Here is a 111,562-nt window from a genome sequence, read left to right as displayed (position 1 = left end):
AAAGAAGCCGAGGCGATCAGCAACGGCAGGTCGCGGAATTTCGCGGGCCTTATCGACGTATCAAATGTCATCGCGGAAGGTCTTTGATGGCTGGCGGCCTGAAAATTACCCTGAGAGCCGGTGAACGCATCTTCATCAACGGCGGCGTTCTGCGCGTTGATCGCAAGGTCAGCCTTGAGCTCATGAACGACGTCGTCTTCCTGCTCGAACAGCACGTGATGAAGCCGGAAGATACAACGACGCCTCTGCGGCAATTGTATTTCATGATTCAAATGATGCTCATGGATCCGGCGCTCTACATGAAAGCGCGGACGATGGCGAGGGAATCGGTATCGAACCTCTCAGCCAGCATCCGCGATCCCAAGATTCTTGTCGGTCTCAAGGAGGCCGGCGACATGCTGGATGGCGACCGGCCGTTCGATGCTTTGAAGAAAGTGAGAACGCTGCTTCCGTTAGAGGTCGCGGCAAACGCCTCGGAAGAACGCAGCAAGGAGGTCGCATGACCACGGTTCCAGCCACCGGCGGTACGTCGGGTACGCAGACGTCTTCGAGCAGTCAGTCCTCAACGACGCTCGATTATAATGATTTTCTTCAGTTGATGGTCGCACAATTGCAGAATCAGGATCCGCTCAATCCGACCGATACGAACGAATTCATGTCGCAGATTGCCGAATTCTCGAATGTCGAGCAGAGCATCAACGCGAATTCGAAGCTCGACCAGCTTCTGGTGAATTCCAATATTTCCCAGGCGAGCACGATGATCGGGCTGGTCATAACGGGAACGGATGGCACGCAAGGCGTGGTTCAGTCGGTCCGTATCGACTCCTCAGGCTCGACTGCGATCCTGACCGACGGAACTCAAGTCCCGATCACCGCAGGCGTATCGATAGGATATCCCATATCATCATGACAGAAGGTGATGCACTTCAGCTCGTTCAACAGGCTATCTGGCTGACGATTGTGCTCGCTGGCCCAGTTGTGGGTTCCGCAATGGTTATCGGCGTAGGCGTCGCATTTGTTCAAGCGCTCACGCAAATCCAAGAAATGACGCTGACGTTCGTGCCTAAGATAATTGCCGGATTTGTCATCCTTCTGCTGACGGGAAGCTACAGCGGAAGTTTGCTGAAAGTATTCACCGAACAGATATTCATGCGAATTGCCATGGGTTTTAAATAGCGTTTTCTGATCTATCACGTTGCGTAAATGGTAATATAAACAGACTATTTCGAAAATGCGCAAAAAGAGCATTGCGCCAGTAGCCGACTCGTGGTCGGGATGCTGGCGGCATTTATTTGAATAAGTACGCAGCCTAATCATAGCTACGACTTTAGTGCCGTCGGCTTCATTGCCGGGAAGTTCCACTCTTCATTGAGCGTCGCCGCGTCTTTGCCGCAGGAAACACGTCCGATTGGGTTGCGAGTTCCGTCAATTCGAGCCGAGCACGAAGCATGAGCACATTTGCACTCCGGCAGCTACCGTCGTCCGCGGCTTTCATGTTGGCAAGCCTTGCGGCCATCGCTTGCACGTTTCTCGTGTGGAACATTTCGATGCGCTCTGATGGCGATTTAGCATCGCTTCTGAGCTGGTCCGATGTTTCCTGGCAAATAGCCGAGGTCGATGCAAGAGGTCGTATCGTTCGTCTTGGAGCCCATCCTTTCGGACTGGCGCTTCTTTTCGGACTAGTCACGGCCTGCTGTATGAGCTTCGCTTGGGGCGCCTGGAAGTTCATCGATCGCAGGCCTACGCAACGAGAGGCGGACGAGGGCCTCTCGGATCGGCTCGAAAAAGTCGGCAAAGAACTCGACGACGAAATGTCGTCCGTGATGCGCCTCTTGAAGCAGCATCTGGATTTGAGCGGATCTCATTCGGAATCGTTGACGAAAGCCGCTGATGGTCTCGTTTCTTCGACGTCGCCAGATGGTATCCGGGCGATCATCCAGTACCTCATCAGCGAAAACAAAAAGGTGCAGACCGAGGTCAACGAGCTTAACAACCGGCTTCAGCAGTCGCAGGTGCAAATTGATAAGCTGCGCGTCAGTCTGAGTGACAGCCATCGATTAGGCATGCTGGACGCGGTGACATCACTGAAAAACAGGCACTGGCTGGATGTTCATCTTCCCAAAGAAGTGGAAGCGGCGGCGCACGCCAAGGAACCGCTCAGCATCATCATGGCCGATGTCGATCACTTCAAACGCATCAATGACACGTTCGGCCATGCAGTCGGCGACGAGATCCTGCGGCGCTTCGCGGAACTCCTCTCCAAGAATATCAAGGGCAGAGACACGGCGGCTCGGTATGGTGGTGAAGAATTCATCGTCGTTCTGCCTCAAACGCGGCTCGCGGGCGCCAGAAATCTCGGCGAGCAAATGCGCGGTGAGCTCGAGTCTAAGAAATGGATGCATCATCGCACGGGGCAGCCAATCGGGAAGGTGACGGCATCGTTCGGCATCGCCGAATTGCGGCAAGGCGAAGAATACGACGATTTCCTTGATCGCGCAGATTCCAAATTGTACGAAGCGAAAGCGGCAGGACGTAATCGTGTTGTCGTCGACGAGTAAGTCGGTTGAAAGAGCTTCGCTTAGACACTGACGGATTACAGCGTTCTTAAAGCGGATTGGCGAACAGCGTCCTGAGCTTCGCCGCAGGCACGGCCCGCGAGAAAAGAAAGCCCTGCGCCTCGACGCAGCCCTCTGCTCGCAGTCGCTCAAGCTGCTGCTCAGTCTCGACGCCCTCTGCGACGCTCGTCATTCCAAGATTATATCCGAGCTGAATGATTGATCTGCGAAGTGTCGCTGACCGCTTGATGTTCGCGACCGCCGACACGAACGACCGGTCGATTTTGATTTTGTCGAACGGAAAGTCCTGTAAATAGCTCAGCGAAGAAAATCCTGTACCGAAGTCGTCGATCGAAAAGCGAACCCCCATCTTCCGAAGCGTTTCAAGCGTCGCGGAAGCCGCGTCACGGTCCTTCATGAGGAGCGTTTCAGTAATCTCCAGGATCACACGGGACAGCGGTATATTCTTTGCAGCGTTGGTGACTTTCTCGACAAGGTCTGGCTCGCGAAACTGAGCCGGGGAGATATTGACGGCAACCCAGATGTCATCGGGCCAGAGGCTCGCCTCCGCACATGCGCGCTTCAAAACCCAGTCGCCAATTTGGCCGATAAGCCCGCATTCCTCCGCAATCGGGATGAACTCGGACGCAGGAATAATTCCGCGGACCGGATGCGACCAGCGTATCAGAGCTTCGCAACCGACGATGCGCCGCGTCTTGACGTTTACGATCGGCTGGTAGTGAAGTTCGAATTTGCTGTTCGCAATCGCCTCATGCAGTCCCATGATGATCTGGTGACGCTTCTGCAGGCGCTCATGCATCGAATGTTCGAAGAAGCCGAAGCTTCCGCGCCGCACGGATTTGGTCCGGTAGAGCGCCATGTCGGCATTCGTCAGTAGCTTCTCGGCATCGTTCCCGTCGGACGGGCCGACCGCGATCCCGATGCTTGTACCGACGGTAAGTGTATTGTCCCCGAGTTCGAAGGGCTCTGCAAACGCCGAAAGGATGCGCTTTGCGAGCGATTCGACTTCTTCGATGGATTGCGGCGCCATCTGAATAATGGCGAACTCATCGCCGCTGATCCGTGCGACCGTGTCGGTATCACGGACTTCGCTTTTTAACCGTTCTCCGACTGCAAACAGCAGCGCATCGCCGACATGATGGCCGAGAGTATCGTTGATCGACTTGAAGCGATCGAGATCGAGGCAATGAATGGCGAGCGCCCAGCCGCCCTTGGCTTGCGCAAGTGCGGAACGCACGCGCTCTTGAAACAGCGTGCGATTGGGTAGTCCGGTTAGTGCGTCCTGATGCTCAAGGCGCCCAATGGTTTCCTGGTCGCGTTTGCGTTCGGTAATATCAAAGTGGGCAACGATAAACCCGCCGTCGGTAAGCGGCGTGCTGCGAACTTCAAGGCATGTGCCGTTGGGCCGGCGCCGCTCGAACACTTGCGACTCACCTTTCGTCGTGAGATCGAAGCGAGAGCGGATTTGCTTCTCAGTTTCTCCCGGCCCGTATTCGCCGCGCTCGGCATTGAAGTGATAAAGATCCTCAAGAGTTGGAAGACCGCGTTTAAAGAGAGCGTCCGGATATTCCAAAAGCTGCTTTTGTCGTTCGTTGATCAGCACCATGTGCAGATCGCGATCGAAAATAGTTAGACCGCCAGGAAAGCTTTCAGCTACAGCCTGCAGCAACACATCATTATTCGGCCGCGCGATGTGGGTTTCGACGGGGGCAGACGCCTCCACCTGAAGCGACACAAACCCCGTGACGCGTCCGCTCCGGCCCTTGAGCGGCCGAATGGTCGCGTCGACCCAATAGAGAGTTCCGTCCTTAGCTCGATTTTGAATGCGTGAATGCCAAGTTTCACCGCGGTTGAGAACTTCATAAGCCGCGTTCCAGAATGCGCGGGAATGATGGCCTGAACTCAAGATTGAATGGTTTTGCCCCAAGAGCGCTTCGCGCGCATAGCGGCTGATCCGTACGAACGCGTCATTCACATGAATGATGCGACCTTCATTGTCTGTGATCGATACGCAGCCGAAAGGATCGAGCGCCGACGCCAGTGTTTTGGCGTTTCCTGGCAGGCTAGGAGGGGCGGCCGTAGTTTTTGCCTTGCGGGCCATTTTCTTAGCCGCAGCAGTTTGCGTACGTTCGCTGGGCTTGAAATCCGTAACGCCCTTAGCTGCTGAGCCCCGCATCATCCCGCCCGTTTACATTCTGGCCGAATACTGAACGAAATCCCTCGCGTTCGGATTTCGAGCGGGCCCAACTTTCCCATTCTATCATGCCGACCATGCGTCGGCGCGTCACGTCCACATTATTTTACATTTTGCCAGTTCTGAAACTGACAGACCTCATCTATTCGCATAATTGGTCTTAAATCTCTTAAGGTCCGATTATCCGATTTTCGGGCGAATCAGGGTAGTCATAACTCGTCTGTATGCGGATATGTGTTTTGGTGCGCGAAAGCCCCCAAATCGCCGGGGCAGATAGAAGGCTGGCTCTACAGTAGGTGCGTTTGCTGCAGAGGCGCGCCGGCGCCATCGTATGAGCGTAGATGCAAGTGTACCAAATGCGTCAATCACGCAGAAGATAGGTCAGCAACTTGGCGATAGAACGTCCAAAAGATCAGAGGCAATTCGGTCGGCGCACGGTTTTTAAGCCGGGTACCGTCGTGCTTGACGATGGTCAACGTATTGACGGCACCATTCTCGATCTTTCGGAGGGCGGCGCCAAAATTAAAGTGCCGAATCCGAATTTATTGACCGGCGAATTTTTTTTCGAAGTGCCGAGCGACGATTTGGTTGTCCGATGCCGTGTTATTCGGGTCGACGCGGGCATCGTCGGCCTGCGCTATATCAAGCCGCCGCGCCGATTGTCATGGGTTAAGAAATAGCGCGCCGCGAGTCGGCAATTGCCTGAAATGATTCAAGGTTTGGCGAATTAGAAATTGTGCCGCGCCGCGAGGTTAAGAGGGTGCTACAAAAGTCCCTTATTGGGGCGGAATTAGAGCTTTGGTGATATTTCGATATTTATTCAATTACTGAGAAATAAATTTACGTCGTAAACGAATTCGATAGCATTGCCGAATACGGTTATCGCACGGCAGCTTGATTAAGCAATCAAAGGCATGACGCCGCGCAGCCGTGTCGGTTTAGATCCGACATGTTCCGGCCTATTCGAGCAGGAACACCCTTCATGGGCAATGGTCGATTGCGCCCGGCATTTGCCGGTCGTTGCTGCGCATCTTTGGATATCCGAAACGTCATCGCTCGCTCGCGCACGTGGATCGCGGCGAATGAAGTCGCGCGCGCATAGTCGGTCGTTCGCCCACCAAAACGAAATTCGTCCTCCCACCGTCAAAGGCGAAAGCCGGTCCATCTCAAAACGAATACGAAAAAATACGAGGAGAGAAGCACGCCATGGTCGTTGAGTATATTAATAGCAAGTGGTCGATGCCCCGTCGGCTTGTGCTAATCGCTTCGGTTTTTCTTATTCCGTCGCTGGCTCAACTTTATCTCTATGCAGATAATACGTTCCGGCACATCGGCGCGGTCGATCGCGAAATTGAGGGTGCCAAACTCGCGTCGGCCGTTTGGGCGAAGATGCCCACCAGCAAGGACGGAGTGGTGACGGGCCGAGAGAGCGATGAGCTCGCAAGCGCAGCAAAAGCGCTTGGGGTTGGATCGGCGCTTGGCGCTTTCGAAAATGCCAAGACGGTGAGCGAGCAGGCCCACAACGGCTTCGAGCTTTTGGATCAGATCGCAAATGCGTCCGGCCTTGCGACGGACGCGTCGGACGACGGTTTTTATGCTCAGGATATCTTTATTCAGCGCCTCTCGGGCGTGAAGCAGGCAATCGTTGAATTGCAGGATACGCTTTCGACGCAGGCCACCGCGGGCGATCAAACTGATTTGGCGATGAATTATGCCGTGCAGTCACGCACCAACGCCAAGTTGAAGGCCTCGTTGCGCAAACTGTTTGGTGAGGATGCAACGGGTGAACTCAAGCGCGCCATTGGGGATGAGCCTGCACAGCTCGTGGCGAAGCTTGACGGCATCGCTGCGCAGATCAAAGCTGCGAACTATCAGCGAACGGCACTGGGCGGCGCGTTCCAAGCTTCTCTTTCCGATGCCAACGACATGATCGGAGCGGTGGCGGGTTCGCTCGGCGAGACCTTCCTTCAGATTGCCCAGCGGCGCGTGAACGCTGAATCAAGCGCGCTCTACTGGACGCTCGGCCTTTTGGTGTCGGCAACGATCCTCGCAATCGTTCTAGTTGCTCTCATTTCGAGAGGGACGTCACTCCGGCTTTCCAATCTCGTCCGCTCCATGGAGCAGCTGAGCCACAAGGACCTGACCGTAAGCATTCCTTATCTCGCTGACACAAATGAGAATGGCAAGATCGCTGGCGCCCTGTCACGCTTCAAGGAAGCCTTGCTGGAAAACAAATCGATGACGGATTCGATTGTTTCGGCGGCCAAGGAACAGCAGGAACAGAGTGAGCACTACGCCCGTGAGCACGAACGCTTCATGGCAGCATTCACCTCTGCAGCGGAACGTATTGCGAGCGGAGATTTCACGCATCGCATTACCGAGAATGTCATCAGCGAGTACGAAGCCATCATCAACCAGATGAACCTGATGATGGGTCAACTTGAAGCGGCTCAATCTGGAAAGATCGAGGCTGAGAACCAGATCAACGTCGTCGTCGCATCTCTTGGAACGGCGCTCTCCGAGCTTGCGGACGGGAATCTTGAAACGACGGTCTATGCCGAATTCGCTCCGGAATTCGAAAAGCTGAAGCGAGACTTCAATACGGCAGCCTCACAGCTCAAGAGCACGATCGAACTCGTGAAAAAGGGCGCTGGCAGCATCAGAATCGGCACCGAAGAAATTTCGCAAGCGTCCGATGATTTGTCTCGTCGCACCGAGAACCAGGCGGCGAGCCTTGAAGAGACGGCTGCTGCGGTCAAGGAAATCACCGATACCGTCGGCAAGACGGCACAAGGTGCAACGCATGCTCGCGATACGGTTTCTGTCGCAAAGTCGGATGCCGAAAAGAGCGGCGAGATCGTTCGCAAAGCCATCGCTGCAATGAACGGTATCGAGACGTCCTCCAAGCAGATCAGCCAGATCATCGGCGTCATCGACGAGATCGCATTTCAAACCAATCTTCTCGCGCTTAACGCCGGCGTCGAGGCGGCGCGTGCAGGTGATGCGGGTCGCGGATTCGCTGTCGTTGCTTCGGAAGTCCGCGCTCTGGCGCAACGGTCCGCCGAGGCTGCGAAGGAGATCAAGGGATTGATCTCCGCGTCGACCGGCCAGGTCGCGCAGGGCGTGCAATTGGTCGGCGAAACCGGTCAGGCTCTGACGCGCATCGTTTCTCAGGTCGGAGAAATTAACGAGATCGTCACAGGAATCGCGGCAAGCGCCAACGAGCAGGCGCACGGCCTCGAACAGGTCAACACGGCCGTCAACGAGATGGATCAAGTCACCCAACAGAACGCCGCCATGGTCGAGGAAGCAACGGCAGCCACGCAGACGCTCGCCCAGCAGACTGAAGAGCTGGTGCGTCTCGTCAGCCGCTTCCGAACGGGTGCAGACACGGTTGTCGAATTGATGCCGCGTCGCGAGCAGCAGCCAAAGCCGGTTGCTCGTCTTGCGCAGGCCGCCGCAAAAATGAAAGCCGCCGCCGGTGGCGGCAGCCGTCACAGTGTAGCCGCAGCAGCTGATGCGGGCTGGGAGGAATTTTAATGGCAAGAAAGAGGGCACAACCGGCACGCGCGAAGGCTGCTAAAACCGGCCAGCGCAAAGCGCCGGCAGCGAAAGCGGCGCAAGAGGCGGTGCTGAGCGAGGAGACCGAAACCTCGGTCGCAGTTCTTCCCGAAGCAACGATTTCTGAGCCGTTGGTGCTGCCGGAAACACTCGATTCGGCGTGTGCGATATCGGTGAGAAACATGCTGTTGGAACGCCGCGGTTCGCCGTTGGTCGTCGATGCCGGGCAGGTACGCCGAACGGGTATGCAGGCGGTCCAGATCTTGATCGCGGCTGCACAGACTTGGCAGGCTGACGGGCATAGCTATGCGGTAACGAATCCCAGCAGCGAGTTTCTCGACACGATCACACTTGTCGGACTGACGCGCGAGCAGATCTTTCTCGAAGGAATGGCCGGATGACACAGACAATACTCACCGTCGACGACTCTCGAACCATGCGTGACATGTTGCGAATGGCGCTGGCCGAAGCGGGATACAACGTCCTGCAGGCTGAAGACGGTGTCCACGGTCTCGAAGTCCTGCAGACGGCGACACCTGACGTCATCGTAACGGATATCAACATGCCGAAGATGGACGGTTTTGGATTGATAGAAGCCGTCCGCAAGGACAGCCGCTATCGCCGCGTTCCGATTCTCGTCCTGACGACCGAGAGCGATGCCGCCAAAAAGCTGCGCGCTAAGGAAGCCGGTGCCACGGGCTGGATCGTCAAGCCCTTCGAACCCACGAAGTTGATCGCAGCCATTCGGCGCGTCGCGGCATAAAATAAAAGAGAAGTGCAATGACCGTCGATACGATGGCCGCTATCCGCCAGACTTTCTTCCAGGAGTGCGAGGAGCAACTCTCCGAAATGGAGGCTGGCCTGCTCGCAATGGACGAGGGCAATGCGGATTCAGAAACAGTCAACGCCGTCTTTCGGGCGGTACATTCGATCAAGGGCGGTGCCGGCGCATTCAAGCTGACTGCGCTCGTGCAGTTCGCACACACGTTCGAAACGGCGCTCGATCACGTTCGCAGTGGTAAGCTGGCGCCGACGGCGGATGTGATGAAGCCGATGCTCCGTGCCGCCGACGTCCTGGCCGATCTTGTGGAAGCTTCGCGCGACGGCACAGACATCGACGAATCGTCGTATGCGGCAGTCGCTGCCGAGGTCAAAGCGCTGACGGCCGCCAACGAAGAAGAGGACGTTGAAGAAGTCATAGACTTCCAGCCGTCGGTTATAGATTTCGAGATGCCGGCCATTGCGACGGAGCCGGAAGCTCCGCCGCTGCACGAATATCGCATTCGGTTTGTGCCGCGCCCCGAGCTCTATGCCAATGCCAACGAAGCGGCGCTCATCATACGGGAATTGTCGCGTCTCGGCAGCATCGAAGTTTCGTGCGATGCAACGGCCGTTCCCGACCTCGAAGCCATCGAGGCCGAAGGCGCCTATCTCGCCTGGGATATCAAACTTTCATCGCAAGAAACCATCGAGGCCGTTCGCGAAGTCTTCGAATTTGTCGACGGCGAAGCGGAAATCAACATCGAGACGGATGGTCAGCCCGGCGTTTCCGATGCCGACATAGCTGCGCTGCTCGCTAAGGCGCTTGGAAGCTCATCCGCATCGGAAGCTGAGGCGTCCGCCGCGGAAATACCGGACGCGGGATTCAAAGCCGCTGTACCGCAATTGGAACTGCAAGCAGACACGCCTGCAGAGCCGGTCGCCGCGCCTGAACCCACTCCGCAGGCCGCGCAGGCGATGGAAACCCCAAAAGCGGCTGCCGTTCCCGCGCAAACCACGATCCGAGTCGAGTTCGATCGCGTCGATCGCCTGATTAATCTCGTCGGCGAGCTGGTGATCAACCAGGCGATGCTGTCGCAGCGCGTCGTCGAAGCGAACCTCGCAGGATCGTCATCGATCGTCATCGGCCTTGAAGAGCTCGAGCAGCTGACGCGCGAAATCCAGGAAAGCGTAATGGCGATCCGCGCTCAGCCGGTGAAGCCGCTGTTCCAGCGCATGTCGCGCATTGTTCGCGAAGTGGCGGATGCGACGGGCAAGCAGGTCCGCCTCAAGACGGAGGGCGAAGCGACTGAGGTCGACAAGACGGTTGTCGAGCGACTCGCCGAGCCTTTGACGCACATGATCCGCAACGCGGTGGATCACGGCATTGAAACGCCGGAAGCCCGCATTGCTGCGGGAAAGCCGCCTGAAGGAACCATTCGCTTGAGCGCCGCGCATCGCTCGGGCCGGATCGTGATCGAAATATCCGACGACGGTGCCGGTATCGACCGTCCGAAAGTGCGTGCCTCGGCAATCAAGAAGGGCTTGATCTCGCCTGACGTGCAACTGTCCGATAACGACATCGACAATCTGTTGTTCCTGCCGGGCTTCTCGACCGCCGCAACCATATCGAGCATTTCCGGTCGTGGTGTCGGCATGGACGTGGTCAAGCGGTCGATCGTTGCGCTCGGCGGGCGCATTGCCATTTCATCGCGGCCGGGACAGGGTTCGACTTTCTCGATGAGTTTGCCGTTGACGCTGGCGGTCCTCGACGGCATGGCCGTCTCTGTTGCCGGTCAGACGCTTGTCGTGCCGCTCACCGCCATTGTCGAGACGTTGAAGCCGAAGAAGGCCGAGCTTCACGGACTTGGCAAAGACGGCCGGGTGATGTCGATCCGGAACACGTTCGTTCCTCTCATCGACGTTGGCACCCAGCTCGGATTTCGCGATACGCCGGCCGATCCCGAAAACAGTGTCGCGATCCTGGTCGAAACCGACGGCGGCACGCGCAATGCTCTTCTAGTCGATTCGATCCAGGATCAACGCCAGGTCGTCATCAAAAGCCTTGAGACGAACTACGGGACGGTCGCTGGAATCGCAGCGGCAACCATTCTCGGAGACGGTCGCGTCGCGCTCATTCTCGATGTGGACGCCTTGCTTACCAGCTCGTTCGATACCCTTCGAAGCGACGATCTGCGCTACGGGACAGGAGGATAACAACCATGCAAGACGCAAGCTCCCCCGCCAACAACGTCAATCGCGAGTTCGTCGCGTTTCGCGTCGGCGATCAGGAATTCTGTATCGATATTATGGGTGTGCGCGAAATTCGGGGCTGGACGCAGGCCACGCCGCTGCCCCATGCGCCGCCCTATGTTCGCGGCGTCATCAATCTGCGCGGTGCGGTATTGCCGATTGTCGATCTCGCGATGCGCTTCGGGCTGGGCCTGACCGAGCCCACGCCGCGGAGTGTCATCATTGTCGTTCAAGTCCATCAGCAGGTCATCGGCCTTCTCGTTGACGCCGTGTCGGATATCCTGACAGTCTCCGAAGCTGCAATGCAGCCGACACCGGATATCGCTTCAGGCCTTGCAAAGACGTTTGTGAAGGGCGTGTATCCTGTTGACGGGCGCATGATCAGCATCGTGGCGTTGGATTGTGTTCTGCCAATCAGCGAAAAGGCTGCCGCATGACGCCGGAGCCGCGAGGATCTGCCGCGGCGCCGTCGGGCGCGCTCGTAACGGGAGAGTTTGCATTTTCAGATGCAAACTTTCGTGAGATCGCACGCATCGCCAAGGAAGAAGCGGGTATCGACCTGCCGCAGTCGAAGGCAACCCTCGTTTATTCGCGTCTGGCCAAGCGCCTGCGCGCCCTCGGCATCTCGACATTTTCCGATTATTGCGCCGCCGTCCGTGAAAATGACGACGAGCGCAACAGCATGATCGCTGCGCTAACGACCAACGTCACGCGATTCTTCCGCGAACCCCATCATTTCGAACATCTCCGCACCCAAATCATCGCGCCATTGGCCGATGCCGCGCGCCGCGGCAAACGCGTTCGGCTATGGTCGGCGGCCTGTTCCAGCGGCCAGGAACCTTATTCGATGGCTCTGACGGTGCTATCCGTGCTGCCGGAGGCTGCATCTCTCGATATCCGTATTCTGGCGACGGATCTCAATCCGCACGTCGTCGCTCGTGGTAAGGCGGCCTGCTATCAGAAAGAAGAACTGCAGGACATTCCATCGAACCTTCGGAGCAAGTGGCTCGAAGCGGCGCCTGGTGGCGATAACAGCATCATGCGCGTCGCAGAGGAAGCACGCTCTCTCGTGTCGTTCCGCGAACTCAATCTGATGGGGTCGTGGCCATTTCACGGACCGTTCGACGCGATCTTCTGTCGAAACGTCGTGATCTATTTCGATCGCGAAACGCAAAGCGCGATCTGGGGACGATTGGCGCGGATGTTGCGAGACGATGGCACCCTTTACATCGGTCATTCCGAGCGTGTCGCAGGACCTGCCGCCGCAGTGCTGCTGGCTGACGGCATCACGACCTATCGTAAGAAAGGCGGCAAGACGTCATGAAGAAGGTAAAAGTCCTTGTGGTCGACGATTCTTCGACGATGCGAGGGCTAATCGCAACGGCGTTGACCAAAGATCCCGATATCGAAGTCGTCGGGCAGGCCGAAGATCCAATTCAGGCGCGTCAGGCCATCAAAGCGCTCAATCCTGACGTCATCACGCTCGATGTCGAGATGCCTAACATGAACGGACTCGATTTTCTCGAGAAGATCATGCGTCTGCGGCCGATGCCGGTGATCATGGTCTCGACGTTGACGGGCCGAGGCGCCGATGAGACAATCCAGGCGCTCGAAATCGGCGCCGTCGATTGTATCGAGAAACCGCGTCCCGGCAACGAGCACAGCTTCGAAGAGCTTCCGTACAAGGTCAAGATCGCAGCGTCGGCGCGTGTCCGTCCGCTCGTCAAATCGGACGTCCATGCGCCGGAGGCTTCAAATGCCCGTGCGCCGCATGAGTCCTATCACCCCGATGGCCGCATCATCGCCATCGGTGCTTCGACGGGCGGCGTCGAAGCGCTCATGGCGCTCCTTTCTCAGTTTCCTGAAAATTGTCCGCCGACCGTCATCACGCAGCATATGCCGCCGACGTTCACACGCAGCTTTGCAATGCGACTCGACAGGCAGTGTGCGCCGAAAGTTCAAGAAGCGACCGACCGGGCCAAGCTTCTTCCCGGACACGTTTTCCTTGCACCGGGCGGTACGCAGCACCTTGAAATCACGGCGGATCTTCGCTGCCGGTTGAAGACTGCCGACCGCGTCAACGGTCACTGTCCATCGGTCGACGTTCTTTTTCAGTCCGTTGCGAAGACCTGCAAAGCCAACGCAATTGGCGTGATCCTGACCGGCATGGGTAAAGACGGCGCCGCCGGCCTGCTCTCGATGCGCCAGGCAGGCGCAAAGACCTTCGGACAAAGCGAGGCCAGCTGCATCGTCTACGGCATGCCCAAAGCCGCCTTTGAAATGGGCGCCGTGGAAAGGCAACTCCCGCTCGATAAATTGGCTTCGGCCATCATTGTAGAAACGTCCAAGAACAAGAATCACTAGGAGGCCTTCACTATGCCCGCAATGCAGCAATTATCGATTCTGGTTGTCGACGATACGTCGGTCAGCCGAGCGCTTCTGACGGACGGACTCGATCAGATCGGATTGAAGTCGTTCAAGGTTGCGAAGGATGGCGAAGAAGGCCTGAAGATGATGATGACGGCGCCCTGCCACCTCGTTATCTCGGACTTCAACATGCCGAAAATCGACGGCATTCAGCTTCTTCGCGCGCTCCGCCAGCATGCCCCAACAAGCAAGGTTGGCTTCATTCTGGTGACGGGCAAAGGCGACAAAGCGCTGATTGATGAAGGCAGGAAGTGGGGGCTAAACAACTTTCTCGCAAAGCCCTTTTCAGTCCCGCAATTGAAGACCTGCATCGAGGCCGTGGTTGGTAAGCTGACATGACTACCGCGTCCACAGCGGAAAAGCGGATCCACATCATCCAGGGCGAGTTCTTCGTCACTGACGACCGCAATGTCATGGTGACGACGATCCTTGGATCGTGTGTGGCAGCGTGCATTCGCGATCCGCTGGCGGGTGTCGGTGGGATCAATCACTTTCTGCTGCCGGGTGAGCTTGGGAGCACACAGCAGGCCGAACGCATGGGCGTCCATCTTATGGAGCTGCTCGTGAACGGACTGCTGAAAGCCGGCGCACGACGCGAACGCCTCGAAGCCAAGGTGTTCGGGGGCGCCCGAACAGTGCGATCACGCTCCGACATCGGCAAGAACAACGCCGACTTCGCGATGCGCTTTCTCAAGGCCGAAGGCATCACCTATGTCGGTGGCAGCACTGGGGGTGCGCAGGGGCGCAGAATTCAGTATTGGCCGGTTTCCGGCCGCGCGCGGCAAATCCTGCTGACGGGGCCGACGGAGATCGAACGGCCGGCGAAACTGCCGGTTGCCTCGCTCGTCGACAATGCCGGCGAACTCGAACTTTTTTAGTGGCACTAAGCTGGGGGATAAAAATGAACAACCACAACGGCGGACTCCAGCAGTCTGTGAACGTGCCCGTTCCCGACGTTCTGCGCACGACATCCGACGAAGTGCGGATGCTGGCTGGCTCGGCTGCGGATCTTCAGAATTTGATTGGCAATCTCGTCGTCGCCGGCGCATTCGGCGGTTCGCAGTCCATTTACGAACTGCAAAATCTGGACCGGCTTTGCCAGAACCTAGACGCCATTGCCGATTTTCTGGACGGCCTTTCTGAAAGCGCGCTGCCCGCCTGGAAAATCGATGTCGCAAGCGCCGCGAAGACGATCAAGCTCGCCGATGTCGCCCAGCGGTTGACGGGGCAGACGGCCGATAGCCAGAACGCGACCGGCGATTTTGACGATTTCGATAGCTGGCCGATGCCTCGTTGAGCTAAGCGCCGACGAATTCCCGCGCAGCGTCGAGCGAGGCGAAGCGGCGACGCCCGACAAGCGTGTCGATCTCGATCGAGCCGTCGTCGTATTCCAGAAATTCGCGTCCCGCGAGTTGGCCGCCAACAACCGCTTTGGGAGGCGACGGCAAGGGTGGCGGTGTCGGCATTGGCGTCGGCGACATGCGAGGCGGCTCGAGGGGCGGTGCGCTCCGAGGCGTTGCGCTAACCTTCGTCAGCGAACGGCCGCGCTCGAGAACCGGCAGAATTTTCATCGAGACGGCGGCGATCAAGATGCTCTGCACGATCGCCAGCGCCATCAATCGGTGAATCCAGATTTCCGGTGAATCGGACCGAAGAGCCGAGCAGCCGATAATGAAGATGCCAACCGAAAGCGCGCCAAGCCCGGCAAAAACCGAGAACGCGGCGAGACTGCCGCGCCGTCGAACCGATTGCGGTTTAATCCCAAGTTCAACGTCGCGCGTGAGACGGACTTTGAGTTCGGCGGCAGACTTCCGGAAAACGGCATCGAAGCCGAAATCAGTATCAATGGCTGTCATAGTTTTCTCATCATGTCTTGTTTGGAGAGATAGGCCCAACTATCAATCATTACGTCTTTAACGACATCGCGCCCCATGCGCTTGTTCGCGCCGGCGGCGACGTTATTGGCGAGCTCGTTGATCACTTGTTTGCGCCCGCTCTTCATGTCTTCCGGCGCTTTCTCGTAGATTTGTCGGAAAGCTTCGTCCGCGACGAACGCCTCAGGCTGCACCGTGCTGATCTTCAAGAGACTTGTGTCGGCGAGGAACTGCAGGCGCGTTACGATGTAACCAAGAACCTCGCCGTTCGACAGCAGCGGCACGCTGACCATGCGCGTGCGCATCATTTGATATTGGCCTTGCTCGGCGTTTGCGCTGGCGGCCTTCGCCGCCGCCTTCCACGACATCGCGCCATAAAGGCCGCCGATTGTCGACAGACAAGTGATGAGTGCAAGGACCAGCGATCGGATCACGGGCTACTCCGCATCGGTCCGATATTGCGCGTATATGTGCCATCCGATTCGGCGTTTTGGATCGCATCGGACAGCATTGCCGTGATTTCTTTTACGGCATCAAGATGCAGGCGGATCTTCCGAAGATTGACGGCGAGCTTGCCTCGAAAGACCTGCAATCGCAATTCGAGATCTTCATTGACGTCGTCGCTTTTCAAGCGCCGCATCGCATGATTGAGATCCACGAGGCCCTGGCTCTTGCGATCGTTTGATGTCTTGAGATCGAAATTGGGCGCCTTGTCGAGGGCGATCGTCTCTTCCTCGAGATACCCTTCGATGCGATTGAGCACGGCAAAGACGACGGCGCGCGCGGCATCAGCATCGTGCATCGGCGGCTGATGTTGTGGCGCATTGCGCCGGTCGCCCCGAGCGTGGTTATTCGTGCGGGCCGCGCCGCCAGCCGGGAACTGAGAAGAGCTGGCTTTATCATCTGCAATGAGCGTGCCCATATCTACTTTCCTTTCGAGCCATCAGGCTCGTGCTTCATTATCATTTGAGCAATTCCGATCGTTCCCGATTTGGACAGCGTCGTCGCCATATGGTCTGCCAGCATGGAACGCCATATCGAACCCGCAGTACCTTCCCCAAACAACGCTTCGGAATCTTTCGGCAGCCATTCCTCAAGCATCTGTCGGAGATAGAGCGCCTCGAATTGCTGGCCCACTTCTTTGAGCTTTTTCTGCCGCGCGTCGTTCGCCGGAACTTGGGTCGACGAAGTCGCAGTCTGCGCAGTCTGGCTATTGCTCGCCGACGTCAGCCGAACGCTCTGCTTCGCGGCCCAAATGGCCTGATCTGCTGCTGAAACGGGTGGGATGCTCGACATCAAATCATCGTTGGAATGTGTGCGACGGTATCAGGTTGAACGCGGAGACTTACACCGGCCTTGCGCGGCGAGGGATTGCTGGAATTCGAGCAAAGCTTCGAGGTCTTTTTGTTCGGATTTGCGTGCTTCTTCGGCGCGAACATCGGCAAGTAACTCGGATGCGCCGTGGGTGCGGCCTGCCGCTTGCGCATAGCGGCGGACGGCAGCCTCGTGCTCCCTCGCGAGGCGTTGAAGGCGCCGGTCCATATTGCCGATGCTACGCGACATGAGCGCCAGGAACGGTTCGGTTTCGGGCGTCGGATTGGCGACCCGCGCCAGCAAAGCGTCCTGCGCCGAGCGCAAATCGTTGACCTGCCGCGCTAGCTCGCCGACCTTGGCCCGCTCTGTCGTCTCGAGATCGCGAAAGAGATCAACGAGACGGCGTACTTTGCTCGATGATCTAGCCATATTGACCGATATTCTGGATAGCTTGAGAGACGAGAGATGCGAAAATTTCCAATACGGATTTGTCGATCTGCAGAAGAATAAAGAGACCACCGAGCAGGACGAACGGCGTAGACACGAAATAGATCGGGATCTGCGGCACCATCTTGTTCAGGAAGCCGAACGCAAGGTTGACCGTGATTGAATAAACGACGAGTGCCGCGCTGAGCTGAATCGTGAGGCGGAAGGCCGTATCGATATTCGAGACGATCAATTGCAGATTGGGGGGCGAGGCAATTGCCGTGCCGACTTTGAGCCCGACATATGAGTTCTGCAGCATGCGAATGACGTTGATGTGCTGGTCCGTAATAAAGAACAGCGCTACGGCCGGCATCGTCACCATCGAGCTGAAGGGTGATGAGGGATCGTTGTTGTCGACGGAATGCGAGAAGATCGAGCCATAGCCCGCAAGGTTCGCCATCGTTGTCGCCGCAAACTCGAGCGCTAAGAATAGAACGCGCACAAGGAAGCCCAGAAGAATGCCGGTCAGAGTTTCGATGCCGATCAGAGAAAGGAGATTGCCGGACGTTTCCGTCGTGGCCGGCTGGACCGCATCAAACACCAAGGGCGTTATCGCAAGCGCGACAGCAATCGCCGCGAAGAGACGAAGCTGCACTGGAATGCGCTCGCTCGAAATGCCGGGCAAGACCATGAAGCAAGCGCCGACACGGCAGAATACGACAAACGGAACAAGCAGTGTTTGATGTGTCAGTTCCGTCATGAGATCGCGCCGAGCGACTGGATCTGGACGCCCCGGCTGATTTCCAAATGCGAAAGAACGGGTAGCGTGCCGTAGAGGCGCTCGGTAACGGTATGAACATATGGGCGCGTTTCGGCGGCGGTCACGAGCACGAATTGATGTCCGGCATCCATGAGCGGCTGCACGACGCGAGCCAAATCTGTTCCAAATTGCTCGATCAGGCGCGGCTCGATATCGAATTCGACGACTTCGCCTTTGGCGTCGCGCTTCAATGCCTGATGGAACGCGAGTTCCCATTTGTTCCCAAGGCGCACGACCTTGAGATAGTTGCCTTCGCTGAGATCGCCGCAAATCTGTGTCGAAAGCCGCATGCGAACATGCTCGGAAATCTGCTCCGCCTTGCGCGTAAACGGCGCGATCTCTGCGACGGCTTCGAGGATGAGATGCAGATTCCGGATCGAAACGCGTTCGGCGAGGAGCATTTTAAGAACGCTCTGCAGGCCGGAATATGAAATTTGCGTCGGGCAGATTTCATCGAGCAGCTTGCGATATTCCGGATCGAGGCGTTCGAGCAGCGCCCGGAGATCACGATATGAGAACAGCTGCGCGAGGCTGTTGCGGATGACTTCCGCCACGTGCGTCAGCAACACCGATGTATTTTCAACCGGCACGAAACCATCGCGTTTAAGCGCGTTGGTGAATATATCCGGAATCCAGAAGGCCTTCATGCCGAACGCCGGTTCGCGCGTCTCGTCACCTGGGGCTTCCGGCTTCGGACCATCGCCGACGACGACAAGTACGTCGCCGAGACGAAGCTCGGCGCTCGCGACGACCGTGCCGTGAACTTTGATCTGATAGCTTTTCGTTGGCACAGACAGGTCTTCCGAGAGACGGATTTCCGGAACGACGAACCCATATTGCTTCGCGAACTTCCGGCGCATCTTGGCGACGCGCTGCGGCAGGTCGCCGGTCGGACGCATAAGAACCGTTGAGATTTGCTTGCCAAAGCAGATCTCGATTTCGGTGGTCTTAAGTTGATCGCGGATGGACTGACGCGATTGCTCATCGGCCGACGGGACCTGCGCAGCGTCTTTCGCCTGCTCCGCAGTGCGCTCCGCGGCGGCTTTCTGTCGTAGCTGCCCCACGCTGATAAAGGTAAGCAGACCGCCGATGGCTGCAAACGGCAGCAGCGGCAGACCTGGCGCCAACGCGAGGATGGACATGACGCCGCCAGCCACCATCAGCGCGCGCGGATAGTTGCCGAGCTGGCTGACGATGACGCCTTCTGTCGATCCCTGTGTCGCGCCTTTTGAGACCAGAAGGCCGGCCGCGAGCGAAACGATGAGAGCCGGCATCTGCGTGACGAGGCCGTCGCCGACGGACAACTTGACGAAGGTGTCGACGGCGTTTTCAAACGGCATGTCGTGTTGCGTTATGCCGATGATGATACCGCCGAAGATATTGACGGCCGTAATGATGAGGCCAGCGATGGCATCACCGCGCACGAACTTCGAAGCGCCGTCCATGGCGCCGAAAAACTGGCTTTCCTCTTCCAGTTCCTTGCGTCGGCGGATGGCTTCTTTTTCGTCGATCGAGCCAGACGACAAGTCGGCGTCGACGGCCATCTGCTTGCCGGGCAGCGAGTCGAGGGTGAAACGCGCGCCGACTTCGGCGATACGCGTTGCACCTTTGGTGATGACGACGAAATTCACCGTTACCAGAATGATGAAGACGATGATGCCGATAACGAAATTTCCGCCCATGACGAACTGAGCAAAACCGGCGATCACGTGTCCGGCCGCGCCCGGCCCCTCGGCGCCCTGCGAAAGAATAAGCCGCGTCGTCGCGACGTTGAGCGACAATCGCAGCAGCGTCGCGATAAGAAGAATCGTCGGAAACGCCGAGAACTCCAGCGGACGTCGTATCCACAACGAAACCATCAAGATGACAATGGCCAGCGCAATCGAAAGCGCCAGCCCCAGGTCCATCATGAAGGCAGGGAGCGGCAGAAAGAGAATGGTCAGGATGCCGACGATGCCGACAGCCAGGCCGGCATCGCGCTGACCCAAGCCTAAATCGATGCCACCCTGAGCGGCGGTTTTCGTCGCAGCCATGAAAAGAGATCCCTCGCGCTTTGGGGCGAGCTTCCTACCCGAAGCTTGCGCGAGGTCGTCATCGGATCATGGACAGCGGAGAAAAATACAAAAATTCTCGAAATTCCGGCCGCGTCAATAGGATGACTCAGCCGATCGCAGAGAGTGACATCCGCAACTCAAGGCGCGTCGGACGCCGGGGGCGCCTATTTTGCGGCTTGCGCCGAATGCAGGTCCGCAGACAGCGGTCGCGGCCTCGGTTCGGATATCTCGGCTGCGGCGTTCCCTCGGCCGATGCCGGAATAATTGAAGCCGAGGCTACGCGCCGTTTCGGCGTCGATCGCGTTTCTGAGGTCAACGATGGTATTGCCGGTCATGCGCGCTTTGATGGCCTCAAGATTGAGTGCGCGGTACTCGTTCCATTCCGTGACGACCACCAGGATGTCGGCGCCTTCGGCCGCCTCGTTCGCGTTCTCACACCAGGTGATGCCTGGAAGCAGAGGCTCCGCTTGGCGGCGTCCTTGCGGATCGCAGGCCCTAATCGTTGCGCCACGCTCTTGCAGCATCGGCACGATGACAAGGCTCGGCGCATCGCGCATGTCGTCGGTATTGGGTTTGAACGTCAGCCCAAGCACCGCAATCGTCTTGCCGCGCACTGATCCGCCGGCGGCTTCCTCGATACGGATGGCCATCGCCAGCTTGCGCTCATGATTGACACGTTCGACCTGCTCGATGATCGAGATTGGCGCCTTGAATTCCCGCGCAGTTCGGATCAACGCTGAGACGTCTTTCGGGAAGCAGGACCCGCCATAACCCGGCCCCGGATGCAGGAACTTATCGCCAATGCGACGGTCCTTGCCGATAGCCGATGCGACCTCCTGCACGTCGGCTCCCACGCTCTCGCACAGATCGGCAATTTCGTTGATGAAGCTGATCTTGAGCGCCAGGAAGGCGTTCGCCGCGTATTTCGCGAGCTCAGCCGATTCGCGTTCGACGAACATGACGGACGAACCGCGCAGCGCCAGCGGCTTATAGAGGCGTCCCATAACCTCGCGCGCACGCTCGTCGTCGGTCCCGACCAGAACGCGATCGGGATGCGTGAAGTCCTGGATCGCCGATCCCTCGCGCAAGAATTCCGGATTGGAGCAGACAGCCACATCGGCGTCCGGCCGCTTGGCTTTGAGACGGCGTTCGATTTCGCGACTCGTTCCAACGGGCACCGTCGATTTTGTCGTCACGACAGTGAAGTCTTGAAGGTACGGCGCTGCTTCTTCGACGGCCGTGAAGACATAGGAGAGATCGGCGTATCCGTCGCCCCGGCGCATTGGCGTGCCGACAGCCAGAAAGACGACATCGGCGTCGGCGACAGCCGGACCCAGCTTCTCCGTAAATAGCAGGCGCCCGGCCTTGATATTCCGCTCCATGAGATCATCGAGGCCGGGTTCATAGATCGGGGAACGCCCAGCTTTGAGATCTGCCAGCCGGTCCGGATCTTTGTCGACGCAGGTGACTGTCCAGCCGAAATCGGAAAAGCATGCCGCCGAAACAAGACCGACGTAGCCCGCTCCAATCATACAGATCTTCATTGTCGCAATCCCTCGTATCCCACAGGGACGATATTCCACCAAACGGCGAACACCGCCAGCCCATATTTCCGGCGAACGCGCTGCATTCTGACGGGTTGGTAAAACCGCGCAATATCATTGCGTTATGACGCCAAGCGTGATGTAGAAAAAAGTCGCAAGCTCCGTGCATGGCGCTTATTCATCAGCACGGTTCTAAGCAATGCACGTCTTCTTATTTGATCCGGCGTGCCGAACAGCGTCTTATGGCTCTTGCGGGCACGATTGGCGTGCTCGCCGCGGTGATTTCGATGAGACTTGCGCCGCGTCATCAAACGCTAAGCTCCACGACGCACTCGTGGGCTCCGCCACTGGAGACCGCTATGAAACAGACGAACTTTGACTGTCTTTCTCCTCACGAAACGACGATGAACGTCGGTTGTCGGATGAGCTGTTGTCTCTGCCGCTGTTGAGCGCGCAAAACCGCTCAGAAAACGGCGTTTTTATTCCCCAATCGCAATCATTCAGAGGACGCTGGCCACTGCCGGCGAACAAGAAGACATGTCAAAATCATACGTCATCGAAGTTGGAGACGATCAAGCCGGTCTAGTCATTCGAGAGGACGGAGAACGCGAATACCTCTTTCACTCAGCGTTAGCAGCTTACGACGCCCTTGAGGGACGCCGCTTCGCCAATCCGTTCCTGGCAGAAAGAGCAGCTATCGCGCACGCATCGGCCCGGCGCCATTTTCGAGGCCGGGCAGCTGCTGCGAGAGGCGTCGGGCTATGACGGAAAAGCGATATCGCATCGTTGCACCAGAGCATGAGCAAGATTTCTCGGGCCACCAGCCGAGAACTCGCGTTCGTGGCAACGAAAGGCCCTCGTTGATCGTCGCAGCGTCACGCGATGAACCGTTATCGGATCCCGTGTCCGAACTCGCGCCCGTCGGCCCATCGCCCGATTTGTAGGCGGATTAGGAAGCGCGGACCCGTAATGTTTTTTCGCTCCCTGGACCTGATCGCTGCGTCCGCGAACAGGACTTGAGGCCGGCGGTGCCAACTCGGCGCTGCCGGTCTCCTTTTCTCCGAGTTGAGATCAACCGCGACCAGACGTCGTCTGCGCGGCCATCTCGTCCCGGCCGTCATTGACTGGTATCAACCCCTTCCTGGCGGCGCGGGTGTTAGCTGCAGGCTAGTGAAGCTTGGGAGGGGAATTATGGACGATCATTTCTGGCCTTCGATGTATCCGGGCCTGATTGTGGGCATTCTCTACGGTTTGTCGCTTCGCGGCGTTTCCAACACTGTTATCGCAGCGATCGGTGGCGTTATCGGCGCGGCGATCGCCTACGAAGGGCTTTTGGCTGCCAACTTGAATGACGGCTTGCCCGGCGTGATCGGCCTTTGCGCGGCGGCCTTTGTTGGCGCCTACTTGTCGACCACTGCCGTGCGCCGCATGGCCAGCCCGCCGAAATCATAAATCTCGCAGCGCGCAGACCGTTCGCAGTTCACGCGACAAAAGTGTGGATGAGCTACAACTTTGGGGCATTCTTATTGGATGTCGCAGAGTTGTCGTGCAACCGTCGTCAATGTTTCAATGAATCTTGAAATGCAGCGGGTTCATTCTTGTCGACGGAGGAGCTATGGCCGATCTCGTGACGACGGCGGCTCTTGTCTTCTGCATTTTGGCGGTGTCCACCCACCTTTTGACGGTCGCCTTGACACTCTACCGCGTATCGGCGCCACGTAGCCGATCGCGTGCGACAAATGTTGAGCCGGTCAGCATCGTGCGTCCGGTTTGCGGTGTCGATCATTTCGATGAAATGACATTGCGTTCGACATTCGAACTGAAAGCCGCGGACTATGAGGTTATATTTTGCGCGGCTCGCGAAGATGATGCGGCCGTACCGCTTGTTCGCAAGCTGATCGTCGAATACCCGCATATCCAGGCCCGCCTGTTGATCGGCGATGATCGGCCAACCAGCAATCCTAAGCTCAACAACATCGTCAAAGGATGGGCGGCCGCACGCCATCGGTGGATCGTTCTGGCGGACAACAATGTCCTGATGCCCGCGCACTACCTCGACGATCTGTTCCAGAGTTTCACGCCGGGTGTGGGCCTCGTCTGTTCGCCGCCCATCGGAAGTCGACCGATCGGTTTTTGGGCTGAACTCGAATGCGCATTCCTCAACACCTATCAGGCTCGCTGGCAAAGCGCGGCCGATACGATCGGATTCGGATTTGCTCAGGGCAAGTCGATGCTTTGGCGCCGCGATATCCTCGACGATGCTGGTGGCATCGAAGCGTTGGGCGCCGAGATTGCCGAAGACGCTGCCGCTACCAAGATCGTCCGCTCTCATGGTCTTGACGTCCGGCTCGTAGATCGCCCGTTCGAGCAGCCGCTGGGCCTGCGAACCAGGGCTCAAGTCTGGGATCGGCAAGTGCGCTGGGCGCGACTGCGTCGTGCAACGTTCCCCTTGTTCTATGCGCCGGAAATACTTTCCGGCTGCACTCTGCCTGCCGCCGCTGCCGCCGTCGCCGCAACGGCCTTCGACGTTGATCCGTTAATGGCGCTCGCTGGGCTGCTGTCGCTTTGGTTGGGTGCCGAAGTCTTGTTGGCACACGTTGCGGGCTGGCATCTGCGGTGGCATTCGCCATTTACGTGGCTTCTACGCGATGCGCTTTTGCCTGTACTCTGGGTCGAGGGCTGGGTGGGAGACACCTTCGTCTGGCGCGGCAACGATATGAGCGTCGCCGAGCAGAACCGCGAACTCGCAGTCACCAATAAGATCTGAATCAGAAAGTTCAGAGTCCGGTCTGAAACGGACCCTATCGCGGCTTGCAAGGCCGGGCGCTTCAGATGCGTTCACTTATGGGTCTCGGCGATGGTCGCCTCCGGATGCAAGCCGACCGTTCGTCCGGGAAAGCCGGCGGCGTCGAAATATTTCGTATCGCCCGCCACCTGATAATTCAGGATCGTACGCAGGCCTGAAGCCGATGGCGCTGACCCCAGTGTCTTGCGCTCCCACTGCGGCGTTGCACCGTTCGGAAACGCTTCGATCAATGGTCTGCCGACCAATTTTCCATGGCTCGTGGGCAGCAGTCCAAGGATCGCGATGATCGTCTTGCCGATGTCGGCATTGCTGGCCGGCGCCTCGTCGACAAAGCCCTCTTTGAAATCAGGGCCGATCGCGGCCATGAAGTTCTCGGTATCGCCCCGGTTGAAGCTGCCGTGCATGCCCTGGCCCTGCTGCAATTCGGTATCGGAGACGACCACCGCGCACGTGGTCGGTTCCGAGCAGCCGGTCGAGAAGCTCTTGAAGTTGACGACGATTGAGGGTCTGAGCATTAGCGCTGAGCCTTTGAGATTGACGGCGCTGAGCGGCAGTGTCCCCGCAAAGCTGCCGAGGTCATCCTCAACGAAAATCCCGCTGACGTAGTCTTGCGCCATCAGCGAGTCGATCGTCTTCTGAACGAGAGCACGGTCGCCGCTCGGAATGTAAATGAGATCCGAACCGCCATTGGCGGCGACGATCACGTTCGGAGCGTTCGGATCTTTGCCGATATAGCCATTGCCGTCGGACGGATGCGTTCCCTCCGAGACCTTGGCATTGCCGTCGTCCGGATCATAAAGCGGCATATCGAGCGTTTTCGCGAGGTCGATTGCGAGGAACCCAGGCGGCAACAGCGAAGGCGGCACATTCGGATAGGTGGCCTTCGCAGCTTCGCTCGTTTGGCTCTGCTTCGAGATCGTCGAGAAGCCGTGGTCCGACGAGATGATGATGTTTGTCGTATCAGCGAGCCCGAGCCGATCGAGCGTGCGCCGGATCATGGCCAGATTGGAATCAGCATTGCTGATGGCCGCCATCGACGTCGGACCGTTAATGCCCGGTTCCAGCCGCAGGAAGCTGTCGCCTTGATTGTGCTGCGTCCCGTCCGGATCGCGCGACCAGAACACGATGACGAACGGCTTGCCGTCCTCCTTGAATTTCGGCAGCACAACTTTCGTCAATGCCTGCACGAAATAACCTTGCTGGACGATGTTGGCGTCTTTTGTGCCCGGTGTTTTGAAATCGCCATGGTCTTTGTTGGTCAGACGGCTTGGAGCTTCGGTCGGCAGCCCGTACGCCTTAAGACCTTCGCTGACCCAAGGAGCGAGCGGAATTCCGACCGATCTACCCGTCGCGTCGTCGATGATGACGCTTTCGGCGCCACCGCGCGAGGAGTGATCGAATACGGCCGTCGGGCCGATCTTGCCGATTGCGGCCGTGTTGAAGCCGGAGCGATGGGCAACGTGCAAGATGGTCTCTTCGTCGATGAAATTGCCGCCGAAGTGGTCGTCGATGTCACCGATAACGCCATCGCTTTCGATGAACGACAACCGCGCCGACTTTGCCGAGCGAATGATAAAACCGGCATACATGACGTTGCCGAACACACCGGTATCGCCGAGGTAATGTCCTGTCGCCATGCCACTGGAATTTGGCATCGTGAACGTCGGAAACAACGAGTGGCTGTTGACGAAGTTTACGCCCTTGTCCCGCACATCGGCAAACGTCGGCGCCGTTTCAGGCGTGACGATCTTCCGCCGCAAGCCGTCGGGAACGAAAAGAATGACATTGTGCTTTGGTGCATCGGCGTGAGCCGGCGCGATGCTGAGAAGCACCGCAAGGCACAAGCATGCGCGCAAAAGAATCTGCTTCGGCACCATATTGAAGTCGTCCCCTCTAAGCGAAAGATGCGCTTGTCCATCGCCTAGATGATGGAAGCGACGTCCCTCTGACATTCCCCCTTCAAATGCGCGTCTTACGGCGAAGCCTGGGAAACCAGTTCGCCGAGCCGTCGGACAGCGATTCCATCATGTCCGACAAGGCGCGCGATTTAGCGATTGTAATCAGCGTCAGCAGGATGGTCGGCACAAGCACTGCAGAAAATGCCACCAATCGCCATGGCGTCGATTGATTGGCCCAATCGAGCAGGTTCATACCGAGAAAGCCGGTGACGGTGGTGCCGACAAGTCCGAGCGTGGTCACAACGGTCAGTCGCGTAACGGTATCGCTCTGACGGCGCATAGCCTCGTTTTCAAGGAACTCGCTCATCTCCTGAATTTCCTGTCGAATGTCGTCGTAGAGGCGGTCAATATCGAGATGGCGGCGACACAGCGCAAAAATATCGTGTGCCTGCGTCTGATTGCTGACCGAGTGAAACCAGTAGCGATGCGTGAACCGGAGGAAGGTTTGCAGCGCCCGTCGCGATGCCGCTCTGAACGCCAGAATCGCGCTCTTGTTATTGGCATCGAGACGGCTCATCGCGCCGGTCAGATGATCGGAGAACATCAGCAGCGAAGCCTTGTGGAAGTGCGCGATCAGAAAGACAAGGAAGTGCTCATGCCGGAAGCTGTTGAGGCAGCCATGGTTGGGGTCGACGAAGAACGGGTTGTCGGCGCTGCCCGTCACGACAAGGGCATGACCGCACGACATATAGCGGCTCTGCGGCCACTCGATCTCGTTGTGCTGTCCGAAGTATCGATCGTAGCAATACCGCTCCTCGAAGTCTTCAAGGTGGCGCTGGGAGAATGGCAACTCCGAGCAGTCGCCTGGACCGGATGCAAAAGCGAGGCGGACGTAATCGGCGCGCGTCAGCTCGCTGCCGGCTTTCACGGCAATAAGCGCCATTTGCGGCATGCGATAATATTCGAGCTGCTTGTAGCGCAACGCACCCGGGTGATCGGAGTGATGCGGCACAAGCGGATGCAGCAGATATTGCCAATGCGCAGCAACGCGGGCCGCGCGCTTCGCGCAAACCTGCGCCAGAAACTTGTCGCGATCCCCGTAATCCGAGGCGGCCAGAACGTCACCGTGGCTTGAAAGAAATTCGACCTTCACTGGACAATGTCCGGCAACGCCCGTGTCCTTCTCCCAATAGGCCGGATGCGTTCGTCCCAGTCGGAACATCACGTCCTGAACGTCGGCGAGTCCGATGTCTTCGGAATAAAGCTCCAACGCTAGGATCGCGACATCGATTTCGAAGAAGAAATACAAGTCGACGTGAGCCACCTTGAGTTCGATCGGGGCCGCGCCGGGCGTTAGCTGTACGCGCACGGCCGCTACATCGGTACGCCGGAAGGTTTTGACCGGACTTTCCGATGACACCGATCCCGGTGATCTGCCAATTCGTCCGCCGTAAAGGAAGCGCTGGACCGGCGGCAGGAAGGTCACGAACTCATTGTAGTGACGCTCCTGAAAATCTTTCGGATCGCACGTGAACTCGTCATCGACCTCTTTCCACGGATTGTCCGGGCCGAGATTCGAAAGGATCGCCGCGAAGTCATGATGAGACGGCTCAGGATTGGGCGGCATCAACTCGACCGGCCATATAAGGATCTGCCGGAACTGTCCGATGCGGGTGTCGGCTGAAGCGTGTGGTGCAATCCCCGACCCGGCCGCAGTTTCGGAACGGACTTCATCAAGCATGAGAGCCTCGGCTTGCTATCGAATTGCGCCGCAGAGCAGCTTCGAAATCGAGTTCCCTTCAACGCGCCTCTCACCATTGCCCCATATCCATGACGGTTATGCGACATGTATGAAATATATGGGGAATTTCGCGTTTGTTCGGACCTGTAAAGCTCTGGCATCCAATGACCAGGGGCATCGAAGCGCTGATGACGGATGAGTTTACATCGTATATCTGCGCCCTGGTGTCGTCGGCCGGTCGATCATGACATACGTGAACAGGGAATAGGGGGAAACGTGCGCTTTCTTGTTTTTCAGCACATCGCTTGTGAGCATCCAGGCATCTTTCGCAAATTCTTCGCCGCCGACGGCATCGCTTGGGATGCCGTCGAACTCGATGAAGGAGCCGCGATTCCCGCGCTTGAAAACTACGATGCGCTTTGGGTGATGGGCGGCCCGATGGACGTCTGGGACGTCGATGAATGCCCGTGGCTTGTCGATGAAAAGCGCGCGATCCGCCGCTGGGTTCGCGAATTGGAAAAACCCTTCATGGGGCTTTGCCTCGGACATCAGCTCCTGGCCGATGCCTTGGGCGGCACATGCGGACCGCAACGTCCGCCTGAAATCGGCATTCTCGATGTCGCCCTGACGACGGAAGCCGAAAGTGATCCGGTGTTCGGCAATCTGCCCAAGGAATTCAAAGCTGTTCAGTGGCACTCCGTGCGCGTTGCGCAGCCGCCTGAAGGCGCTGTTGTGCTCGCCAAATCGGGCATTTGTCCCTGCCAGGCGATGCGTGTCGGCAAAACGGCGTGGAGCATGCAGTATCACGTCGAGATCGAAGACAACACGATCGACGACTGGGGAAATATCCCGGCTTACGCGCAAGCGCTGGAACGCACGCATGGACCTGGCGCACTGCCGCGCATGGCAGAAGCTGCTAAACCCCACACCGCGAATTTCGCTGCGGATGCCGAAACGCTTTATCGCAATTTCATGCGGACCATTCGGCAATAGTCCGCTTCAGGATCGATAACCGGCCAACGCGTTTCATCGAGCGAACGCAGAGCAAATCATCTGCGTTCTCTTTCTTTTTTGGGTTATTCTATTCGTCAAAGATCGCGTTTGGCGGTAGCGCAATCGGCGCAAGACGACGACTTTCTATGAAACATTTATTCGCGCCCGTGCTGCTTATATTTGCACCAACTGCCCTGAATTTGGCCTTGAACACACTTTGAAATAGGTATCATAATTCAAAAATCATCACTCTCAGGAAAGTCACTGCACGCGATTTCTGCAATTCGACCTCAACTGATTTGGCTTGGAGGCTGATCTATGTACACTGCCGTCAAACGCGTTTTGGCCGGGGGGGCCTGCGCAGCGATCGTATCGCTGGCGAGTTTTAGCCAAGCCATGGCGGGCGCTCCTGAATCGCAAGATCCAATCAAGATTGCATTGTTCGATTGGACGAGCGTCAATCTCAACGCCAAGATCCTTGGCGGCATTCTCACCAAACTCGGCTACAACGTTGAATACCCGACGGCCGATTATCTCTCGAGCCTCACCACCGGCCTTACGAACGGCGATATCGATATCGGCGTCGAATACTGGGATACGACCGCGCGCGAAGCGATGAAGGCGTCCGACGCCACGGGTCAGACCGAGCGGCTCGGCAAGCTTGGTCCCAAAGCCAAGGAAGAGTGGTGGTTCCCGGAGTACATGAAAGAAAAGTGCCCCGGCCTTCCTGATTGGAAAGCTCTGAAGGATCCCAAGTGCGCCGAAGCCTTCTCGACGCCCGATACAGCGCCAAAGGGCCGTTATCTCGGCGGTCCCGTGACCTGGGAAGGTTTTGACGACGAGCGCGTCGAAGCTCTCGGCCTGCCGTTCGTTGTTGTCCACGCCGGCACCGACGGCGCGATGTTCGCCGAACTCGATTCCGCCTACCAGCGCAAAGCGCCGATCATGCTCTGGATTTATTCACCGCATTGGGCGCCAGCGAAATACAAAGGCGAGTGGGTTCAGTTCCCGGAATATGAACCGGCCTGCTACACTGACCCGAAGTGGGGCGTGAACCCGGATAAGAAGTACGATTGCGGCAAGCCGCACGGCGAAATCTGGAAGTACTCCTGGAAAGGCCTGAAAGATAAATGGCCCGTCGCTTACAAAGTCGCCAAAAACTACACGATCGATACTGACGAACTGAACAAGATGTCAGGTGAGATCGATCTCGACGGCAAGTCGATGGATGACGTCGCCGCGGCTTGGGTCGATGCCAACGAGGCCAAGTGGAAGGAATGGGCGAAATAAGAGTTCGGCTGAGCTTCTTTTGCAGCATTGAGTGAAGACGCGACGGGAACCGGTGTGCCATCGCAGGCTGTCGGTTCCCGTCTGTTTTTGAGGCCACGCGGCGCGCTTTGCGCGATGGAGCGATTCTAAAATGAATACCCAAGCGCCCCTGCGCGATGATACGACGTCGGCGACGGACGATCGTCCGGTTAAACTATTGTGCCAGGATGTGTGGAAAGTCTTCGGCGAAGGCGCGAAGAATTTTCTGGCGAAACACAACGGCGCACCGACATCCGAAGACCTGAGCAAAGCCCAGCTCGTCGGCGCGGTGCGGCATGCGTCACTCGAAGTTCGTCGCGGCGAAAATTTCATCGTCATGGGCTTGTCCGGCTCGGGCAAGTCGACGCTCGTTCGCTGTCTCTCTCGATTGGTTGAGCCCACGTGGGGAAAGATCGAGCTCGACGGCATCGACCTGCTGAAAGCATCCCCTGATGAATTGATTGAGATCCGTCGTCACCGCATGGGTATGGTGTTTCAGCACTTCGCCCTGCTGCCGCATCTGACGGTGCTCGAAAACATCGCTTTTCCGCTTTCCGTTCAAGGCGTCGAACGCAAGACGCGCGAGGCGCGCGCGCGCAAAGTTATCGAGCTTGTCGGCCTCAGCGGGCGCGAGCAGTTTTATCCGCGTGAGCTTTCAGGCGGCCAGCAGCAGCGAGTCGGTATTGCACGGAGCCTCGCGGTCGAACCGGAAATCTGGTTCCTCGATGAGCCGTTTTCCGCACTCGACCCTTTGATCCGGCGCGAGATGCAGGCCGAGCTTCTGCGTCTCCAAAGCGTGCTGAAGAAAACCATCGTCTTCATCACCCACGATTTCGATGAAGCGATCCGCTTGGCCGACCGCGTCGCCATTATGAAGGACGGAGAAATCATACAGATCGGCACGCCGGAAGAACTAGTGCTCCATCCCGCAACAGACTACGTCGCCGAATTCACGCGCGACGTCCAGCGCTCGAAGGTGATGTCGGCAGCAAGTCTGATGCGCCCGGTTTCGCCATCTGCCGACTACGGCGGAACAGTCGGCGCAAGAGATAAGATCTCATCGTTTTCGGCTCGCATCGTCGGTGTCCGCAAGAACTTTCTTGTCACCGCCGCCGATGGCAGGCCACTCGGTGAAGTGACGCCCGATGACGTTATCGATATACTTGCCGATCGCGACGTGGCTAAAGAGGCACGTGTATGACCGTCGCAGACACGACGGCGCCCATCCGGCCGTCCGCCATCTCCACCCCGACGTTGATCTGGACTGTGGCCATCGCCGTTGTCGCGCTCCTCTATCTCGTTCCGAGCATCGCCCCTTGGGCTGTTAAGTACCCCGACGCCGCCATTATCCCGATTTCCAAGTGGATCTCGATAATCATGGCGTGGCTAAAGTCGAATTTCATGTGGTTGACGCGCGGCATCACCAACGTGTTCAACGTGCCGCTGCAATGGGCGATTGACCTGCTCGCCAAGGGCTGGAAGTCCGGTTACGGCCCCAACGCGGTCGTTCTGCCGCGTCTATCGTGGATCGGCGTGTGCGCAGCGTTTGCGATCGCGGGTTACAAATTCGGTGGTTGGCGTCTCTCGGCATTGGCCGCAGCCTGCATGCTATACATCGCCCTCTTCGGCCAGTGGACGAGCGCCATGCTGACATTGGCACTCATCGTTATCAGCGTGCCGTTGTGCGTTATCGTTGGGTTGATGCTTGGCGTCGTCGCCTTTCGGAAGCCCTGGATCGATCGTACGATCATCCAGCCGATGCTCGATCTGATGCAGACGATGCCGACGTTCGCCTATCTCATTCCGATGCTGCTCCTGTTTGGAAACAGTCCGGTGTCGGGCATGCTCGCAACAGCCATATTCGCAATGCCACCGATGGTGCGCGCCACCGTGCTTGCGCTGAAGCGCGTGCCTCACGAGATCGATGATTTCGGCGAAATGGTTGGTTGCACGCAACGCCAGAAATTGTGGTGGGTGCTGGTTCCCTCAGGGCGCGCGACACTGATGGTCGGCGTCAATCAGGTGATCATGCTCGCCCTGAATATGGTGATCATCTCGTCGATGATCGGCGCCGGTGGTCTCGGCTATGATGTGCTTCTCGCTCTTCGAGCGCTGAAGATCGGCCAGGGCATGGAAGCCGGTCTTGCGATTGTCGCGCTTGCGATCGTTCTCGATCGGTTGAGTCAGGCGGCGGCCCGTCAGCGTCCCGCCATGCACGTGCAGGACCAGAACTTCATGCAGCGAAACCCGATGCTGACGCTGGCCGTCGCCATTCTCGCTGTCACCACGATCCTGAGCGTCTATGTGCCGGCGTTCGCAGCCGTCCCGGCCGCAATCAAGGTTTCGACTGCTCCCTACTGGAAGGCGGCCGTCGATTGGATCAACATCCATTTCTTCGATGCCATCGAAGCTTTCCGCACCTTCCTGCTGCTCTATATCCTGAACCCGATCCGAGATTTTCTCGTCGATTTTCCTTGGCTCGGAATGGTTCTGCTCGTCGGACTGGCAGGGTATCGTCTGTCCGGTGTGCGCCTTGCCGTGCTCGTCGTTCTGATGACGTCATTCTGCGCCGTCACAGGACTTTGGGAAAAGTCGATGGCGACGCTCTATCTCTGCGGCGTGTCGGCGATCATTTGTGCCGTGTTCGGAATTGCGATTGGCATCCTTGCGTCGCGCAGCGATCGTTTTGCGGCGTTCTTGACGCCGGTCCTCGACACCTTGCAGACGCTGCCGTCGTTCTGCTTCATCATTCCGGTGGTCATGCTGTTCCGTGTAGGCGACGTGACTGCCATGATCGCAACCGTCCTGTTCGCGATCGTTCCGGCAATTCGCTACACCAACCACGGCATTCGCCAGATTCCCGAAAGCCTGATTGAGGCTGCGACCGTATCTGGATGCACGCCACGCCAGATGTTCTGGCGCGTGCAGCTTCCCCTAGCGCTCCCCGAGATCATGCTCGGTATCAATCAGACCGTGCTGCTGGCGCTGAGCATGATCATTATCTGCGCCATGATTGGAACGCGCGATCTCGGCCAGGAGGTCTTCATCGCGCTTGCCAAGGCCGATGCCGGCCGCGGTTTGACCGCCGGTTTTGCCATCGCCTTCATCGGCATCGTCTCAGATCGCCTGATCAGAGCTTCGACCGATCGGCTCCAGTCACGGATGGGCCTCTCCTGAGGCCCATCACGCAGAGTTCAATGCTGAACGCGCTCGATAGCGATTGCGGTCGCTTCGCCACCGCCGATACAAGCCGACGCGATCCCTTTCGTCGCTCCCTGCCGCTCAAGCGCGTGCAGCAGAGTCACGATCAACCGCGCGCCCGTTGCACCGATCGGGTGTCCGAGTGCACACGCGCCGCCGTTGACGTTGAGCTTATCGCGCGCGATCGAAAGATCCTTCTGCGCGGCCATCGCGACCGCCGCGAACGCTTCATTGATCTCGTAAAGATCGACGTCACCAGCCTCCCACCCGGCCTTTGCCAAGGCTTTGCGAATGGCGGGAATTGGCGCGGTCGTGAACCAGGCCGGCTCCTGACTGTGCGTCGCGTGCGCGCGGATCTCAGCAAGGATCTGTAGTCCTTCGCGCTCTGCAAGCGAGCGACGCGTTAGAACCAGAGCTGCCGCCCCATCGGCGTTTGCCGACGAGCTGGCCGCGGTTATCGTGCCGTTCGGCCGGAACGCCGGTTTCAGCTTCGGCACTTTCTCCGGTGAGACCTTGAGCGGGTTCTCGTCATCGACCACGACCTTCTCGCCCTCTTTGGTCGCGATGCTGATCGGAGCAATCTCGGCTTTGAATGCCCCGGACTGAATAGCGGAGCGCGCGCGCGTCAGTGTCTCGACTGCGAACGCATCCTGATCCGCCCGCGTGAACTGATAGGCCTCAGCCGTTGCCTCGCCGAAATCGCCCATGCTGCGGCCTTTTTCGTAGGCATCTTCGAGGCCGTCGAGCAGCATGTGATCGAGCACCTGTCCGTGCCCGACGCGAAAACCCGCACGGGCCTTCTGCAGCAGATAGGGCGCGTTCGACATCGATTCCATGCCGCCCGAGACGACGATATCGGCCGAGCCCGCGGCGAGCAGATCGTGGGCGAGAAACGTGGCTTTCATGCCCGACCCGCAAACCTTGTTTACGGTCGTCGCACCGGTTGCATCGGGGAGCCCGGCTGCCCGCGCCGCCTGCCGTGCCGGCGCCTGCCCTTGTCCCGCCGTCAGCACGTTACCGAAAAGAACTTCGTCCACTTTCTCTGGCGCCAGCTTAGCCCGTACCAGTGCGGCTCGGATGGCGTGCGCACCGAGTTCCGAAGCCTGGAGCGGGGCAAGATCGCCCAGAAACCGCCCGAGAGGTGTCCTAACCGCAGATACGATGACAATCGGGTCCTGACGCACTGGTGGGGCTCCTCCGCCTTCTTGGCTATTCATGATGGCCGACATAATATATGATAGACGTAATGCAAGTGAGTGCATCGCTCCGCAACGCCGAATGTTGACGCACCTCAACGCGCGCCGCGAGAAAACGAAATTGGATGAGCCAATGAAGACCAGGATTGTGTCGCCCCATGTTGCGGCAGCGATGTCAGGATTGGATTTTCTTGTTGCGCTGCGGGACGGTGCGCTTATCGCGCCGCCATTCAGCCGCGCGACAGGAATTTTGCCGAAAGAGATTGAGATCGGCCGCACCGTTTTCGAAGGGACGCCAACTGAGCAATTTTATAACCCGATGGGGACTGTTCACGGTGGCTGGATTGCAACCCTTCTCGACACCGCAATGGCGTGTGCTATTCAATCCATGTTGCCCGCCGGACAATCGTATACGACGCTGGAACTCAAGACCAATTTCGTGCGTCCGGTCTTTGCCTCGACGGGTGTCCTGCGGTGTGAAGGCGTCGTGCTTTCGCTCGGCAGTCGCATCGCGAGTTCGGAAGGGAAGGTTTTCGACAAGGAAGGGAACCTTGTCGCTCACGGGACAGAGACATGCATGGTCATGGGCCAACGCAACGGCGCGTCGACCCACGCTTAGGCCCAAGGAGAAAAAAGAATGCCGCGAGTATCGCGCAAGGAAGCAGATCAACACCGCGAAGACGTGCTCAATGCAGCATCGAAGCTCTTTCTTGAGTACGGCATCGACGGCGTGAGCGTTCCCGCCGTCATGGCCGAAGCTGGTCTGACACACGGCGGATTTTACGGTCATTTCGATTCGAAAGAGGCGCTCGTCGCCGAGGCCTGTGAACGCGCGTTTAAAGAGCGCCGCAGCATTTACGACGGGATCGAGCAACGTAATGGCGCTGATAAAACATCCGCGCGAGTGGAATTTATCAAACGCTACACGACGAAAGCACACCGCGACGCAATCGGCCTCGGTTGTCCGGCCGCCGCCATGTGCGGAGACATGGCACGCGAAAACCCCAAAGGCCAGATCAGAACCGCATTTGCCGCCGGTTTTAACGTGATGGTCGAGCGGTTGACACCGCTTCTGTCGCGCAAAAGAAAGGACAAGGCCGCCGCGCGCGAAGACGCTTTAGCACAGATCGCCATGCTCGTCGGGGCAGTAGTTCTATCGCGATCGACGAAGGGCTCGCCCGTCTCCGACGAGATTATGCAGGCGGTGCGGGACGCCCTGTTAGACGCTTGACGAAGTTTTGAATGGCCGCTGCTAGGCCGGTTGGCCAAGATGATAATTACGTTCGCCATTTTATATGATGTAAAAAATATATAGTGGCGAGGCCTCGCCATTTCGAAATCCAAACGAGGACAAGAAAGGAACATCAAATGTCGAATTCTAAGGGAACGGCCCTTGTCACAGGCGCCTCATCGGGCATCGGCGCTGTGTATGCCGATCGGCTTGCCAAGCGTGGGTATGATCTATTGCTCGTGGCACGGGATGCGCAGCGGCTCGAAGCACTTGCCCAATGCATCAAAGCCGAAACCGGCAGGTCGGTCGAGGTCGCCGCGGCCGACCTGACTTCGAAGATCGATCTCGCCGCTATCACCAAGCGGTTACGGGAAGACAAAGCGATAACGCTTCTGCTGAACAATGCGGGCATGGGCTACAACGGCGCCATGGCCGATGCCGACCTCGCCCTCACCGACCGGCTGCTTGATCTGAACATCACTGCGGTGACGCATTTAGCGTCGGCTGCCGCTGCCAACTTCTCTGCGAAGAAGTCGGGCATTCTCATCAACATATCATCGGTCCTGGCGCTCGCGCCTGAAATCGCCAGCGCCGTCTACTGCGGTTCGAAAGCCTACGTTCTGAACCTGTCCCTCACACTCAATACTGAGCTATCGGATGCCGGCGTACGCGTTCAAGCGGTCCTTCCCGGCGCGACGCGAACGGAAATCTGGGAACGTGCGGGCATCGACGTCAACAAATATCCGCCGGAAATGATCATGGATGTCGAGCCGATGGTCGATGCGGCGCTCGCAGGCTTGGACCTCGGCGAACTCGTCACGATCCCGGCACTGCCGAACGGCAAGGATTGGGATGATCTTAATGCGGCGCGCCTCGCGCTTCGTCCCAATCTCTCCCTTAGCAAACCGGCGCCGCGCTATACGAAAACCCACGCCCACGCTTGATCCCGGCACATGCAATACGGAAACGCCGCCAGACGAATGGCGGCGTTTTTCATGTTGAGCCAGATCGCGCGCCGATCGACTTTTCCCGAATATAGAAGCCGATCGTCATCGCTGCGAAAATCGGAGCGCCGATGAAAACCCACTCCTTGACGTGAGCATAGGTCACGGCAGCGGCTGCGCAGCCGAGCGCGAAGGCCACGATGCCGTTGAGCAGGTTGGTGACCCGTGCCGTCACGGCTGGCTTCTTATCGACGGACACGCCATGAAAGAGATCGGCAAGATCGAGCATCGCCTGCGTTGTCGTCCCGGTCATGATGGTCGTCGGCGGATAGTTCGCAAGGTGAATGCGATGAAACGCATTTTGAATGGCCATAGCAACGACCAGAATAAGACCGACAGCGACGGCGGGAACTGTATCCGCATCGGGGAAGGGGCCGTTGCGAACGGCAAGCACGCCCGCAATCGTCATCAAAATGAATTGAAGCGTAAGCCAGATGCCGAGAATCGGCAGGCCGCTTTTCTCAAGCTGGAAACGCAGTAGTCGCGTCGCAAACACCACCGCGCAGAAAAGCGGCAGTGCTAGTATCTTGGCAATTGTATCCGATGAACCCTGGGCAAGCGATGCCCCGAGCGTCACGAAGTTTCCCGTTACATGTGAAGTGAAGAGCCCGCTCAAAGCGAGAAAGCTCGACGTATCGACGTAGCCAGCCGTAATACTCAATACGGCCGGCACGGCCGGCAGCGTCATAAGGCGCGGCATCATTCTTCCCCTCTTTGAGTCGGATTAGCCAGACACGATTAGACGACCGCCCGAATGTCGTCACCCGCGAGAGCCGCCAAGCGGTGGCATTTGTCGCAATTTTTCTGAATGCACTATTTTGCGCCGGCCCCGGTGGACAATGACCGGTGGTCGGAGCTAACAGTGGCGGCCCCAAAATCTCGCGCCGGAACCGGAAGAAGCGTCGGCAAAATGGTCGAAGGATTGATCACTCTCCAAAGCTCCCATGGTCCGAAGGAGACGGCCGACCGGCTCGCGGCGACCGCGTCCAGCCATGGCATGACGGTTTTTGCACGCATAGACCATGCAGCGGGCGCAACGGCAGCCGGCCTCGATCTCCGGCCGACAGAAGTGCTATTCTTCGGAAACCCGAAGGCGGGCACCGTGCTTATGCAAAGTGAGCAGACCATCGGCTTGGACCTGCCTCTGAAGGCCTTGGTCTGGCAAGATGAGCGCTCCGCGACATGGATTTCGTATCAGGATTTAGTCTGGCTCGCGAAAAGATATGAGCTTCCCCCTGCCATTCAGCCAACCGTAGAAAAAATGTGCTCATTGATTAAAGTCGTCGTCGAGGAGGCTGCCGGATGACCTCGATCAATGTGGCGGTATCTACCGCCTGATCAATTACAAACCCCTTTTCACACCCCCCGCAACGCATAGCCAAGGAAGAGATGAACATGAAAGCGGATACGACCAAATCCCGGCGTAAGGCTCCACTCGATACGCCGTCGCACTTCTCCGACAACGCCATCAAGGACATCTCCGCGTCGCTCTCGGCGCTGCTTGCCGATTTCTTCGCGCTCTACATCAAGACGAAGAACTTCCACTGGCATATGTCCGGTCCGAATTTCCGGAGCTACCATTTGCTTCTCGACGATCAGAGCGAGCAGATTTTTGCGGCGACGGATGATATCGCCGAACGTGCCCGCAAGCTCGGTGGCACGACGATCCGTTCCATCGGCCAGATCAACAGCCAAAAGCGTATTCTCGACAACGACGCCGATTTCGTTTCGCCGAACGATATGCTGGCAGAGCTTCGCGACGACAATCTGCAGTTGGCGGACGAAATGCGCCAGCTCCACGATCTCTGCGACGAGCATGGTGATGTCGCTACAGCGAGCCTTCTCGAAAACTGGATCGACGAAGCTGAACGCCGCGTGTGGTTCCTCTTCGAATCGACCCGGAATATTCCGCACGAAGCCTGAGCATCGCTTACGATTAAGGACAATTCGGACAAAGGCGCGAGATCAATCTCGCGCCTTTTCCTTTTCCAGCGCGTCATACGCCCGGGGCCGCTGCATCTGAAACGCCGTCTCCGCCGTTCCATAGAGCCCGCGTCCGTGGAGCCTCGAGATCAGATTGAGTTTCGCCGTGTCGACGTAGAACTTCGCCGGGTCGAGCATGGCCTCGTCGGCAATATGCGCCTGAACGACTTCGCCAATCGCGAGCAGCTGGTTGGAAAAGATGAGCGGCGTATGCAGCCGGCATTCGAACGAAACCGGACTGATCGCAACCCGCTCCGGATTGACCTTGAGCGACGGGACCGTCTCAAGCTCGGCCAATGCAAGCTCGTCAACATTCGGAGGCGCATCAACCGACGTTAAATTCATCGCCTCCGCCGCCACGCGCGGCACGAGATTGACCACGAACTCTCCCGTGTCGAGGATATTGCGGGCGGTGTCCTTCATGCTGCCGTCGCCGTCGGTCATGATGCCGACGGCAAGCAGTGCCGGGTCTTTGCCCATGGCATTGAAAAAGCTGAACGGCGCCGCATTGCGGGCGCCGTTCTTTGCTCGTGTCGTTACCCAGGCGATAGGGCGCGGAACGATCGTACTGGTGAGAAGCTTGTAGCGATCGTCTGCTGCAAGTGTTTCGAAGTCGAAGTCCATTCCAACACCTGTCCTGTGCGGCCGTTAGAGATCCTTGAGGATCTTCTTAACGTGCTCGACCTCGTCCTGCACGATCGTGTGGCCCATACCGGGGTAGATGATCTCCGTCACGTTGCCGCCGAGCGCCTCAAGAACCTCCGCCGACTCGTTCACCCGCTTGAGCGGAATGTGAAAGTCGATATCGCTGCAACCGAGAAATACCGGCGTGCCCGCGAGAGAGCCTGCATAAGTCCGCGGCGTCCCTTCTGGTCCGATCAAGCCGCCGCTCAAGCCTGCGACGCCGCCGAAACGACGAGCGTTCCGGGCTGCGAACTCGAGCGCGAGGCATGCGCCCTGGGAAAATCCCAAAAGCACGATCTTCTCGGACGGCACGCCCTGCCGCTCGACACCCGCGACAACGTCCGAAAGCGTTTTCAGAGCGTTGCTGAGATGTGGCTCGTTCTGGGCAATCGGCGCCATGAAAGACTGCGGATACCAACTGCCCGAACGCGCCTGCGGAGCGACATAGGCGATGTCGCCGGCTTCGAATGCGTCCGCAAGGCCGAGCAAACTCTCGGCACTTGCTCCACGTCCGTGAACCAAGATCATCGCCGCACGGGCGGCACCCAAAGGTGCGCCCGCACGAATGACGTTTGTCGTCATTGTCGTCATGCTGCCTTCTCCAACGGTTGCAGCACTGCCTCGATTTCCTTCCGCTGCCCTTCAAGGAACGCCGGCAGTTTCAATGCCTGTCCCAAGGTGGCCACCGGCTCATCGACGGCAAAGCCTGGTTGGTCGGTTGCGATCTCGAAAATCACGCCGCCCGGCTCGCGGAAGTAGATCGACCGGAAGTAGTTGCGGTCCATCTGTTCCGTCGCCTGGATGCGATGGTTCTCGACGAGCCTCTTGCGCATCTCGGCCTGCTCTTCATCCGACGCCGCGCGGAACGCGACGTGATGGACCGAGCCCCGGCCCATGCGAGCCGCAAGAAAGCCCTTCGCCTCGTGGATTTCGACGACGCTTCCGGTTTTCGTGCCTTTCGCCACGAACCGCGTGACGTTGCCCTCGCCGCCCGCTTCCGTGAAGCCCAACACATCCGTCAGGATGGCGCCGGTGCTCTTCACGTCTTCAAGCAGCAGTCGGATGCCGTGGAACCCGCGAATGGCGTTTTCCGCTGCAACGTCACCGCCGGTCCAAGCGGCCTCGGCTTCGGCACCAGCCACGCCAACGAGTGCGAGGCTCATGCCGTCCGGATCCGTGAACTGCAGGACCGACTGTCCGAAGCGCTTCTCGATCGCCTCATGTGGCACGCCCTTCTCGACGAAGCGGTGTGTCCAATAGCCGATCGCGGTCTCGGGAATGCGAAACATCGTCTGCTGCGCCATCCCGACTCCATTCCGGCCCTTGGACGCATGTGCCCACGGGAAGAACGTCAGGATCGTGCCGGGCGTGCCGGTCTCGTCACCGAAGTAGAGATGATAGGTGCCGGGATCGTCGAAGTTGACGGTCTTCTTGACCAGGCGAAGGCCGAGAACGCGCGTGTAGAAGTCGAGATTGCGGGACGCATCGCCAGCGATCGCAGTGATGTGGTGAATACCAGACATGGCTTGTCCTTTCTCTCGTTCGCACGAGATGTCACTAGGTTGATCTGCTATGTGGAGGGTCGATCCGGCGCTTCAATCGGAGCCGGTGGAAGCGGACCGTCGCCAATTCGGCAACGGTCCGAATTAGTGAGGCTTACGCCTTCAGCTTGGCCGCGATCTGCGCGACGTGCCGGCCCTGGAACTGGGCGCCTGCAAGTTCGTTGGCGGAGGGCTGACGCGAGCCGTCACCGTTCGCGATCGTCGTCGCGCCGTAAGGCGAGCCGCCGGTCACTTCGCTGACGCCCATCTGCCCCTGGAACGAGTACGGCAGTCCGACGATCACCATGCCGTGGTGAAGCAGAACCGTATGCGTCGATAGGATCGTGCTCTCCTGACCGCCGTGCTGCGTAGCCGTCGATGAGAAGACGCTGCCGACTTTGCCGATCAGCTTGCCGCCGAACCAGAGGCCACCCGTCTGATCGAGAAAGTTTTTCATCTGGGCCGGCATGTTGCCGAAGCGGGTCGGCACGCCGATGATGATCGCGTCGTAGTTCGGAAGCTCATCCACCGTCGCAATCGGCGCCGCCTGATCGAGCTTGAAATGGGACTGCCGTGCAACCTCTTCCGGCACCAGCTCGGGCACTCGCTTGATCGTCACCTCGGCGCCGCCTTCGCGCGCGCCTGCCGCCACGGCCTCCGCCATCTTCTCGATGTGGCCATAGCTGGAATAATAGAGGACCAGAACCTTCGTCATATGCGTGCCTCCAGACACCTTGAAATTCGCTTTGTGCGGAGGCATCAGCCGTCCGACGTCCTGAATATGGCTCGTTGACAAAAATCGCTCAATATATCAATATACGAGCAATCTGTTTCCAATTTGGATACAAATGGACAAGCTCGACGCCATGAGAGCGCTGGTGAAAGTCGTCTCCAGCGGCAGCTACGCCGAGGCGGCGCGTCGCCTGGGGCTGACCCGCTCGGCCGTCAGCAAGGGCGTCATGGAGCTGGAGCAGGCGCTAGGCGCCCGCCTCCTGGACCGCACCACGAGGCGTGTGACCCCGACCGAAGCCGGCCTTGCGTACTATGAGCGCTGCGTTTCCATCCTCTCCCAGATCGAGGAAACCGAGGCCCAGGTCTCCCGCCTCCATGACGAGCCAAAGGGCATCCTGAAGGTCAACGCACCGATGTCGTTCGGCATGCTCTACCTCGGCAAGGCCATCTCCGACTTCATGACCCTCTATTATGACCTCAAGGTCGAACTCCTGCTGACCGACCGCTTCATCGACCCGCTGGAAGAAGGCGCGGACGTCACCCTGCGGATCGGGACGCCGACGGACTCGAGCCTCATCGCCCGCCGGATCGCACCGGCCCGGATCGTGATCGTCGCGTCGCCCGGATACCTCGAAAAACATGGAATGCCGCAGACGCCCGCCGAACTGGTCGATCACAAATGTCTGAGCTACGGCCACACCACATCGATGCAGCGCTGGCACCTGACCGAGAAGGGCCAGCCCGTCTCGGTCGCCATCGGCGCGTGCCTGGCATCGAACAATGGCGATGTGCTGCGCGATGCAGCCGTGCAAGGCATCGGCATCGCAAACTTGCCGACATTTATCGTGGGCCAGGACATTGCTGCCGGACGGCTGAAGCTCGTCCTTCCCGACAATCGGCCATCAGACCTTACCATTCATGCGCTCTACGCGCCGAACCGCTATCTGGCCGCGAAAACCCGCGTCTTCATTGATTTTCTCGTCGATCGCTTCGGCAAATCGCCACCCTGGGACGACTTCGAAGGTCAGCACTGACAAAAATTCCGCCTCGTCACGGCCGGGGAGGCGCGCGCCGAAGCAGGTAGGTGTCCATGATCCAGCCCTTCCGCGTCCGCTCTTCCGCGCGGGCTTCTTCGATTGCGTCAACGCATTCCTTCAGCTTGCCGGAGATCAAGACCTGATCTGGCGTGCCGAGATAGGCGCCCCAGAAAATCTCGACGTCCTCGTCGATCAGCGCACGAAGCCCTGAACCGTTATCGAGCATCACGACGGCCGTATCGACCTTTTGCGGCAATCCTTCGAGCAGTTTGCGGCCCGTAGTGATGTGCACCGGCTCGCCGATCGGATTGAGCGCGATTTTATGCTCGGCGGCCAACGCCTGGACAGCCGTGATTCCAGGAATGATCTCATATTCGAATGCGAGCGTTCCTTGCGCTACGATCTGGTCGATGACGCGTATCGTGCTGTCGTAAAGGGAGGGATCGCCCCAAACGAGAAACCCGCCGACCTCGCCGTCTTTCAGTTCATCCGCAATAAGCGAGCTGAAGATCTGCGCCTTCTCGCGATGCCATGCATGGACACCGGATTTATAATCGCCGCCCTGGTCCCGCACCGGCCCTGGAACCTCCACGATCCGATAGGACTTGTCCTCGATGAAGCGCTCGCAGATTTCCCGCCGAAGATTGGCGAGATCAGCCTTAACTTCTCCTTTGTCGAGAAAGAAGAACACATCGACCGCGTTTAGCGCCTTCACCGCCTGCATGGTGATGTAGTCGGGGTTTCCCGCGCCAATCCCGATGAGCAGAACTATCTTCATGCCAAGGCTTCTCCAAGGTGACGGGCGACGGAAACCGTAAATCTGCCGATTTGTCGATGGGGCACGTGCGGGACATTGCACGAGGCCGCATTCGGTGCCAATTCACGGGGGTTGAATTCGTAAAGGGAAATGCCCGTCGATGGCCAAGCGCATTGTGTTGGTAACCGGATCGCTGGCCGAGCCGCGCGTCAAGCGTGTGGCGGAGGAGCTGAATGATCCCGACCTGGAGCCGGTCGTCACTAATATCGGCGTCAAGGTCGCGGCCCTCATGACGACGGAAATCGTCGAGCGCCGCCTGAAGCTGCCCGAGCACGCCGACCGGGTCATCATGCCCGGCCGTTTTCGTGGCGATCTCGAACGCCTCTCCGACCACTTCGGTACACGCTTTGAGCGCGGCCCGGAAGAGATCGCCGATCTACCTGAGTATCTCGGCCATGCTGCGCGCAAGATCGACCTCTCCGAGCAGGACGTCAAAATCTTTGGCGAAATCGTCGATGCAACTCTGATGACGCCGGAGCAGATTGTCGAACGCTCGCGCAAGTATCGCGCCGACGGGGCCGACGTCATCGATCTCGGCTGCCTGCCGGACAGTCCGTTTCCACATCTGGAAGCGTCCATCGCGGCGTTGCATGCCGATGGTGCGAAGGTCAGCGTCGATTCCTTTAATCCGGAAGAGTTGTCGCGCGCCACGCGCGCAGGCGCCGACTATCTTTTCTCGCTATCCGAAAAGACGATCTCGATTGTCGACGAAGGTCCTGCTGCGCCGATCCTCATTTCGGCTGGTGCCGCCGACATGGATTCGCTCGATCGCGTCATCGATATCATGATCGCGAAAGGCCGCCCCTTCTACGCCGATCCGATCCTCGATCCGATCCACTATGGCTTCACCGCATCCGTCGCGCGTTATTACGACCTGCGCAAGCGCCGCCCAGACATTCCGATCCTGATGGGCATTGGTAACGTAACGGAATTGACCGACGCTGACACCACGGGCATCAACGCCATCCTGATGGGCATGTGCTCCGAGCTTCACATCACGGCAGTGCTTGCTGTGCAGGTGAGTCCACATTGCCGGACCGCGATTAAGGAATTCGACCGCGCCCGCCGCGAGTACTTCGCCGCTCGCAAGGCCAATGCACTGCCGCAAGGTTTTGGCTCGGGCCTCATGGCCTTGCGCGATCGCAAAGGCTTTGCTTCGACACCGGAAGAGATCAGATCGCTCGCGTCGGAAATTCGCGACCAAAATTATCGCATCGAGGTCGCGGAAGATGGCGTCCATATCTACAATCGCGACGGCCATCACGTCTCAGACGATCCGTTCCAGCTTTATCCGCATCTCGATACCCGCGCCGATCCCGGCCACGCGTTTTATCTCGGCGTCGAGACGGCACGCGCCGAAATCGCCTACCGCCTGGGCAAGCGCTACGCGCAGGATGAGCCGCTGGAATTTGGCGTCGTCGCCGAAACCAAAGGTTCCGCCGACGACGCTCACTTGATGAAGTTCAAGGAAGCGGGCTCCACCCTGAAGAAAGAGCCGAAACCCGAGTAGTCCGTTTCCTCGTTAAATATCGACGAACGACATCATCCGTTCCGTGTATCTCGCGCCCGCAACACCGAGCAACTTTGCTGCAGCGTCGAGACGATCGGTCTCATCGGTGGACAATTCAAGTTTCGCCGCGCCGAGGTTCTCTTCGAGATAGACGCGCCGCTTCGTCCCCGGAATCGGCACGATATGCGGACTGCAGCCGAGCAGCCACGCCAGGGCAACCTGTCCTGGCGTTGCATGATGGGCGACCGCAATCTCGCGTGCAATATCGGCGATTTTCATGTTCGCGTCGAAATTCGCGCCCTGGATGCGCGGATCGTTGCGCGAGCGATAATCGTTGGCCGGATAGTCTTCAGCACGCTTCGCTTTGCCTGTCAGAAATCCGCGCCCGAGGGGACTGAACGGCACGAGGCCGATGCCGAGTTCGAACAATGCTGGGCGAATGTGCTCTTCGATGCCGCGTTCCCACAACGAGTACTCGCTCTGTAGCGCCGAGACCGGCTGCACCGCGTGTGCCCGGCGGATCGTTTCCTCGCTCGCCTCCGAGAGGCCGAAATAAAGGACCTTGCCTTCCGCGATCAGCTCTTTGACGGCCCCGGCGACATCCTCGATCGGAACCTTCGGATCAACCCGGTGCTGATAAAGAAGGTCGATGCGGTCCGTCTGCAGCCGCTTCAGAGATGCTTCGACGACCTCGCGAATGTGCGCTGGTCGGCTGTCGGTTCCGGAGATGCCGTTGCTGTCGAATGTGAAGCCGAACTTCGTCGCGATCACGACTTGATCCCGCTTGCCCTTTAAGGCCTGTCCCAGCAGAATTTCATTGGCAAATGGCCCATACGCCTCCGCCGTATCGAGGAATGTGCAGCCCAACTCGATCGCACGTGCGATCGTCGCCGTCGATTCAGCGTCGTCCGGGACGCCGTACGAGCGGCTCATGCCCATGCACCCGAGGCCGATCGCCGAAACCTCGAGTCCTTGCGTGCCTAGCTTGCGTTTCTCCAGCACAGCGCCACCTCTCAACCATGTTCGGGAGAATTCGCGTCGAAAGCACAAAAAATCCGGCTTCCGCGAACATCGGCCACATTTAATAGCTGGCATGTGCCGATATAATATGAGGCAATCCGAATACCTCCTTTGGCTTTGAGTATATAATGCGCGGAAGCGAATTCGCTGAGCTACGCGCCTTCGTGACCATTGCCGAACAAGGCAATTTTGCGCGGGCGGCCGCTCATCTCAGAATTTCACCATCGACATTGAGCCAGACGATCCGCGAGCTGGAAAAGCGGCTTGGCGTCCGTTTGCTCAATCGCACGACTCGCAGCGTCTCTCTAACAGAGGCGGGGCAGCGCCTGCTGGCGCGCTTCAAGCCGGCACTTGAGGAAATGGAAGAGGCCGTGCGCGACGTGCAGAATTTGCGCGTCGTTCCCGCCGGTACGGTGCGGCTTCTCGCACCGCGCAAAGCGGCCGCCACGCTGATCGCCCCGCATCTGGGCCGGTTTGCGACCGAGCATCCCGATATCGTGCTCGATATCACCGTCGACGACGCCGTCATCGATATCGTCGACGAAGGTTTCGATATCGGACTTCGACTGGGTGAACTTCTCGAAGACGATATGGTCGCGATTAAGCTGGGTGACGATCTCCGCATGTGCGCTGTCGCATCGCCCGAATACATCTCGAAGCACGGCATTCCGAGAGATCCGAGCGAACTCAATAAGCACCGCTGCATCAATTGGCGGTGGTCGGGCCGGCGCGGAATCTACAACTGGGAATTCTTCAAGGACGGTAACTGGATGTCAGTGGTCGTCAACGGTCCGCTGACGGTCTCATGCGCCGAAATGGCGATCCACGCCGCAACGCAGGGCGTCGGCATTGCATTCTGGACGGAGTCGGACGTCCGACCTCTGATCGCAACGGGAAAGCTGGTGCCGATGCTGGAAGAGTTCTCGCCGCACTTTCCTGGATGGTATCTGACCTATCCGCGCCAAAGGGACATGTCGGCTGCTGTGCGCGCCGTGATTGATTTCTTCAGGGCTCGCAACATGCCGACACTTGCGGCAAGCAAGGCATTGGCGCCGGCTTGACCGGCCGGCGCCATGTGCGTCACTCGAACGTCGCCATGTCGATGACGAAGCGATATTTGACATCGCTCTTGAGCATACGATCGTAAGCGTGATCGATGTCCTTCATCGAGATCATCTCTACATCCGAGGTGATGCCACGCTCGGCGCAGAAATCGAGCATCTCCTGCGTTTCGGCGATGCCACCGATCAACGAACCGGCAATCGACTTCCGGCCGAAGATAAGAGGAAATACTGATGGCGAGGGATGCGGATGCTCAGGAACGCCCACGAGAGTCAGCGCGCCGTCCCGCTTGAGCAGATTGGTGAAAGCGTCGAGGTTATGCGACGCGGCCACCGTATTCAGGATGAAATCGAACGTGCCGGCATGCGCTGCCATTTCGTCGGCGTTCTTCGATACGACGACCTCATCTGCGCCGAGATCGAGCGCGGCCTGCCGCTTCGAGTCCGACGTCGTAAAGGCCACGACATGCGCGCCGAGTGCGTGAGCGAGCTTGACACCCATGTGGCCCAGCCCGCCAATGCCGACGATGCCGACCTTCTTGCCAGGCCCTACGTTCCAATGCTTCAGCGGCGACCACGTTGTGATGCCCGCGCAAAGCAACGGCGCCGCGGCCGCAAGCTGATCTTCTTTGTGCCGGACCTGTAGTACGAAGTGCTCATCGACCACGATCTGCTTTGAATAGCCGCCGAACGTATTGGGCAGTCCGCCCTTCGCCGCGCCGTTATAGGTGCCGGTGAAGCTGTGCGGGCCCTCGCAGTATTGCTCCAGATCGTGCTCGCAGGAGTCGCAGGTTCGGCAGCTATCGACCATACAGCCGACGGCGGCGACATCGCCCTCTTTGAACTTGGTCACGTCCTTACCGACGGCCGTGATGCGGCCGACGATTTCGTGGCCCGGAACGCAGGGATAAAGAATGCCGGGCCATTCGCCGCGTGCGGTGTGAAGATCGGAATGACAAACCCCGCAAAAGAGAATGTCGATCACAACGTCCTTTGGTCCGGGATTCCTGCGGTCGATCGTAATAGGCCCAAGCGGCGCCTTTGCTGCCGCCGCGGCATAGGCTTTTGTCTGCATGTTCGTCCTTTTATGATGCTGCCGTGAAAAGCAATAACTGACGCCGAAGCCGCGTCCGGCCGTTTTAAATCACCCGGGTAATTGTTATAAGCCGATTGCCGATTGCATCCGCCTGTGATGTGGCAGTGTCTACTGCGGCGGAGATTCCGGGTCAAACGGTTGGCTCCTCCTAGGTGGAGGATATTCACCGTCAGGAGAATGCGGCGCAAACCGAATGCCGTATTCGAATTATTGGGCATAATATCGTGCGCTGCTTCAAGCGCGACGCGAAGATATTTTGGCTTATCTCCCCGCCGAGGCGGAATTCGTCACATTGTTTAAGCGGGCCCGCTCGACTATCTGTTCGCCGCCCAGCCCGTGCGGCGAGAAATTGTCGCCATGCACCGCCTCTCACGAAGCTCTGGACGCAAATTCCGGATAAGCCGGATGTCGTTTGCAAGGAACGATGCGTGGGCTGAATCGTCATTGAAATCTGATATCAGCGAGTTGTCCTTTGAACGTCCAGACGAAAGACAAGCGCACCGCCGAGCCTTCGGCTACGCTCATCACGATATTTGCGATTGCTGCCGGAGCGCTCGTCGCCAATCTCTATTATGCGCAGCCGTTGATCGCAGAGATCGGCAAAGAGATCCACATTACGCCCGATCTTGCGGGTTCGATCTCGAGTATCACTCAGATCGGGTACGGCGTTGGCTTGTTTCTGCTCGTCTCGCTGGCCGATCTCGTCGAGAACAAGCGCCTGGTCCTGACGCTTCTGACTTTGACAACGGTAGGTCTTGTCGGCGCGGCCACGTCAGAATCCGCGCTTCCGTTCTTTGTGGCGTCGTTCATTGTCGGAGTGTGCTCGACGGCAGCGCAAGTTCTCCTGCCATTCATCGCCCATCTCGTTCCCGAGGCCAAGCGAGGCCGCATCGTCGGCAATGTGATGGCCGGCGTTTTGACCGGCATCATGCTGGCGCGCCCGGCCGCGCTTTTCATTTCGGCGCATTTCGGTTGGCGCGCAGTCTTTTGGTTTTCGGCGATATTGATGATCGCGATCGGTTCGACGCTATTTCGAATAATGCCGAGCCATCGCCCGGCAACCGGCAAGCATTATTTCCATATTCTGCAGTCGATGGTCGGCTTGTTTCGCAGCATGCCGATCCTGCGCGAGCGGGCGTTGTATCAAGCGCTGATGTTCACTGCATTCAACATGTTCTGGACGGCAGCCCCGATCATGCTCGCCGATCAATTCGGTATGAGCCAGCAGAGCATCGCGCTTTTTGCATTGGCAGGTGCCGGCGGTGCGTTGGCTGCGCCGATTGCGGGGCGCTTTGCCGACCGCGGCTATACGCGCATCATGACGATCGGCGCCATGTCGGTGCTTGCTCTCACCTGTTACGTGGCGGATTTGGCGGTCGCTTGGCAATGGCTCGCAGCCCTTGTCGTAGTCACGATTTTTTTTGATGCTGCTATTCAGACCAATCAAATCACGAGCCAGCGCATCATTTTTTCGGTGCCCCAAGAAGTACGCGGCCGCGTAAATGCGATTTATATGACGATCAATTTCATTGGCGGCGCTATCGGATCAGTGCTCGGAACAATTACATTGCATTGGGGCGGTTGGTCGACGACGGCCGCAACGGGCACCGCAATCGGAATTATATTGCTGCTGATTTTCTTTGTGGCCAATCGCAGCCGGTAATCCGTTTGTGCCCAGAATTGCAAAAACTATAACGGGAGGGGGAACGCACCTGGAATCTCAGATTGTGGGTTAGAGCGAAATGGAGCCGAGAATAATGGCTGAATCAAAAAAATGAAAATTTGTCGCCCAATTGTATTGAAATGAATTGAAATTAATCTTTTGTTAACCGAAACACTGCGGACTCGAAATCAATGGACATCTCTTTCATATCGGATTGAACCCGTGAAGATACCCCGGCTTTTCCCCACTCTCGTCTTGTCCGCCGCGCTTTCGCTTTCAGGCGCTCAGGCTGGTATCGCGCAGAGCCTCAGCGACGCCGCTTCCTTGGCCCTAACCGGGGGCTGGTCGACGGGCTATATGGGATTGGGAGGCAATCTCGGACGCGCGATGGAGCATCGCCAGCGTCACCATCATCAGGCGAAGGCGGTTAGATCCGCAAAGTCCAGTCGGACGGCACACCGCGCGACGCATCGGCAGGCAGCCAGTGTGCAGCCCGCCAGCTACCAGCCGAAGCGTCGGGATACGCCGACGTACCTCATCGCCCAGGCGCTCGACCAATCGGGTCTGACGGTCAACACGCTGCGGCTTCAGCACTTCCCCTGAGCCTCGTCAGCCGGCGGCTCAACAAGCCTGTGCCATCATTGAGCGATTGGCGCAGGTGCGCGCGAGGCCCGTAATTCGGGCCTTCTCAACAGGATGCCGAAGAATTTCGACGTTGGGGGTTCCCAGACGTTTTTTTTGTGCTATACGGCCCTCCTGCCGCTCCAACGAGCGGCATTGTTTATCCGGCAAAGCGCATATGTCTTGAAGACCTTGCGTTTTTTGGTGACGCGGGGTGGAGCAGCCCGGTAGCTCGTCAGGCTCATAACCTGAAGGTCGTTGGTTCAAATCCAGCCCCCGCAACCAATCACTTCTCGCAATTTTTTCACGGCGATCTCGCGCCGTTTCGGTGAGGAAAACGCGCGGAAGGCCGTTTTGGCTTTCTCGTCCGGATCTAATGCGCTGACCGTAAGCCGGCTGCGTTCGGAGCGCTCGACACCGGGCGATCCAATGTCTGGTCTGCCACGGTCGTCACCGTGCCGGGATATCCCAGCCGAATAATTACGCCGAGCAGCGCCACACCGAATGCAGCCCCCAAGAGCATCATCGGCAAGCTTGAGCCGACGTTGTTCGCACTTTCAAATGCGTCGTCGTCGCTTTGCCGATCCGGAATGCGCGTTTCGGCTTTGGAAGAATGCGGATCTGCCCACAGAGCCATTTTCGCCTCCATTGATCGGCCGCTGATCGTTACCGAAGTCCAACGTTACCCGTGAAATGCCGCTTTGGATCGAATAATCCGCAGGCATCCTAAATCACGACCGCCGCGGCGTGTGCGGGTCGCGTTCCAACATCATCCGAATAACGTCGAGAGCGCTTTGTGATATTTGCAGATATTGCTGCGTCTGATCCGAGCTTGCCTTCATACGCTCGGCGAACGACAGGACCTGTCTGGCACGAATGTCTTTTGACAGGCGAAAATCGACCCAGATTACATTGTCTCGAAACATGACGCACAGCTCACACGTCGGCGGCCTTTCTACCCAACGTGCAATCAGTATGCCTCGTTCCCACGCATTGTGAATACTGTCGAAAGCGCCAGCAAAACGCCGAGTTGTTTTTCGCGGTAGCGAGCGTGTTTGCTGCGCATGCGAACAATAGCGGCGTCTCTGGTCGCCGTTCAATGTGAGCCAAATACTGAGATTGCGAGGGCACGCACGTCGCGCGTTCCACAAGACGCCCGCAGTTTTCGGGTGCGGAGCGGGTTCATGGCCGATCTATCCACAATCGGCCCACAGTTATTTGCTTAACTGTGCGGATCGTGAATTGGCCGTCGTGGCCTCCCGGTTAGACTGGCGCGGGATCTGATGAGCAAGGAAGTTTGATAAACGCGGGGTAGCGGTGGGGGATGACCTCAAAGCAATCGTAATTTCCGGGCGCTTGAGTGAAGCTGCCAAAGGCCGCGCTTATGCGTTCGAGGCCTTCTCCGCCGCCTTGGCGTTCATGCGATCCGCAAAAGCGGTAACCGTCATTATCGAGTTCAGCGTTGAGACCGACACGCTTGATTTCTACGATGCTGTGAAGGTCCTTAAGGTGCCCGTCGTCTTCTCGGCAAACAGCCTCCAGCCCTCGGAATTTGCCCAGTTCGGGATAAAGGCGGCCGACGTCGTCTATCCGGAACGCCGCACACGGCTGGAGGGCTTCGCCGATTATCGCCCAAGGCCCGGTATTCGCGGCTCCTCGACCACCATTCGCCCGATCAAGTCCCGCGTGTTTTCCGAAGCCTGAAATGGTGCGCCACGGCAGCGGCAATTGTGTCGCCGACCTATGTCACGCTCGAAGAAAGCCTTAAGACAAAAAGGCGAGGGATCTGCTACGGTCGGCCGTTCAACGCCAACGCCCAGCACGAGGCACCATGCATCGCCACGTCAAGATCCTTACCGTCGCTTGTATTTTGATCGCAATCGGCTTCGTTGCTGGCCGCTATATCATGTACACGGATGTCGCCCATTACGACGGCGACCATCCTTGAGGCCAATCGGCCTTTCGCTAAGAACGCCTATCCGCGGGGCGTGCCAGCGTCCATCATCACAGTTGCACGGGGCATGTTCGGCCTCTCGTGATCGAACAGGCGCCACCCGATCACAACCGTGACGGCGATAAATCCAAGGATGCACAAAGGGAGCAATCCCTCTTCGCGCGCGTTGATTTTGTCCTCGGACTGGCGGGTAACAGTCATCGCTCTTGTCCCATCTTTTCGATCGGCAACAGCTATCCCACTACCGCCCGGCCCTTCAGCCGAGCGCATACGAAACGCAACTGTCGCCACTGCAATTTTTAAGAGAGAACCCCCGAGGTCCGCTCAAACTTTCCGCCCCAATCCCACCACAGGGGTGCCGCTATCGCAACACACAATTTATTTCAAAACATAAGCCTTGACGGCCGCAAAATCGCGCAAATGCGCGTCGCGGCGTGAGGATGTTATGACGTTGGAGACGATAAGGCGGTTTGATTTTGCGGGCTTGTTAGGTCGGGTTCGGCGGCGAAATGCCGGACCATACCGTCGGCGGCATTAGCACCAACGGTGATTAGAAAGGCAGCGGCGATAGGCGTGTCCGACCCATCCCCACCGACTGGCGCACATGTGCTGTACGCCTCTGCAGCCAGCGTAGCCGGATTCGTAGTAGCTCGAGTTGAAGGCGTAGCTATAGGCGCGGGAATATTCGATGCCGTACGGCGGTCCGCTATAGCCGCGCCAGCTCTTGCGGATCCAATGGGTTTTCTGAGCCAATCCCGGATGCGCAAGCCCGCCAAGAGCGAACGGACCAGCCGCTGCCGCATCTGCAGCGAGAAGGCACGCTGTAGCGGCAACGATTGCGATTTTCTTCACGACATCTCTCCGATTGGAAGGCAGATCTCGTCGGAAGTGTCGGCGAAAGATATTGCCGTCGGCCTATAGAGTGTCCAAGCGCCCCAGTTATTTATGCGCGACGGTTTCCGCGTCGCGAATACGCGAATCAAAACGAGACGATGTTTCCTATTCCGCTATCTCGGCTGACTGGCAGGAGGAGGCGCATCTGAGCCGATGCCCGTGGCCGATGTCTCGACCCGAGGATTCATCTGGCCGTAGTAATAGGCGCCGGAACCGAGCGCAAAAGCGGCCAGTAGCACGATCACCAGCACATTGAGCGTACGATCGCTGGTCCGCACCAAGTCATCGAGCGTCCTGTTTTCATGCCAGAAGGCCATGGCCAATCTCCCTGCCAATCTCTCTTGCGATTGCTGTCAGTGCGCATGAGGCTGAGGAACTGAGGGTGCCTGCGGCACAGTTATGGCCGGTCGCGCGGTCAGCTCGGTGACGCCGCTGTCCGTCAATATGCGCCCATACATCAACAACGAAATCAGCCCGACGCCGAGAACCAGCACGCCCAGCAGGCCAATCAGCGACACGATCCGCGCCGCCCGGCGCGCATCAGCTTCGTCGGCGACGTCAATGAAATCGTGATCATGATCAATCGTCATGAGTACGTCCTCCATACGTCTATGGAGAGCGTAACGGCTCATGTCGGCGGTGGGTTCCGAAAAGTCGAAAATGCCCCTGAAAATGCAGAAGAGAGCGGCATTGGAAACCGCTCTCTTCTTGAGCTTGTCGCTCAATGGACAGAACCATTTGGGGACGGCGCGGTTCTGTCTGCTGCCGATGACACCTCCGGGGTAGAGGTTGACCCTGTAGATCCAGGGGCAACAACTACTCAGCACACGCGCTGCTGTCGGCGTGTGTTAAGCAATCTGATTTGGGTCACCGCGGTCAAGTCCACATGCGCAAAATTCGCTATGCGCCGAGCTACAACCAAAAGCGCGCGAGCTGGCCACCGGCAGTCGGGCTCCTTACGAAAACGTATAGCGAATCCATTGTTTTGTTCATCTTGATGACAGCAAGAACAGGGTACCAGAGGGCATCAGGCAATGTCAGCAGACGTTGCAAATCCTATGGAGCCCACGATGAACAAGACCCTGATCGCGGCAGTCGCCGCTGTTGCCACGATGCTCGGTGCTGGCGTTGCCAATGCGGCAGAAGCCACGAAGCCGGTCCACCATCATCATCACGCCACGAAGCATGTCGCCACGAAACACGTTGTGCACAAGCACGTCGCGACGAAGCACACCGCGAAGAAGCATGTCGCCTCCAAAAAGACGACGAAGAAGCACGTTGCCTCGAAGCACACGAAGAAGCACGTCGCTTCCAAGAAGCCGGCCAAGAAGCACGTCAGCTAAGCTACAAAAACAGGTGCGCGGCTGAAGCCTCGCACCTGTTTTAATCTCGAATGGAACGAGCATTCATATCGTTGCCGAAACATCGGCAACTTTCTTTCGTCATGTGACGTCGGCCCGATGAAGAGCCGGACCGTACGTGGGTCGTCGATCGACCGCTTTAGTCGCGCGCGCTTTGCAGGATCGCGTCGCTCAGCATCTGCGATAGGCCGATCAGCTCGTGAAGGCCCGTCTTGTCGTCTTGCAGAATGCCCAGCGTGACGTTCTGACCGTCCGCATCGACGCTCGCATAGCAGATTGCCTTAAGCTCTCCGCACTCAGCGCGGGCAAGCAGCTCTTTGAGTCCGACAATCAGCCGTTGCTTTTCCTCCAACTCTTTCTTTGCGCGTTCACCACTTAGAAGAACCAGATTTCCCATCTGCTCACCTTCCGCATCAGCCACAGAAGTTCAGACCGACTCCATGCTGGCACGCATTGGGCGCCTTCGTCTTTAGCGCATGCACAATTTCACCACCCATTGCGGCCATAGGACGCCGGTTGCCGCCACAAGTGTTACGCGGCGGACTCGGGGGCGGTCCCGCCGGGCCAAATGAAATCATCGTTATCGCTGGCAACGGAACCGCGGTTATCCATTCGCGTTTTGTGTGACGGAGCCGGTCGTGGAACAGCGCTCGAAAGACGCTTTCCGGGATGATTCGGCGAGCAAAACGGGCTTTGGAAGTTTTCGCATGCACGGCTGTTACAGCTCGGATGAGTTGAAATCTCTCGTTCGCATCTTGAACGATATTCTGGCTCAGGCACGAACGCGTCGCCCCGATCTCGCAACTGACGACATTGTCGAGCGCGTTTTCTCGCTCGCAGATCGTGGCGAGCGCGACGCCCGCAAACTGCATCAGGCCGTCTTCGGCGCGTCAGACATCCGCGTCCCGCGCCGCCCCGCGCGGATCCCTGATCACGGCTTCGGTCCAAAAGGCGATGGCCACAGGGACGGATTGGTCAGTAGGTCGAGGAAGCCGACTTTCGTGCCGATCGCCGCGAGATCTTTTCCCGATCCCTTCTGACCGTCTGCAGTTCCCTTGCCTGTTTCGTCCGTTTGCATGGCGACGCCACGCGGGACTCGATGTCGTTTTTCATTTGTCGTCAAGCGCCGTCGTGATGATGCGCGCGCTTTGCTGTTGCCGTCGGCCTGTCGTGATGCGAGCACGAAGGATCGCGAGCTGTTCGTAGTGACGATGTGGGGCGGATCGACAGCCGCCACAGGCGCGTGTGCCTGGACAGACGCAGGGGGCGTTGGCTTTGCTGCCGGAGCGGGCGTGGTTGTCGGAGGCGAATCGTCTTTCGCGATCGAATTTGTCGTGATGTCGGTAAACTTCGCGCTTAAGGCTTCGGCAGCGCGCCGCGCCGCTGTCGCCGACGCGCGATTGTCGTTGAGCGCCGTGGTGAAATTTCCGCGTCCTGAATTCGGCACGAAAGCAGGGAGCGCAGTGTCGAACGACGTCAGGGGAAGGGCGTCGTCGGCCAGTGCCTGGGCGGCCTGACAGCCCGCGAAGGCAATTGTCAGCAATAACCTAGATGCAATGGGCGTCATCGTTCGTCCCCATGCTCCCCGCCCAGCATTTGGGAATGCAAGCGCGGCAACAGAAAGGCCGAATTTCTTCTCAGACCGACGTTTATTGGAGCGATAGAAGGGGTACTATTCCCGGCAGCCTGGCAATCGCCACGTCTGAGCCACATTCCCGACCAGAAGTCCTCCCCGAGTGAATCGCGGCTCTCCGAGAACGGGGAAATCTAGTACCCAAGTAAACAGCCGCAGCAAGGGGTGGAGGGGAACGACGTGAAACGAGCGATTTTATTCTTTTCGGTAATCTGCGCGCTTGCCGGACCGGCATGTGCGCAGATGCGTTTCAATCAAAGACAGTCGGATACGAATCCCGCGATGGTCAGAGTTCCACCGTCGAGTCTGCCCGGTGCAGGTCTCTCCGGTTCCGCGACGTCGTCGACGAAATCGACGTATCCGAAGCCGATTCGACGTGAGTACGATCCGAACTTCATCGATCCGACGGCGAGAAATCGGAACCTGCGCAAGTACTAGCTGTCTCGGCAGTATCAAAAAAAAATCACTCGGAAGAGATAATCTTCCAAGTGATTTTGTTTTCTTCTGATGATGGGCGTTAGCGGCGATCGTCGGGCCGACGATCATCATGGCGGCGATCATCGTGCCGGGGGCCGTCATTGCGAGGGCCGTCGTGACGCGGTCCATTACCCCAGTTTCCCGGCGGACGGTGCCAGCCTGCACCCGGCGGCGGCTTCATGCCACCCGGAGCGCGATAGCCGGAACGCCACCAACCGGCGTGACGGGGACCCGGAGGTGGTGCGCGCCAGCCGGGACGCCCGTGGACCCGGAATCCAAACCACCGTGCTCTGTCAGCGTACCATGGGCGGCCGACGTAATAGCGGTTCCAATAGTCCGACGCTACGAATGCCACGACGGGAATGCCGAACGCTGCCACGCCGACATCCGGCAAGAGCGTCGTCTGTCCGCGGTAGTCGAAGCCGAGGTACTCGCTGTAGACCCAGCCGCGATTGGGACCCCAGATCACATCGCACCACGATTCATCGCGCAGACAACCGCGGACGTCGACGGGCGCACCTTCCGGAATGACGCCGACGCTCGGAAATTCCGTGTCCGGCCCGGTCCGCATGTTGACGTTTGCCGTGGAGTAGCCTGGCGAGGCCTCAGCAGCCGCGGTGCCCAGCGTCAGGAAGACGGCAAAGGCCCCCGCAAGTTTTCCTATTCTCATTACAGCTCCTCAATCGGAATGGTGTGCTCTCTTCAATCTGAAACCATGGCAACGTCATGACTATCGCATCATTTGAGCAATGCCGCCTTCCGCAATCTTCGCTGGCTCGCCGCCGTCTGCTTTGACGAGCACGGAACTCGGCCAACGAATGTGCGATGTGTGCGGCGATGGCCCTGAACCGGTTCTGAACACTTTTTCGAACATCGAGTCGCACGGGGAACAGGGGAACGATAGCCGTGGGGCTGCGTTCAACTTCCGGATCGAGACAAGGGCCGAAATCAATGAAAATTGCGCAAGTCGCTCCCCTTATCGAAAGCGTTCCGCCGAAGCTTTATGGCGGAACCGAACGTATTGCTTCGTATTTAACGGAAGAGCTCGTGGCGCAAGGTCATGACGTCACGCTTTTCGCCAGTGGCGATTCCGTTACGGCGGCCAACCTCATCCCGTGTTGCGATGTTGCGCTCCGTTCTGATCCTAACGTTAGGGATCCGCTGCCCTATTACATGATGATGATAGATAAGGTTCGCCGACTGGCGTCCCGTTTCGACGTCATCCACTTTCATATCGATCAATTTCAGTTTCCGCTCTTTCGTTCTATCGCCGACAAAACGATCACGACCTTGCACGGTCGCCAGGATCTGCCCGACCTGCAATTGCTCTATCGCGCATTTCCGGAAATGCCGCTCATATCGATTTCGGATTCGCAGCGCGCACCGATCCCTTATGCGAACTTCGCCGCCACGATCTATCATGGCATTCCACAGGAGCTCTATCAGCCGACGTTCAATCCGCGCGGCGGCTATCTCGCGTTCATTGGACGCATTTCTCCGGAAAAACGCTTGGATCGCGCCATCGAGATCGCCCGCGCCGTCGGCTTTCCGCTGAAGGTCGCCGCCAAAGTCGATGCCGTCGACGTCGAATATTTCGAGCAGGTCATCAAGCCGCTGCTGCAGGGCGACGACATCCAATTCATCGGCGAGATCGGTGATTGCGATAAGGCGAAATTCCTGGGCGAAGCTTCGGCTTTGCTGTTCCCGATCGATTGGCCAGAACCTTTTGGCATGGTCATGATCGAGGCTATGGCCTGTGGAACGCCGATCTTGGCATTCGATCGCGGATCGGTTCGCGAGGTCATCGACGAAGGTGTTACGGGGTTTGTCGTCGAAGACGTTCAAAGCGCGATAGCCGCGCTGCCGCGTGTTCTCGCGCTCGACCGCGTTCGCGTTCGCCAACAATTTGATGAGCGCTTCACCGCTGCCTCGATGGCGATGAATTACGTCGATATTTACGCCCGCGCCTTCGCGGAAACAGATCGCGCGTTGGTACCGGTGCGGGGCGACGACGTCGCAATAGGGCAGGAAACACTCGTCAATTGATGTGATCGTTACTATGCTCATTGAGGAGCGTCTGCGATTGTAAGAGTGGCGCGATATCTTCGGAAGGGAGTGGTTCGATGGCAGTCGCGCCATCACGGCAGTCCGATCATGATGAAAACGAGATCGAACGGATTCATGCGGAAGCGGATAGCTCTCCGCGCACGCACGAAACGCTAAAGCATGACGATGCTTTCGCCGTCGTCGATACGCACGGCGATGTTGGCGCATTCGGCAATCACGTCGACGGCTTCTTTTTCAATGATACGCGGTATTTGTCGCGGCTTGAGCTGCTGATTGCGCGCCATTCGCCTTTGCTGCTCGGTTCAACGCTGGACAGCAAGGACCTGCAGCTGTGCTGCGATCTGACCAACACCGACGTCTTCGCCGAAGGCACGCTCTGGCTTCACAAGGATGTCGTCCACGTCTTTCGGACGACGTACGTGCGAGAAGCGGCCCTGCGTCAGCGTTTGGTCTTCACCAATCACTCCAACGTCGATTTGATGCTGCCGGTGTCGCTTATCTTCGATGCCGACTTTGCGGATATTTTTGAAGTGCGTGGGATGCGCCGGGAGAAACGCGGCAGTGTCAAGCGCGTCGTTGATGCGCCGAACTCGGTCCGCTTTGTTTACTCCGGCTTGGACAACGTCGTGCGGCAAACGACGATCCATGTCGATCCCGAGCCGGCATCTCTGAAAGAGACCTCGGCCTTCTTTCATCTGCACATTCCGGCCAAGCAATCCAAACGCGTCTTCATAACAGCAAGCGCCGGAACGGATCGCAAGCAGCCGCCGTGCTCCTACGTCAAAGGTTTGCGCGATGCTCATCGCGCGCAGCGCCGCATCGAGCTGGAGGCCGCAAGCATACGCGTATCCAATTCGGAATTGGATCAGGTGCTGTCCCGCGCGCTCGCTGATCTTCGGCTTCTGGTCACGGAAACGGAGGATGGCCCATATCCCTATGCCGGAACGCCCTGGTATTCGACAACGTTCGGACGCGATGCGCTCATTACGGCGCTGCAGGTGCTGTGGCTCGACCCTTCGATCGCGCGCGGCGTCCTGCGTCGTCTCGCACGCTATCAGGCAGTCGAGCACGACGCAGCAGCCGACGCGCAACCGGGAAAAATTTTGCACGAGATGCGAAACGGCGAAATGGCAGCGCTGCGCGAAATTCCGTTTGGCCTTTACTATGGCAGCGTCGATTCCACGCCGCTGTTCGTCGTCCTTGCCGGAGCTTACGTCGGCGTCACAGGCGACACGAAGATCCTGAATGAGCTTTGGCCGGCCATTCTGAAGGCGCTCGAATGGATCGACGGTCCGGGCGATCCCGACGGTGACGGTTTCGTCGAATACGCGCGGGAAACCGAAGCGGGGTTAGCGAACCAGGGATGGAAAGACAGCCACGATTCCGTCTTCAACTCTGATGGTTCGCTCGCGCAAGGCCCGCTCGCGCTCGTCGAGGTTCAGGGCTACGTCTATGCCGCCAAGATCGCCGCGGCGCGAATGGCGGATATTCTTGGACATCGCGAACTCGCAGAAAATCTTCGTGCGCAAGCAGCCATGCTTCAGCAGAGATTTGAAAAGGAATTTTGGTCGCCGGAAATCGGCACCTATGCCATCGCGCTCGATGGTGCCAAGAAACGCGTCGCGATCCGCTCGAGCAACGCCGGCCATATGCTGAGCACGGGCATAGCATCTCCCGATCGCGCCTGCAGTGTCGTCCAGCAGATGTTGTCGCCAGGTTTCTTTTCCGGGTGGGGCATTCGCACGATCGCGACCACCGAAGCGCGATACAACCCAATGTCCTACCACAACGGCTCGATCTGGCCGCACGACAACGCCATGATCGGCGCTGGCTTTGCGCGCTACGGACAGACGGAGCGCATCGAGCCGATTTTCGACGGGTTGCTCGACGCCGCGCTGAAGATGTCGCAAGGCCGGTTGCCGGAGTTGTTCTGCGGCTTTCGCCGTCGGCCGGGACGCGCACCGATTCTTTATCCCGTTGCGTGTTCGCCGCAAGCCTGGGCCAGTGGTGCCATGCTCCATATGGTCAGCTCGCTGATGGGCCTCGAAATCGATGGCGCATCGCGCACCGTCACGTTGCGCTCACCGCGCTTGCCGCTTCGAGCCGGAGAAATTGAGCTGCGCAACATTCGAGCGGGCGAAGGCTCTGCCGATTTCGTCTTACGTCGCCACCACGGCGTCGTGACGATTGACGTTACCAATTGCCGTGGCGGCGCCAAAGTCGTCTTGGCTTGAGCTGAACATCGGCGTCCGAGTGCGCGGTTTACGCCGCTGCCGTTTGCAAGCGGCGAACTTCAAGATCGACAAGCGATTTGTACGCCCCCGCCTTGCTGATCAGCGACCCCGGTGTCCCGTCCTGCACGATCTTTCCATTTTGAATCACGATAATGCGGTCGAAGTTGCGCAGCGTCGAAAGTCGATGCGCGATAGCGATGACAGTGCGACCGCGCATCAGCGTCGTCAGCGCTTCCCGGATCAGTTCTTCGGAATGCGTGTCGAGCGCCGACGTTGCTTCATCAAGGAGCAGCACCGGCGCATTCTTCAGGAAGGCGCGGGCAATCGCGATCCGCTGCCGCTGGCCGCCGGACAGCTTCGCGCCGCGATCGCCGACAACGGTATCGAGCCCATCTGGAAGTTGCTCGATGAAGCTCAGGCATCGCGCCATTTCAGCCGCGGCTAAGACCTCTTCATCGCTCGCATCGGGCCGGCCGTAGCGGATGTTATCCCGAAGCGAGCGATGAAAGAGGCTGATGTCCTGCGGCACGACAGCGATTGTCTTGCGCAAGGCGTCGTCAGGAAGCGTCGCGCTGACCTCGCCATCGATCAGAATGGCGCCATGCTGTACATCGTAGAATCGCTGCATCAGAGCAAAGATCGTCGACTTTCCGGCGCCGGACGGTCCGACGATGCCAACGCGCGCGCCCGGCTCGATCTTGAAGTTCAGCGACGAGAAAACCTCTTTGCCATCCGGATAGGCGAAGCCGACATCGCGGAACTCGACGGTGCCGTGCGTCGTCGCCTCACGCTTCGCCGACGCGTAGACCGGCAGTTCGTGCGGGATGAGTAGCGTCCGTAGCGCTTCGGAAAAGCGGGCGAGATGCTGCGTCACGTCGACGAGTGCCACGGCGAGATCGCGCGTCGCGCTGAGGATGGAAATACCCAGCGTGCAGACCAGAATGACGTCGCCCGGCGTTGCTCGGCCGGCCTGCCAAAGCGCGATCGACCACGCCAGCACGCACGACGTCAAAACGGCTGTCGTGAGCGCGTGGAAGATCCGGAGCCGTTCCAGAAAGTAGAGGCTGTCTTTGCGTGCACGGATTTCGCGGCTGATAACGCCGCCAAGGCGGCGATGTTCGCTGCGCATGCGCCCGAACGATTTGACGACGGAGATGTTGGAGATGACGTCGATCATGTCGCCGTCAACGTTTGCAGCCTCACGCGCATAAGCGTGGTGCAGCGGTGTCCCTCGCGCGGCCCAATAGAACATGATCACCACCACGACGCCGACGATGGCCGTAAGAGTGAGGGCCATCGCGACGCTGACTGTCGTCAAATAGATGATTGAGACAACCGTCGCGATCAGCGGCGGCAGGGCATTGAATGTCACCATGCTTTCCGTGGTGTAGAGCGCATTAGAAGTCGCGGTTATGCGACTCGTCAGAGCGCCCGGTGCGCGACCGTGGAAGAAGCTTGGCGCGTGCCCTGTCAGGTGCCGAAAAAGCTTCCGACGGACACGGCCGGTAACGCCTGTAAACGTCGAGTGCCCCAGCCACGCCGCAAGCCGCCAAGACAGATTGTCGGCGGCAATGAATGCAATGAGAAGAAAGAAAGCGGCCCAGACAGTTTGATGTTTCGTCGGATCGGAAAGCGCATCGACGAGTTTTTTGACGCCATATTGCGTCGAAACCGAAAACGTCACCGCGGCGATTACGGAGAGGAGAATCGCCAAGTGAGACCACCGATACCCGCGAATGATATCGGCAATGAAACGATAAGGATGCTTGGCAAATGCCGATAAATCGTTCGTCAAAATATCACGTCCCTCGATGGTCGACCGTTCGCGATAACAACTCATCGAAGCGAGGGCGGTTCATGGGCAGTGAGCGACAAGACCAATTGGTCGCGCCCTTCACTCGGATATGAGAGTTGTCATCGGCTGATCGGCCTATGCCGACGGCAGCCATCGGATTTCCGCGGGGCTGCGCTGTCCCTTGGGAACTGGGCAATATTCGCCCTTGTTCCTATTTCGGGTGGGAACACGAGGACGCCGTTTATGCAGAAATCTTTCGCAACATTTGTGAGCGTGCTGACCGTCGCGCTTGCCCCCGTAGCCGCGTCCGCTCAGGACGCAACCCAGCAAACTCAGACTCAGACGACAACCCCACTGCCGCCGTCTCAGACGGATACGTCGAGCCCGCTGACGCCGACTAATCCCAATACCAGCAGTCCGTTGACCCCGACGCAGCCAAATCCCATCACAGGACAAAACCAGCAACCGTCGAGCGCCGCTGCCGTACAGTCGAGTTCGGAAGTGCCGTCAACGTTTGTCCAGGCACCGATCGAGGACAACCGCGTTGACCCATCGGCCCCGAGTCCGCTGCAGTTGGAGATCGATCCAACGAGCTCGGAGTCGGTGTTACTCAGCCCCGACGTCACACAATTGGCGCCGACTGCAGCCGGTGTATCGCTCAATGCTGTGCAGGGCACGACGTCGACGACGTTGCCATCGCTTGGGTCATCGATCTCGCCGCCCACGTCGACGAGCGTCTATCCAGCGATAATCTCCGAGCCGACGGCTACGCAATCATTTCTTTCCTCACTGAGTGGAGCTGGGTTCGAGAGATCATTGTCGAACCGGCGCGTCGCGACGACTTCAAGTTCGAATTCCATGGCACCATTGATCGGCACCGCCGCCGTGATCAACTCAAGCCCGGTTGAGTCGATGACATCTGATCCGCCCGCAGTCGGCGCCTCAACATTCATGCGCTCGCTACGGTCTTCTTCGATCGTCTCGCCAAAGTTGGTTTCGACATCGCTCCGGCCGAGTTCGATCGGTCCGACAGCACTGCGCCCTGCCTTCCATGGCGGTTCATCAATGTCGGTTCATCGTGTGATGAGCAGTAGTCGGCGTTGAAGTGCTGCCTGCACAAACGTGTGGAACGAGTCGGCGGATAGCGCGTTAGCATCGTCGGACGGGGCGATAGGCTCCGCCCATGTAAGGAGCACCGGCGAGCATGTCCCGCCGGTGCTCCGATTGGACCCTTACAACACAGGATCGATGTATGAAGCTGGGCGAATTCACCCGTCGGGCCCGCGCGTCCCGTATGCAAAAAAAGGCGAAATATGAAGCCGCTTTTCAGCGCGCGATTCGCGATTTGGATCTGTCGGACGTATCCGCGACGCAGCGCCCCGCTCCGACCGTGCATTATCTGCGGAGCGAAACGCGCCGTCCCGTTTTATCGCTTTTCCCCAAAAACGATGCGCAGGGCGATTCGCGGTCACGCGTCTGACGCCTGCATCTGACGTTTGACGGTCGGCGAACGAACATGCGATGACGATTCCATGGCTCGTCGCACAGGAAGCGCTGATCTTCCACTTCATACCGGACGCGTTCCCGCGTGGCTCGCGGGGCGTATGGCCACGCTCGGCGCCGTCATCTGTCAGGCGATTGTTGAGCATTACGGCCGAGACGAGTTGCTCGGCCGTTTGGCACATCCCTTCTGGTTTCAGTCGTTCGGTGCGGTCATGGGAATGGATTGGCATTCCTCGGGCATCACTACGAGCGTCATTGGCGCCTTGAAACGCGGCCTGGAGCCGCTCAAGGACGATCTGGGCATCTATGTTTGCGGCGGCCGTGGCCGGCATTCGCGGCGAACGCCCGATGAACTGAACCTGCTCGGCGAGCGCATCGGCTTCGATGCGCAAGGCCTGACCCGCGCCAGCCGCCTCGTTGCGAAAGTCGATAGCGCCGCAGTCCAGGACGGTTTCGATCTTTATCTTCACGGCTTTTTCGTCACGCGCGAAGGCCGCTGGACGGTCGTGCAGCAAGGCATGAATGGAGAGAGACGCCAAGCCCGGCGCTACCATTGGCACTCTGGCGCACTGGCAAGCTTTGTCGATCAGCCGCATGCCGCGATCGAAGGGCCGCAGCAAGGCGAGATCATAAATCTCACGGATCGGAGAGCGGAAAAATCGCGTGCCGCGCAGCTTGATCTGCTCGCGCATTTAGGTCCGGACCGGATCGTGAAAGAGCTGCAGACGGAAATGCCGCCCGAAGCGCCGTCAGCCCAGCTATCGCTGCCGCACCTCGTCATGCCCGCGCATCACGACGTCCGTTCGAGCGACGTATTCACCCGTCGCTTGCACGCCACATTGGCGGCCGCGGCCGAGCGTGGGCCTGTCGATTTTCCGGAGCTACTGTTGACGCCCGGTGTCGGCGCGCGAACGGTGCAGTCGCTCGCGATGGTCGCTGAAGTTGTTCACGGCGCACCTTATCGCTTTCAGGATCCGGGTCGCTTTTCCCTCGCGCTCGGCGGCAAGGATAGCCAACCGTTCCCTGTTCCGGTCAAGGTCTACGACGAAACGATCACCGTGCTGAAATCGGCGATGCAGAAAGCGAAGCTTGGCAACACCGAAATGCTCGCGGCGCTGAAACGCCTCGACGATCAAGCCCGGCGGCTCGAAAGCTCCGCACGCGGTCCATCCCTCGAAGTGCACATCGCCCGTGAGCGTGCGCGTTCGCCGGACTACGGTGGTCTCTCGGTGTTTGGCTGGGAGAAAGAACCAGACGATAAAGCCAGCGGCTCGCGCTAACGATACTCAGGTGCCGTATTGCGCGATGAGTTCTTTCAACTTCGGTTCGCGGACTTTCTGCGCGGCATCGCTCTGTGAAAACCACGCGCGGACGCGCTCGTCGCGCTCGAGCCAGCTCTTGCGCTGCTTCTTGACCAAAAGCGGGTAGACATCGACGTCGACGATGCGAAAGGTGCCTTCCGGCATCTTCTTTCTGTAGCGATAGGTTCCGATCGGACGGCTGCGGATCTTGCCCGTTACGCCAGCTTCCTGCTGCGCTTCCCGCGCAGCGGCTTTGGGATCGCTTAGGCGCTTTGCCGGCCAGCCCTTCGGAATGACCCATCGTCGGGTTTCCCGCGACGACACGAGAAGCACTTCGAAACCTCCACCCTGCAATTTTCGCACGGGTAGTGCGCCAACCTGCCGAAGCGTCATGAAAAGATGTCCCGCCCTGTGTCTTAGGGGCCCGAATACAGGTTTGACATTGCGCACATCAACCAAATTGTCTGAACGTCGTATAGCAAACGTCGGATCGGAACCGATGTCTAGATAACTCTGTTAACGCACTAACGACGATCTGGGAGAAAATGCGATGATCTCCGACTTCGATCCTCGCCGCGACCCGGACGATTTGGAAATGGGGCGGCCGACCGTAAATTCCTCATGGCTGGCTGTAATCGTGCTGGTCATCGGCGTCGCGCTGGCAGGGTGGTACGTCTTGCTAAGCGGAAATGATGCGTCCAGGCAGTCTTCGCAGGAGGCGAACTCCGGACCCGCCCCGGCGGCCCCGAGCACGCCATAGCACCCTTTACAAAGCAAAACTTTGGGACACGCTGGCAGGACCGAAATCAGTCCTTTTTTGCTTTGGCCTCTTCGGCAAGCTTATCGACCAATGCCTTGTCGATGATCGGCGGCTTCCGATCAGCTGGCCGCACCGGCTCGTCGTCGCGGCTGTCGACGGCAATCGCATCGCTGCCGGGAAACGTTTCTTTGAGAGCTTCGTCCAGTTCTTTGTCGACTTCCGCCTTGGGCTTCTCGCGATTCATGGGGGGGACTCCGCGAACGTTCGCCGATTTTCTTTTCAATCCGGGCTGACCGATATCAACGCGTGTGCCTGCCGAACAGTTCAGTTTTGCGCTGGGCCCATGCCGGGTCACGATAAACTATACGCATTTGCCAGCTTCGCCATTATATATGTGTGCTGCCCCCCGAATGCCATCATGCTGAGCAATCGCAAGATGGAATGGAGATCACGATGCATAACCCTCTTCAGGACCAAGGCTTCAAGTTTCACTTGATCGCCTACGTCATCGTCAACGCGATCCTGATAGCCGTCAATCTCATGAACCCCGCGCACATCTGGTTCTTCTGGCCGTTGCTCGGCTGGGGCATCGGTCTAGCGGCCCATGGATATGCCGCCTCGAAAGCGCTGGGCCGGCCAAGACGCCCCATCCCACGCATGAGCCGGTAGGCGGGGCGGCTGAGGCCGCCGGCCACGCCATTCCGGCGCGACGGCGTGCAGCAGTCGCGCAGACCTGCTGAGTGCGAACGCGCAGTGGCAATCGCCTGGCCGCCGCGCTAGAAGCGGGCGCATGCAGTCAAATTCTCGAACGTCTCCTGATACCGTTAGTCCAGCGCCGCTCAAGACGACCTTAGACGCGCCGATACGGTCACCGGCATTGGCCGAGGGCTTTGTGCTGCTCGACAACAGCACCAGCCTCGACGCGATCTCAGAGCTTTTCGAGCGCCCTACCGAAATCATCAGAGCCGATGCCGCGGACGAGGTCGCGCCCGCGCTCGCGGCATTGCAGGCAGGCATCGGTCGCGGACTGCATGCTGCCGGTTTTTTCTCCTACGAGCTTGGCTATCTGCTTGAGCCGAAACTGACCCACCTCTTGCCGACACAACGCAAGGTGCCGCTGCTGTGGTTTGGGCTGTATGAGGCTCCGCGTCAGCTGACGGGCGGCGAGGTCCAGCGGTGGCTGACCGAGGAAGCGATCGGCAATCCGACGCTCGGTGAGCTGGCACATAGCTGGGATAGCAGTTCTTATCTGAAGCGCTTCAATGAAGTTCAAAAGAACATCAGAAGCGGCGACATCTATCAGCTCAATCTGACGTTCAAGGCGAAGTTCAACCTTCAGGGCTCGCCGCTCGCGCTCTATCGCGATCTCCGCTTGAAACAGCGGGTCGCCTACGCAGGCATCGTCGATACCGGCGATGTGACGATCCTGTCGTCCTCGCCCGAGCTGTTCATCAAGCAGCATGACCGCATCATCGAGACGCGTCCGATGAAGGGGACCGCCCCGCGGGCCGGTACGCCCGAAGGCGAAGCCGAAGTGCGCAGCGCCCTTTCGAAAGACGTGAAGAACCGCGCCGAAAACCTAATGATCGTCGATCTGATGCGCAACGACCTCGGCCGCATCGCCGATCTCGGGTCTGTCGGCGTCACCGATCTCTTCACCGTTGAAACCTTCAAGACGCTCCATCAGATGACGTCGGGCGTCGAAGCCCGTCTGAAAGACGGCATCGGCATCGTCGATATTCTGAAAGCGATCTTCCCCCCGGGCTCAATCACGGGCGCGCCAAAGATCCGTGCAATGGAACTGATCCGGGAGCTGGAGACTGAGCCGCGCGGCGTCTACTGCGGTGCTATCGGCCGGTTTTCGCCGGATGGGTCGGCGCAGTTCAACGTTGCGATCCGCACGGCCATCATCGACCGTAAGGGCTTCGGCGAAATGGGCATCGGTTCGGGCGTCGTCGCCGATTCCGATGGCCCGAAAGAATACGCCGAGTGCCTGCTCAAAATGAAATTCCTGACCGATCCCGTGCGCCGCTTCGAGCTGATCGAAACGATGCTGTACGTGCCGGGAGACGGCCTCTGGCTGAAGGGCTATCATCTCGCGCGCCTTGCCGCCTCCGCCGCATATTTCGGGTTTTCTTACGATGCCGAGAAGGTGCGGGATGCGATCGACACCGCCATTGCAACGGCGCCTGATCAGCGACTGCGCGTTCGCTTGTTGTTGGATGAAGACGGCGCCGTTTCCGCAACCGCGACTCCGCAACCAGAGACGGCGGCCGACGCGGTCATGCGCTACGTCATTTCCGATACGCGGATCAACAGTGCCGATCTTTTCCTTTATCACAAGACCACGCGGCGCGAACTCTACGACCGCGAATGGAAGCACTATCACGACACCCTTGGTGCCGATGAAGTGATCTATCTTAACGAAAATGGTGAGTTGGCCGAAGGTAGCCGCACCTCGATCTTTATCGAGCGCGACGGACGTCTCCTGACGCCACGCCTCGCAGCCGGTCTGTTGCCCGGCACGCTGCGGGCGGCACTGTTGGATGAAGGTCGGGCTGTCGAGGCGCGTCTTACGATCGAAGACGCCAACGCCGCAAAGACGATCTATCTAGGAAATTCGGTGCGCGGTCTGGTACGTGCCGGACCGCTTGTGCCGCCGTTATCGGTCGACAACCGGAATTAAGACTGATCCGGTTTCGACAGATACTTGACTGCCGGGCTTAAAGTTGATGACCGAGGTCTTGATGTCCTGCCGGGCGGCGATCGACATGGCGGCCAGAGCCGCTAACGTCAAAGCAATCGCAGCAACGATGGCTTTAGATGAAAGCCGCGCGCGACGTGCAAAGACCTGAGAAATTTCCTTGGACATGTCCTGATCGATACGCGCCGAGATGTCGTCTCTCCAGTCCACCGGATGCCGCGCGACACCTTGCGCACGCGCAAACGGAGGCCTCACAAACGGCATAAATTGATACAGCTCGGACTAGACGCAAGACGCATAGCTCAGCGCCTCTACATGCCCCGTACCATGCAGCCAAGCATGAGGATGGTGTAAGCCACGAGCATCGCCCAGGACTCGTTTCCGGTCAGCATCGGGATCTCTGCACCGAAAAATTTCGACATCAGAACAACCACGGTCAAAATCACGGACAGCATAAAAGTAATGATGCTTGGCGCCTTCAATCCCATATCGTGAGTTCCCTCCTCGCTTCTCAATCGAACGCGCATGTCCGCCCCCCTTTTGTTCGCGGGTCCAAATCGCGAATCCTTATAGCAGGCGCCGATCACACCAGAGATGAGACTTCATCGATTGATGTGGAAAGGTTCGGCCGTTCAAGCCGAAGGGCGGTCGGCCTGTGGCCGGGAAAACCGCCTCGGCCGGAACAGCCGGGCAAGCCAGATCATGACGATGAGCGCCAGGAACCCGGCGAGGGCGACGGCCCGCGGATGTTTGTCCCAGAGCAGAAGAGGGGCCACACGGCCTTCCCAGACCAGCCGGCTGTCGTCGAAAAGCTCTTTGCTCGATAAGCCCTTATCGGGCGCCAGCATCATGTTAACCGCCGCCAGTTGGTCGCTGCTGGAAATGATCCGCTCGCGGACGGCGCGCGCAGCCAGGATCTGCATTTTCGCGGGCTCGGCAGCGACCACCTGCAAGACTTTTTCACGAGGGGCAGGTTTCAACCCTGAAAGATAGCCCGCCAGCGCCTTCAGCTCATCCTCCGACAACGAGCGCAGCAGACTGTCCAGTGCCGACGAATTGAGTGTGAACAGCATGTCGCGGGCGTCTGGCGGCACGCTCGCGATCTTGAGGATTGCGGACCGGTCGTTGAGCGCCAGGATTCTATCGAGCGATGCGCGGGTAAGATTCTTGGGATTGATCCGCTTATGCAACTCATAATCGGCGACGTTGCCGAGTTTGTCGCCCGCCAGCGCCGTCCAATCGAGCCCGGCCTGAATGGATTTGAGATCGCGGGCGATCTCCATGCCTTTGTCGGGCATCAGATGAACGGCCGAATTGAGCGTGCCGTCCTGCAGCCGCTTCAAGATAGACGGTTCGCCTTCCGACGTGACCAGGATCGAGACCACTTCATCGAGCCTCGGCAATGCCTCGGGCTTCACGCCATCGAGAAAAGTCTTGAACGCACCATTCTGGTCGGCGAGCTGCAGTACAAGTGCGTGCGCGCGTCGAAACGACTGCCAAACCTGAATGACCTGATCGGCGGCGGCCTGCGCAATCTCGTTGACGTTATCGTTCATCTGCGACTGAAGCGCGTTCGCCAGTTCGTCGCGCACCTTGTCCTTCGTCGCCGGCGCCTTCATCTCCTCAGCAATGATCGGCAGAACGCCGTTGCGGAAATCCCAAAGATCCTTCGCGATCAGGACAAGCCCGACGCCCCCCGCGACCACCGACACGAGCCGCGACAGGACGCTGCCAACCAGACGCTGGCCGATCCGTTCGGCAAGGTTTGCAAGCTGACGGCGAACGATCAGGATCGTTGCGCCGGCCAGTCCGGCGCCCGATTCTTTCAGCATCGCTCCCGTCGAGACGTCGCCGGAGCCTTTACTCGGATCGACGATGATGCCCTTGCTCGCATCGCCCGCCAGCGCGCTGGCGACCGCTCCGCCATATCGCGGACCGACGTAAGCCTTGAGGCAATCGAGCAGGGGGCCGGTCGCGTCCGAGCTTGCGAACTCGATGGTCTTGCCGACCTCTTTGGCGACACCGGCAGCTAGGTCCTCGATGCCGGTCTTGACGGCATCTGAGCGATAAACGCGTTCCGCCACCATGGTCGCGAGCTTCTGCGACTTTTCGCTGTAGGCCAGCGACTGCAGCCGTTCTGACCAACTCGTTTCGCTCGTCACCTCGGCGACGGCGATGTCGACGCGGTTGTCGATGATCTGGTCGAGATTCCGCTGCCGCCACTGGTCGGCGACGAGCACTTTATAGTCGATCGACTTGGTGCCGTTCGTGATTGCGTCCGTTACGATCCTGACCACGGCGGCCCTCAGCGAGGCATCGTCCTTGGCCTGGCAGGCCTCATAGTCGGCGCGGCTGATCGGGTCGGCAATGGCAGCCAGGGACGAGAGCTGCCCGAGCGCTAGGGCTGCAGCGGTGAGCAGCGAAACGGGCGGGCGTAACGAAAAAATCACTGCAGCTCAGTCCCAGCCTTGTCATCCACCGGTAGGCATCCGCAGGGCGGGGCCGGTAACGCACTCTTAAGTATAATTGACCCAATGCGGGTGACCAGTGACGACTGAACTTAAATCCAGGTTTATTCGTTGTGGTACCGGGATTTGGAGTGGGATCCGCACAGTTCGGTAATGTTCTGTTCATCGGGAAGCGATTAACGCGGTACCCTTGGTAACAGCGGCGGCGTTCACCACGTAGTATGCCGCAATGCAGCAACGTGTTAGGGAAGTCAGGCCGCGGCATGAAGTCCTGTTTAACCAAACGGAAGTAAGCGGATGTCAAAAGCTATGGCGTTTTCAGTTACTTCGTAATAGCTTCACAAATCACGTCTGAAGTACGGGTATCTGCAAGAAAGCTCAAATCTGCGGCGACGCGACAAAGTTGCGTTGGCATCCAAAGCCACCGCGTCGTAAGAGCCACCGACAGGGAAATAACGAGTTCAACGTAGGTAATGAAAAACAAAGAAAAATTTCAGGCCCCTCGTGGAAGTCTGTACATCCCCGGCGGCCGTTCGGGCATCCTGCTGATTCATTCTCTCGGCGGCTCGCCGCTGGAAATGAAAGCAGTGGCCCATGCGATGTCGCGCAAGGGAATGACAGTTTACTGTCCCGTTGTTCCAGGTCTGACCTTCGGAACCGACGTCTCCGGGCTTTCGACGTGGCAGGACTGGTATAAGTCGGTCGCAGCCGCTTTCGATCACATGCGGACTGTTTGCGACAACATCATTATCGGCGGTGCATCGGCCGGTTCGATCCTTGCTCTGCGGCTTGCCGCATACCGGCAGGATCAAGCTTGCGGCCTGATGCTGTTCGCCCCGACGCTCTCCGTCAACGGCTGGGCGATTCCGAAAACCATCAAGTTGTTCCACCTCGTCACCGACAAGTGGACGGCGCGACTCTTCAAGTTCCGCACGCCGGCACCGTACGGCATCAAGGACGAGCGCGTTCGTAACTTCGCGCTTGAGTCGCTGCGTGGCTCCGACAACATGCCGGCCGACATCACCGAGCGCGGTGGCGGCACGGTCTACGAATTCCTTTCACTCGTGCGTAACGTTCGGCCGATGCTGCCGCTCGTAAAGCTGCACACGCTGATTTTCCATCCTCGTCACGACGACCAGAGCGACATCAAGAATACGATGGCGCTTCAGCGACGCCTCGGTGGCTTGGTCGAAGTCTCGGTTCTCGACGACAGCTATCACCTCGTGACGCTCGATCGCCAGCGCGGGTATGTCGTTGATCGGTCGACGGAATTTGTTGATCGACTGCTTGCGCGTCAGGCCGACAAGGTCGCCGTGCAGAAAGCCGTCTCGTCGACGAATTCAAAGCAACTGGGAGCGGCTGAGTAGCCGCTCTTCCAGGCGTTTCCTGTCACAACAATCGCAATGCTATCAGCCCTTCCGGCCACGACTTGTGGCCGGGAGAGGTGAGTTGAAGTCGCCCCTGGCAACCCCGGCCACTGACCATTCCGGTAATCAAGCGTCCGCTTCGATCACGGATTCGAAGCGACCGGCGGAGGCTCGGCGGTAACGGCCGCCTTCGCAACTTTCTTCTTTTTATGATGCGATGATTTGGCGATGTCGGCGGCTCCGAGCTTGGAGGCGCCAGACGCCGTCTTGCTCTTCTTCGCGTTCGAAGCCTGCTTCTTGCGAACTGCAGGAACAGGCACCGGCACCGGCGGAAGTGCCGCTTGCGAATCGCATGACGGCAGGTCGGAAGGCGCACGCGTCCAGATGAAGGACTTGCCCAGGAAGCGCATGCCCTTGTAGCCCGTCACCTTTAACGTGTCTGGGCCGAGCAAATCGAGCGCTACACTGAAGGATTTGCCCTGCTTGGGGTCATAGACCCAGCCGTTGTCGAAGCCGCCATCCGAAATTTTCTCCAGATCGCCCAAGACGGGCAAGCCGCAGATTGGTCGGGTACGCTTCGAGGGCTCGGGATTATAGCGATCTATCTTCGGCTGACCGTCATCAGCCATCGGCTCTTTGAGCCAATAGATTTTCCCGCAGAGCGTCGTCGGCGTGCAGATCTCGATCTTGACCGCGCCTTTGCCGGTGTCGTCATACCAGACGCCGACTTCCTTCGGATCAGCCGCAGCGGTGGACGCCTGCATCGTAAAGCCGAGTAAAAATCCCGCGGCAGCGATTGCAGCGCCTGAACAATTCGCAATGTTGAAGCAACGCATGACAATAAACCGCAGATGAAAGTTCAACTTTCATACTCCTATGCCGCGAAAGAGGCAAAACATTGGAACCTATTTGTTAAACCCTCGCTAAGGCTTCCGTAATTTTGTCTTGGGCCTTACGTATAAGATGCTTAGCGGCTAATTCTGGCAAAACGTGACGCGGACAGAATAAGCGTTTCGCTGTAGTAGCGACGAGCCAATAGCGCTATACGACCCAGGCGTGCATGGGCGCGCCGTTGTTCGATTTCAGGCCAGCGCCGAGTTTGGGCCGGCAGCCCCTTTGGAAACGTTTGAGAGACCCCGCAGGCACATGGTTTTTACGCTCGCGCTTCGTAATCTTCTGCATGACCGCGTCCGCCTCGCCGTGACGCTGATTGGCATTTTATTTTCGATTGTCCTCGTGGCTGTGCAACTTGGTCTGTATCTCGGTTCGAGCCGCATGATCACGGCAAACATTGCGCGCTCGAACGCGGATCTCATCATCACCACATACGGCGCGAAAAGCTTCGAAGACGGCGGCCTGCTGCTGGGAGACCGTGAGCGGCATCAGGCTCTCGCGACCCCCGGCGTCGAAAGCGTCGTTCCGATCGTTGTCGCCTTTGCCGAATGGCGTAAGCCCGAGGGCGGCTCCTCGCGCGTCGTTCTGATCGGTGCCGATGCCGACGACCAGGGTCTTGTCCCGTGGTCGCTGACCAAAGGCACGATCGAGGACATCAAGGCGCCTGACGCAATCGCTGTCGACCAGACTTATCTTGGCGAGCTTGGCATCACCGGCATCGGCGATACGGCCCAGGTCGCCAATGGCCGCGTTAAGATCCGCGCGCTGACGGAAGGCATCCGGTCGTTTACCCAGTCGCCCTACGCCTACACGACGCTCAACCGCGCGCGCCAGCTTCTGGGCGCTGACGACGACAAATCGACGTTCCTGCTTGTAAAGCTCGTTCCGGGTGCAAACGTCCAGGAGGTGCAGAAGGACCTCGCGCGCCGTCTCGATTCAGCCGACGTGCTGACGAAAGACGAGTTTGAATCGCGTAGCCTCAAGCAGTGGCTGTTCCGGACCGGCGCCGGTCTGGCCCTGATCGGCGGTGCCATTCTAGGCAGTCTCGTGGGTACGGTGATCGTGGCGCAGACCCTTTATTCGAGCACGAAAGACCACATTCACGAATTCGCGACCTTGCGTGCGTTAGGGTCTTCAAGAGGCTACATTTACAAGGTCATCCTGGCTCAGGCGGCGCTCAGCGCGGTCATGGGATATGTCCTGGGTATGGTGATAGCGTTATTGATACTTTACCTCAGTAGGAACTCGTCGTTGCCATTGGTCATGACCCCTGGTTTGGCATTCTGGCTCTTCGCACTGACACTCTTCATGTGCGCGATCTCGGCGCTTTCGGCCATCGTCAAGGTCACGAAGATAGATCCGGCCACGGTGTTTTCGAGATGACCATAACACCTGTCCTGCGCGCAGAAAATATCGTCAAGGAACTGGGCTCGGGCGCCGGTTTGGTGGTCGCCGTCAAGGGCGTCTCGCTCGACCTGGTTCCCGGCGAGCTGACGCTGCTGATGGGACCATCGGGCTCCGGCAAGACGACGCTGCTCTCCATTCTCGGCTGCATTCTGAAGCCGACATCGGGCAGCCTGCGCATTGCCGACACGGTCATCGACGGTCTCTCGGCCGAAGAGTTGGCCAAGGTCCGCCGCGATCACATCGGCTTCATCTTCCAGTCCTACAACCTCTTTCCGACGCTTAATGCGCTGGAAAATGTGCGTATTGCCCTCGACGTCCGCGGCATTAAAGGCTTCGAAGCCACCAGCCGCTCAGAAGAGGTTCTGCGCGAAGTCGGCCTTGGACACCGGCTGACGAACTACCCGCGCAATCTTTCTGGTGGCGAACAGCAGCGCGTTGCTGTCGCTCGTGCCATTGCAAGTTCCCCGTCCGTAGTGCTAGCGGACGAGCCGACGGCCGCTCTCGATAGCGAAAACGGCCACGCCGTGATGGCGCTCCTGTCGCGCATCGCCAAGGAGCAAAATCGTAGCGTGCTGGCCGTGACGCACGATCCACGAACGCTCGGATACGCCGATCGCGTCGTGCGCATCGAAGACGGTAAAATCGTCGGTGAGGAACGCCGGCCGGAGGGTATCGACTCCCCCGAAATTACGGATTTGACGAAGAGGCGAAAGCTGCATGCTTAAGAAGATTGATCCGGCGGTCGCGACCATTGTGGTTGCCGCCACCATTGCGCTTGTCGGTGGCTTTGGCGTCAACGCCCTGACACAAACCGAATCCCTGTTTTCGAATATTGCGGGCTCGGCCCACGCCGACACGACCGCCCCGGCACCGCAATGGGCCGCTTCCGCCACCGCGCGTGTCGAGCCGAAAGACGGCGAGGTCCGCATCGCCAGCGAAGTCGGCGGCAAGATCGTCGAAATCCTCGCCAAGACCAACGACATCGTTAAGACAGGCGATCTTCTGATCCGTCTCGATGACGCGGACTACTACAACAAGATTTACGCCGCTGCCGCCGAGGCGAGCGTCCGCGAGCGTGAGCGCGCCGACGAGCCGGCAACAGGTCCGGCGCTTGATCGCCGCAACGCCGACGACGCCGTCTTTAAAGCTCAGCAGGCTGTATTCGACGCGCACGAAACCTTCGATAAGGTTTACCGCGCTTGGAAATCCGCCGACGGTCCGGAAGACGCCGTCGACAAGGCGCGTCAGGATCTGGCCGAGAAGAAGAAAGCCTTGGCGGCCGCCAAGGATAAGCTCGCTCAGGTCGAGAAAGAGCCCAACATGCCGCTCGAGCAGCGATTGGAATCCTCCCTTGCGCTGGCGCGCTCCGATCTGACGTCGGCAGAGCTGGCACTTGAGCGGACCCGCATTCGCGCGCCCGCCGACGGCACGGTTTTGAACGTCCTCGCCCGCGTCGGCGAGACGGCCGTCCCGTCGCCGGACAGCGCTCTCGTTGTCTTCGGCGACATGTCGAGCCTGCGCCTGCGCGCCGAAGTCGAAGAGCGCGACGCCGCCAAGGTTCACGTCGGCCAGCGTGTCGTCGTGAAGGCCGACGCCTTCCCCGACAAGACGTTCGAAGGCACCGTCACGTCAATCTCGCAGTCGCTCGGTGCGCCGCGCATTGCAACCCGAGGCCCGCGTCGTCCGAATGACGTTGAGGTCGTCGAAGTGATGATCGCGCTCGATGGTCACCCGCCGCTGTTCACGGGCATGCGCGTCGATGCATTCTTCAAGCTCGACAACGAAGCCGCGACCAGCATGCCTTCGACGACCAAGACGAACTGATCGCGTTATCTTGGGATGAAAACAAAAAGGGCGTCGGCGTTTATGCCGGCGCCCTTTCTTTTGAGCTGAAACGTGCCGAAGATCACTCAGGCGGCGGCCGCTGCAGTCGCATCGATATGCGCCGCAAGTTTCGGATCGAGCCGCAGCGCGGCCGCAAGCGACGACAAGAATGCTTGTTCGGCAGGCGAGTTATCGGCCACCGCAATGCGCGCTGCAGTGTAAAGCTGAAGCGCTTCCTGCGGATTTTTGACCGCATCCGCGAGGTCCTGGACGGACGCCGGGTTATTAAGTTCCCTTGCGAAGAACGCCTCCGCCTCACCATCGAGGCCCGCCTGTTTCAAGCTGCCGATGATTTTGTCGTGCTCGTTTGCATCGATCCGTCCGTCGGCATGTGCCGCGGCGATCATCGCCTGGATGTAATGCACGGCGGCATCGTTGCTGACGGCGGCAGGCTCGAAGCCTGATCCAGCCGGAGGCGGCTCCGTCGATGTCGCGCCCGTTACGAGCGGCCGTCCGGCCTGATAGTTCTGCAAAGCTTTGTAGGCGAGGCCGCCGATCATCGCCAAAGCGCCAAGCCGCGCCGCGCTGCCCGCAAGCGATCGTCCCGTCTGCGTGCCGAGCAACAGTCCGCCCAAACCACCTGCAGCGGCGCCCGCCGTGTAGGGATTGTTCTGGATGAAGCCTTTCAGCTTGCTGATGATTTCAGCTGCCTGCGGATCAGACGCAAGGCGGCCGAGCGCATCATTTGCGCCTGTCGCCTCGCCAAGGCGCGACGAGCCTTCTTTCACTCCCTGCGTCGCCTGCGTGAAAACCTTGCCAAGAATATCGCCAATACTGCCGCCGTCGGTTACAGCGCCTCCTGCCTGCCCAAGCTTGTCCTTGAGCTGAGTAAGAATATCGCCGAGTTCGGGATTGGAGCCGGAAGGCGCGGCCGTAGCGCCCGCGCCAGACGATGTCGACTGTCCTTGCGACAGGCTTTTCCCGATCTGACTCAGGATATCTCCGAGGCCGCCGCTGCCGTTTCCGCCAGCGGGCGCTCCACCCGCACCGCCGCCAGCGTTTTTCAATATGTCGTTCAGTATGTCTCCGAGACCGCCACCCGATTGCGGCGATGAGCCGGCTCCGGAAGGCGATGCACCTCTAACAATATTTTCCAGAATGGATTTGGCGTCGAACATAGCGGGGGGTCCTTCTGTTGCAGCCATGGCCTGCAACGTAGGTATGCAGAGCCTGCAGCACAATCGGACCTCTGCACAATCTTGGCGAATTTATTCTGCCGCGAGTGGCATCGGTTTGGCTGCAACATGGCCTGCCGTTTCGACTTCGTCGCCCGGCTCGTCGCGCGGTCCGATAAAGCGGCCGAAAATGCGCTGCATCAAATGCCCGACGTCGTCCATCACGGTAAAGAACGACGGCACGAACACCAGAGACAGCAGTGTCGAGACGAGGAGGCCGCCGATCACCGCAATCGCCATCGGCGCGCGGAATTCGCCGCCGTCACCAAGCGCATAAGCGCTGGGCAGCATTCCCGCCGCCATAGCGAGCGTCGTCATGATGATTGGGCGCGCGCGCTTGCGTCCCGCATCGAGCACGGCTTGATCGCGGTTGACGCCAGCCGCGATTTCTTCGATGGCGAAATCGACGAGCATAATCGCGTTCTTCGTCACGATTCCCATCAGCATCAAAAGCCCGATGTAGACCGGCATGCTGATCGGATTGTTTGTCAGCAACAGCGCAAGTGCGACGCCGCCGAACGATAACGGCAGCGACAGAAGAATTGTGACCGGCTGAAATACGCTCCCGAACAGCAGCACCAGCAATCCGAAGACGATCAGAATGCCGGTGCCCATCGCCGTGATGAAACCATCGGCGACTTCGTCCTGTACCTCGGCGTCGCCTGACGGCTGCAGCGTGACGGATTTCGGCAAATTCTGATCTTCGATGACCTTCAGGAATTTGTCGCGCGCGGTGCTCATCGCCATGCCGCGATCGAGATCGACACCGACGACCGCACGCCGTAAACGGTCGTAGCGTTCGATCGATGCTGGTCCGCGACCAAGCGAAACGGAAGCTACCGCCGTTAACGGAATAGCTTTGCCTCCGGAATTCGTCAGCCGAAGCTGCTCGATCTGTTTGAGATCGGTGCGCGTCTTTTCTGCGAGCTGCACGCGGATTGGAATTTGCCGATCGCCGATTGTGAACTTGGCGAGATTGAAACCGGTATCTCCAATCGTCGCGACGCGGATCGCTTCGGCAATCTGATCCGGCGCCACGCCGAGCCGCGCAGCAACGTCGAGCCTTGGCACGACACGGATCTCCGGCCGGTCGGTCGAACCTGATGCTGCAACGTTGCGGAAGCCCGGAACGCCGCGTAACGCACCTTCGACCTTACCAATCGCGGCGTTCAGGTCATCGCCATCACGTGACAGCATCGAGAAGGACAGTTCGCGCTCGCCGCGCTCGTTGACATACCATGCGCGCGTATCGGGAATGTCCGAGATCTTTGCCGCAATAATCGATTTAAGCTGCTTCTGCGTAAGCTTGCGGTCTTCCTTCGGGACGAGCTTCACATAGAGCGCGGCACGCCGGACTTCGAGCTGGCCCGTGGGGCTCGTGCCGCCAAGCACGAAAACCTGCGCCACCTCCGGAATGCTTTCCAGCGATTTGACGACCTCATCCGTCTTGGTCAGTGTTTCATCGAGCTGCGTGCCCGGTGGTAATTCAACGGCGACGACGACGCGCGACGTGTCTTCGTCAGGCAGGAAGCCGGTCGGCAGCAGCGTCGTTGCGTAGATCGACGCAGAGAACAGCGCCACGCCGGTCACGAGTGTCAGATAGCGGTGGCGCAGTGTCATCGATAAGAAGCGCGTATAAAAGCGCATGAGCGGCCCGTCGGCGTGATGTTCTTCCGGAACGGGACGCAAGAAGTAAGCCGCCATCATCGGCGTTATGAGACGCGCAACGAGCAAAGAGACGAGCACGGCGACGGCAACCGTCAAACCGAATTGCCGGAAATACTGTCCGGCTATGCCGCCCATGAACGATACCGGCGCAAAAATCGCGACGATCGTCAGCGTGATTGCGATCACCGCGAGGCCGATCTCGTCGGCAGCTTCGAGCGCGGCGCGATAGGGCGATTTTCCCATATGCATGTGGCGCACGATGTTCTCGATCTCGACGATGGCGTCGTCGACGAGAATGCCGGTCGCGAGCGTGATGCCGAGCAGGCTGACGAGGTTCAGCGAAAAGCCAAGCGCACTCATCGCCCAGAACGTCGGGATCGCCGCAAGCGGGAGTGCGATGGCCGAGATCAAGGTCGCGCGCCAATTACGCAGGAACACCATGACGACGAGCACCGCGAGCACGGCACCCTCCATCAGCGTTTCCATTGCCGCAACATAGTTGCCGCGCGTATATGCGACCGCGTCGTCGATCTTCGTCAGGTGAACATCGGGATATTCGGCTTCGAGTTCCTTCAGGCTTTCGTTAACCGCGTCGGAAACGGAAAGCTCGCTCGAACCTTTCGTCCGGAACACCGAGAACGACACGACCGGCTTGCTGTCGAGCCGTGCGAACGACCGCTGCTCGCTCGCGTCGTCGATGACTTGACCGAGATCCTTGAGTCTTACTTCGCGCCCACCCGCCAGGATGATCTTGGCATTGGCAAGCGTCTCGACCTGTCGGGCGCCCGCAAGCGTGCGGATCGCCTGTTCCTGACTGCCGATCTCGCCGCGTCCTGAGCCGAGATCGACGTTCGTTGCACGGACCTGAGCGTTCACCTGCGCGGCCGTGATGCCGTAGGACAGCAACTTGTCGGGATCGAGGTTGATGCGGATCTCCCGATCAACGCCGCCATAGCGCTCGACCCGGCCGACGCCCTTCGTCGCCTGCAGCTTGCGCTTGATGACGTCGTCAACGAACCAGGAAAGCTGTTCGAGCGTCATGCCCGGCGAAGTTGCAGCGAACGACAAGATCGCTTGGCCCTCGACGTCGATGCGTTCCACGATCGGCTCGTCGATCGTGCGCGGCAGGTCCGCGCGTACTTTCGCAACCGCGTCTCTGACGTCGTTCAACGAGCGGTCGGTATCGGTGCCGAGCCGGAATTCAAGCACGGTCGACGACAGACCATCCGTCAGCGTCGACGTGATGTGCTTCACGCCGATGAGATTGGCGACCGAATCTTCGATAATCTTGGTCACCTGCGTTTCGAGTTCCGCAGGCGCCGCCCCCGATTGCGTGACTTTGATCGACACGATCGGAATGTCGATGTTCGGAAACCGCGTGACGGGCAGAGATTTGAAACTGAGCGTGCCGAGCAGCATCAGCACCGCGAACAGAACGATCGCGGGAACCGGACGGCGGATCGACCATGCCGAGATGTTGATCCGCATCACTTCGCCTCGCTTAGTCGCGCTTCGGGAAGGATCGGGCGCACGGCATCGCCGTCGCGCAGAAAGGTTCCGGCGCGCGTCACGATGAGATCGCCCTCGCTGACGCCATCTTTGATCTCGATGAGATCGTTGGCGACGAGGCCGATCGTGACCATGTGCTTTTTGACTTTGTCGTCTTTCACAACCTGAACCGACGCAAGATCGTGATCGAACGTCACTGCCGATGCCGGAACGGCGAGCCCTCGGCTTGAAGCCGTTTCGATCCGACCGCGCGCGTACGTGCCGATCCGCAAGACCGGATTGACGCCGAGGAAAATCTTTACGCGTCCGAGCCGCGTCGTCTTATCGACCTCCGGCGAAACGAGACGCACCTGACCTTCGAAGTCGCCGATTTGCGGTACCGTGACGATGGCCTTCTGTCCGACCTTGACGTTCTTCAATTCGGTCTCGACGATTTCACCATCGAGCTCGATTTGGCCGTTCTCGATGATGCGAAACATCGGTTCGCCGTTGGCCGATGCCATCGCGCCGATGCGTGCCGTTCGCCTGCTGATGATCCCGTCTTCCGGCGACGTGACGTCGGTATTGCTCCGCCGCCAGAGAAGCTCGCGCCGCTGCGCCTCGACCTGCTCTTTCTCGGCCTCGGCGGCTTTCAGGCCGTCGCGCGCCGCTATGAGTTGCGCCGCCGTCGTCCGCGCAGCGCTCTCACGCTGATCGTAGGTCGAACCGGAGAGATATCCCGATTGCTTCAGCGGAACGGCGCGTTCGAGCTGGGCCTGCGCCTCTTTCGACTGCGCGTCGGCTTGTACGATTTGGCTTTGCGCTTGCGCGATGGCAGCCGTGGCACGCGCCAAGTTCGCATCATTCTGCGCCAACTGCGCATCGAGCTGCTCGGCCACGAGGCGGGCAAGCACCTGTCCCTTTTTCACCTTGTCGCCTTCATCGGCGAGAAGTTCGAGAACGCGCAGGCCCTCAACCTCGGGAGAGACCAAAATTTCTTCGCGCGGCACGAGCGACCCGGATACGGCGGCTGTCTCGACGAAATTCTCCGTCGTCACCTTCGAAACGGTAATCGCAGGTGCGGCAACGGTTTTGGCGACCTCAAGCCGGGCGGCCTGGATTTCCGCCGTGTGCTTCTTTTCGAGGTAGATGTAGCCCGTGCCGGCCAGTGCTCCAGCGGCAACGAGACTGAAAAGGAATTTCTTGAGGTTCATTGTCTGGCCTCACGGGCAGAAAACTTTGTCGAAGGCCGCGCGTCGTCGGACGTGTCTTTCGGATTGAGCAGATCGCCGATGATATCCATGATGACCGGCAGCACGGTGCGCATATCGGCCGTTGGGTCGATCGCGCGGCGCCAAAACATGCCGTCGCCGAAGACGTTGAACACTTTCACGAGCGTCTGAATGTCTGTTCTGGGCGCGATGCGGCCTTCGTCGATCAGACGGCGAAACAGAGCTTCGAAATTGTCATTGCAGAATTTGTCGACGCTCATGAAAATTTCGGCGATGCGTGGATTGCGTGTCGCCTCGACGCCCATCTCGACGACGAAGCGCTGCTTCTCCGCCGCTTCTTCGAGAAAATAGTGCTCGCCGATCTCGCGCAGCGCCCCGAGGAAATCCGGTGCCGTCGCCAGCGCGGCAAAGCGTTCGGCAAATTCCGCCCGGTCGCGTTCGCACAGGCCCGCGATCAGCGCTTCCTTGCTGTCGAAATAGACATACAGCGCGCCGGGCGAGACATGCGCTTCCCGGCAGATCGTCTGCATCGTCGTCGCGTGGAAGCCGCCGCGCGCGAAGCATCGAAGCGCGGCATCGAGAATGTGCTCGCGCCGCGCACGTTGGGTATCTGGCTTGAGCTTCGGCATAACGGACGGATCGTCCCCTCGGTAAAAATAAAAAAACGAATGCCTATTCTGTTTGACGTCAGATTGCGGTGGCCGCAAGGCGAATGATTGTTCGCTTTGTAAATTTTTGTTGCAAAGGCATGCCTCCAAAAGCGCCGGTCTGGGGCTTTGCGGCACATAAGTTATTGGATTGCATGAGATATTTAAAAAGAGGAGCAGTAGGTCCCGCAACCCACCGCTCCTCTCTCATCTGCCCGCGCCGTACGGCCGGGCGGATTTCTGCCGGTACTTCGAACGAATCGGCCCCGGTTTGTCTCAATGCCGGGTTGGGGTGCCGCAAAAGCCTTTCGACTGCCAGCGTGCTGCGGCGGGCGGCTATTGCGTTTCATATGGGGCGCTGTTCCAGCGATCGCCAAGGTCACCTTGGCGATGAACTGCATCAGTCCGACGCGCGTCGTAGCCGCAGGCCAGGATCGCAGCGGCCGCGCCTTAGCGCCGGCAGGGTGTTCCGGCGAAGATGCACACCGTTCCTTTGGGACCGGTCATGCATCGTTCCTCGGTATCCTGTGCCCGCCCCCAGTTTGCGTAATCGGGACCGAGTGTCGTCATGGCCCGGACCTTTGCGCGCCAGTTGGCGCGCGTCTTGGCCTTTGCCGACCATTCGAAGCGCGATTCCTCGCCTCGCGCCACGACCGGAGCCGAGGCGCACGTGTCGGCATGTGCACCGTTCGGGAATTCAGGAACCAGGATCGTCGCAAGAATGATGACCGAGACGGTCCCGAGAATATTTTTCATTGTCTCATGCGTGTGGCGGCATCTGTTATTGGAACAGAATACAACGACGCTTTCCCTCATCTTGGCAAGTCTCGCACCAACTTCGTCAGTAGTGGAAAAGCACGTTGAGAGTGCCGTAAGCGGAAGGATCGTCGGGCGTCCAGCCGTCGATCCACCACGCCCCGCCGCTTGCCAGGGACACCTCGCCGCCCGTCCATTCGTAACGTGCGAAAAGACCCGCGCGGCCGTTCCACGCCCCATCGCCCGTTTCGATATTTTTATCGTAGCGAAGCTCCGGCCCGATTGAGAGCGCAGGTGTCACACGCCAGCCTGCACGCCACCGTGACGCCGTCTCGTTTCGCGCCGTCGAATAGCTGACGTCGAGCGACGTCCACGACGTGTCGGTAAGGTTGAGCCAGAACTCCAGCGCACCTTTGACGCCGAACTCGATGCCGTCATTGTCCTGCGTCGGATCGAAAGCGTTGAGATGATTTTCCGATGACATCGAGAAGCCGCCAAAGGCTTTCGCCGTCAAACGACCGAGCTGGAGATAATATCCCAGCAGCGCCTCGGCGTAGGAATGCGAGACCTCGTAGTGTTGCCGGGTTCGGTCCTTTTCCGAGCAGATATCGTTCAGCCATGCCACGCCGCAGTTCGTATGCGGACCCATGGAATCGTAGCTATAGCGCCCGTACCCGCCTCCGAAGCGCAACCGCCAGCCGTCGCTGTAGATGTTTGGGCTGAAGGGCGCGATCGTCATGCCCGAATAGAATAGCCACTGGTCGCGGGCGGCATCGACGCCGCCATATATTTCGCGCCAGCCGTAAGCAGGGGCGTCGGGCTGGGCTTGAAGCTCTTCTGCCGAAGCCGTCATGGGTGCAGAAATCATGATGAGCGTCGCGATTGCCGCAGCAATCACGCCGGTTACGCCGATGCCCCCCTGACGCCACGCCCCACGCATTCGAACGCCAACTTGAATAAACTCGTATTAGGCAATTTGAACATAAGGGCGCCCGGCGCGAGCTTTCGTCAAGAAGAACAAAGAAGAATTTGTTTAACGGTTGGGGTTGCGAAATGTCTAGCAACGCAACCGGAGCAGGCAAGGAAGTTTGTCCGCGCCGCTCTGCTCAATTCTACTGTTTGACCTACCGCAAAGCCCGCAGGAAGGGGCAGACGTTAGAAAGCTGTTACAACGTGCACGGATCTGTGAAATGCAGTCGGTGTCCTACCATGGTACTGACTAAAAAATGGGCGCAAGTCGTCATTGCGAGCGCCAAAAAATATTGTGAGCTCCCAACGGAGCCGAGCAATTGAGTGTCTGGGAGGACGCGTCAATGACAGGTGATACGCAAGTATCCGTAAAAACGACTTCTCTATACTATCCATTTTTCCAGAATATGTTTGAGCTTGTGGACGTAACGTCTTTCGCTTGGCAGCCGATACTTAAGGCTATCGGCCGGACCCATCTCGAATTCGCAAGCTCGCAGTCCCGGCAATCCCGTGCAGTCGTGCATTGGGTGCATCAGATGACACGCCCAGCGACGCCTGCCGACTTTTTTCACGCGAACATGCAGCTCTGGGCAGCGGTGATGCAGGAGTGTTTGGAGTCTGCGCCGCGCGTGGCGGCAGTCGTCGAAACGGCCGCCGAATCGGTTGCTCCGAAAGTGCTTGAGCTGCCGCATAAGCAGACGCGCGATACGCTGATCCTGTTGGACCGCGACCCAGCTGGCGAGAGCGTGCGTAAAGTCGCCTAAGCAGGGCGGCTCCAGGAGGTTGCCCCAGGCATCGGCTCTTACTTCAGTTCCTTGAGCGCGTCCCCAAAGCCCTTGAGGGAAATCGGGATGCCGATGCCCGCTTCCTCGGTCTGGAAGATGATGAAGATTGCCGTCTTGCCGGTCTTGAGCTGCTCGATCAGCGGATCCTCGACCACAACTTGCGCATAGCACGCGAAGCTGTGACAGCGCAGGAACGGTGCATGGCCGACATCCTTATTGTCGATCTTGAGGCCAAGCCCTGGCGGGAGCAGCACGCCGAGCGGCGCAAACACGCGAAGCACCCGGGTGCCGTTCGAGAACTTCTGAAAATAGACCGTGAGCCCGATATTGTTCTTGTCCTCGGCTGTCACGCTCTGGACCAGGGCGCAGACGGGGTTCTTGGCGCCCGGCGGCGGGTCTTTGCATACAACTTGCCAGTCTCCGTACTGGGCTTTGACGGTTCCTTCCGGCGCATCGACTGCGAACGCCGCCTTCGACGTCGCCAGCATTGTCGCGGCTTGTGCGAATGCGAACAGCATGGCCGCGCCGCACAGATGCGCTACGAAAGTCCAGTTTTTGGCGGCAAACATTTTGCCCAGACGCCCGCAAAATGGGCCTCGGTCGATAGAACCCTCGGTTTCTGGCAACAAGCGGTTGTCCTCGATTTCGCGGGCGACGCCCAATGCGTGTAAAGCGACGGCAGGAGACGCGCTTCGTCGACCAGGAATTCGGCCGAATTCTGTCGCGGCGGGATAGCGACGTCTGATCGCCCAAGGTCACTGATTCGCTGATCCCTCGCATACTTTCGCGAATAAATGACGCAGAAAAGTTCACTTGAGGCACGCGAATGGATTGTGCTCTTTATCAACCCGCTTTAACAAATCGATGAGGCATACGGTCCGAGTTTGTTCGGAGCGTTCCCGGTTGCGAAGCCGGGCAATAATCAAACGGGGATTGGCCGCTGGCCTGCCGCGTCAAGTCAATGGGAGGCTGTCGCGTTCTGAGGGATCCGGCGCGACAAACTGGGAGCGAAGGAATGTCGAAGAGGATGTTTGGCGCGGTTGCCGTTATGGTGGCCGCGTGTTTGGCGGTTGCTCTCGGCGCTGTGACGCCGGCGTTGGCCGGTCTGGGCCAGCCAACGGATGGCGAGCTTGGACTGCAGCTTTCTGCATCCCCTATCATGGATGAGATTTCGAGCCTCTTCGACGTCGTCAACATCATCATCACAGTCGTCGTGCTCTTCGTTCTTGCGCTGATGGTCTACGTGATGTTTCGCTTCAACGAAAAGAAGAACCCGAATCCCTCCCGCACGACACACCACACGCTTCTGGAAGTCGCCTGGACAATCGTCCCGATTCTGATCCTGGTCTTCATTTCGATTCCGTCGTTCCACCTCCTCTTCAACCAGTACACGTTCCCCAAGGCCGATGTGACCATCAAGGCCACCGGCAACGCCTGGTTCTGGGAACATGAGTATATGGACGACAAGGTGACCGTGACATCCAACATGGTCAGCGACGAGGAAGTGCTGCGCAATAAGATCGGCGACGACGCCTTCGATAAGAAGTACGGCTCGCTCGACGGTGCCGCCCTGCACGAGGCGCTCTACAAAGATTCGCTGCCGCTCTGGGGCGAGGAAAAGAAGATCCGCCGTCTTTCGGTCGACCAAGAAATCGCCGTTCCGGTCAATAAGAACGTCGTCGTTCTCGTCACCTCCAATGACGTCATTCACTCTTGGACGATCCCGTCCTTCGGTGTGAAGCAGCAGGCCGTTCCGGGCCGCACGGCGGCCGTTTGGTTCAAGGCAACGAAAATCGGCACATACTTCGGTCAGTGCTCGGTGCTGTGCGGTAAGCTGCACTCGGCTATGCCGATCGAAGTTCGTGTCGTCGAACAGCCGGTCTATGACGCCTGGATGGCGGCCCTGAAAGCCAAGGACAGCAAGAAGGCTCAGCAGATCCTCGACGCGGATACCGCAAGCCAGCCTGTCATCCAGCAATCCGTGGCTCAGGCGCAGTAACGGCAAAGCGGCAGCTGCCCGGCGCAGCAAACGTTCAACCCAATAAAAAGATCACACAAACTACCGGGACAAGGGCTCAACGAAATGGGAAGCACGGCACACGTAGCGGGCAGTGATCACGATCACGCCCCGCCATTCTTCAGGCGCTGGTTCTTATCGACCAACCATAAGGACATCGGCACTCTCTATCTGTTGTTCGCAATCTTCGCGGGCTGCATCGGTGCGTTCCTTTCGGTAATGATGCGACTGGAGCTTCAAGAGCCGGGCCTTCAGTATTTCTCGAACGAAGGCGTCTACAACGTCTTCGTTACGGCCCACGGCCTCATCATGGTGTTCTTCATGGTCATGCCCGCCATGATTGGCGGCTTCGGCAACTGGTTCGTGCCGCTGATGATCGGCGCGCCGGACATGGCGTTCCCGCGCATGAACAACATCTCGTTCTGGCTGCTCCCGATTGCGTTCACGCTGTTGCTGATCTCGCTGTTCGTTCCGGGTACGGGCGATGCCAACGGCGTCGGCACGGGCTGGATCGTCGTCGCGCCGCTGTCGAGCAAGATCGGCCATCCGGGACCGGCGGTCGACTTCGCCATTCTCTCGCTTCACCTTGCTGGCGCGTCCTCGATTCTCGGTGCCATCAACTTCATCACGACGATTTTCAACATGCGCGCTCCGGGCATGACGCTGCACAAGATGCCGCTCTTTGCCTGGTCGGTGCTGGTCACCGCCTTCCTGCTGCTGCTCTCGCTGCCGGTTCTCGCCGGTGCAATCACCATGCTGCTGACGGATCGTAACTTCGGTACGACCTTCTATGATCCGGCAGGCGGCGGCGACCCGCTGCTCTACGCGCACTTGTTCTGGTTCTTCGGTCACCCTGAAGTCTACATTCTCATCCTGCCGGGCTTCGGCATGATCAGTCACATCGTGTCGACCTTCTCGCGCAAGCCGATCTTCGGCTATCTCGGTATGGCCTACGCGATGGTCGCCATCGGCCTTGTCGGCTTCGTCGTGTGGGCGCACCACATGTATACGGCGGGCCTGAGCGTCGATACGCAGGCCTACTTCATGTTCGCGACGATGGTCATCGCTGTCCCAACGGGCATCAAGATCTTCTCCTGGATCGCAACGATGTGGGGTGGCTCGATCCAGTTCCGCACGCCGATGATCTGGGCGCTCGGCTTCATCTTCCTCTTCACGATCGGTGGCGTGACGGGCGTGATGTGCTCCAACGCCGGTATCGACCGTTCGCTGCACAACACCTATTACGTTGTCGCGCACTTCCATTACGTGCTGTCGCTCGGCGCCGTGTTCTCGATCTTTGCGGGCTGGTACTACTGGTTCCCGAAGATGTCGGGCTACATGTACAGCGAATTCCTTGGAAAGCTGCACTTCTGGCTGACGTTCATCGGTGCGAACGTCCTGTTCTTCCCGCAGCACTTCCTCGGCCTTGCCGGCATGCCGCGCCACTACGCCGACTATCCGGAAGCCTTCACCTATTGGAACCGCGTCTCGTCGATCGGGTCGTACATTACGACGGCCGGCCTGCTCGTCTTCCTGTTTGGCATGTTCTATGCCTACTTCATCAAGAAGGAAAAGGCGGCCGCCAATCCGTGGGGCGTCGGCGCAACGACGCTCGAATGGACCCTGTCGTCTCCGCCGGCATTCCATTCGTATGAGACGCTGCCGCGCATCGCTGCGACAGACCATCATTAAGGAAACACGACGCGCTGCGGGCTGGCCCAGCCGGTCCGCAGCCACCTACAATAAAAACAAATAACTTCCAGGACGGCGCTTGGGCTTATGAGCATTCAAAGTGAAATCAGCGACGGCGAACTGATACTTGAGCCAAGTGTCGGCGATTTCATTCAGCTGATGAAGCCGCGCGTGATGGCGCTGGTCGTGTTCACTGCGCTCGCCGCGATGCTGGCCGCTCCCGGCCCGATCAACCCGATTCTCGGCGTCATCGCGATTATCACCATCGCTATCGGCGCTGGCGCATCGGGCGCTCTCAACATGTGGTACGACGCCGACATCGACGCCCGGATGGCGCGTACCGCGGCCCGGCCACTGCCGCGCGGCCGCGTCACCGCCGACGAAGCCCTGAGCTTCGGTGGCGTGCTCGCCGTCTGCTCCGTTCTGACGCTCGGCGTTCTCGTCAACTGGACGGCCGGAGCGCTGCTCGCAATCACCATCGCCTTCTACCTCTTCGTCTACACGATGTGGCTGAAGCGCCGGACGCCCTACAACATCGTCATCGGCGGCGCCGCCGGAGCCTTCCCCCCCATGATCGGCTGGGCGGCCGTGACGGGCGGCATCAGCTTTGACAGCCTCTTGCTGTTCCTCATCATCTTCATGTGGACGCCGCCCCACTTCTGGGCGCTCTCGCTCTATCGATGCCGTGATTATGAGCGCGTCGGCGTGCCGATGCTGCCGGTCGTGGCCGGTCTGAAAGAGACGCGCCGCCAGATCCTCTTTTATTCCGTGCTGCTCGTGCCGTTGGCCGTCGTGCCGTATTTCGTCGGCCTCGGCGGCATCGCGTACCTCGTCAGCGCTTCCGTGCTTGGCGCGGTGTTCCTGGCGCTTGCCGTGCGCGTCTATTCCACGACCGAAGGGCGCGAGGCTGACACCGCCGCGCGGCAGCTCTTCTGGTTCTCGATCCTTTATCTCTACGTGCTGTTTGCCGTGCTTCTTGGTGAAGCCGTCTTCAGCCGCATTTTTGCGTGAGGCGGCGTGACGGAAGAACCTAAAGCTCCCGAACCGAAAGCCGCTGAGCGTCTGGACTCGCGCAGCGAGAAGATCCGTCGCCGCCGGTCGATCGCCATCGGGCTTGCGCTCGGCTTTATGGTCCTGGCGTTTTACATCGCCACGTTCGTTCGCCTCGGCGGCAACGTGATCAACGGCATCGGCTGATGGAAAAGGATCGCGCTGTGGAGATCGACAAGGACAAGCCGGCGAAATCCTCTCGCAACAACCGGCGAGCCGTCATGATTTGCCTCGGCGCCCTCGGCGTCATGGGTTCGATCACCGCCATGTCGCCGACGCTTTACACGATGTTCTGCAAGGCGACCGGCTATAACGGCACGACGCAGCGCGTGAAGGCGAATACGAACAAGGTGCTCGATCGCACCATAACCGTGCGCTTCGACTCCAGCACCGCTCCGGGCCTGCCGTGGAAGTTCGAGCCGGAGATTAGCAAGATGGACGTCAAGATCGGCGAAACCGGTCTCGCGTTCTTCCGCGCCACCAACAATTCGGACAAGCCGGTCACGGGTCAGGCCATCTACAACGTGACGCCGGAGATCTTCGGCTTGTACTTCAACAAGATCCAATGCTTCTGCTTCACCCAGCAAACGCTCCAGCCGCATCAGACGGTCGAGATGCCGGTCACGTTCTTCATCGATCCGAAGATCGTCGAGGATCGGGATGCGGCGGTGCAGTCGGAAGTCACGCTTTCCTACGTCTTCTATCCTGTCGATCATCCGGCTGCGACCGCCGATGCTTCGCCGGCTCAGAAGAACGGGGGCTGAGGTCAGCAAGAAGAAGGTTGAGAAAACGAACTGAAAGCTCGGCAGACCAGAGACGAACACTGCGGTGCCGCGCATAGGTTCAAGCAAGAACGGGCATAAGCCTGAAGGGGACGGAGACGGAAATGGCGGACACGCACGCGAAGCACCATGACTACCATCTTGTAAATCCGAGCCCCTGGCCGCTCGCCTCGTCGGTGTCGGCGCTCATCATGGCCCTCGGCGCCATCGTCTGGATGCGCACGCATGTCGACGGTCTTGGCGTCCTCGGCATGAAGGGGCCCTGGCTCTTCGCCATCGGCATGACCGCGGTGGTCGCCTCGGCGTGGGCCTGGTGGATCGACGTCATCCGCGAAGCCAACCAGGGTTATCAGACGCCCGTCGTCCAGCTTCACCTCCGTTACGGCATGATCCTGTTCATTGCCTCGGAAGTGATGTTCTTCGTCGCTTGGTTCTGGGCTTACTTCGATTTCGCTTTCTTCCCGGCCGGCGTACACGACCTGATGAACAATGCCGCCTCCGTCGTCGGCACCACCACGCGCGACCAAGTCTTCGGCGGTAAGTGGCCGCCGGTGCCGGTCGCGGCTACCGACGCTACGATCCCCGGTTACTTCAAGCACACGTTCAACCCGTGGGGGCTGCCGCTCGTCAACACGCTCATCCTGCTGACGTCGGGCTGCACGGTCACGTGGGCGCACCACGCGCTTTTGAAGAACGACCGTCGCGGCCTCGTGATCGGCCTCGTGCTGACCGTCATCCTCGGCATGACGTTCACGGCCTGCCAGGCGCTGGAATACAGCCATGCAGGCTTCAGCTTCCCGGGCCATTCCTATGGCGCGACGTTCTTCATGGCGACCGGCTTCCACGGTGCGCACGTGATCATCGGCACGATCTTCCTGCTCGTGTGCCTCATCCGCGCGCTGCGGGGCGCTTTCACGCCGCAACAGCACTTCGGCTTCGAGGCGGCTGCTTGGTACTGGCACTTCGTTGACGTCGTCTGGCTGTTCCTGTTTGCCTGCATCTACGTTTGGGGCGCCGGTCCGATCGTTCCGGGCGCCGAATAAGCGGCCGGTGGCGTCGAGAAATGAGATCCAAAGGCAGAAGGCGGCTAATGTGCCGCCTTTTGTCGTTTGAAGCGCGGCGCTCTTCGCAGTTGAATGTCGCACCAGATACGCAGCGTCGCGACAAACGCGACGACGCAGAAATCGAGATGGTCGTGCAGAGCCACACTCAATCCGTTTCGCCCTTGGTCACGGCCCTCACCTGCCGTTGTCCCCGCTGTGGCAACGGCAAGCTTTTCGTGAATGTCCTGAACATGCGCGACAAGTGCGATGCCTGCGGCCTCGACTACAAGTTCGTCGATACGGGTGACGGGCCTGCCGTTTTCGCAATCTTCATCCTCGGCTTTCTCTGCATCGGAGGCGCCCTCATCGCCGAGTTCAAGTTTGGCGTGCCCTGGTGGGTCCATGTCCTCCTATGGGGAATTCTGACGCCGCTGCTCGGCGTTTTGCTGCTTCGTTTCCTCAAGGCGCTGTTGATCGCCTTGCAGTTCAAGAACAAGGCCGAAGAAGGCCGTCTCTCCGAGGAGGGATGAGCATGTTTGCGCGCTGGCGCGCCGCCGGCCTCATCGTTCCGGGTCTTTTGACGCTTGCCCTGCTGCCGGTCCTCATCGGGCTGGGCAACTGGCAATGGCACCGAAAGGCCTGGAAAGAGGCGCTCATCTCACGCATCGAGACGCGCCGGACGGCGGAGCCCATCTCCTATCCGGCCGTCCTCGCCGAATATGTGAAAACGGGCGACGTCGAATACACGCACATGCGCGTCACTGGCCGCTTCGATTACAGCCGCGAGCGCCACCTCTATCACCCGACCGATCAGTCGCAGGGCTGGGACGTCTACACGCTGCTTATTCCTGACGGCGGACTGCCGCCGCTCTTCGTGAACCGTGGCTGGGTGCCCGAGACGCTGAAGGATCCCTCGAAGCGCGCCGAGGGCCAAGTGGCCGGACCCGTGACCGTCACCGGCCTCGTTCGTCTGGCGCAACCGAAACCCTGGTTTGCGCCCGACAACGACTATGCCGGCAACCGCTGGTATTGGCCGGACCTGGAGGGCATGCAGTGGGGGCCGGAAGGCCCCCCGACCGCGCTCCAGTTCAACGCCGAGAAGCGTCAGGCCTATGCTCCGTTTTCCCTGGATGCCGACGCCGCGCCCCCCAATCCGGGCGGATGGCCGCGAGGTGGCACGACCGAGATCAATCTGCCCAACAATCATCTCCAGTACGTCGTAACGTGGTACGGGCTGGCGCTGACGCTTATCGCCGTGTTTGCGGTCTTTGCTCGACAGCGACTTGCGGCTGTGGAAGATGATGGACTGCAATCTAAGAAAGAGTAAGTCGCGGTGCAGCCGGACAGCGGGCGAATAAGTTGTTCGACCGAGGCTGTCGAATTAGGCTTGCCGGCCGGGCGACGTTCGTCCGATCCACCGCAGAATGAGAGATAATTTGAACTACATTTCAACGCGCGGCGAAGTCGAAAAACTGGGATTTGAGGATGTCGTCCTCGCGGGACTCGCTCGCGATGGCGGCCTTTACGTGCCGGAAATCTGGCCGGTCCTTTCTTCGGAAACGATAAAGTCTTTCGCCGGAAAATCCTTCGCCGAAATCGCGGTCGAGGTCATTCATCCGTTCACCGGCGATGAGATCTCCCGCGACGACCTCTTTCGCATGGCGAGCGAGGCTTACGCCACATTCGCGAGCGATGAAGTCACGCCGCTGCATGCCGTGAAGCCCGGCTTGACGATCCTCGAACTGTTTCACGGCCCGACGCTCGCCTTCAAGGACGTCGCGATGCAGTTGCTCGCGCGCCTGATGGATCACGTGCTGGCGAAGCGCAGCCGCCGCGCGACGATCGTCGGCGCGACGTCCGGCGATACCGGCGGCGCCGCGATTGAAGCCTTCAGAAGCTCGAAGCGCGTTGACGTCGTCATCCTGTTTCCCGAAGGCCGTGTCTCCGACGTCCAGCGCCGGATGATGACGACGCCGTCAGAGACAAACGTCCACGCGCTCGCCATCCGCGGCACGTTCGACGACTGCCAGGCGCTCGTCAAAGCGATGTTCAACGATCACGCCTTCCGCGATCGCGTCGAGCTGTCGGGCGTCAACTCGATAAATTGGGCACGCATCGTCGCGCAGGTGACGTATTACTTTTATGCCGCTTCGCGCCTTGGCGGCGGTTCGAACGGCGCGCTGTCGTTCGCGGTGCCGACCGGAAACTTCGGCGATATCTTTGCTGGCTACGTCGCCAAGCGCATGGGCCTGCCGATCGAAAAGCTCATCATTGCCTCGAACGAAAACGATATCCTGCCGCGCGCCGTCGCCACGGGCGTCTACGCCATGCGCGACGTCATCGCGACGTCCTCGCCATCGATGGACATTCAGATTTCCTCGAATTTCGAACGCTATCTGTTCGAAGCCTCAGGTCGCGACGCCGACTTGGTCCGCAGCCTGATGACCTCTTTGGCCGCTAAAGGCTCTTTCGAGCTGGGGCGCGTCGCCCCGATTTTGCAGGCTGATTTCGCCGCCGTCTCCGCGACTGAGCAGGACGTGGCCGATTGCATCCGCGAGACGGAAACGCGCTACGGCTATCTGCTCGATCCCCATACCGCCTGCGCCTTCGTTGCCGCCGAACGCACGAGCGCGGGCGACACCGTCGTTCTCTCTACGGCGCACCCCGCCAAATTTCCCGACGCCATCGAACGGATCACCGGCAAGCGGCCGCCGCTGCCGCCCGGCTTTGAGCATTTGATGACCGACGAAGAACATTTCGAAGTCTTGCCGAACAGCCTCGCGGCGGTCGAAGAGTTCGTTCTGAACCACAGCCGCGCTGCGCCGGGGGTATCGCGATGACGATTGCAATCTCGACGCTGCCGAACGGACTGCGCATCGTTACGCAACATATGCCCGGCCTTGAGACAGTGTCGCTCGGCGTCTGGGTCGCGGTCGGCGCGCGGCATGAGCGTGAAGATCAGCATGGCCTCGCTCACTTCCTGGAGCATATGGCCTTCAAGGGCACGAAGACGCGCTCTGCCCGTCAGATCGCGGACGAAATCGAAGGCATCGGCGGCGACCTCAATGCCTCGACCGGCCTTGATACGACCGCCTATTTCGCCCGCGTCCTGAAGGGCGACGATAAGATCGCGCTCGATGTCATCGCCGACATTCTGCTCAATTCGAAATTTGCCGACGAGGACATCGACCGCGAGCGCGTCGTCATCCAGCAGGAGATCGCCGCCTCCGATGACAACCCCGACGACATGGCCTTCGACCTGATGCAGGGCGTTGCCTTTCCGGGCCAATCGATCGGCCGTCCCATCCTCGGCACCAAGGCAAGTGTCGGCAGCTTTCAGGCCACCGATTTCAAATCCTACCTCGATGAGCACTATCTGCCTGAGGCGATTGTCGTTTCGGCCGCGGGGGCTGTACACCACGAAACCATCGTTCGCCACGTTGAGGCCCTATTCGGGGGGCTCACTTCCCGGCAACAGGGAACTGAATCGCTTGCGCTCTACAGGGGCGGCTTCGCTGCGTCGAGCAAGCCGTTCGAGCAAAGCCACGTTTTGATCGGATTGCCGTCCCCATCGTATTTGGAGCCGGGGTTCTACACCGCGCAGGTGTTTTCGGGGTTGTTCGGCGGCGGAATGTCGTCGCGTTTGTTTCAGGAAATCAGGGAGGATCGAGGCTTGTGCTACTCGATCGACTCCTCGGTTTGGGGACTTAGGGACACTGGAATGCTGTCTGTGCATGCCGCGACTTCCCCGGAGATGGTTGGCGAACTCGCCGACGTCGTCGCAGCGCAGCTTGCGGAAATTGCCGACACCGGCCCGACGGAAGCCGAATTGCAGCGCTCGAAGGCGCAGCTCAAGGCGGGTCTGCTGATGGCGCTTGAAAGTTCGGCGGTCAACGCCGAGCAGATGGCGCGTCAGCTTCTGACCCAAGGGCGCCTCATCCCGGTTACCGAGCTGATCGAGCACGTCGACGCTGTTGACCACGCTCGGATCAAGGCTTTTGCCCAAACGTTGACCGAGGAAGCGCCGTCTGTCGCCGTCATCGGGTCTGGCCGGAAATCGTCGGGACAAGCTTCGCGCATTGCGGCGCAGTTTACATCGCGCCATGTTCCGGCTGCGGTTGGCAAGGTCGCGAGGTGACAGGGCGTGGCATTCCTTCGTTCGATACGTCCCGATGAAGATTTCGAGGTCGTCCACGGCCGCGCCCTGACGTTGCGTCAGCCGGCGCCTGCCGACTATACGGCCTGGGCCGAACTCCGGTCCGCCAGCCGGGCGCACCTGACGCCGTGGGAGCCGACGTGGTCGCCGGACGATCTGTCCCGCGCCATGTATCGGCGCCGCCTTCGCGCTTACGCCAAGGACATCCACAACGACGTCTCCTATCCCTACTTCATCTTCGAGAACACGACGGGCACGCTGCTCGGCGGCGTCACGCTTTCCAACGTCCGCCGCGGGTCGGCGCAGACGGCATCGCTCGGCTATTGGATGGGCGCGCCGTTCGCCGGTCGCGGCCACATGCGGGAAGCCGTCGCTATGCTGCTGCCGATGGCCTTCAACGCCTTGCGGCTCCACCGCATCGAGGCGGCGACGATGTTGAAAAACTTTGCTTCGATGCGCGTCCTTGAATCCGTCGGTTTTCAGCGCGAAGGGTTGGCGCGCGGATACCTGAAGATTAATGGCCGATGGGAAGACCATCTGCTTTACGCGCGTCTGGCTGAGGGGCCATCGTCAGGCACTTCGGAACTGGGGGGGTAATGGCAGTCTGGGGGGTTGACGGAGGGAAACGGGCACGGTCCTGGCTGGCGTTGCTGGGCCTCGTTGTCACGTGCCTCGTTACGCTCGTCGGACGAGCCGAAGCGCTAACCCCCATTCCCGTCGAAGGCGACCAGGACCGGATCGAGATCACGACCCTCGGAGAAGCCTACGAAGGCCGCGGCGACAGCCTGCAGGTCGAGACGGCCGCCGGTCCCGACGGCGTTTCCGGCCGCATGACCGTTCGCGCCTCCGTTCCGGGCACCAGTCCGAACTGGGTCGTCTTCGCGTTGACGAACAAGACCGACAAATCCCTTGAACGCCTGTTGACAGCCGACCGCTACAACGTTGTGGGCTCCGGCGCCGTCTGGCCCGACCTCGACGCCCGCCGCATCGAGAGCGTTACGCCGTCGGTCGGTTTCGTGCCCGAACGCATCAAGAGTGATAAGGCGGACGTTTTCCGCATCACGCTCGAACCGGGGCAGACGATCACCTACGTCGCTGAGCTTGCGGGTGATCGCTACGCCCGCATGTATCTCTGGCAGCCGATCGACTACGAAATCAAAACCCGCGACCGCCAGCTATTTAATGGTGCGATGCTCGGCCTGACGGGCCTGCTCGCGATCTTCCTGACGTCGATCTTCGCCGCCAACCATAAGCTGATCTTTCCCGCCGCGGCCTTGGTCGCGTGGACGGTCCTCAACTATCTGTGTGTCGATTTCGGCTTCTTCCATAAGCTCTTCAATTTGAGACCGGAAGACAACGCCGTCTATCGAGCCGCTGGCGAAGCGGCGATGGCGGCGAGCTTCGTGATGTTCTTCTCGACGTTCCTGCGCTTGGGGCTCTGGCACGGCATCGTGCGCATGATGATCGGCGTCTGGATCGTCGCGCAGCTGACGTTGATCGCCGTCGCCGTCATCGATCCGCGGCTGGCGGCGACGTTTGCCCGATTATCGTTCCTGGCCATCGGTAGTATTGGCGCGCTCTTTACGCTCTTCCTGGCTTTCAAGGGACAGGATCGCGCCCTGTCGCTCGTGCCGACCTGGGTTCTGTTCCTGGTCTGGATTTTCGCGACTGGCATGACGCTTACCGGCCGCATGTCGGGCGACGTGGTCGTCTCCAGTCTCGTCGCCGGCCTCGTACTGGTCGTCATTCTGATGGGCTTTACGGTCACGCAATTTGCGTTCCGCTCGTCGGATGCCATTTACACCGGCGCTCCCACCGAGCTGCAGGGTCGGTCGCTGGCGCTGGCTGCATCCGGATCGACCATCTGGGAATGGAATATCCGCCGCGACGAGATCAAGGTCGGGCCGGAGGTTGAGATCGCCTTGTCTCTCATGCCGGGCGAATTGACGTCGAAAGTCGACGATTTCCTCAAACACGTCCATCCGACCGATAAAGAGCGTTTCCGCGTCACGTTGATGTCGGCACAGGAACGCTCCGGCATTCGCATCAAGAGCGATTTCCGTCTTCGCCACGCCGACAACAGTTGGCGCTGGTTCGAGCTTGAAGCCGCCAGCGTTCCCAATGCCGACGGCCGTACCCTGCGCTGCGTCGGCCTGATCCGCGATGTCTCCGACAGCAAGCGCGCGCACGAACGCTTATTGCACGACGCGGTGCATTGCAGCCTGACAGGCCTGCCCAACCGCGAACTGTTCATCGACCGGCTGAAGTCAGTCATCGTACGCGCCAAGACTGACAACACCGTCAAACCGTCGGTGATCTTCATCGACCTCGACAAGTTCAAGAGCGTGAACGCTTCGTTCGGCCTCGTTCGCGGCGACAGCTTACTGCTGACGGTCGCGCGCCGCCTGCAACGCCATCTTGGGCCGCAGGATACGGTTGCTCGCGTTGGCGGCGATCAGTTCGCATTGCTCTTCATCGGTGAGCGGGAAGCGCGCAATCTGCCAGCGCTCGCTGAACGCATTCGCCGCTCCTTGCGCGCCCCGATACCACTTGCGAACCAGGAAGTGATCTTGACGGGATCGATGGGTGTCGCGCTGTGGGATGGAACGCAAGGCGCCGACGGCGATCTCCTGAAGGATGCCGAACTGGCAATGTATCGCGCCAAGCGCGGCGGCCCGGACCGTATCGAGGTCTTCGAGCCGTCGATGCGCCGCGACCGCGATTCTGACGCTCAGATCGAATCCGATCTGGCGCGGGCCATCGAGAAGAACCATCTCAAGGTTCTCTATCAGCCCATCGTTTATCTGCCGACCAAAGAGCTGGCCGGCTTCGAAGCCCAGTTGCGCTGGGAGCATCCCAACCTCGGTCTCGTCAACCCGATGGCGCAGTTGGCTGATGCTGGCGACAGCGAGATCCTGATCAAGCTTTGCTCGCACCTGCTCCTGCGCGCCTCGCGCGACGTTGCACGCTGGGTGCTTGAGCTGCCACGCTCGGAGCGGCCAATCTTCGTTTCGGTGAATGTCTCCGGCCGTCAGTTCTTCCGTCCGGAGTCGGTTCAGGAAGTCCGCCATGTGCTCGGCCGTAATATTGCACCCGCCGGCACCATGCGGCTCGAAATCTCCGAGAGCCTGCTCATGGACAACCCAGAGCAGGCGGTCGAAGTTTTGAAGATGCTCAGCGGCTCGGGCGTCGAGCTGACGCTCGATGACTTTGGCAACGGCTTCTCATCGCTCGCCTATCTGCATCGTTTCCCCTTCGATACGATCAAGATCAACAGCACGCTAGTCCGCGGCAGCGGCACTGGAGACGGTGCCGCGATCATGAGGTCGATGGTGGCGCTCGCGCACGAGCTGTCGATGACCATCGCGGCAGAAGGCATCGAACGGGCCGACGAGGCCGCATTCCTGCGCTCGATCGGTTGCGAATACGCACAGGGCTATCACTTCGGCGAGCCGATCCCGGAGCGCGCCGTCTCGCAGCTCTTGAAAATGGTCCGGCGTTCGGAGCGCAAGCTGCAGCCGCGCGGGTTCTTCCGGCCAAAGGCGAAAACGCCCGGCAAAGAGGTGACGAAGAAGTCTGGAAAGCTCATTACGGCATCGGCCAAAGCGCCGCCGCAAGATCCCAAGACAGCCAATCCCGCCGCAGTCCCGGCAACGGCCGGTTCGCCTGCGACGAAACCTGCGGCTTTGCCGTCCGGATCGGTCGTCCGGCAGCGTCAGAAACCGGCTGCTCCCGCTGCCGCCAAACCGAATGGCGTCAACGGCATCGCCCCGGCGACCGTCGCTGCCCTCAACGGTGCTTTGAACGGTTCGGCGAAGCCTGCCGATACGCCTTCGCGCAATCCCGACCCGGCTACGGCGCCGCCGACGCTCTCGGCGTTGGCTCCGGTTCCTCCCAACCCCTTGAGCAATCGCAACGGCAACCACGGCGCCGGTCCGATCACGCAGTCGCCCCAGACGCGAACGGCAGCGCCGAGACTGGCCGACGCCGGTCCGCCGGGTCCTGGCGGGCCGCTGGCGCCGTCACCACAAACCATGCCGCCGCCTTCGATGTCGCCCCAGACGTCGAACCGGCAAGCCCCCCATATGCCCGCGCCGCCGCACGCCAATGGCGTACCGACGACGGTCTCGCCGCCATCTCGGCAGGCGCCGGATCGCGCGCAGCAGGACGAGCGCAGCAAGAATATCGTTTCGCCGCTTGCCGAGGCGCTTGCGCGCGCCAGCGCGTCTCCGGCACCGCCACCTCCCGGTGCGCCTTCCGCCCAGTCTCAAGCGGCACCACCACCGCCGCGGACCGGAACGCCTATCCCTGCGTCGCTGCGCAGCGATACGCCGACCATCATCCCGCCCACCGCGCCACCACCGCTTCCGGGCAATGGCAACGGCTCGGGATTTCCCTCTCAGCCGTCGACGCAGCCTGATTTCTCGACGCTGCCGCCGTCGATTGCTCAGAGTCTCGCCCGTCTCGCCGGCGCCCCACTGCCGGGCAACGGCAGCACCAGCGGTGGTCCGGCCTCGAGTGACAGCGCGTCTAGAGAGCCGAAGAAACCGTCAAAGGTCGGCTCCGCCGGCGTTTAGGCGCTCGGTAGCCTCATAAGAGATGGGAGACCGCGGCCGACGCCGCTGCAGCGCGCTTAGGCGTGTCCGGCGTCGCTGACGAGATGTGAAAGATCAATCCCGATCTTGGCCAACGCCCGCGAGTATTTGCTCTCCAGGTCATCATCGAAAATGATGTCGGGATCGGCCGGACAGTGCAGCCAGCCGTTCGCCTGCAGCTCCGTTTCGAGCTGCCCTGGCGACCAGCCCGCATAGCCGAGTGCCAGCAACGCCCGCTCCGGCCCGCGTCCCTGCGCGATGGCCTTCAGAATGTCGATGGTTGCCGTCAGGCAGACCCCCTGTTCGATCGCAAGCGTCGAATCTTCGGAGAAATAGTCGGAGCTGTGCAGCACGAACCCGCGCCCCGTCTCGACCGGTCCGCCGACCTGAATCGGCAGCGACAGCACCTCGCTCGTAATTTCGTCGTCAGGATCACGCGGCGAAATACCGAGCCGTTCGAGAAGATCGGGCGCTGTAATATGGTTGGCGCGTTGGTTGATGATCAGCCCCATCGCGCCTTCGGCAGAATGCGCGCACATGTAAATGACCGAGCGCTGGAAGCGCTTGTCCGTCATCGACGGCATAGCGATAAGGAGCTGGCCTTCGAGCTTGATCTCTGAGCCGTCGTCTGGGCTCAACTGTCGGCTGACCTTCATATTGTCCAGACTAACCTCATACAACGGCGGCGTGAAGATCTTTAAAGTCCGGCAAAGCAGCATCGGGATCTGTAACGAGAGGCGATCCCGCCGCATATAAGGGCTCGTAGGGGTCGAACGAGAGCCCGGTCCCCGGCCGACATGACAATGAATTAAGCATTGGAAGGCAAGCGAGCGTGATCAGACTGGCTTTGGCATTCTTTCTACTGAGCGGCACGGCGGCATGGAGCGATGCCGGACCCGTTGCCTCCGACTGGTTTCGCGGCATGGACAATCAGGCGCGCCTGATTGCCGGACACGCCTCCCGCGATGGCAAGACGGCGCTCTACGCCGGCGTCGACGTTTCAATGCCCGGGGGCTGGAAAACCTATTGGCGCACACCGGGCGACGCGGGCGGCGTCCCACCCGATTTCGATTGGACAGGTTCCGATAATCTCGCCTCGGCGACAGTCCTTTATCCGGCACCGCACCGCATTCACGACAAGGCAGGCGACGTCGTCGGCTACAAGAACGCCGTGTTGTTCCCGGTTCTGGTGACGCCGAAAGACCCAAGCAAGCCCGTCACGCTCGAAGGCAAGGTTCAGTACGGCATCTGCAAGGACATTTGCATTCCCGCCGAAGCCGTGCTGCAACTCACAATTCCGCCGGACGTCGGTACCTCCGCAGAGCTGACGGCAAGTCTTGCACGTGTGCCCGACAAAGCGGCGCGATCGGGCATCGACCCGACCCTGGCGTCCTGGCATCTGAATGACAGTGCGGGCAAGCCGAAGCTTATTCTCGATATCGCCAGCTCCGATCCCAAGACTGCCGATGCCTTCGTCGAAGGGCCGGGCGGAATTTACGTTCCGTTGCCGAAACGCTCAGCCGATCAATCCGGCAAGGCGGTATTCGAGGTCGATCTGACCGACGGCGTCAACATCAAGGACCTCAAAGGCAAGCCCCTGACGGTCACGATGATCGACGCCAAAGGCCAGTCCGAAACGACGATTGTCCTTGAGAAGTAAGGCTTCCGGTCTACATAGAGGACCGGCCGACGAGGCCTGAAACGCAGAGGACATGCCCATGACGCTCAAGGTCGGAGATCGCCTGCCGGACGGAAAATTCACGGTGATGGGGCCGGACGGTCCGCAGCCCAAAACAGTCGGTGAAATCTTCGCTGGCAAGAAAGTCGCGATGTTCGCGGTGCCGGGCGCTTATACGCCGACGTGCAGCAAGAGCCACATGCCGGGCTTTGTCGATCGAGTCGACGAGTTACACGCTAAGGGCATCGACACGATCGCCTGCACCGCCGTGAACGACGTGTTCGTCCTGACGAACTGGGCGAAGGACATGGGCGCGACCGGCAAGATCGAAATGCTCGCCGACGGTTCCGGCGACTTCGCTAAAGCCATCGGCCTCGAAATCGATCTCTCGAACTTTGGCCTGGGTCTGCGCTCGAAGCGTTACGCCATGCTGGTCGATGACGGTGTCGTCAAAGTCCTGAACGTCGAGGACTCGCCGCCCATCGCTGACAAATCGAGCGCCGCAACGCTCTGTTCGATGATCGACCGCTCAATCTAAGTCGTCGACGGGGAGCTTCGCGGCTCCCCGGCGTTTGAACGGCGCCATTGCGAGGCGCGCCAATTCGTCGGCGCGCTCGTTTTCCGGATGCCCCGCGTGTCCCTTCAGCCAATGCCATGTGACGTGATGCTTGGCGCGCAGCGCGTCCAGTTCCTGCCACAGCTCGGCATTCTTGACGGGCTTCTTGTCGGCCGTCTTCCAGCCGTTCTTCTTCCAGCCGTGAATCCACGCCGTGATGCCCTGGCGCACGTAGTTGCTGTCGGTCCAGAGATCGACATCGCTTTTTCGCTTGAGGGCTTCGAGCGCCGAGATCGCGCCCTTCAACTCCATGCGATTGTTCGTCGTCAGCTTTTCGCCGCCGTTGATCTCTTTGCGGTGTGCGCCGGAAATGAGAATGGCGCCCCAGCCTCCGGGGCCGGGATTACCCGAGCAGGCGCCGTCGCTGTAGATTTGAACTTTCGGTCGTTGTTCGTCTGTCATGAAATCAATTGTGGTGCGTAGTCCGCGATGCTTCCGACCGATTGGTGGAATTTGAGCCGTCGGACATAGTCCGCGGGATCCTTGCGCGCAACGAGCGCGTCTTTCGGCGTGTTGAGCCAATCATAGCTGCGCGTCAGCAGAAAGCGCATCGCCGCGCCGCGCGCTAAGATCGGCATTGCGTCTCGTTCGCGATCGGTAAGCGGCCGAACGCTGTCATAGCCTTTCAGCAGTGCTGCGCCTTTTGCCGGTTCGAATGCGGATGCCGCGTCGAAGCACCAGGCGTTGAGGCAGACCGCGATGTCGTAAGCCAGCGCATCATCGCACGCGAAATAGAAATCGATGATCCCGGAAAGTTTGTCGTCGAGGAAGAAAACGTTGTCGGGAAAGAGATCGGCATGAATGACGCCATGCGGCAGATCCGTCGGCCATTTCTCTTCAAGGAACCGCAGCTCGGTCGCGATCAGCGCTCCAAGGCCCGGACAGATCTCTTCCGTCCGCTCCGCAAATTTGTCGTAAAGAGGCCGCCAGCCCGCAAGCCCCAGAGCGTTGGCGCGGTGCAAGGGAAAGTCCTCGCCCGCCAAGTGCATGCGCGCCAGTGCTTTGCCGAGCTCGAGACAATGCTCAACCCTCGGCCGTTTCGGCCACACGCCCTTAAGAAACGTGATGAGCACCGCATTGCGTCCGGCAAGCTCGTTGAGAACGTTGCCGTTCCGATCTCGAACCGGCAGCGGACACGTGACGCCGCGCGCGCACAGATGTTCCATCAGGCCGAGGAAGAACGGCAGATCGGCGACGTCGACGCGCTTTTCATAGAGCGTCAGAACGAACGTGCCGCCGGTCGTGTGCACCAGATAATTGGTGTTCTCGACGCCTTCCGCGATGCCCTTGAACGAAAGCAGCTTCCCGAGATCATACCCGGCGATAAAGCGCGCAAGCTCGTCGTCGCTGACTTCCGTATAGACCGCCATGTTCCTGTGCGCCGAATGGGAGCTAGTGCTGTTCGGCCGGAGCGCGAGCGACCCGGACCTCACGCGGCACATTGAAGACCACGCGCTCCTCGAGTGTCGTGACGATATCGATCGTCACATCATAGCGGTCGCGGAACGCTTCGACCACTTCTTCGACGATGACTTCCGGCGCCGATGCGCCTGCCGTGATTCCCACGGTCTCTGCGCCTTCGAGTTTGTCCCACGGAATGTCGGCCGCCCGCTCGACAAGGAACGAGAAGCGGCAACCGGCCCGCGACGCAACTTCGACAAGACGCAGCGAGTTCGAGCTTTTCGGGCCGCCGACCACTAGCAGTCCGTCGATCTGCAGAGCGAGCGCTTTAACAGCGTTCTGACGATTGGTCGTCGCGTAGCAGATGTCTTCCTTCACCGGGCCGCCGATGCCGGGAAAACGCGCCTTCAGCACGGCGACGATTTCAGCGGTGTCGTCGAGCGACAGCGTCGTTTGTGTGACATAGGCCAGATTGGATGCATCTTTCGGTGTGAACGCCTGTGCGTCGTCGACCGATTCGATGAGCGTAATCGCGCCTTGCGGCAGTTGCCCCAGCGTGCCGACCACTTCCGGGTGGCCAGCGTGTCCGACGAGAATGATTTCGCGGCCTTGCTCGTGGTGGCGGGCCGTTTCCATGTGAACTTTCGAAACCAGCGGACACGTCGCGTCGACGACAAACATGTTACGGCTGCGTGCCGCAGCAGGTATGGCCTTGCTCACACCGTGTGCTGAAAAGATCACGGGCTGTTCGGTATCTGGAATCTCATCCAGCTCTTTCACAAAAACGGCGCCTTTCGCCCGCAGGGAATCAACAACATAACGGTTGTGTACGATCTCATGACGGACGTAGACGGGGGCGCCAAATTTGGTCAAAGCCTGTTCTACAATTTGAATTGCGCGATCAACGCCGGCACAGAAGCCGCGCGGCGCAGCGAGAAGGATCTTGAGGGGCGGCTTTTTCACGGTCGCATTACTTTGGTTAAGGCCGGACATGGAAGAAAGACGTCCTCTATATTCGTTCGGCATGCATGAAAATGCATTTGGGGACCAGTGGCGTCGGATGCTACGGTGCTTTTCGGACAATACAAGGGGCCGGGGGTCCGAACCTCGGGGGACAGTGTTGCGCAACTGGGGTTATCGGCATCCTTTTAACAGGGATGTGACGTTGACGCGTCGCTTCTTTGCACCGACCGCCCGAATAATGGCAGCGGTGACGCTTGTTATGCCGCTTACGGCGCTTGGTGGCTGCGGCATGTCCTCGCTGACGTCCGGCCTCGGCGGCGGAATGTTCGGAGGCGGCTCTTCGGGAAATACCCAAGTCGCATCCGTCAACGAAGCCCAATTGCTCGACGCGGCCAAATCCAACGACACCAGCGCGACAGGAAGCACGTTCGTCGGCGATGTTGACGCCGGTTGCCCGCGTCTCGTCATCGCGCCGCATGACAACTACATCACTTTCTACGAAATCGGCCATGTCGGCGATGCGCTGGCCGTCGCACAGCGCGGCGAAATCACCAAGACGGCGCGCGAGTGCCAAGTCGAGCCCGGCCGCGTGACTGTGAAATATGGCTTCTCAGGCCGTGTGCTGCTGGGACCCAAAGGCCAGCCTGGCAACGTCACTTTGCCGATTACGGTGTCCGTCAACGATGGCAAGCGCACGCGCATTGCAACCGACAGCGTGAAGCTTGATGTCAACGTCGGCCTCGATAAGCCGATCAGCTATTTCTCGACCGTCCGCACTGTCACGTTCCCGATTGCTGAAGGCACGCGGCCTGGCGAGTATCAGCTCGTCGTCGGCTTCGACGGCAGAGCGCCAAGCTCCGGTTGATCCGTCAGCTGTCCGCTTTCCTCTAACCGAAATTCAAGCCAACAAAAAAGCCGAGCATAAAGCCCGGCTTTTAAACTTTCTGGCCGTCTGCGATTCGCTCAGTTGAGCTTGCCGCTGAGATCGCCAATCGATTGCGAAACCAGCGAGTCGCCGGTCGCGCCTGCTGCGCGCGTCTTCAGGATTTCGTGCGCCGCTGCGAGCGCCGTTTCCACGGCGACGGAGCGAACTTCGCCCAGGGCTTGTGCTTCGGCGCGTGCAATCTTGTCTTCAGCGATTTTCGAGCGCCGCTCCAGGCTCTCAGTGAGGGCCTTGCGAGATTCGCTTGCGAGCGCTTCCGCCTCGCGCTTGGCCTGCTCGATGATCGACTGAGCTTCAACCTCGGCTTCGCGGGCCTTGCGTTGATAGTCCATCAGCAGCGACTGCGCTTCTTCGCGAAGCTTACGCGCCTCGTCGAGCTCCTTGCGGATGCTGTCGGCACGCTCGTCGAGCGCCTTCGCGACGACGCCCGGAACGCCATAGTAGACGAGCAGAGCAAGGAACGCCACGAAGGCGACAAGCACCCAGAAAAGCGGATTAGTTGGATCGAACATGGTCCTAAATCCTCAACTGCCCGCTACCGGACGCAACACCTTCTTCACGTCCTCGGCAGGAACATCCTGACCGATGAGCTTCTCGACGACGGCACGCGTCGTGTCCGTCGCGATATCGCCAATTGCCGACAATGCCTTAGTCTTCGTTGCGGCAATGCGTGAATCGGCGTCGCGCAGCTTTCCTGCGATCTGCTCATCGACGCGGTGACGCTCGGCCTCCGTTTCGGCGGCGAGCTTCTCGCGCGTATCCTTGGCGATGCTCGAAGCGTTAGAACGAGCGTCGGCGAGCGCCTTTTCGTAGTCGGCGAGCGCCTTGTCGGTTTCGTCCTTCAGGCGTGCAGCAGCATCGAGATCGCGCTTGATCCGGTCCCGGCGCTCTTCGATCACTTCGCCGACGCGCGGAAGCGCGATCTTCGACATGACGAAAAACAAAGCCAGGAACGTTACGACGAGCCAGAAGAGCTGGGTCTCGAAGGTATGCGGATTGAGCTGCGGCAAGCCACCGGACTTGGCGGCTTCCTCGGCCGCCTCAGCGGCGACCGCGAACAGCATTGTCGTGCCGGCAAACATCATAGCCTCCGGTTGATCGGGCTTGGTTCAGTAGTCCCGGCCCAGTCTCAACCGTAGAGGATGATGAGCGCGATCAGAAGGCCGAAAAGGCCCGTCGCTTCAGCGAGAGCGAAGCCGATCAGCAGGTTTGTGAACTGCGAAGCAGCAGCCGACGGGTTGCGCAGCGCGCCCGAGAGGTAGTTGCCGAAGATGTTGCCGATGCCGATGCCGGCGCCGATGAGCGCGAAGCAGGCGAGGCCGGCGCCGATAAACTTGGCGGCTTGCGGATCCATTGGAGTATCTCCCTTTGTGGTCGGTTTTAGAGGTTTCAGATTGACAAGCAAAACAGGGCGCCGGCGGGTGGCCCGCCTTCGCCCTGAAATGTTCAATGGTGCATGTTGACCGCGTCGTTGAGGTAGATGCAGGTCAAAACCGTGAAGATGAACGCCTGCAAAAATGCAACGAGCAGTTCAAGACCCGTGAAAGCCACCATGAAGCCGGTGGGCGCGATCTTGCCCCACCAGGGCAGCAGCACCGCAAAGCCTGCAAAGACTTCGAGCATGGTGTGGCCCGCCATGATGTTGGCGAAGAGACGCACCGAGTGGCTGATCGGGCGGATAAGATAAGACGTCAGTTCGATCGGAATGATGATCGGCATGAGCCAGAGCGGCACGCCGGCCGGCGCGAACAATCTCAGATAGCCAACGCCATGCTTCCAGAAGCCGACGAACGTCGCCACGAGCCAGACCATGGCGGCCAGCGCAAACGTCACGATGATGTGGCTGGTGACGGCAAAGTTGCCTGGGATGAGGCCGAAGATATTGAGAACCAGGATGAAAATGAAGATCGTGAACACCCAGGGGAAGAACTTCATGCCTTCCTCGCCGATGTTCTCTTTCACCATGCCGGCGATGTATTCGTACGTCACTTCCGCCGTCGACTGGAGACGGGTCGGAACGAGCGCACGGCCGCGCATGGCATAGAGCAGGTAGCCGACAATGACCGCAAACGCGAGAACCATCATCAGCGATGAATTGGTGAACGAGATGTCGTGACCGAAAAGATCGAGATCAACGATCTTCGTGATCTCGAACTGCTCCATCGGACCATGATGTCCGGCGCCTTCAGCGGCCAAGGCCTACCCCCTAGTCTCTCTCATTCGTCGTCGTCATTTTTGACTGACGGCGCCGCCTTTTGTAGCGGTTCGTTTTTTGCCTGCGCCTCTTGAGCGGCGCGGACAACATTCAAAAGACCTGCCGCAAAGCCGATTATGACCATCACGATCATCAGCCAGGGCGCCGTGCCGAACTGCCTGTCCAGAAGCCAGCCAACGCCGCCGCCGAAAACGACGCCGACGATCAGCTCGGCCGCGAACTTGAAGGCGGCTCCATAGGCGGATTGATCTTGAGGTCCTCCGCCCGCCGATCGTTCAGCCTTTGCCTTCTGCGCTTTCAGCGCGTCAAGCTTCTGGCCAAGTTCCGCCGACCGCTTGCGAAACGCATCACGGTCTTCCGGGCTGATTTCGCCGCGTTCCGGACTTTGACCCTTGCCATCGGCTGACATGGCTCAAACCATCCAGATATTGCGGAAAACCGGCCGCTCAGGGAGATCGACGGCGCGGACCATAGTTAGGGGGTCTGGGGGTGTCAAGGAATTGGGCATAACGCTTTCTACCATGGGGGTACGGCGAAACCGCGCAGGCTTTTGCTGAACTATTTTCAGTCTGATCTGCAAGGGAAAGCCCTCGTCCGGCACAGTCCCCTGCGCAGACGAGGGCGCATTATTCTGAGGGCTTTTTGCGCAATGGTTAAGGGGTGGACGGATTTTGTGCAGGTGGGGTTGTCGTTGCCGGGGCAGTCTCGGGCGCGCCGCCGGCCCCTGGCTGGGCCGTAGCGGACGGAGGAGCCGCCTGCTGGGTGTTCTGGCTAGGGTTGCCGCCGGACGACGCATCGACCCTCGGTGGCGTCGCACGCCAGAAGCCGATGACAAGCACGACGCCTACCACCGTAGCCAGCACCATCGACGCGAGCAAGACCCGAAAGTTCATTTTGCGAGGGCTGGCTTGCCGCGCATCGGTCGGTGGAAGAGTGTCTCGGCGCGCGCGAGGATCTCGTTGTGGTTGCATAGGGCGGCTCCTTTCTCTTGATGAGACGGAACGCCCCCCTTATGCGACAGGTTCCCGCACGAGCGCGTGACCACGCGCGGTCCATGGGCCTTCGGAGCAGCCGCTCAATTAGGTGTGCTGTTCAGCTGGCTTCGCGGAAGCTCTGCGCGGTCTGCAGGTCGACGGAAACGAGCTGCGACACGCCTTTCTCGGCCATCGTCACGCCGAACAGCCGGTTCATCCGCGCCATCGTCATCGGATGGTGCGTGATGGTTAGGAACCGTGTCGCGGTCTCGGCCGCCATCTGCTCCATCAGACGGCAGAAGCGGTCGACGTTGGCGTCGTCGAGTGGCGCATCGACCTCGTCGAGCACGCAGATCGGCGACGGGTTTGTCAGGAATACCGCAAAGATCAGCGAAAGCGCCGTCAGCGTCTGCTCGCCTCCCGAAAGCAGCGATAGCGTTGCGGGCTTCTTGCCGGGCGGCTTGGCGATGATCTCAAGCCCACCCTCCAGTGGATCTTCTGGGCTCTCGATCATTTCGAGGCGCGCTTCGCCGCCACCGAAAAGATGCGTGAACAGCCGTTCGAAATGGCCGTTGACCGTCTGGAAGGCGCCATCCAACCGCGACTTGGCCTCGCGATTGAGCTGCTGGATCGCCTGGCGGAGTTTCGCGATGCCTTGTTCGAGGTCTTCCCGCTCGGCCACCAGGGTTTCGAGCTGTTTCGAAACTTCGGCCAGATCCTCGTCGGCCTGAAGGTTGACGCCGCCGAGCCGCTCGCGGTCGGCCTTAAGCTTCGCGAGCGACCGCTCGACGTCGATGAGCGCCGGAATGGACGAGGCCTCGGGGAACGCAGCCAACGCCAAGCAATCCTCCGGCGCGACTTCGAACGTCTCACGAATGTGGCGCGCCGCCTCTTGCCGTTTGTGTCGAGCGTTCTCAAGCCGCGTCTCGATCCGTGCCTTGGCTTCGCGCGCGCTTGACACGTCAGCCTGCGCCGACCGGAGAGCGTCCGTCGCAGTCTTGACGGCAGACTCCGCCGCCGCCAGCGCGTCGGCTGCTTCGCGCCGCTCTTGATCTGCCCGCGACAAGGC

The 111,562-nt window shown here is 59.3% G+C and carries 116 protein-coding genes and 1 tRNA gene (2 of these 117 only partly in view); 62 read left to right on the top strand and 55 right to left on the bottom strand.

Features of this window, described 5'->3' with window-relative positions:
* From flaF to RLW41_RS07835, 5 genes are all read left to right on the top strand, one after another.
* On the top strand, window positions 1–87 hold the 3' portion of the coding sequence (gene flaF, locus RLW41_RS07855) for a flagellar biosynthesis regulator FlaF (protein WP_409561318.1). It extends 258 nt beyond the left edge of the window; the window shows 87 of its 345 coding nt (coding positions 259–345); its start codon lies off the left edge, out of view; it ends in the stop codon at window positions 85–87.
* Window positions 87–503 (top strand): flagellar biosynthesis repressor FlbT, encoded by a 417-nt coding sequence (gene flbT, locus RLW41_RS07850; RefSeq protein ID WP_409561317.1) that lies wholly within the window; start codon window positions 87–89, stop codon window positions 501–503. The genes flaF and flbT overlap by 1 nt, the downstream gene beginning before the upstream one ends.
* Complete coding sequence (gene flgD, locus RLW41_RS07845) at window positions 500–910, top strand: flagellar hook assembly protein FlgD (protein ID WP_409561316.1); 411 nt, start codon at window positions 500–502, stop codon at window positions 908–910. Before flbT ends, flgD begins: the two co-directional genes overlap by 4 nt.
* Window positions 907–1,176: a flagellar biosynthesis protein FliQ gene (gene fliQ, locus RLW41_RS07840; protein WP_409561315.1), complete on the top strand. Its 270-nt coding sequence runs from the start codon at window positions 907–909 to the stop codon at window positions 1,174–1,176. The genes flgD and fliQ overlap by 4 nt, the downstream gene beginning before the upstream one ends.
* A 272-nt stretch (window positions 1,177–1,448) precedes the next feature.
* Window positions 1,449–2,558 (top strand): diguanylate cyclase, encoded by a 1,110-nt coding sequence (locus tag RLW41_RS07835; protein WP_414464135.1) that lies wholly within the window; start codon window positions 1,449–1,451, stop codon window positions 2,556–2,558.
* A 46-nt stretch (window positions 2,559–2,604) separates the two neighbouring features.
* On the opposite strand, the gene RLW41_RS07830 is transcribed toward RLW41_RS07835, so the two are convergent.
* Window positions 2,605–4,755, bottom strand: a complete 2,151-nt coding sequence (locus RLW41_RS07830; RefSeq protein ID WP_414464134.1) for a putative bifunctional diguanylate cyclase/phosphodiesterase — start codon at window positions 4,753–4,755, stop codon at window positions 2,605–2,607.
* Between the two features lie 404 nt (window positions 4,756–5,159).
* Between RLW41_RS07830 and RLW41_RS07825 the strand changes: the two genes are divergently transcribed.
* The 11 genes from RLW41_RS07825 (at window position 5,160) to RLW41_RS07775 (ending at window position 15,067) form a co-directional block, all read left to right on the top strand.
* A complete protein-coding gene (locus RLW41_RS07825) occupies window positions 5,160–5,450 on the top strand; it encodes a PilZ domain-containing protein (protein ID WP_414464133.1) in 291 nt (96 codons plus the stop codon).
* 526 nt (window positions 5,451–5,976) lie between these two features.
* Window positions 5,977–8,310, top strand: a complete 2,334-nt coding sequence (locus RLW41_RS07820; protein WP_414464132.1) for a methyl-accepting chemotaxis protein — start codon at window positions 5,977–5,979, stop codon at window positions 8,308–8,310.
* The gene (locus RLW41_RS07815) at window positions 8,310–8,732 is read left to right on the top strand and encodes an STAS domain-containing protein (protein WP_414464131.1); all 423 of its coding nucleotides are present in this window, start codon (window positions 8,310–8,312) and stop codon (window positions 8,730–8,732) included. Before RLW41_RS07820 ends, RLW41_RS07815 begins: the two co-directional genes overlap by 1 nt.
* Window positions 8,729–9,094 carry a response regulator gene (locus RLW41_RS07810; protein ID WP_024276535.1) on the top strand — a complete coding sequence of 122 codons (366 nt, stop codon included), beginning with the start codon at window positions 8,729–8,731 and terminating at the stop codon, window positions 9,092–9,094. Before RLW41_RS07815 ends, RLW41_RS07810 begins: the two co-directional genes overlap by 4 nt.
* A 17-nt stretch (window positions 9,095–9,111) precedes the next feature.
* The gene (locus RLW41_RS07805; protein WP_414464130.1) at window positions 9,112–11,307 is read left to right on the top strand and encodes a chemotaxis protein CheA; all 2,196 of its coding nucleotides are present in this window, start codon (window positions 9,112–9,114) and stop codon (window positions 11,305–11,307) included.
* 5 nt (window positions 11,308–11,312) lie between these two features.
* Window positions 11,313–11,780, top strand: coding sequence for a chemotaxis protein CheW (locus RLW41_RS07800; protein ID WP_409561309.1), 468 nt, complete (start codon window positions 11,313–11,315; stop codon window positions 11,778–11,780).
* A complete protein-coding gene (locus tag RLW41_RS07795) occupies window positions 11,777–12,667 on the top strand; it encodes a CheR family methyltransferase (RefSeq protein WP_409561308.1) in 891 nt (296 codons plus the stop codon). The genes RLW41_RS07800 and RLW41_RS07795 overlap by 4 nt, the downstream gene beginning before the upstream one ends.
* Window positions 12,664–13,707 carry a chemotaxis response regulator protein-glutamate methylesterase gene (locus RLW41_RS07790; RefSeq protein WP_409561307.1) on the top strand — a complete coding sequence of 348 codons (1,044 nt, stop codon included), beginning with the start codon at window positions 12,664–12,666 and terminating at the stop codon, window positions 13,705–13,707. The genes RLW41_RS07795 and RLW41_RS07790 overlap by 4 nt, the downstream gene beginning before the upstream one ends.
* A 12-nt stretch (window positions 13,708–13,719) precedes the next feature.
* Window positions 13,720–14,109 carry a response regulator gene (locus RLW41_RS07785; RefSeq protein ID WP_409561306.1) on the top strand — a complete coding sequence of 130 codons (390 nt, stop codon included), beginning with the start codon at window positions 13,720–13,722 and terminating at the stop codon, window positions 14,107–14,109.
* Complete coding sequence (locus tag RLW41_RS07780) at window positions 14,106–14,648, top strand: chemotaxis protein CheD (protein WP_409561305.1); 543 nt, start codon at window positions 14,106–14,108, stop codon at window positions 14,646–14,648. The genes RLW41_RS07785 and RLW41_RS07780 overlap by 4 nt, the downstream gene beginning before the upstream one ends.
* A 23-nt stretch (window positions 14,649–14,671) precedes the next feature.
* The gene (locus RLW41_RS07775) at window positions 14,672–15,067 is read left to right on the top strand and encodes a hypothetical protein (RefSeq protein ID WP_414464129.1); all 396 of its coding nucleotides are present in this window, start codon (window positions 14,672–14,674) and stop codon (window positions 15,065–15,067) included.
* A 1-nt stretch (window position 15,068) separates the two neighbouring features.
* Here RLW41_RS07775 and RLW41_RS07770 read toward each other — a convergent pair whose 3' ends face one another.
* From RLW41_RS07770 to RLW41_RS07735, 8 genes are all read right to left on the bottom strand, one after another.
* Window positions 15,069–15,626 (bottom strand): hypothetical protein, encoded by a 558-nt coding sequence (locus RLW41_RS07770; protein WP_414464128.1) that lies wholly within the window; start codon window positions 15,624–15,626, stop codon window positions 15,069–15,071.
* The gene (locus RLW41_RS07765) at window positions 15,623–16,078 is read right to left on the bottom strand and encodes a flagellar basal body-associated protein FliL (RefSeq protein ID WP_414464127.1); all 456 of its coding nucleotides are present in this window, start codon (window positions 16,076–16,078) and stop codon (window positions 15,623–15,625) included. Before RLW41_RS07765 ends, RLW41_RS07770 begins: the two co-directional genes overlap by 4 nt.
* Window positions 16,075–16,566, bottom strand: a complete 492-nt coding sequence (locus tag RLW41_RS07760; protein WP_414464126.1) for a hypothetical protein — start codon at window positions 16,564–16,566, stop codon at window positions 16,075–16,077. Before RLW41_RS07760 ends, RLW41_RS07765 begins: the two co-directional genes overlap by 4 nt.
* 2 nt (window positions 16,567–16,568) lie before the next feature.
* Window positions 16,569–16,940 carry a rod-binding protein gene (locus RLW41_RS07755; RefSeq protein WP_409561300.1) on the bottom strand — a complete coding sequence of 124 codons (372 nt, stop codon included), beginning with the start codon at window positions 16,938–16,940 and terminating at the stop codon, window positions 16,569–16,571.
* A gap of 30 nt (window positions 16,941–16,970) precedes the next feature.
* The gene (locus RLW41_RS07750; RefSeq protein ID WP_409561299.1) at window positions 16,971–17,387 is read right to left on the bottom strand and encodes a hypothetical protein; all 417 of its coding nucleotides are present in this window, start codon (window positions 17,385–17,387) and stop codon (window positions 16,971–16,973) included.
* Window positions 17,380–18,144, bottom strand: a complete 765-nt coding sequence (locus tag RLW41_RS07745; RefSeq protein ID WP_409561298.1) for a flagellar biosynthetic protein FliR — start codon at window positions 18,142–18,144, stop codon at window positions 17,380–17,382. The genes RLW41_RS07750 and RLW41_RS07745 overlap by 8 nt, the downstream gene beginning before the upstream one ends.
* Window positions 18,141–20,237 (bottom strand): flagellar biosynthesis protein FlhA, encoded by a 2,097-nt coding sequence (flhA, locus tag RLW41_RS07740; RefSeq protein ID WP_013949896.1) that lies wholly within the window; start codon window positions 20,235–20,237, stop codon window positions 18,141–18,143. Before flhA ends, RLW41_RS07745 begins: the two co-directional genes overlap by 4 nt.
* A gap of 185 nt (window positions 20,238–20,422) precedes the next feature.
* Window positions 20,423–21,820 (bottom strand): UDP-glucose dehydrogenase family protein, encoded by a 1,398-nt coding sequence (locus RLW41_RS07735; protein ID WP_414464577.1) that lies wholly within the window; start codon window positions 21,818–21,820, stop codon window positions 20,423–20,425.
* Window positions 21,821–22,993: 1,173 nt separating this feature from the next.
* On the opposite strand from RLW41_RS07735, the gene RLW41_RS07730 reads away from it, so the two are divergent.
* The gene (locus RLW41_RS07730) at window positions 22,994–23,254 is read left to right on the top strand and encodes a hypothetical protein (protein ID WP_409561295.1); all 261 of its coding nucleotides are present in this window, start codon (window positions 22,994–22,996) and stop codon (window positions 23,252–23,254) included.
* 163 nt (window positions 23,255–23,417) lie between these two features.
* On the top strand, window positions 23,418–24,569 hold the full coding sequence (locus tag RLW41_RS07725; protein WP_414464125.1) for a ceramide glucosyltransferase: 1,152 nt from the start codon (window positions 23,418–23,420) through the stop codon (window positions 24,567–24,569).
* Window positions 24,570–24,640: 71 nt separating this feature from the next.
* Here the strand turns inward: RLW41_RS07725 and RLW41_RS07720 are convergent, their stop codons facing one another.
* Both RLW41_RS07720 and RLW41_RS07715 read right to left on the bottom strand, forming a co-directional pair.
* The gene (locus RLW41_RS07720; protein WP_414464576.1) at window positions 24,641–26,485 is read right to left on the bottom strand and encodes an alkaline phosphatase family protein; all 1,845 of its coding nucleotides are present in this window, start codon (window positions 26,483–26,485) and stop codon (window positions 24,641–24,643) included.
* 82 nt (window positions 26,486–26,567) lie between these two features.
* A complete protein-coding gene (locus tag RLW41_RS07715) occupies window positions 26,568–28,247 on the bottom strand; it encodes a CorA family divalent cation transporter (protein ID WP_414464124.1) in 1,680 nt (559 codons plus the stop codon).
* A gap of 276 nt (window positions 28,248–28,523) precedes the next feature.
* On the opposite strand from RLW41_RS07715, the gene RLW41_RS07710 reads away from it, so the two are divergent.
* The 4 genes from RLW41_RS07710 (at window position 28,524) to RLW41_RS07695 (ending at window position 33,725) form a co-directional block, all read left to right on the top strand.
* Complete coding sequence (locus tag RLW41_RS07710; RefSeq protein ID WP_414464123.1) at window positions 28,524–29,240, top strand: type 1 glutamine amidotransferase; 717 nt, start codon at window positions 28,524–28,526, stop codon at window positions 29,238–29,240.
* Between the two features lie 396 nt (window positions 29,241–29,636).
* Window positions 29,637–30,530, top strand: coding sequence for an ABC transporter substrate-binding protein (locus RLW41_RS07705; RefSeq protein ID WP_244421068.1), 894 nt, complete (start codon window positions 29,637–29,639; stop codon window positions 30,528–30,530).
* 130 nt (window positions 30,531–30,660) lie between these two features.
* A complete protein-coding gene (locus RLW41_RS07700; RefSeq protein ID WP_414464122.1) occupies window positions 30,661–31,749 on the top strand; it encodes a quaternary amine ABC transporter ATP-binding protein in 1,089 nt (362 codons plus the stop codon).
* Window positions 31,746–33,725: an ABC transporter permease gene (locus RLW41_RS07695; RefSeq protein ID WP_414464121.1), complete on the top strand. Its 1,980-nt coding sequence runs from the start codon at window positions 31,746–31,748 to the stop codon at window positions 33,723–33,725. Before RLW41_RS07700 ends, RLW41_RS07695 begins: the two co-directional genes overlap by 4 nt.
* Before the next feature lie 17 nt (window positions 33,726–33,742).
* On the opposite strand, the gene RLW41_RS07690 is transcribed toward RLW41_RS07695, so the two are convergent.
* Window positions 33,743–34,966 carry an acetyl-CoA C-acyltransferase gene (locus RLW41_RS07690; RefSeq protein ID WP_414464120.1) on the bottom strand — a complete coding sequence of 408 codons (1,224 nt, stop codon included), beginning with the start codon at window positions 34,964–34,966 and terminating at the stop codon, window positions 33,743–33,745.
* 112 nt (window positions 34,967–35,078) lie between these two features.
* On the opposite strand from RLW41_RS07690, the gene RLW41_RS07685 reads away from it, so the two are divergent.
* From RLW41_RS07685 to RLW41_RS07675, 3 genes are all read left to right on the top strand, one after another.
* Window positions 35,079–35,564, top strand: coding sequence for a PaaI family thioesterase (locus RLW41_RS07685; protein ID WP_414464119.1), 486 nt, complete (start codon window positions 35,079–35,081; stop codon window positions 35,562–35,564).
* An 18-nt stretch (window positions 35,565–35,582) separates the two neighbouring features.
* Window positions 35,583–36,176, top strand: a complete 594-nt coding sequence (locus RLW41_RS07680) for a TetR/AcrR family transcriptional regulator (RefSeq protein ID WP_414464118.1) — start codon at window positions 35,583–35,585, stop codon at window positions 36,174–36,176.
* A gap of 137 nt (window positions 36,177–36,313) precedes the next feature.
* Window positions 36,314–37,120: an SDR family NAD(P)-dependent oxidoreductase gene (locus tag RLW41_RS07675; protein WP_414464117.1), complete on the top strand. Its 807-nt coding sequence runs from the start codon at window positions 36,314–36,316 to the stop codon at window positions 37,118–37,120.
* A gap of 49 nt (window positions 37,121–37,169) precedes the next feature.
* Here the strand turns inward: RLW41_RS07675 and RLW41_RS07670 are convergent, their stop codons facing one another.
* A complete protein-coding gene (locus RLW41_RS07670; protein ID WP_414464116.1) occupies window positions 37,170–37,883 on the bottom strand; it encodes a YoaK family protein in 714 nt (237 codons plus the stop codon).
* Window positions 37,884–38,090: 207 nt separating this feature from the next.
* Here RLW41_RS07670 and RLW41_RS07665 point away from each other — a divergent pair, with 207 nt between their 5' ends.
* Both RLW41_RS07665 and RLW41_RS07660 read left to right on the top strand, forming a co-directional pair.
* The gene (locus RLW41_RS07665; RefSeq protein ID WP_414464115.1) at window positions 38,091–38,486 is read left to right on the top strand and encodes a DUF302 domain-containing protein; all 396 of its coding nucleotides are present in this window, start codon (window positions 38,091–38,093) and stop codon (window positions 38,484–38,486) included.
* A gap of 89 nt (window positions 38,487–38,575) precedes the next feature.
* Window positions 38,576–39,103, top strand: a complete 528-nt coding sequence (locus RLW41_RS07660) for a Dps family protein (RefSeq protein ID WP_013949876.1) — start codon at window positions 38,576–38,578, stop codon at window positions 39,101–39,103.
* A gap of 42 nt (window positions 39,104–39,145) precedes the next feature.
* Here the strand turns inward: RLW41_RS07660 and RLW41_RS07655 are convergent, their stop codons facing one another.
* The 4 genes from RLW41_RS07655 to wrbA all read right to left on the bottom strand — a co-directional run bounded on the left by RLW41_RS07655 (window position 39,146) and on the right by wrbA (window position 42,103).
* Window positions 39,146–39,787, bottom strand: a complete 642-nt coding sequence (locus RLW41_RS07655) for a flavin reductase family protein (RefSeq protein ID WP_414464114.1) — start codon at window positions 39,785–39,787, stop codon at window positions 39,146–39,148.
* 24 nt (window positions 39,788–39,811) lie between these two features.
* Window positions 39,812–40,438 (bottom strand): alpha/beta hydrolase, encoded by a 627-nt coding sequence (locus RLW41_RS07650; RefSeq protein WP_414464113.1) that lies wholly within the window; start codon window positions 40,436–40,438, stop codon window positions 39,812–39,814.
* Window positions 40,435–41,370, bottom strand: a complete 936-nt coding sequence (locus tag RLW41_RS07645) for a ring-cleaving dioxygenase (RefSeq protein ID WP_414464112.1) — start codon at window positions 41,368–41,370, stop codon at window positions 40,435–40,437. Before RLW41_RS07645 ends, RLW41_RS07650 begins: the two co-directional genes overlap by 4 nt.
* Window positions 41,371–41,503: 133 nt before the next feature.
* Entirely contained in the window at window positions 41,504–42,103 is a 600-nt protein-coding gene (wrbA, locus tag RLW41_RS07640) for an NAD(P)H:quinone oxidoreductase (protein WP_414464111.1), read from the bottom strand.
* Between the two features lie 133 nt (window positions 42,104–42,236).
* Here wrbA and RLW41_RS07635 point away from each other — a divergent pair, with 133 nt between their 5' ends.
* The gene (locus RLW41_RS07635; protein WP_013949871.1) at window positions 42,237–43,154 is read left to right on the top strand and encodes a LysR family transcriptional regulator; all 918 of its coding nucleotides are present in this window, start codon (window positions 42,237–42,239) and stop codon (window positions 43,152–43,154) included.
* Between the two features lie 16 nt (window positions 43,155–43,170).
* On the opposite strand, the gene cobF is transcribed toward RLW41_RS07635, so the two are convergent.
* Window positions 43,171–43,935 (bottom strand): precorrin-6A synthase (deacetylating), encoded by a 765-nt coding sequence (gene cobF, locus RLW41_RS07630; RefSeq protein WP_414464110.1) that lies wholly within the window; start codon window positions 43,933–43,935, stop codon window positions 43,171–43,173.
* 139 nt (window positions 43,936–44,074) lie between these two features.
* Between cobF and RLW41_RS07625 the strand changes: the two genes are divergently transcribed.
* Window positions 44,075–45,484, top strand: coding sequence for a DUF6513 domain-containing protein (locus RLW41_RS07625; RefSeq protein WP_414464109.1), 1,410 nt, complete (start codon window positions 44,075–44,077; stop codon window positions 45,482–45,484).
* A 12-nt stretch (window positions 45,485–45,496) separates the two neighbouring features.
* Here the strand turns inward: RLW41_RS07625 and RLW41_RS07620 are convergent, their stop codons facing one another.
* Window positions 45,497–46,486 (bottom strand): aldo/keto reductase, encoded by a 990-nt coding sequence (locus RLW41_RS07620; protein ID WP_414464108.1) that lies wholly within the window; start codon window positions 46,484–46,486, stop codon window positions 45,497–45,499.
* 146 nt (window positions 46,487–46,632) lie between these two features.
* Between RLW41_RS07620 and RLW41_RS07615 the strand changes: the two genes are divergently transcribed.
* Entirely contained in the window at window positions 46,633–47,565 is a 933-nt protein-coding gene (locus RLW41_RS07615; protein ID WP_414464107.1) for a LysR substrate-binding domain-containing protein, read from the top strand.
* A 19-nt stretch (window positions 47,566–47,584) separates the two neighbouring features.
* On the opposite strand, the gene RLW41_RS07610 is transcribed toward RLW41_RS07615, so the two are convergent.
* Complete coding sequence (locus RLW41_RS07610) at window positions 47,585–48,640, bottom strand: NAD(P)-dependent alcohol dehydrogenase (RefSeq protein ID WP_409561274.1); 1,056 nt, start codon at window positions 48,638–48,640, stop codon at window positions 47,585–47,587.
* Between the two features lie 493 nt (window positions 48,641–49,133).
* Between RLW41_RS07610 and RLW41_RS07605 the strand changes: the two genes are divergently transcribed.
* The 3 genes from RLW41_RS07605 (at window position 49,134) to RLW41_RS07595 (ending at window position 51,230) form a co-directional block, all read left to right on the top strand.
* Entirely contained in the window at window positions 49,134–50,324 is a 1,191-nt protein-coding gene (locus RLW41_RS07605) for an MFS transporter (RefSeq protein WP_414464106.1), read from the top strand.
* A gap of 222 nt (window positions 50,325–50,546) precedes the next feature.
* The gene (locus tag RLW41_RS07600) at window positions 50,547–50,927 is read left to right on the top strand and encodes a hypothetical protein (protein ID WP_414464105.1); all 381 of its coding nucleotides are present in this window, start codon (window positions 50,547–50,549) and stop codon (window positions 50,925–50,927) included.
* Window positions 50,928–51,153: 226 nt separating this feature from the next.
* Window positions 51,154–51,230, top strand: a tRNA-Met gene (locus tag RLW41_RS07595).
* Between the two features lie 88 nt (window positions 51,231–51,318).
* On the opposite strand, the gene RLW41_RS07590 is transcribed toward RLW41_RS07595, so the two are convergent.
* Entirely contained in the window at window positions 51,319–51,582 is a 264-nt protein-coding gene (locus RLW41_RS07590) for a hypothetical protein (protein WP_414464104.1), read from the bottom strand.
* Window positions 51,583–52,262: 680 nt separating this feature from the next.
* Here RLW41_RS07590 and RLW41_RS07585 point away from each other — a divergent pair.
* Window positions 52,263–52,649: a hypothetical protein gene (locus RLW41_RS07585; RefSeq protein WP_414464103.1), complete on the top strand. Its 387-nt coding sequence runs from the start codon at window positions 52,263–52,265 to the stop codon at window positions 52,647–52,649.
* Between the two features lie 784 nt (window positions 52,650–53,433).
* Here the strand turns inward: RLW41_RS07585 and RLW41_RS07580 are convergent.
* The 3 genes from RLW41_RS07580 to RLW41_RS07570 all read right to left on the bottom strand — a co-directional run bounded on the left by RLW41_RS07580 (window position 53,434) and on the right by RLW41_RS07570 (window position 54,518).
* Entirely contained in the window at window positions 53,434–53,751 is a 318-nt protein-coding gene (locus RLW41_RS07580; protein WP_414464102.1) for a hypothetical protein, read from the bottom strand.
* 155 nt (window positions 53,752–53,906) lie between these two features.
* Window positions 53,907–54,110, bottom strand: a complete 204-nt coding sequence (locus RLW41_RS07575; protein WP_409561268.1) for a hypothetical protein — start codon at window positions 54,108–54,110, stop codon at window positions 53,907–53,909.
* 36 nt (window positions 54,111–54,146) lie between these two features.
* Window positions 54,147–54,518 (bottom strand): hypothetical protein, encoded by a 372-nt coding sequence (locus RLW41_RS07570; protein WP_414464101.1) that lies wholly within the window; start codon window positions 54,516–54,518, stop codon window positions 54,147–54,149.
* Window positions 54,519–54,863: 345 nt separating this feature from the next.
* Between RLW41_RS07570 and RLW41_RS07565 the strand changes: the two genes are divergently transcribed.
* Window positions 54,864–55,136, top strand: a complete 273-nt coding sequence (locus tag RLW41_RS07565) for a hypothetical protein (RefSeq protein ID WP_414464100.1) — start codon at window positions 54,864–54,866, stop codon at window positions 55,134–55,136.
* 157 nt (window positions 55,137–55,293) lie between these two features.
* On the opposite strand, the gene RLW41_RS07560 is transcribed toward RLW41_RS07565, so the two are convergent.
* From RLW41_RS07560 to RLW41_RS07550, 3 genes are read right to left on the bottom strand one after another with little or no spacing between them, the layout of a single operon-like run.
* Window positions 55,294–55,551, bottom strand: coding sequence for a hypothetical protein (locus tag RLW41_RS07560; RefSeq protein ID WP_013949821.1), 258 nt, complete (start codon window positions 55,549–55,551; stop codon window positions 55,294–55,296).
* Window positions 55,552–55,567: 16 nt separating this feature from the next.
* A complete protein-coding gene (locus RLW41_RS07555) occupies window positions 55,568–56,026 on the bottom strand; it encodes a hypothetical protein (RefSeq protein WP_414464099.1) in 459 nt (152 codons plus the stop codon).
* Window positions 56,027–56,085: 59 nt separating this feature from the next.
* On the bottom strand, window positions 56,086–56,721 hold the full coding sequence (locus RLW41_RS07550) for a hypothetical protein (RefSeq protein ID WP_414464098.1): 636 nt from the start codon (window positions 56,719–56,721) through the stop codon (window positions 56,086–56,088).
* 348 nt (window positions 56,722–57,069) lie between these two features.
* Between RLW41_RS07550 and RLW41_RS07545 the strand changes: the two genes are divergently transcribed.
* Entirely contained in the window at window positions 57,070–57,225 is a 156-nt protein-coding gene (locus RLW41_RS07545; protein WP_414464097.1) for a hypothetical protein, read from the top strand.
* Window positions 57,226–57,304: 79 nt separating this feature from the next.
* Here RLW41_RS07545 and RLW41_RS07540 read toward each other — a convergent pair whose 3' ends face one another.
* A complete protein-coding gene (locus RLW41_RS07540) occupies window positions 57,305–57,934 on the bottom strand; it encodes an SH3 domain-containing protein (protein ID WP_409561264.1) in 630 nt (209 codons plus the stop codon).
* A gap of 281 nt (window positions 57,935–58,215) precedes the next feature.
* Here RLW41_RS07540 and RLW41_RS07535 point away from each other — a divergent pair, with 281 nt between their 5' ends.
* Window positions 58,216–59,310, top strand: coding sequence for a glycosyltransferase family 4 protein (locus RLW41_RS07535; protein WP_414464096.1), 1,095 nt, complete (start codon window positions 58,216–58,218; stop codon window positions 59,308–59,310).
* A gap of 77 nt (window positions 59,311–59,387) precedes the next feature.
* Window positions 59,388–61,565: a glycogen debranching N-terminal domain-containing protein gene (locus RLW41_RS07530; RefSeq protein WP_409561262.1), complete on the top strand. Its 2,178-nt coding sequence runs from the start codon at window positions 59,388–59,390 to the stop codon at window positions 61,563–61,565.
* 28 nt (window positions 61,566–61,593) lie between these two features.
* On the opposite strand, the gene RLW41_RS07525 is transcribed toward RLW41_RS07530, so the two are convergent.
* The 3 genes from RLW41_RS07525 to RLW41_RS07515 all read right to left on the bottom strand — a co-directional run bounded on the left by RLW41_RS07525 (window position 61,594) and on the right by RLW41_RS07515 (window position 64,313).
* Window positions 61,594–63,405: an ABC transporter ATP-binding protein gene (locus tag RLW41_RS07525; RefSeq protein ID WP_414464095.1), complete on the bottom strand. Its 1,812-nt coding sequence runs from the start codon at window positions 63,403–63,405 to the stop codon at window positions 61,594–61,596.
* A gap of 320 nt (window positions 63,406–63,725) precedes the next feature.
* The gene (locus tag RLW41_RS07520) at window positions 63,726–64,085 is read right to left on the bottom strand and encodes a hypothetical protein (RefSeq protein ID WP_409561260.1); all 360 of its coding nucleotides are present in this window, start codon (window positions 64,083–64,085) and stop codon (window positions 63,726–63,728) included.
* 12 nt (window positions 64,086–64,097) lie between these two features.
* Window positions 64,098–64,313: a hypothetical protein gene (locus RLW41_RS07515; RefSeq protein ID WP_409561259.1), complete on the bottom strand. Its 216-nt coding sequence runs from the start codon at window positions 64,311–64,313 to the stop codon at window positions 64,098–64,100.
* Between the two features lie 299 nt (window positions 64,314–64,612).
* Between RLW41_RS07515 and RLW41_RS07510 the strand changes: the two genes are divergently transcribed.
* The gene (locus RLW41_RS07510; protein ID WP_409561258.1) at window positions 64,613–64,840 is read left to right on the top strand and encodes a hypothetical protein; all 228 of its coding nucleotides are present in this window, start codon (window positions 64,613–64,615) and stop codon (window positions 64,838–64,840) included.
* Window positions 64,841–64,892: 52 nt separating this feature from the next.
* Window positions 64,893–66,143, top strand: a complete 1,251-nt coding sequence (locus RLW41_RS07505) for a DUF763 domain-containing protein (protein ID WP_414464094.1) — start codon at window positions 64,893–64,895, stop codon at window positions 66,141–66,143.
* A 6-nt stretch (window positions 66,144–66,149) separates the two neighbouring features.
* Here RLW41_RS07505 and RLW41_RS07500 read toward each other — a convergent pair whose 3' ends face one another.
* Together RLW41_RS07500 and RLW41_RS07495 are read right to left on the bottom strand one after the other, a co-directional pair.
* Complete coding sequence (locus RLW41_RS07500; RefSeq protein ID WP_409561256.1) at window positions 66,150–66,557, bottom strand: NUDIX hydrolase; 408 nt, start codon at window positions 66,555–66,557, stop codon at window positions 66,150–66,152.
* Between the two features lie 413 nt (window positions 66,558–66,970).
* Window positions 66,971–67,168, bottom strand: a complete 198-nt coding sequence (locus RLW41_RS07495) for a hypothetical protein (protein ID WP_409561255.1) — start codon at window positions 67,166–67,168, stop codon at window positions 66,971–66,973.
* A gap of 209 nt (window positions 67,169–67,377) precedes the next feature.
* On the opposite strand from RLW41_RS07495, the gene RLW41_RS07490 reads away from it, so the two are divergent.
* Window positions 67,378–67,593, top strand: a complete 216-nt coding sequence (locus RLW41_RS07490; RefSeq protein ID WP_013949804.1) for a 2TM domain-containing protein — start codon at window positions 67,378–67,380, stop codon at window positions 67,591–67,593.
* A gap of 121 nt (window positions 67,594–67,714) precedes the next feature.
* Window positions 67,715–69,610: an aminodeoxychorismate synthase component I gene (pabB, locus tag RLW41_RS07485; RefSeq protein ID WP_414464093.1), complete on the top strand. Its 1,896-nt coding sequence runs from the start codon at window positions 67,715–67,717 to the stop codon at window positions 69,608–69,610.
* Here pabB and RLW41_RS07480 read toward each other — a convergent pair.
* The 3 genes from RLW41_RS07480 to RLW41_RS07470 form a co-directional block, all read right to left on the bottom strand.
* Window positions 69,587–69,796 carry a hypothetical protein gene (locus RLW41_RS07480; RefSeq protein WP_414464092.1) on the bottom strand — a complete coding sequence of 70 codons (210 nt, stop codon included), beginning with the start codon at window positions 69,794–69,796 and terminating at the stop codon, window positions 69,587–69,589. The genes pabB and RLW41_RS07480 overlap by 24 nt on opposite strands.
* Before the next feature lie 143 nt (window positions 69,797–69,939).
* Entirely contained in the window at window positions 69,940–70,155 is a 216-nt protein-coding gene (locus tag RLW41_RS07475) for a hypothetical protein (protein WP_013949801.1), read from the bottom strand.
* 105 nt (window positions 70,156–70,260) lie between these two features.
* A complete protein-coding gene (locus RLW41_RS07470) occupies window positions 70,261–72,078 on the bottom strand; it encodes a hypothetical protein (protein WP_414464091.1) in 1,818 nt (605 codons plus the stop codon).
* 491 nt (window positions 72,079–72,569) lie between these two features.
* Between RLW41_RS07470 and RLW41_RS07465 the strand changes: the two genes are divergently transcribed.
* Window positions 72,570–73,463 carry an alpha/beta hydrolase gene (locus tag RLW41_RS07465; RefSeq protein ID WP_013949799.1) on the top strand — a complete coding sequence of 298 codons (894 nt, stop codon included), beginning with the start codon at window positions 72,570–72,572 and terminating at the stop codon, window positions 73,461–73,463.
* 143 nt (window positions 73,464–73,606) lie between these two features.
* Here RLW41_RS07465 and RLW41_RS07460 read toward each other — a convergent pair whose 3' ends face one another.
* Window positions 73,607–74,326, bottom strand: coding sequence for a DUF2147 domain-containing protein (locus tag RLW41_RS07460; RefSeq protein WP_013949798.1), 720 nt, complete (start codon window positions 74,324–74,326; stop codon window positions 73,607–73,609).
* Between the two features lie 283 nt (window positions 74,327–74,609).
* Between RLW41_RS07460 and RLW41_RS07455 the strand changes: the two genes are divergently transcribed.
* Genes RLW41_RS07455 through RLW41_RS07445 form a run of 3 tightly spaced genes read left to right on the top strand, consistent with a single transcriptional unit; the run spans window position 74,610 to window position 77,588 of the window.
* A complete protein-coding gene (locus tag RLW41_RS07455; protein ID WP_409561250.1) occupies window positions 74,610–75,740 on the top strand; it encodes an ABC transporter permease in 1,131 nt (376 codons plus the stop codon).
* Entirely contained in the window at window positions 75,737–76,489 is a 753-nt protein-coding gene (locus RLW41_RS07450) for an ABC transporter ATP-binding protein (RefSeq protein ID WP_409561249.1), read from the top strand. The genes RLW41_RS07455 and RLW41_RS07450 overlap by 4 nt, the downstream gene beginning before the upstream one ends.
* A complete protein-coding gene (locus RLW41_RS07445; RefSeq protein ID WP_414464090.1) occupies window positions 76,482–77,588 on the top strand; it encodes an HlyD family secretion protein in 1,107 nt (368 codons plus the stop codon). The genes RLW41_RS07450 and RLW41_RS07445 overlap by 8 nt, the downstream gene beginning before the upstream one ends.
* Window positions 77,589–77,674: 86 nt before the next feature.
* Here the strand turns inward: RLW41_RS07445 and RLW41_RS07440 are convergent, their stop codons facing one another.
* The 6 genes from RLW41_RS07440 to bcsS form a co-directional block, all read right to left on the bottom strand.
* Complete coding sequence (locus RLW41_RS07440; RefSeq protein ID WP_414464089.1) at window positions 77,675–78,766, bottom strand: tellurite resistance TerB family protein; 1,092 nt, start codon at window positions 78,764–78,766, stop codon at window positions 77,675–77,677.
* Window positions 78,767–78,856: 90 nt separating this feature from the next.
* Window positions 78,857–81,979 carry an efflux RND transporter permease subunit gene (locus RLW41_RS07435; protein WP_414464088.1) on the bottom strand — a complete coding sequence of 1,041 codons (3,123 nt, stop codon included), beginning with the start codon at window positions 81,977–81,979 and terminating at the stop codon, window positions 78,857–78,859.
* Window positions 81,979–83,193: an efflux RND transporter periplasmic adaptor subunit gene (locus RLW41_RS07430; RefSeq protein ID WP_414464087.1), complete on the bottom strand. Its 1,215-nt coding sequence runs from the start codon at window positions 83,191–83,193 to the stop codon at window positions 81,979–81,981. Before RLW41_RS07430 ends, RLW41_RS07435 begins: the two co-directional genes overlap by 1 nt.
* Window positions 83,190–83,840 carry a TetR/AcrR family transcriptional regulator gene (locus RLW41_RS07425; protein ID WP_414464086.1) on the bottom strand — a complete coding sequence of 217 codons (651 nt, stop codon included), beginning with the start codon at window positions 83,838–83,840 and terminating at the stop codon, window positions 83,190–83,192. Before RLW41_RS07425 ends, RLW41_RS07430 begins: the two co-directional genes overlap by 4 nt.
* Before the next feature lie 468 nt (window positions 83,841–84,308).
* Entirely contained in the window at window positions 84,309–84,614 is a 306-nt protein-coding gene (locus RLW41_RS07420) for a hypothetical protein (protein WP_414464085.1), read from the bottom strand.
* Between the two features lie 85 nt (window positions 84,615–84,699).
* The gene (gene bcsS / locus RLW41_RS07415; protein ID WP_414464084.1) at window positions 84,700–85,554 is read right to left on the bottom strand and encodes a cellulose biosynthesis protein BcsS; all 855 of its coding nucleotides are present in this window, start codon (window positions 85,552–85,554) and stop codon (window positions 84,700–84,702) included.
* A gap of 565 nt (window positions 85,555–86,119) precedes the next feature.
* On the opposite strand from bcsS, the gene RLW41_RS07410 reads away from it, so the two are divergent.
* Complete coding sequence (locus RLW41_RS07410) at window positions 86,120–86,347, top strand: hypothetical protein (RefSeq protein WP_409561241.1); 228 nt, start codon at window positions 86,120–86,122, stop codon at window positions 86,345–86,347.
* Between the two features lie 38 nt (window positions 86,348–86,385).
* On the opposite strand, the gene RLW41_RS07405 is transcribed toward RLW41_RS07410, so the two are convergent.
* Window positions 86,386–86,937 carry an invasion associated locus B family protein gene (locus RLW41_RS07405; RefSeq protein ID WP_013949786.1) on the bottom strand — a complete coding sequence of 184 codons (552 nt, stop codon included), beginning with the start codon at window positions 86,935–86,937 and terminating at the stop codon, window positions 86,386–86,388.
* 446 nt (window positions 86,938–87,383) lie between these two features.
* On the opposite strand from RLW41_RS07405, the gene coxB reads away from it, so the two are divergent.
* The 12 genes from coxB (at window position 87,384) to RLW41_RS07345 (ending at window position 101,685) form a co-directional block, all read left to right on the top strand.
* Window positions 87,384–88,367, top strand: coding sequence for a cytochrome c oxidase subunit II (gene coxB, locus RLW41_RS07400; protein ID WP_409561240.1), 984 nt, complete (start codon window positions 87,384–87,386; stop codon window positions 88,365–88,367).
* Between the two features lie 84 nt (window positions 88,368–88,451).
* Complete coding sequence (ctaD, locus tag RLW41_RS07395; RefSeq protein ID WP_013949784.1) at window positions 88,452–90,077, top strand: cytochrome c oxidase subunit I; 1,626 nt, start codon at window positions 88,452–88,454, stop codon at window positions 90,075–90,077.
* A gap of 87 nt (window positions 90,078–90,164) precedes the next feature.
* Window positions 90,165–91,088, top strand: a complete 924-nt coding sequence (locus RLW41_RS07390) for a heme o synthase (protein WP_409561239.1) — start codon at window positions 90,165–90,167, stop codon at window positions 91,086–91,088.
* 6 nt (window positions 91,089–91,094) lie between these two features.
* The gene (locus RLW41_RS07385; RefSeq protein ID WP_409561238.1) at window positions 91,095–91,274 is read left to right on the top strand and encodes a protein CoxF; all 180 of its coding nucleotides are present in this window, start codon (window positions 91,095–91,097) and stop codon (window positions 91,272–91,274) included.
* Window positions 91,274–91,891 carry a cytochrome c oxidase assembly protein gene (locus RLW41_RS07380; protein ID WP_013949781.1) on the top strand — a complete coding sequence of 206 codons (618 nt, stop codon included), beginning with the start codon at window positions 91,274–91,276 and terminating at the stop codon, window positions 91,889–91,891. Before RLW41_RS07385 ends, RLW41_RS07380 begins: the two co-directional genes overlap by 1 nt.
* Before the next feature lie 122 nt (window positions 91,892–92,013).
* On the top strand, window positions 92,014–92,952 hold the full coding sequence (locus tag RLW41_RS07375; protein ID WP_409561237.1) for a cytochrome c oxidase subunit 3: 939 nt from the start codon (window positions 92,014–92,016) through the stop codon (window positions 92,950–92,952).
* 47 nt (window positions 92,953–92,999) lie between these two features.
* Window positions 93,000–93,482 carry a DUF983 domain-containing protein gene (locus RLW41_RS07370; protein ID WP_414464083.1) on the top strand — a complete coding sequence of 161 codons (483 nt, stop codon included), beginning with the start codon at window positions 93,000–93,002 and terminating at the stop codon, window positions 93,480–93,482.
* A gap of 2 nt (window positions 93,483–93,484) precedes the next feature.
* Entirely contained in the window at window positions 93,485–94,279 is a 795-nt protein-coding gene (locus RLW41_RS07365) for an SURF1 family protein (RefSeq protein ID WP_414464082.1), read from the top strand.
* Window positions 94,280–94,376: 97 nt separating this feature from the next.
* Window positions 94,377–95,792 (top strand): threonine synthase, encoded by a 1,416-nt coding sequence (gene thrC / locus RLW41_RS07360; protein ID WP_414464081.1) that lies wholly within the window; start codon window positions 94,377–94,379, stop codon window positions 95,790–95,792.
* A complete protein-coding gene (locus RLW41_RS07355) occupies window positions 95,789–97,090 on the top strand; it encodes a M16 family metallopeptidase (protein WP_414464080.1) in 1,302 nt (433 codons plus the stop codon). Before thrC ends, RLW41_RS07355 begins: the two co-directional genes overlap by 4 nt.
* Window positions 97,091–97,096: 6 nt before the next feature.
* Window positions 97,097–97,705: a GNAT family N-acetyltransferase gene (locus tag RLW41_RS07350; RefSeq protein WP_013949775.1), complete on the top strand. Its 609-nt coding sequence runs from the start codon at window positions 97,097–97,099 to the stop codon at window positions 97,703–97,705.
* On the top strand, window positions 97,705–101,685 hold the full coding sequence (locus tag RLW41_RS07345) for an EAL domain-containing protein (protein WP_414464079.1): 3,981 nt from the start codon (window positions 97,705–97,707) through the stop codon (window positions 101,683–101,685). The genes RLW41_RS07350 and RLW41_RS07345 overlap by 1 nt, the downstream gene beginning before the upstream one ends.
* A 56-nt stretch (window positions 101,686–101,741) precedes the next feature.
* On the opposite strand, the gene RLW41_RS07340 is transcribed toward RLW41_RS07345, so the two are convergent.
* The gene (locus RLW41_RS07340) at window positions 101,742–102,359 is read right to left on the bottom strand and encodes a YqgE/AlgH family protein (protein ID WP_024276502.1); all 618 of its coding nucleotides are present in this window, start codon (window positions 102,357–102,359) and stop codon (window positions 101,742–101,744) included.
* Window positions 102,360–102,535: 176 nt separating this feature from the next.
* Between RLW41_RS07340 and RLW41_RS07335 the strand changes: the two genes are divergently transcribed.
* Window positions 102,536–103,363 (top strand): protein-disulfide reductase DsbD domain-containing protein, encoded by an 828-nt coding sequence (locus RLW41_RS07335; RefSeq protein WP_414464078.1) that lies wholly within the window; start codon window positions 102,536–102,538, stop codon window positions 103,361–103,363.
* 58 nt (window positions 103,364–103,421) lie between these two features.
* Window positions 103,422–103,919 (top strand): peroxiredoxin, encoded by a 498-nt coding sequence (locus RLW41_RS07330; RefSeq protein WP_013949771.1) that lies wholly within the window; start codon window positions 103,422–103,424, stop codon window positions 103,917–103,919.
* Here the strand turns inward: RLW41_RS07330 and rnhA are convergent.
* Genes rnhA through ispH form a run of 3 tightly spaced genes read right to left on the bottom strand, consistent with a single transcriptional unit; the run spans window position 103,911 to window position 106,391 of the window.
* Window positions 103,911–104,399, bottom strand: coding sequence for a ribonuclease HI (gene rnhA, locus RLW41_RS07325; RefSeq protein WP_414464077.1), 489 nt, complete (start codon window positions 104,397–104,399; stop codon window positions 103,911–103,913). The two genes, RLW41_RS07330 and rnhA, sit on opposite strands and share 9 nt — an antisense overlap.
* Window positions 104,396–105,367: a homoserine kinase gene (locus tag RLW41_RS07320; protein ID WP_409561230.1), complete on the bottom strand. Its 972-nt coding sequence runs from the start codon at window positions 105,365–105,367 to the stop codon at window positions 104,396–104,398. Before RLW41_RS07320 ends, rnhA begins: the two co-directional genes overlap by 4 nt.
* 22 nt (window positions 105,368–105,389) lie before the next feature.
* Window positions 105,390–106,391, bottom strand: a complete 1,002-nt coding sequence (ispH, locus tag RLW41_RS07315) for a 4-hydroxy-3-methylbut-2-enyl diphosphate reductase (RefSeq protein ID WP_414464076.1) — start codon at window positions 106,389–106,391, stop codon at window positions 105,390–105,392.
* A gap of 172 nt (window positions 106,392–106,563) precedes the next feature.
* Here ispH and RLW41_RS07310 point away from each other — a divergent pair, with 172 nt between their 5' ends.
* Complete coding sequence (locus RLW41_RS07310) at window positions 106,564–107,226, top strand: hypothetical protein (protein ID WP_409561228.1); 663 nt, start codon at window positions 106,564–106,566, stop codon at window positions 107,224–107,226.
* 98 nt (window positions 107,227–107,324) lie between these two features.
* Here the strand turns inward: RLW41_RS07310 and RLW41_RS07305 are convergent, their stop codons facing one another.
* From RLW41_RS07305 to smc, 7 genes are all read right to left on the bottom strand, one after another.
* Entirely contained in the window at window positions 107,325–107,816 is a 492-nt protein-coding gene (locus RLW41_RS07305; protein ID WP_409561227.1) for a F0F1 ATP synthase subunit B, read from the bottom strand.
* 12 nt (window positions 107,817–107,828) lie between these two features.
* Window positions 107,829–108,389: a F0F1 ATP synthase subunit B' gene (locus RLW41_RS07300; protein WP_414464075.1), complete on the bottom strand. Its 561-nt coding sequence runs from the start codon at window positions 108,387–108,389 to the stop codon at window positions 107,829–107,831.
* Between the two features lie 44 nt (window positions 108,390–108,433).
* Window positions 108,434–108,658, bottom strand: a complete 225-nt coding sequence (locus RLW41_RS07295; protein ID WP_013949763.1) for a F0F1 ATP synthase subunit C — start codon at window positions 108,656–108,658, stop codon at window positions 108,434–108,436.
* A gap of 92 nt (window positions 108,659–108,750) precedes the next feature.
* Complete coding sequence (locus RLW41_RS07290; protein WP_013949762.1) at window positions 108,751–109,500, bottom strand: F0F1 ATP synthase subunit A; 750 nt, start codon at window positions 109,498–109,500, stop codon at window positions 108,751–108,753.
* Between the two features lie 20 nt (window positions 109,501–109,520).
* Window positions 109,521–109,928: an AtpZ/AtpI family protein gene (locus RLW41_RS07285; RefSeq protein WP_013949761.1), complete on the bottom strand. Its 408-nt coding sequence runs from the start codon at window positions 109,926–109,928 to the stop codon at window positions 109,521–109,523.
* Window positions 109,929–110,172: 244 nt separating this feature from the next.
* Window positions 110,173–110,412: a hypothetical protein gene (locus tag RLW41_RS07280; protein ID WP_414464074.1), complete on the bottom strand. Its 240-nt coding sequence runs from the start codon at window positions 110,410–110,412 to the stop codon at window positions 110,173–110,175.
* Between the two features lie 199 nt (window positions 110,413–110,611).
* Window positions 110,612–111,562: the 3' portion of a chromosome segregation protein SMC gene (smc, locus tag RLW41_RS07275; RefSeq protein WP_409561225.1), read on the bottom strand. 2,511 nt of this gene lie beyond the right edge of the window; only the last 951 of its 3,462 coding nucleotides appear in the window; its start codon lies beyond the right edge, outside the window; its stop codon occupies window positions 110,612–110,614.

Source organism: Hyphomicrobium sp. DY-1, assembly GCF_047497105.1.
In the GTDB taxonomy this organism is placed as follows: Bacteria; Pseudomonadota; Alphaproteobacteria; order Rhizobiales; family Hyphomicrobiaceae; genus Hyphomicrobium_B.
This window is presented reverse-complemented; position numbering and strand designations above follow the sequence as displayed.

Excerpts from the sequence above, each read along its gene's own strand:
- flbT (WP_409561317.1), top strand. The coding sequence starts at position 87 with ATGGCTGGCGGCCTGAAAATTACCCTGAGAGCCGGTGAACGCATCTTC.
- flgD (WP_409561316.1), top strand. The coding sequence starts at position 500 with ATGACCACGGTTCCAGCCACCGGCGGTACGTCGGGTACGCAGACGTCT.
- fliQ (WP_409561315.1), top strand. The coding sequence starts at position 907 with ATGACAGAAGGTGATGCACTTCAGCTCGTTCAACAGGCTATCTGGCTG.
- RLW41_RS07835 (WP_414464135.1), top strand. The coding sequence starts at position 1,449 with ATGAGCACATTTGCACTCCGGCAGCTACCGTCGTCCGCGGCTTTCATG.
- RLW41_RS07830 (WP_414464134.1), bottom strand. The coding sequence starts at position 4,755 with ATGATGCGGGGCTCAGCAGCTAAGGGCGTTACGGATTTCAAGCCCAGC.
- RLW41_RS07820 (WP_414464132.1), top strand. The coding sequence starts at position 5,977 with ATGGTCGTTGAGTATATTAATAGCAAGTGGTCGATGCCCCGTCGGCTT.
- RLW41_RS07815 (WP_414464131.1), top strand. The coding sequence starts at position 8,310 with ATGGCAAGAAAGAGGGCACAACCGGCACGCGCGAAGGCTGCTAAAACC.
- RLW41_RS07810 (WP_024276535.1), top strand. The coding sequence starts at position 8,729 with ATGACACAGACAATACTCACCGTCGACGACTCTCGAACCATGCGTGAC.
- RLW41_RS07805 (WP_414464130.1), top strand. The coding sequence starts at position 9,112 with ATGACCGTCGATACGATGGCCGCTATCCGCCAGACTTTCTTCCAGGAG.
- RLW41_RS07800 (WP_409561309.1), top strand. The coding sequence starts at position 11,313 with ATGCAAGACGCAAGCTCCCCCGCCAACAACGTCAATCGCGAGTTCGTC.
- RLW41_RS07795 (WP_409561308.1), top strand. The coding sequence starts at position 11,777 with ATGACGCCGGAGCCGCGAGGATCTGCCGCGGCGCCGTCGGGCGCGCTC.
- RLW41_RS07790 (WP_409561307.1), top strand. The coding sequence starts at position 12,664 with ATGAAGAAGGTAAAAGTCCTTGTGGTCGACGATTCTTCGACGATGCGA.
- RLW41_RS07785 (WP_409561306.1), top strand. The coding sequence starts at position 13,720 with ATGCCCGCAATGCAGCAATTATCGATTCTGGTTGTCGACGATACGTCG.
- RLW41_RS07780 (WP_409561305.1), top strand. The coding sequence starts at position 14,106 with ATGACTACCGCGTCCACAGCGGAAAAGCGGATCCACATCATCCAGGGC.
- RLW41_RS07775 (WP_414464129.1), top strand. The coding sequence starts at position 14,672 with ATGAACAACCACAACGGCGGACTCCAGCAGTCTGTGAACGTGCCCGTT.
- RLW41_RS07770 (WP_414464128.1), bottom strand. The coding sequence starts at position 15,626 with ATGACAGCCATTGATACTGATTTCGGCTTCGATGCCGTTTTCCGGAAG.
- RLW41_RS07760 (WP_414464126.1), bottom strand. The coding sequence starts at position 16,566 with ATGGGCACGCTCATTGCAGATGATAAAGCCAGCTCTTCTCAGTTCCCG.
- RLW41_RS07755 (WP_409561300.1), bottom strand. The coding sequence starts at position 16,940 with ATGTCGAGCATCCCACCCGTTTCAGCAGCAGATCAGGCCATTTGGGCC.
- RLW41_RS07750 (WP_409561299.1), bottom strand. The coding sequence starts at position 17,387 with ATGGCTAGATCATCGAGCAAAGTACGCCGTCTCGTTGATCTCTTTCGC.
- RLW41_RS07745 (WP_409561298.1), bottom strand. The coding sequence starts at position 18,144 with ATGACGGAACTGACACATCAAACACTGCTTGTTCCGTTTGTCGTATTC.
- flhA (WP_013949896.1), bottom strand. The coding sequence starts at position 20,237 with ATGGCTGCGACGAAAACCGCCGCTCAGGGTGGCATCGATTTAGGCTTG.
- RLW41_RS07730 (WP_409561295.1), top strand. The coding sequence starts at position 22,994 with ATGGACGATCATTTCTGGCCTTCGATGTATCCGGGCCTGATTGTGGGC.
- RLW41_RS07725 (WP_414464125.1), top strand. The coding sequence starts at position 23,418 with ATGGCCGATCTCGTGACGACGGCGGCTCTTGTCTTCTGCATTTTGGCG.
- RLW41_RS07720 (WP_414464576.1), bottom strand. The coding sequence starts at position 26,485 with ATGGTGCCGAAGCAGATTCTTTTGCGCGCATGCTTGTGCCTTGCGGTG.
- RLW41_RS07715 (WP_414464124.1), bottom strand. The coding sequence starts at position 28,247 with ATGCTTGATGAAGTCCGTTCCGAAACTGCGGCCGGGTCGGGGATTGCA.
- RLW41_RS07705 (WP_244421068.1), top strand. The coding sequence starts at position 29,637 with ATGGCGGGCGCTCCTGAATCGCAAGATCCAATCAAGATTGCATTGTTC.
- RLW41_RS07700 (WP_414464122.1), top strand. The coding sequence starts at position 30,661 with ATGAATACCCAAGCGCCCCTGCGCGATGATACGACGTCGGCGACGGAC.
- RLW41_RS07695 (WP_414464121.1), top strand. The coding sequence starts at position 31,746 with ATGACCGTCGCAGACACGACGGCGCCCATCCGGCCGTCCGCCATCTCC.
- RLW41_RS07690 (WP_414464120.1), bottom strand. The coding sequence starts at position 34,966 with ATGAATAGCCAAGAAGGCGGAGGAGCCCCACCAGTGCGTCAGGACCCG.
- RLW41_RS07685 (WP_414464119.1), top strand. The coding sequence starts at position 35,079 with ATGAAGACCAGGATTGTGTCGCCCCATGTTGCGGCAGCGATGTCAGGA.
- RLW41_RS07680 (WP_414464118.1), top strand. The coding sequence starts at position 35,583 with ATGCCGCGAGTATCGCGCAAGGAAGCAGATCAACACCGCGAAGACGTG.
- RLW41_RS07675 (WP_414464117.1), top strand. The coding sequence starts at position 36,314 with ATGTCGAATTCTAAGGGAACGGCCCTTGTCACAGGCGCCTCATCGGGC.
- RLW41_RS07670 (WP_414464116.1), bottom strand. The coding sequence starts at position 37,883 with ATGATGCCGCGCCTTATGACGCTGCCGGCCGTGCCGGCCGTATTGAGT.
- RLW41_RS07665 (WP_414464115.1), top strand. The coding sequence starts at position 38,091 with ATGGTCGAAGGATTGATCACTCTCCAAAGCTCCCATGGTCCGAAGGAG.
- RLW41_RS07660 (WP_013949876.1), top strand. The coding sequence starts at position 38,576 with ATGAAAGCGGATACGACCAAATCCCGGCGTAAGGCTCCACTCGATACG.
- RLW41_RS07655 (WP_414464114.1), bottom strand. The coding sequence starts at position 39,787 with ATGGACTTCGACTTCGAAACACTTGCAGCAGACGATCGCTACAAGCTT.
- RLW41_RS07650 (WP_414464113.1), bottom strand. The coding sequence starts at position 40,438 with ATGACGACAATGACGACAAACGTCATTCGTGCGGGCGCACCTTTGGGT.
- RLW41_RS07645 (WP_414464112.1), bottom strand. The coding sequence starts at position 41,370 with ATGTCTGGTATTCACCACATCACTGCGATCGCTGGCGATGCGTCCCGC.
- wrbA (WP_414464111.1), bottom strand. The coding sequence starts at position 42,103 with ATGACGAAGGTTCTGGTCCTCTATTATTCCAGCTATGGCCACATCGAG.
- RLW41_RS07635 (WP_013949871.1), top strand. The coding sequence starts at position 42,237 with ATGGACAAGCTCGACGCCATGAGAGCGCTGGTGAAAGTCGTCTCCAGC.
- cobF (WP_414464110.1), bottom strand. The coding sequence starts at position 43,935 with ATGAAGATAGTTCTGCTCATCGGGATTGGCGCGGGAAACCCCGACTAC.
- RLW41_RS07625 (WP_414464109.1), top strand. The coding sequence starts at position 44,075 with ATGGCCAAGCGCATTGTGTTGGTAACCGGATCGCTGGCCGAGCCGCGC.
- RLW41_RS07615 (WP_414464107.1), top strand. The coding sequence starts at position 46,633 with ATGCGCGGAAGCGAATTCGCTGAGCTACGCGCCTTCGTGACCATTGCC.
- RLW41_RS07610 (WP_409561274.1), bottom strand. The coding sequence starts at position 48,640 with ATGCAGACAAAAGCCTATGCCGCGGCGGCAGCAAAGGCGCCGCTTGGG.
- RLW41_RS07590 (WP_414464104.1), bottom strand. The coding sequence starts at position 51,582 with ATGGCTCTGTGGGCAGATCCGCATTCTTCCAAAGCCGAAACGCGCATT.
- RLW41_RS07575 (WP_409561268.1), bottom strand. The coding sequence starts at position 54,110 with ATGGCCTTCTGGCATGAAAACAGGACGCTCGATGACTTGGTGCGGACC.
- RLW41_RS07565 (WP_414464100.1), top strand. The coding sequence starts at position 54,864 with ATGAACAAGACCCTGATCGCGGCAGTCGCCGCTGTTGCCACGATGCTC.
- RLW41_RS07560 (WP_013949821.1), bottom strand. The coding sequence starts at position 55,551 with ATGGGAAATCTGGTTCTTCTAAGTGGTGAACGCGCAAAGAAAGAGTTG.
- RLW41_RS07555 (WP_414464099.1), bottom strand. The coding sequence starts at position 56,026 with ATGCAGTTTGCGGGCGTCGCGCTCGCCACGATCTGCGAGCGAGAAAAC.
- RLW41_RS07550 (WP_414464098.1), bottom strand. The coding sequence starts at position 56,721 with ATGACGCCCATTGCATCTAGGTTATTGCTGACAATTGCCTTCGCGGGC.
- RLW41_RS07545 (WP_414464097.1), top strand. The coding sequence starts at position 57,070 with ATGGTCAGAGTTCCACCGTCGAGTCTGCCCGGTGCAGGTCTCTCCGGT.
- RLW41_RS07540 (WP_409561264.1), bottom strand. The coding sequence starts at position 57,934 with ATGAGAATAGGAAAACTTGCGGGGGCCTTTGCCGTCTTCCTGACGCTG.
- RLW41_RS07535 (WP_414464096.1), top strand. The coding sequence starts at position 58,216 with ATGAAAATTGCGCAAGTCGCTCCCCTTATCGAAAGCGTTCCGCCGAAG.
- RLW41_RS07530 (WP_409561262.1), top strand. The coding sequence starts at position 59,388 with ATGGCAGTCGCGCCATCACGGCAGTCCGATCATGATGAAAACGAGATC.
- RLW41_RS07525 (WP_414464095.1), bottom strand. The coding sequence starts at position 63,405 with ATGAGTTGTTATCGCGAACGGTCGACCATCGAGGGACGTGATATTTTG.
- RLW41_RS07515 (WP_409561259.1), bottom strand. The coding sequence starts at position 64,313 with ATGAATGTTGAGGCGCCGACTGCGGGCGGATCAGATGTCATCGACTCA.
- RLW41_RS07510 (WP_409561258.1), top strand. The coding sequence starts at position 64,613 with ATGAAGCTGGGCGAATTCACCCGTCGGGCCCGCGCGTCCCGTATGCAA.
- RLW41_RS07505 (WP_414464094.1), top strand. The coding sequence starts at position 64,893 with ATGGCTCGTCGCACAGGAAGCGCTGATCTTCCACTTCATACCGGACGC.
- RLW41_RS07500 (WP_409561256.1), bottom strand. The coding sequence starts at position 66,557 with ATGACGCTTCGGCAGGTTGGCGCACTACCCGTGCGAAAATTGCAGGGT.
- RLW41_RS07495 (WP_409561255.1), bottom strand. The coding sequence starts at position 67,168 with ATGAATCGCGAGAAGCCCAAGGCGGAAGTCGACAAAGAACTGGACGAA.
- RLW41_RS07490 (WP_013949804.1), top strand. The coding sequence starts at position 67,378 with ATGCATAACCCTCTTCAGGACCAAGGCTTCAAGTTTCACTTGATCGCC.
- pabB (WP_414464093.1), top strand. The coding sequence starts at position 67,715 with ATGCAGTCAAATTCTCGAACGTCTCCTGATACCGTTAGTCCAGCGCCG.
- RLW41_RS07480 (WP_414464092.1), bottom strand. The coding sequence starts at position 69,796 with ATGTCCAAGGAAATTTCTCAGGTCTTTGCACGTCGCGCGCGGCTTTCA.
- RLW41_RS07475 (WP_013949801.1), bottom strand. The coding sequence starts at position 70,155 with ATGCGCGTTCGATTGAGAAGCGAGGAGGGAACTCACGATATGGGATTG.
- RLW41_RS07465 (WP_013949799.1), top strand. The coding sequence starts at position 72,570 with ATGAAAAACAAAGAAAAATTTCAGGCCCCTCGTGGAAGTCTGTACATC.
- RLW41_RS07455 (WP_409561250.1), top strand. The coding sequence starts at position 74,610 with ATGGTTTTTACGCTCGCGCTTCGTAATCTTCTGCATGACCGCGTCCGC.
- RLW41_RS07450 (WP_409561249.1), top strand. The coding sequence starts at position 75,737 with ATGACCATAACACCTGTCCTGCGCGCAGAAAATATCGTCAAGGAACTG.
- RLW41_RS07445 (WP_414464090.1), top strand. The coding sequence starts at position 76,482 with ATGCTTAAGAAGATTGATCCGGCGGTCGCGACCATTGTGGTTGCCGCC.
- RLW41_RS07440 (WP_414464089.1), bottom strand. The coding sequence starts at position 78,766 with ATGTTCGACGCCAAATCCATTCTGGAAAATATTGTTAGAGGTGCATCG.
- RLW41_RS07435 (WP_414464088.1), bottom strand. The coding sequence starts at position 81,979 with ATGCGGATCAACATCTCGGCATGGTCGATCCGCCGTCCGGTTCCCGCG.
- RLW41_RS07430 (WP_414464087.1), bottom strand. The coding sequence starts at position 83,193 with ATGAACCTCAAGAAATTCCTTTTCAGTCTCGTTGCCGCTGGAGCACTG.
- RLW41_RS07425 (WP_414464086.1), bottom strand. The coding sequence starts at position 83,840 with ATGCCGAAGCTCAAGCCAGATACCCAACGTGCGCGGCGCGAGCACATT.
- RLW41_RS07420 (WP_414464085.1), bottom strand. The coding sequence starts at position 84,614 with ATGAAAAATATTCTCGGGACCGTCTCGGTCATCATTCTTGCGACGATC.
- bcsS (WP_414464084.1), bottom strand. The coding sequence starts at position 85,554 with ATGCGTGGGGCGTGGCGTCAGGGGGGCATCGGCGTAACCGGCGTGATT.
- RLW41_RS07410 (WP_409561241.1), top strand. The coding sequence starts at position 86,120 with ATGACACGCCCAGCGACGCCTGCCGACTTTTTTCACGCGAACATGCAG.
- RLW41_RS07405 (WP_013949786.1), bottom strand. The coding sequence starts at position 86,937 with ATGTTTGCCGCCAAAAACTGGACTTTCGTAGCGCATCTGTGCGGCGCG.
- coxB (WP_409561240.1), top strand. The coding sequence starts at position 87,384 with ATGTCGAAGAGGATGTTTGGCGCGGTTGCCGTTATGGTGGCCGCGTGT.
- ctaD (WP_013949784.1), top strand. The coding sequence starts at position 88,452 with ATGGGAAGCACGGCACACGTAGCGGGCAGTGATCACGATCACGCCCCG.
- RLW41_RS07390 (WP_409561239.1), top strand. The coding sequence starts at position 90,165 with ATGAGCATTCAAAGTGAAATCAGCGACGGCGAACTGATACTTGAGCCA.
- RLW41_RS07380 (WP_013949781.1), top strand. The coding sequence starts at position 91,274 with ATGGAAAAGGATCGCGCTGTGGAGATCGACAAGGACAAGCCGGCGAAA.
- RLW41_RS07375 (WP_409561237.1), top strand. The coding sequence starts at position 92,014 with ATGGCGGACACGCACGCGAAGCACCATGACTACCATCTTGTAAATCCG.
- RLW41_RS07370 (WP_414464083.1), top strand. The coding sequence starts at position 93,000 with ATGTGCCGCCTTTTGTCGTTTGAAGCGCGGCGCTCTTCGCAGTTGAAT.
- RLW41_RS07365 (WP_414464082.1), top strand. The coding sequence starts at position 93,485 with ATGTTTGCGCGCTGGCGCGCCGCCGGCCTCATCGTTCCGGGTCTTTTG.
- thrC (WP_414464081.1), top strand. The coding sequence starts at position 94,377 with ATGAGAGATAATTTGAACTACATTTCAACGCGCGGCGAAGTCGAAAAA.
- RLW41_RS07355 (WP_414464080.1), top strand. The coding sequence starts at position 95,789 with ATGACGATTGCAATCTCGACGCTGCCGAACGGACTGCGCATCGTTACG.
- RLW41_RS07345 (WP_414464079.1), top strand. The coding sequence starts at position 97,705 with ATGGCAGTCTGGGGGGTTGACGGAGGGAAACGGGCACGGTCCTGGCTG.
- RLW41_RS07340 (WP_024276502.1), bottom strand. The coding sequence starts at position 102,359 with ATGAAGGTCAGCCGACAGTTGAGCCCAGACGACGGCTCAGAGATCAAG.
- RLW41_RS07330 (WP_013949771.1), top strand. The coding sequence starts at position 103,422 with ATGACGCTCAAGGTCGGAGATCGCCTGCCGGACGGAAAATTCACGGTG.
- rnhA (WP_414464077.1), bottom strand. The coding sequence starts at position 104,399 with ATGACAGACGAACAACGACCGAAAGTTCAAATCTACAGCGACGGCGCC.
- RLW41_RS07320 (WP_409561230.1), bottom strand. The coding sequence starts at position 105,367 with ATGGCGGTCTATACGGAAGTCAGCGACGACGAGCTTGCGCGCTTTATC.
- ispH (WP_414464076.1), bottom strand. The coding sequence starts at position 106,391 with ATGTCCGGCCTTAACCAAAGTAATGCGACCGTGAAAAAGCCGCCCCTC.
- RLW41_RS07305 (WP_409561227.1), bottom strand. The coding sequence starts at position 107,816 with ATGTTCGATCCAACTAATCCGCTTTTCTGGGTGCTTGTCGCCTTCGTG.
- RLW41_RS07300 (WP_414464075.1), bottom strand. The coding sequence starts at position 108,389 with ATGATGTTTGCCGGCACGACAATGCTGTTCGCGGTCGCCGCTGAGGCG.
- RLW41_RS07295 (WP_013949763.1), bottom strand. The coding sequence starts at position 108,658 with ATGGATCCGCAAGCCGCCAAGTTTATCGGCGCCGGCCTCGCCTGCTTC.
- RLW41_RS07285 (WP_013949761.1), bottom strand. The coding sequence starts at position 109,928 with ATGTCAGCCGATGGCAAGGGTCAAAGTCCGGAACGCGGCGAAATCAGC.
- RLW41_RS07280 (WP_414464074.1), bottom strand. The coding sequence starts at position 110,412 with ATGAACTTTCGGGTCTTGCTCGCGTCGATGGTGCTGGCTACGGTGGTA.